Origin of the sequence: Actinoplanes sp. NPDC051851 (assembly GCF_040681165.1) — a bacterium.
GTDB lineage: Bacteria > Actinomycetota > Actinomycetes > Mycobacteriales > Micromonosporaceae > Actinoplanes.
In genome coordinates this window covers 1-113,385 of sequence record NZ_JBFAYF010000017.1, presented here as the reverse complement: position 1 = coordinate 113,385, position 113,385 = coordinate 1, and the positions used below count along the sequence as shown (strand labels likewise).

The following is a 113,385-nucleotide window of genomic DNA, read 5'->3' as shown; positions in this document are numbered from 1 at the left end:
GACGCCGCCGACCTCGACGCCGTCCTCGACTGGCTCGACACCGCCACCGGCGGCCGCCCCTACGGCGTCGACGTGGTGATGCCGAGCCGTTCCCCGGCCGAGGGCGCCCCCGCCGACCTCGGCACCCTGATCCCGGACGGCCACCGCGAGTTCGTCGAGCGCACCCTGCTGCGCCTCGGCGTCCCCCCGCTCGACGTCGCCGGCCCCCGCCGCGACGGCGTCCTCGGCTGGCTCCACTCGGTGGCCCGCTCGCACGTCGAGGTCGCCCTCACCCACCCGGTACGCCTGATCGCCAACGCGCTGGGCCCGCCCCCACCCGACGTCATCGACCGGGCCCACTCCCGGGGGGTGGCGGTCGCGGCCCTCGCCGGGCGCGCCGACCACGCCCGCAGCCACCTGGCCGGCGGCGTCGACATCGTGGTCGCCCAGGGCTACGAGGCCGGCGGCCACACCGGCGAGATCGCCGGCATGGTCCTGATCCCGGAGATCGTCGACGCGGTCGGTGCGGAGATCCCGGTCCTCGCGGCCGGCGGCATCGGCAGCGGCCGACAGATCGCCGCGGCCCTGGCCCTGGGCGCCCAGGGCGTCTGGACGGGTTCCATCTGGCTCGGCACCACGGAGTACGACAGCTCCCCGGCCCTGCGCGAGGCCCTGCTCCGGGCGCGCTCCTGCGACACGGTCCGCAGCCGCATCTACTCCGGCAAGCCGGCCCGCCTGCTCCGCAACCGCTGGACCGACGCCTGGTCGGCCGACGGCGCACCCGTCCCGCTCCCGATGCCACTGCAGAACCTGCTGGTCGCCGAGGCCCACGACCGCCTGATGTCCTCCAGCGACCCCACGGTCGTCCCGATGCCGGTCGGTCAGATAGTCGGCCGCATGAACGAGGTCCGCCCGGTCGCCGAGCTCCTCGCCGCCCTGGTCACCGAGACCGACACGACCCTGACCCGCTTGACCAAGCTCACCTGACCACCCCGCACCCCACCCCGCGCACCCGAACTGACCACCGATCGGCCACACTGACCAGCCGCGCTGACCGGCCACACTGACCAGCCGCGCTGACCGCTGGCTGGCGCCGAGGGGTGTCTCAGGCGCTCCGAGAGACCCCTGAACGCCCAGCCGCGCCGGAAAAGCTGGCGCACAGAGGTCACTCGAGCCCGCCGACACACCCCTGAACACCAGCCGGGAACGGGCCCGGCGGAGAGGTCAGCAGGTCGCGCTGTAGGAGTCGCCGGCGGCGGAGAGCCAGACGTGGCCGTTCTGGAAGCTCTGGGTACGGCCACCGTCGGCCGCCGGGCCCTCGTCGGCGAGCGGGTACCCGATGCAGCGCCGGTCGGCGTACCAGTGGTCGTGGATGGCGCCCTTGACGATGACGGCGCCGGTGTCCGGGGACCAGTATATGGAGCCGCCCGCGAAGTCCTCGTACCTGCCGCCGTTCCAGGCCGCGCGTTCGCTGGCCAGGGGACAGCCGAGCGGGCCCGACTCCGCCCCGGAGGCGAGGTACCTGTCCTCGATCGTGCCGTGCACCCGGACCCGGCAGTGGTAGCTCCCGCCCAGGTCGGCGCGGGCCGGGGTGGCGGCCGTGACGACGGTGAGGGCGGCCACGGCCAGGGTGCACAGAGAGCGGTCCAGAGTCATAGATATAGGTCCTACCACCTCATAAGTGGAGGAAACGCATTATCGGCGCGATGTCCACCGGCCCCGCACGAAGGACTCAGCGGTACCGGACCGGCAGGTGCTTGATGCCGTTGAGCCAGCCGGAGCGGAGGCGTTCCGGGGAGCCGTTCAGGGCGATGTCCGGCATGTGGTCGGCGATGGCGTTGAAGATCAGGTCGATCTCCAGGCGGGCCAGGTTGGCGCCGAGGCAGAAGTGGGCGCCGCTGCCGCCGAAGCCGAGGTGCGGGTTGGGGCTGCGCAGAATGTCGAAGGTGAGCGGTTCGGTGAAGACCTCGTCGTCGTAGTTGGCCGAACCGTAGAACATGGCGACGCGCTGACCGGCGGCGATCGGCTGCCCGCCGAGCGTGGTGTCGTGCAGGGCCGTGCGCTGGAAGGCGTTGACGGGCGTACCCCACCGGACGATCTCGTCGACGGCCGTACGCGGACGGGAGCTCTTGAAGTGCGCCCAGGCCTCGGGGTGTTCGAGGAAGGCGAGCATGCCGTGTGAGATCGCGTTGCGGGTGGTCTCGTTGCCGGCGACCGCGAGCATGAGCACGAAGAAGCCGAACTCGTCCGTGGAGAGGCTCTCGCCGTCGATCCGCGCGTGGACCAGGGTGGAGACGATGTCGTCGCGGGGGCAGGACTGGCGCTCCTCGGCCATCTTCATCGCGTAGCCGAGCAGCTCCATCGCGGGGGTGAGCGGATCGTCGACGCCGCGGTACTCCGGGTCCTCGTACCCGATCATCGCGTTGGACCAGTCGAAGACGTCGCGACGGTCGGCCTGCGGCACGCCGAGCAGCTCGGCGATCGCCTGGAGCGGCAGCTCACAGGCGACCTCGGTGACGAAGTCCCCGGTCTCCCGGGCCTCGGTGACGATCCGCTCGGCCCGGGTGGTCAGCGCGGTGCGCAGGCTGTTGATCGCGCGCGGGGTGAAGCCGCGGGAGACGATGGCGCGCTGCTTGGTGTGCTGCGGCGGGTCCATGTTGAGCAGGACGTACCGCTGCATCTCGATCCGTTCGCGGGGCATGTCCGGCTGGAAGCGGACGATCGCGGTCTTCTCCCAGCTGGAGTAGGTGTCGCTGTCGCGGGACACCGCCATCACGTCGGCGTGCCGGGTGACCGCCCAGTAGCCGTCATCGTCGAATCCGGCGCTGCCCCGCGCCTGCGGGATCCAGCTCACCGGTTCGGTGGCGCGCAGGCGGGCGAACGCGGCCTGCGGGATGCCCTGCACATAGATCTGCGGGTCGGTCGGGTCGAAGGCGCCGGCCGGATCGAAGGCGTGGGTCGGGTCGAAGGGCACTTCATCCACCCCCTGCGGGAACAAGTTCTACCGATTGAAACATGTCGCGCTTCACTGGTGTGATGCTTGTGCAGAACACGTTCTAATTCCTGGGAGGTCGCGGTGGGTGATCCGGTCATCGTGGAGGCGGTCCGCACCCCGGTCGGGCGGCGCGGCGGATGGCTGGCCGGGGTGCACCCGGCGGAGCTGCTCGGCACCGCGCAGCGGGCCCTGGTCGACCGGGCCGGCGTCGATCCGGGCCTGGTGGAGCAGGCGATCGGCGGGTGCGTCACCCAGGACGGCGAGCAGGCCGGGAACGTCACGCGTACGGCCTGGCTGCACGCGGGTCTGCCGTACACGACGGGCTGCGTGACGATCGACGCCCAGTGCGGGTCGGCGCAGCACGCGGCGCACCTGATCGCGGGCCTGATCGCGGCGGACGCGATCGAGGCGGGGGTGGCCTGCGGGGTGGAGTCGATGAGCCGGGTTCCGCTGCGGACCCGCCCGGCCCGCCCGGACACCTGGGCGGTCGACATGCCGAACCAGTTCCTGGCCGCGGAGCGGATCGCCCGGCGCCGCGGTCTCACCCGGGAGGATCTGGACACGTGGGGAGTGCGCTCGCAGACCTCGGCGATCAGGGCGCACACATCGGGACATCTCCGGCGCGAGATCGTCCCGGTCGGCGAGGTGGGCACCGATCAAGGGCTCCGGACGACCACGATGCACGGGCTCGCCGCGCTGAAGCCGGTGCTCCCGGACGGCCTGCACACGGCGGGCACCAGCTCGCAGATCTCGGACGGCGCGGCGGCGGTCCTCCTGATGGACGCCGGGCGGGCACGGGAGCTGGGACTGCGCCCGCGGGCCCGGATCATGGCGCAGTGCCTGACCGGGGCGGAGCCGTACTACCACCTGGACGGCCCGATCGCGGCCACCTCGCACGTACTGGGCCGGACCGGGATGAAGATCGAGGACCTCGACGTGATCGAGGTGAACGAGGCGTTCGCCAGTGTGGTGCTCTCCTGGCTCGCGGTGCACCGCGCCGACCCGGACCGGGTCAACCCGAACGGCGGCGCGATCGCTCTCGGACATCCGGTGGGCAGCACCGGCGCCCGGCTGATCACCGCGGCGCTGCACGAGCTGGAGCGCACGGACGGGGAGACGGCCCTGGTGACGATGTGCGCGGGTGGCGCCATGTCGACCGCGAGCATCATCGAGCGGCTGTGATCCGGGTGGCCGCCGGGAGAGCGGTGAGCAGGGCACTCAGCACCGCGGCGGCGACGGCGAGGACCAGGATCCCGCCGATGGTCGAGGGCCGCAGCACGATCGCGGCTGTCGCCAGGAGGACGGCGGCCGTCCACACTCCGGCCGACGGGAACCGGGAGCCGACCGCGATACGCGCATTGACCAGGAAGAACGTCATGGCGTACGCCGCTCCGGCCAGGGCGAAGCCGTACGCCAGGCGCGCAGTGCCGGGGTATCCGGGCCCGCCGATCAACCGGACCAGCGGGCCACCCGCCACGGCCACCAGGGTGACCAGCAGCAGACCCGACCCGGCGAGCAGTGCCAGCCCGGCGATCAGCGCGGAGGTGGCCCGGTCCGGCGCGCCCGCGGCATCGGGGTGGGCCGCGGGCGTTCCCGGGGCGGGACGGGCCGGGCCGCGCGCCAGGCGGGGCAGGGCTACCACGGTGACCGCCTGCGGGGCCCAGATCGCGATGCGGGTGAGGACGGCGCCGACCGCGTACGCCCCCGACTCGCGCGGCGGCAGCAGGAGCCGTGCCAGCAGGACGTCGGCGTAGGAGGCCACCAGGATGGCCAGCGACGCACCCGCCGAGGAGAGCACGAGCCGTCCCCGCAGCACGCCCGCGGACACGGACGGCACGCCCACGGGCGTGGAGGGCGCGGGCGTGGAGGGCGCGGGCGTGGAGGGCGCGGGCGGGCGGGCGAGCCACCAGAGCGCGGGCAGGATCAGCCAGCAGGTCAGCGCCGTCGCGGCGGTCGCGGGTGCCGGGCCGGAGCCGGCGGCGACCGCGGCGAGCGCGCCCGCGTACCGCCCGGCGGCCAGCAGCACGGTACCGGCGGCGAGCCGGCCGAACCGTTCCGTGCCCTGCAGCACGCCGAGCGGCCGGCCGGCCAGCACCGCGGCCACCACCAGCGCGGCGAGCAGCGGCGGGACCGCCGGGGGCAGCCGCAGCGCGGACCACAGCACCGGAGTGAGCACCAGAGGTAGCGCGCCGCAGGCCACCGCGATCCCCCGGGACCAGCCCACGGCGCGCTCGGGCGGCACGCCGGAGCGCGCGGTCACCACGGCGATCGCGGTCTGCAACCCGACGCCGGGCACGGTCAGGATCGCGGCCAGCGCCAGCACGGTGGCGAGCGCGCCCACGTCGTCCGGGCCGAGGCGGTGGGCGGCGAGGACCGGGACGAGGTACGCTGGCAGGTTGGCGAGCACGGTGGACGCGGTGATCAGCAGACCGGACCGCGCCGGTGACGATGCCACGGCGCCTCCCCGAGCCGGCCGAGCACCCCTCATCGTATCGGCGACCGTCGCTGCCGTGGTGCTCGCGCCGCTGGTCCGTCCCGGTTATGTACTCCGGTACGACATGGTCTTCACCCCGCGCCAGCCACTCCGGGCGGACCTGTTCGCGCCGGCCGACGGCGCGCCCCGGGCCGTACCGCTGGACGCCCTGGTGTCGTTGGCCACCGTGGTGATGCCGGGCTGGCTGCTCCAGCGTGTGGTCCTCGCCGCGATCCTGGCCGGGGCGGCCCTCGGCGCGGCCCGCCTGGTCCCGGCCACCCGAACCGGAACCCGGGTGGTGGCCGCCCTCTGCTACGCGTGGACACCCTTCGTCGCGGAACGCCTGCTGCTCGGCCAGTGGGGCCTGCTCTGCGCCTACGCCGCCCTGCCCTGGCTGGTCCGCGCCCTCCGAGAAGAGCAACTCCGTACAGAGCGACTCCAAAGAGAGCGATTCCGAAGAGAGCGACTCCGAAGAAAGCGACTCCGAAGAGAGCGACTCCGGCGAGGGCGCCCGGCGCTGGTGGTCGCCGCCGCCGCGGCCTGTGTGACGCCGACCGGCGGGCTGGTCGCGCTCGCCGTCACGGCGGTTCTGGCCCGCGGTCGCGGGTGGGCCGTCGCCGCGGTGGCCGGCCTGAACGCGCCCTGGCTGGTGGCGGCCGCGACGGCGCCGGCCGGTTCGGATCCCGCCGGGGTGGGCGCGTTCGCCGCCCGCGCGGAGAACTGGGGCGGCACGCTGGTGGCGCTGGCCGGCACCGGTGGCGTCTGGAACGCGCGGGCCGTCCCGGCGAGCCGCGGCTCGGTGCTGCTGCCGGTCTTCACCGCCGGTCTGCTGGTGGTGGCGGGCTACGGCCTCGGCGTCCTGCGGCGGCGCCGGCCCGGGGGCACCGGCACCCGGCTGGCCCTGCTCGGCGCCGGTTCGCTACTGCTGGCCGCGGCGGGCGCGCTGCCCGGAACGGCCGGCCTGCTCCGCCTGGCGATCGTGCACGTGCCCGGAGCCGGTCTGCTGCGCGACGGTCAGAAACTCCTTCTCCCGTACGCCCTCTGCCTGGCACTGTGCGTGGCCCTCGGCGCCGAACGCCTCGCCGGGACGCTCGCCGGGCGAACCAGGCGAACCGCGGGCGGGCGAACCGGGGAACCCCCGGACGGGCGAACCGAGCGGACCCCGGGCGGGCGAACCGGGCGGCTGGTGCTCGCCGGGTTCGCGCTGCTCCCGGTGGCGCTCCTGCCCGATCTGGCCTGGGGCGCCGGCGGACGGCTGCGCCCGGTCGCCTACCCCGCGGAGTGGACGCTGGTGGCCCGCACGGTGGCCGCCGACCCGGGACCGGTGGTGTCGCTGCCGCTCTCGGCCTACCGGGACTACCCGTGGAACCCCGGCGCCGTGGTGCTCGACCCGGCGGGCCGGTACCTGGCGGCACCGGTGATCGCGGACGACCGGCTGCGGGTCGGCGCGGTGACCGTGGCCGGGGAGAGCCGGGCCGCCGCCGAGGTGCGCGACCGGCTCGCCGCCGGGCGCAGCGCCGCCGGGCCGGACGTCCGCTGGGTGCTGGTGCAGCGCGGGGTGAGCGGCGCGGTGCCCGCGACGGCGACCGCCGGCCTGGTGCCCGTGCACGCCGGGACGCAGCTGGTGCTCTACCGCAATCCACGCTTCCGGGCGGCGCGGGACGGCACACCGCTGTTCGCGCTGGCCGGATACCCGGTGGCCGCGGCCGTACTGCTGACCGCGCTGACGATGCGAACGACGAGACCGAGAGGATGAGGAGGAACGAGATGGGAACGTTTCGAGTGCTGGTGATCGGTGCCGTGGTCGGGGCCCTGGTCGCGATCGGCGGGATCGCCGCGGCGATGCGGGCGCTCAGCCCGAGCGCCGCCGAGGTCGCCACCGAGATGGCGCGGACCACCGGCTCGGGTGGCGGGAACGATCCGCTGGAGCCGCCGGTGTTCTACGGCGACCGCTGAGCACCCCGGCGACCAGCGCGGCCCACGTCCGGCCCGCGCCGGTCCAGGTGAAGCCGGACGCATACGCCCGGGCACCGGCACCCATCCGGTCCCGGGCCGTCGCGTCGGTGAGCAGCAGGCGGGTCTTGGCGACGAAGTCGGCGAGGTCGTCGGCGAGCAGCCCGGTCCGCCCGTCGAGGATCGCGTCGCGGACCCCGCCGGCGGACCGGAACGCCACCGCGGGGGTACCCCGTGCACCCGCCTCCAGGATGGTCAGGCCCCAGCCCTCCTTCAGCGACGGCACCAGGACCACCCATCCGGCGGCGAGCAGGCGGTGCTTCTCCGCCTCGCTGACGTGCCCGGCGAACGCGGTCCGGCCGGTCACCCCGAGCTCGGCCGCCCGGCGCCGGAGCTGCGGCTCCCACCAGCCGCGACCGGCCACCACCAGCCGGGCCAGGGGCAGTTCGGCGAGGGCGTGCAGCGCGTACTCGACCCGCTTGTGCGGAACCAGGCGACCGAGAACGACCAGGCAGGGGTACGGCGACCGGGCCACCGGTTCGGGATCGGGATCGGTCAGACCGTTGTGGATCAGCAGCACCCGGGAGGGCGGGACACCCAGCGAGGCCAGCTCGTCGCGGGTGGCGGTGGAGACGGTGACGTACCGGCAGCGGCGGTAGACCCGGGGCGCCAGCCGGGACTCCAGCCACCAGCCGATCCGGCCGCGCCGACCGCCGAGGACCACCGGCCACTGCTCCCGGTGCACGTGGTGGACCACCACCACCGTCGGGCAGCGGGCGTAGAGCGGGGAGAGGAACGGCACCCCGTTGCAGACGTCCACGATCAGGTCGGGCCGGCCCCGGCGGGCCGGGGCGAGCGGACCGAGCCGGACCGCGCCGACCAGGTACGCCAGGGCGGCCCGCAGATAGACGGTGTGCCGCCCGCCCCGGCGCAGCACGTGCACCCCGCTCGGCAGCACCTGCGCGGCCGGGCCGGACGGGTGCGCCGCGCAGAGCAGGGTGACCCGGTGCCCGTGCGTCACCAGCTCCGCCGCGATCCGCTCGGTGTAGACCTCGGAGCCCCCGCCCTCCGGGTTGCGGGTGTCCCGCCAGTTGAGGAAGAGGATGTGGGGCACGGCGGGTGCCGGACGTTCAGCCCCGGAGCACGGCCGTCGGTTCCGGTTCCGGTTCCGGTGCGGCCGGGCGCGGCGGGGGTACGGCGGCCCGCCGGGCGAGCAGCACCCCGAGCAGCAGGAGCACGAGTCCCGCCACCGCCAGGCCCAGCGGCAGGTAGCGCCCGAGCAGCAGGAGCTGGTCCCGCCCGTTCCCGGTCTCCTTCAGCACGGTCGCCCGGGTGGCGGCGTCGTACTGGAAGTCGGCGTCGAAGAGGACGATCGTCAGACCGGTGTCCGGCACGATCTCGCGGTGCTGCTGCTCCCGGTACCCGACGATCGCCCCGGTGGCCGGTTCCACCCAGAGGGTCCGGGTGGCCTGGTAGTACGCCGTACCGCCGGTGGCACCCGGGGCGAGCTCGCCGAGCAGCCCGCCGATCGCCGCGTCGTCCATCGCCAGCCGCTGCCGGGGGATCTCCTGCCGGAACCGGTACGTGTCCAGCCCGCCGATCTCCTCCTCGCCGGTGTACGCGATCGGCAGCGCCTCGCCGAGCGTCCCGTCCCAGTACCGGTAGTCGCGGCGCTCGGTGCCGAACGGGAAGAGGTAGAGCTGGCCGGAGAAGGTGACGTTCCCGGCCACGCAGCCGTCGTTCGCGGCGCTGTCCTGCTTGACGTCGTTGTAGCACTGCCCGCTCCACGCCACCGCCGCGCCGGTGTCCCGGTCGAGGGCGATCCGGCTCTCCGCCCGGTTGATCGGGTCACCGGTGTCGGCCCGGTCAGTAGCCTGATACACGTTCCATATCAGCGTACGGTCGGCGAGCTTCCCGGTCAGCTTCGCGGCGGCCTCGAAGTCCGGCTTGACGCCCGTACGGGACCGGAGCGGACCCTTCTGCACGCCCACCTCGACCGAGCCGTCCGACTGCTCGACGGCCTGCACGAAGGTGGCGTTCGGCGCCTCGACCACGATGTCCGGCGGCTCCAGGTCGAGCGGATAGCGACTCAGGCCGGGAACGATCACCCAGGCCAGGGCCGCAGCAAGGATCAGGCAGAGCAGTCCGGCTCCGAAGAGCGCCGCGCCCGAGATCCGCCGTATCATGGCCGCCTCCAAGACTAGAACGCGTTACAATTTACTGCCCCGTAACCTCGGAGGAAAGACCCTCGACGATGTCTCGTCTCCCGGCTCTGGACGTACTGCGCGCCCTCGGCGCCGCCGCGGTCGTCGCCGTGCACGCCGGCTTCGCCACCGGGGCGAGCGCGAACCCCCGGTGGGGCGGCCTGACGGCCCGGATGGACGTGGGCGTCGCGGTCTTCTTCGTGCTCTCCGGATTCCTGCTCTTCCGGCCATGGGCGCTGGCCGCCGCGGCGAGGACGGGTGCGGTGGACGCGGCGGCTGCGGCCGGACCGGGTGCGGTGGAGGCACGGCCGCCGGCGATCGGGCGGTACCTGTGGCGGCGGGCGCTGCGGATCCTCCCGGCGTACTGGCTGACCATGACCGTCTGCCTGCTCCTGCTCTCCGGCGACCGGCACATCCCGCCCGGCGAGTGGCTGCGGATGGCCACCCTGACCCAGATCTATGCGCGCGGTCACCTGCACGACGGGCTCGGGCACACCTGGAGCCTCGCCACCGAGGTGGCCTTCTACCTGCTCCTGCCGCTGCTGGCCGGGCCGGTGCTGGGCGCTCGCTGGCGGCCCGGCCGGACGCTCGCGCTGCTCGCCGCCGGCGGGGTGGCCGTCACCGGCGGCTGGGTGGCGCTGATGGCGGCGGGCCGGCTCGACATGGGCCTGCACACCATGTGGCTGCCCGCGTTCGCCTCCTGGTTCGCCGCCGGGATGGGCCTGGCCACCGCACACGTCGCGGTCGAGTCGGGTGCGGGCGGACGGTGGCGGTTGCCGGTCGAGGCCGGTCGCGCACCGCTGACCTGCTGGGCGATCGCGGCCGGGCTCTTCGCGGTGGCCGGCACGCCGCTGACCGGGCCGTGGGATCTGAGCGAGCCGTCGCCGGGCGCGTTCGGGGCCCGGATGGCGCTGTTCCTGATGATCGCGGTCGCGCTGGTGCTGCCGGTGGCGTTCGCCCCGCCGGGGCGCTTCCGGGAGACGCTCGCCCACCCGGTCGCGCGGTGGCTGGGCACGGTGTCGTTCGGGCTGTTCCTCTGGCACCCGTTCGTGCTGGCGGTGCTCCGGGCCCGGACGACCGACGGCGGGTTCGCCGAGGTCTACGCCGCGACCCTGGCCGGCGGTCTGCTGCTCGGCACCGCGAGCTGGTACGCCCTGGAACGCCCGCTGCACCGCCTGGCCCGGGGATTCCGGCCGGTCAGGGTCGCCGCCACCGCCACCGGCGGAGAGCCCGCAGGCGTGCGCGGGGGAGGCTGAGCAGCCACAGGACGGTCAGGGCGGCGACGGCGGCCAGCTGCGGGGCGGCCGCGACGTGGGGTTCCGCGACGGCCCGGGAGAGCAGGGCGCCGAGGCCGAGGAGCACCGCCGGGGCCCAGGGGGCCAGGGCCACGACCGTGCGGCGCCGGCTGGCGGGGATCCGGGCGTACCCCGCGAGCAGGGCACCGAGAAGGAGGAGCACCACGCCCGCGCCGCCGATCAGGAGCAGGGCCACCCCGCCGGTCGCGGCGGTCAGCCCGGTGCGCGGCACCGGGACGGCCCGGACCGGACGGCGCACCGGAACCAGCAGAGCCACCAGGAGCAGCACGACGGCGAGCACGGCGCCGGCCACCAGGCCCACCCGGTACGGCAGATCCGGCGTGTAGCGGAGGACGACCGTGCCGCCGAGACCGGGCGGGATGATCCAGCCCTGCTGCCAACCGTCGATCACCATCGGTCGCAGCGTCCGGCCGGCGAGGGTCGCCCGCCACCCCTCGCCGGCGTTCTCCCGCAGCACCAGGACCCGCTCGGCGCTGCGGTGGCCGAGGGTGAGACGGCGTTCGGTGGCGGTCCAGCGGGTGATCGACAGGACGCTGTCGACGGGTGCGGCGGCCGGGGTGGGCGACCCGGACGGCAGCAGGGTGAGGCGGGCCGGCTCGGCGAGGCGGGAGGCGGTCACCATCACCCGGGTGGGCGCCTCGGCGGCGAGCGTCACGGTACCGGAACCGCAGATCCGCACCGGCAACTCGCGGCGTTCGAGCAGGTCACCGACGGTGGCGGTGACGGCGGTCGGCAGCTTGCGTCCGCCGATCTCGATCGTCGGGCCGCTGCCGCAGGGCATCCGGACCCCGGCGGTCCGGTCGGCCGGGGAGACCGCGCCGTCCGGCAGCACGGTCAGCTCGGCCACGCCGATCGGCAGCCGTTCGAAGCGGTTCGCGTACGGCACGAAGGAGACCGCGCCGGTGCTGTCGGTGAAGAGGACGGTGAGGTCGTCGGTCCGCACCTCATCGCCGAACATCAGCACGCCGTCCTCGTCCAGGGTGCCGGTACGCGTGCCGGAATCGGTCAGCACGGTGACCGACCACGGGCGGGACGCGGCCGCCGTCCCGGTGCTGACCCGGATCCCGGTGAGCACCCGCGGGGTCAGCCAGGAGAGCCGCAGCCACGGCGCCCGGTCCTCGTCGGCGGCGTACCAGACGGTCCCCGGATCGCCGTCGGCCACCGCTCCGGGGCGCGCGGCGGGCTCGGCCACCCCGGTCGTGGAGGCGGTCACCCGGGGGCGGACCAGGTCGCCGAGGGCATCGTCGATCGCGGTGGCGAGGTCCTGCCCGACCCGGGGGCGCGCGGTCAGCCGTACCGCGTACTCCCCGCCCAGGGCCGGAACCGTCCGGTCCAGCACCACCCCGTCCTCACCGGAGCGCCCGGCGTCCGGCGAGCAGAGCGGCCGCCCGGCGAGGAAGAGGCAGGACGGCGCGGAGGGCGACTGGCTGAGCACCGCGCCCGGCGCCGACGTCCCGGTCGCGGCGCCGGGCGCGGGCACGGCCAGGGTCCGCTCCGGGTGAAGACCGGGAACGGTCACCTCGGTCAGCCCGACCCCGCCGTAGCCGAGGCGCACGCCCCAGACCGCGCCGACGGTGACCCGGACCGCGCCGACCGCGAGCCAGCCCTCCAGCGGCACGGTCACCGACGTGCCGGTGACCGGGACGGTGCGCTCCTCGTTCCCGGCCCGCACGGTGATCCGGGTGGGTATCGCGTCGGCGCCCCGGTCCACCTCGACGGTCACCTCGGGCACCCGCCGGGGCCGGTCGAACTCCACCTCCAGCCACTGCCCCGCGGCGGTGGTGCCGGGCGCGGACCGCCACGAGGTCGACCGGTCGCCGTCCAGGGCCGCGTACGGCTGGAACTCCGGCCGGTTCCCGGTGAGCGGCAGCGCCTGGGCGTACGAGCTGGAGGCGCGCACCGCCCGCAGCCCCGGGTACCGGGCCACGGTCTGACGGGCCGCGCTCTGATCGGCCGCCGCCCACGCCGGGAGGTAGTCGTGGGCGGGCTGGTCCAGGCGCCACGGCTCGGCGGCGGTCAGGGTGGCCGACGCGTTGTCCCGGGCCCGTCCGAAGGTGACCTCGCGCCGCCGCAGCCCGTCGGTGAGCACGGTGCCGCCGGTGGTGAGCCCGGCGGGCAGGTCACCGGCGAGCACGGTCGGCGCCGCGCCGAGCAGGCCCGCGCCGGCCAGGTCGAGCAGTGACTCGGGGCCGCCGACCACGGTCCGCACGTCCGCGGTGGCGTACGCCCCGACCGGGTCGGCCGCCCCGGCGACCTGGAACACCTGGAGGGCGGGCATCGCCACGTCGAGCCCCCGGTCGAGGTACGCGCCGTCCGCGCCCTGGCCGCCGACGTACGGCCCGAACGCGGCGACCGGGACGATCCCGGGGGTGGCGGCGAGGGTGGCCCGGACCGCGGCCGGCCGGGTCGAGCCGGAGCGCCCGGTGTCCAGGTCGGCGCGGAGCAGCAGGTAGCGCACCCCGGAGCGGGCGAGCACCGCGGCCAGTCCCGGTGCGGCCCGGCCCGCGGCGAGGGCGGACTCGACGGCGTCCAGGAGGCGTACGGTGGCCGGCGGCACCAGCGGGATCGAGTTGCGGACCGCCCACCCGGCGTCCAGCAGCGGCTGAACCATCTCGTCGCCGGGCGCACCCCAGAGGTAGTCCGGGAAACGGGCGCCCGGCACCACCAGGACCCGCCCGCCGCCGAGGTGCTGGTCGAGCCAGGCCGCCGCGGCACGCCAGTAGCCGGGCACCGCCGCGAAGCTCCCCCCGCCGGGGAGCCCACCGGCGAGCGCCGGGGTGGCCGTCACCGCGACGGCGGCCAGCCCGGCGACGGCGACCAGGACGGCACGGCGTACCGGAAGCAGGTTTCCGGCCGGCGGAAGCGGGCGTGCCGGAAGCGGGCGTGCCGGAAGCGGGCGGAACGCCGGGCCGAGCAGATGGATCAGGCCCAGTACCAGCGGCAGGCGCAGCACCGGGTCGAACTTGTGCAGGTTGCGCAGCGGCGCGCCGGACGCGTCCAGCCAGGCGTGCGCCGGACCGGCCACCAGCCCCGGCAGGTCGCCGAGGTGGCCGAGGCCGACGATCGCCACGCCGGCCAGTACCCCGGTGGTCAGGAACCGCCGGTGCGGCATCCCCGGGCGGGCCAGCCCGGCGAGACCCAGGGCGGCCACCACCGTGGTGGCCAGCACCAGCGGGACCGCCGTGGCCAGCGCCCAGCCGGCCGGCCAGCCGGGGCCGTACGCGCCGGCGAGGTAGGCGAGCCAGTGCGACGCGCCGCGCAGGGTACCGACCGCGTCGGTGGGCCGGGTGGTGGTGTCCGCGGTCTCGATGTAGTCCAGGAACGGCGGGCTGTACCGGCCCAGCACCAGCAGCGGCACCACCCACCACGCGGTCGCGCCGGCCACCGCCGCACCCCAGGCGAGCAGGCGGCGCGGCGGGTGGTGGCAGAGCAGCCAGAGCGCGGGCAGCACCAGCACCGCGAGCACCGCCGTGGCGTTCACCCCGCCCGCGGCGGCCACCGCCAGCGCCGAGAGCAGCAGCGGGCGCCGCCGGGCCGGGGCGACCAGCGGCACCAGCACCCAGGGCGCGATCGCCATCGGCCACGCCTCCACCGAGACCGCGCCGAGTTCGGTGAGGATCCGCGGGGTGAGCGCGTACGCCAGACCACCGGCCAGCCGCGCGCCCGGCGTACCCAGAGCGAGCCGCCCGGCGAGCACCACCACACCGGTGCAGGCCAGGCAGAGCAGCAGCGCCCACCAGAGCCGCTGCACCACCCACGCGGGCACCCCGAGCAGCTGCCCCGCGGCGAAGAACGGGCCCATCGGGAAGAGATAGCCGTACGCCTGATTCTGCATCTGACCGAAGTTGCCCGCCGGATCCCAGGCGTGCAGCGCGCGGGCCAGCCAGGCGGCCGGCGACACCGCGAGGTCCACCTTGGTGTCGGCGACCACCAGGCCCGGCTGCTGGCGGAAGGCGAGGCCGGTGAGGAGCGCGCAGCAGGCGGCGATCCGCAGCCGCCGGACCGTGGCGCTCACGGGTGCTGGCTGCTCACGGAGATCACCTCGCCGGTCAGGTACGACGCGTAGTCGCTGGCCAGGAACGCGACCACGGTGGCCACCTCCCACGGCTGGGCGGCCCGGCCGAACGCCTCCCGCCCGGCCAGCACGGCCAGCTCCTCCTCGCTGATCACCCGGGAGAGGAACGGGTGCGCCGCCAGGCTGGGCGCCACCGCGTTGACCCGGATGCCGTGCCCGGCCACCTCCAGGGCCGTACACCGGGTCAGGGCCATCACGCCCGCCTTGGCCGCGGCGTAGTGGGCCTGTCCCGCCTGCGCCCGCCAGCCCAGCACCGAGGCGTTGTTCACCACCGCTCCCCCGCCACCCTGGGCGATCATCCGGCGCAGCGCGGCGCGGGTGCAGCGGAACGTCCCGGTCAGCGTGACGTCCAGAACCAGCGCCCACTCGTCGTCGCTCATCTCGGCGACCGGCCGGTCACCGCCCAGGCCCGCGTTGTTGACCAGCACGTCGACCCGTCCGCAGCGTTCGGCCGCCCCGTCGATCAGCGCCTGCACGGCCGCCTCGTCGGTCACGTCACAGATCAACGGCCAGACCCTTCCCGGGTACGCCGCCGCGAGCAGATCACCGGTCTCCGCGAGGCGGCGCTGGTGGCTGTCGCTGACCACGACGCGCGCGCCCTCGGCGAGGCAGCGACGGGCCACCGCCGACCCGATCCCGGCGCCGGCCGCCGCGGTCACCACGACCGCCTTGCCGTCGAGCAGGCCGCGCCCGTCCGGCGGCGCGATCATCCCCGGTCCTGACGCGGCAGGCCCAGCACCCGCTCGGCGACGATGCCCCGCTGGATCTCGCTGGACCCGCCGTAGATGGTGTCCGCCCGGCTGAACAGGAAGTACCGTCGCCAGCGTTCGGACGCGGCGGCCGCGGGCACCTCCATCGCCAGCTCGCCGACGCCCTGCCGCCAGCGGCTCCAGAGCAGCTTGACGATCGAGGACGAGTACGGCCGGTCGAGCGAGCGCAGCGTGTAGGAGCGCAGCGCGCAGAGGTCGATCCAGGCCCGGGTGAGCCGTTCCCGTAGCCGCGGGTCGGCGGTCGCACCGGTGCTCCGGGCCAGCGCGATCAGGTCCTCCAGGTCCCGCTGGAAGCCGACCTGCTGGCCGACGGTGGCCGCGCCGCGCTCGAAGGCCAGGGTCGCCATCGCCACCCGCCAGCCGCCGCCCGGCTCGCCGACGACCATGTCCCGGCCGGTCCGGGCCTCGTCGAAGAAGACCTCGTTGAACTCGCTGTCCCCGGTCAGCTGCCGGATCGGCCGCACGGTCACCCCCGGCTGCCGCATCGGCACGAGCAGGTAGGAGAGCCCGTCATGCCGGCTCCTCCGGGGCTCTCCGGTACGCACCAGCGCGAAGCACCAGTCGGCCACGTGGGCCAGCGACGTCCAGACCTTCTGTCCGGTGATCACCCACCGGTCGCCGTCGAGACGGGCGCGCGTGGTGACACCGGCCAGGTCGGAGCCGGCGCCGGGCTCGGAGTAGCCCTGACACCAGAGCTCACCGGCGTCCGCGATCCGCGGGAGGAACCGGTCGAGCTGGGCCCGCGTGCCGAAGGACATCAGCGTCGGGCCGACCATGGTCACCCCGATGTGGTCGACGCGGCTGGGCGCGCCGGAGGTCGCGTACTCCTCATGGAAGATCACCTGCCGGGCCGGCGAGGCGCCGCGACCGCCGTGCTCCTCGGGCCAGGCGAGCGTGGTCCAGCCCGCCGCGGCCAGCCGCCGGGTGAACGCCAGCCGCTGCGGGAACGCCTCGTTCTCCCGGCCGGGCCCACCGGCGCCGCGCAGGTCATCGGTGAGATGGGCGGCCAGCCAGGCCCGGATCTCCCGCCGGAACGCCTCGTCATCATCCACTGGCGTGACCTCCCGGCGTCCGGCTAGCATCACCCTACCAAGCACTTGCTTGGTTGACCATCCACACGGTCGTGTTCCGAAGGAGACCCGGGTGGGCCAGACGATTCCGGCCGCACTGCGGACCGCTTCCCTCACGTACGGCGGCAATCCCGCCCTCGTCGATCCCGGCGGCACCCGCTGGACCTTCGCCGAGCTGCACACCGCGGTCCGCGACGTGGCGCGTGCCCTGATCGCGTCGGGTGTCGAGCCCGGCGACCGGATCGCGCTCTGGGCGCCGAACACGGCCCGCTGGGTCGTCGCCGCGCTCGGGGCGCACTACGCGGGCGGAATCCTGGTGCCGGTCAACACCCGCTTCACCGGCGCCGAAGCCCTCGACGTGATCACCCGCAGCGGGGCCCGCGCGCTCTTCGTGACCGGCCCGTTCCTGGGTGTGGACCGGCTCGCCGCGCTGCGGGAGGCCGCCGGCTCCGGGCCGCTGCCGCCGCTGGTCGTGCCGCTCACCGATCCGTCCTGGACCGGCTTCCTCGATCGCGCCGGCGACGTCCCGATCGGGGCGGCCGAGCGGCGGGCGGCCGGGGTGCGGCCCGACGACGTCGGCGACATCCTGTTCACCAGCGGGACCACCGGGCGCAGCAAGGGGGCGATGAGCGCGCACCGGCAGTCCCTCGCGGTCGCCACCGCGTGGGCGGAGATCGGCGGGCTGACCGGAAGCGATCGCTACCTGGTGGTCAACCCGTTCTTCAACAGCTTCGGGCTCAAGGCGGGGATCCTCGCCTGCCTGGTCAGCGGGGCGGCGATCGTGCCGCAGGCGGTCTTCGACGTGCCGCAGGCGCTGGACCGGATCACCGCCGAGCGGATCACCGTGCTGCCCGGGCCGCCGACGCTCTACCTCGGGCTGCTCGACCACCCGGAGCGCGACCGGCACGACCTGTCCAGCCTGCGCCTCGCGGTGACCGGGGCGGCGACGGTGCCGCCGGCGCTGGTCGAGCGGATCCGGGCCGAGCTCGGGTTCGACCACGTGCTGACGGCGTACGGGCTGACCGAGGCGGTGGTGGCGACGATGTGCCGGCCCGGGGACGACACCCGGACGATCGCGTACACCAGCGGCCGGGCCGCGGCCGGTTTCGAGGTGCGGATCGGCGAGAAGACCCTGCCCGATTCACACCGGGGTCTCGATTCACACCGGGGTCTCGATTCACACCAGGGTGAGGTGCTGCTGCGCGGCCCGAACCTGATGCTCGGCTACCTCGACGACCCGGAGGCCACCGCCGAGGCGATCGACGCCGACGGCTGGCTGCACACCGGCGACGTCGGGCGGCTCGACGAGCACGGCAACCTGACCATCACCGACCGGCTCACGGACATGTACGTGACCGGCGGCTTCAACGTCTACCCGGCCGAGGTGGAGCGCGCGCTGGCCGCGATGCCCGGGATCGCCGAGTGCGCGGTGATCGGGGTACCGGACGCGCGGCTCGGCGAGGTCGGGCGGGCGTTCGTGGTGCCCCGCCCGGGCCACGAGCTCCGCGAGACCGACGTGCTCGGCTTCTGCCGGTCCCACCTGGCCGGGTACAAGGTGCCGCACAGCGTGGAGCTCCGCGACGTCCTGCCGCACAACGCCTCCGGCAAGGTCCTCAAGTTCCGGCTGCGGAGCGGCTCATGAGCGACGACGTGGTGCGCTACGAGACCCGGGACCGGATCGCCCTGGTCACCATGGACCGCCCCCGGTACCGGAACGCGCAGAACTCGGCGATGACGTACGCCCTGGACACCGCGTTCACCCGGGCGGTCGACGACCCCGGGGTGGCGGTGATCGTGCTGGCCGGTGCGGGCGACCACTTCTCCGCCGGGCACGACATCGGCACCCCGGAGCGGGACGCCGACACCTCGTTCCCACGCCGGGCGGTGCCGTGGTGGGACCACACCGGCCGGGACGGCGCGGACCGGCGGTTCGCCCGGGAGATGGAGGTCTACCTGGGGATGTGCCGCCGCTGGCGGGAGCTGCCGAAACCGGTCGTGGCGATGGTGCAGGGCGCGTGCGTGGCGGGCGGGCTGATGCTGGCCTGGGTGTGCGACCTGATCGTGGCGGCCGAGGACGCGTTCTTCGCCGACCCGGTGCTGCGGATGGGCATCCCCGGGGTGGAGTACTTCGCCCATCCCTGGGTGCTCGGGCCGCGGTTCGCCCGGGAGGTCCTCTTCACCGGGGAGCGGTTCGGGGCGCGGCGGGCGTACGAGATCGGCATGGTGAACCGCGTCGTGCCGCGCGACGCGCTGGAGAGCGCGACCCTCGACCTGGCCGCGCGGGTCGCCGGGATGCCGCCGTTCGGCCTGGCGCTGGCGAAACGCGCGGTGAACCTCTGCGAGGACCAGATGGGCCTGCGCGCCGGCATGGACTCGGTCTTCAACCTGCACCACCTCGCCCACGCCCACAACGCCGAGGTGAGCGCCGATCCGCTGGCGGGATTCGACGCCCGTGCCATGAAACGGGCCGCGGAATGAAGCGGGCCGCGGAATGAACCTCGACCTGGACGAGGCGGCGCTCGCCTTCCGGGCGGAGGTGCGGGACTGGCTCGCCGAGCATGTTCCGGAACGGTCGCTGGAGGGCCACGCGGAACACCGGGAATGGGAGCGTCTGCTGGCCGGGGCCCGGCTCGCCGCGGTCGGCTGGCCCGCCGAGTACGGCGGACGGGACGCGCCGCCGCTGCACCAGCTGCTCTTCGAGGAGGAGTACCACGCGGCCGGGGCGCCGATGCGGATCGGGCAGAACGGCCTGTTCCTGCTCGCGCCGACCCTGCTGGCCCACGGAACCGGCGAGCAGAAGGCGCGGATCCTGCCGCCGATGGGCCGCGCCGAGACCGTCTGGGCGCAGGCCTGGTCGGAGCCGGAGGCGGGCAGCGACCTGGCCGCGATCCACTCCCGGGCACGGCGGGTGGACGGCGGCTGGCGGATCTCCGGCCAGAAGACCTGGAGTTCCCGGGCGGTGGTCGCGGACCGGGCGTTCGGCCTGTTCCGCAGCGGCGAGTCGCGCCATCGGGGCCTGACCTACCTGATGTTCGACCTGCGCGCGCCCGGCGTGAGCGTACGCCCGATCCGCCAGATCGACGGCCGGCACGGCTTCGCGGAGATCTTCCTCGACGAGGTCTTCGTGCCGGACGCGGACGTGCTCGGCGAACCCGGCGACGGCTGGCGGGTGGCGATGGGCACCGCCGGGCACGAGCGCGGGGTGACCCTGCGCAGCCCCGGCCGTTTCCTGGCCGCGGCCGACCGGCTCGTCGCCGCCTGGAACGACGCGCCGGACCCGGCCCTGCACGACCGGGTGGCCGACGCGTGGATCGGCGCGCGGGCCTATCGGATGCACTCCTACGGCCCGCCCGCGTCGCCGAGCGCCACCAAGCTGTTCTGGTCGGCACTCGACGTCGCGCTGCACGAGACGGCTCTGGACCTGCGGGGCCCGTACGCGGAGATCGATCCGGAGTGGACGGCGGGCTACCTCTTCGCGCTGGCCGGCCCGATCTACGCCGGCACCGATCAGATCCAGCGGGACATCCTGGCGCAGCGCGTCCTCGGGCTGCCCCGGAGCACGCGATGAACCTGACCCCGTCACCCGAGCAGGCGCAGTTCGCGGCCGCGCTGCACGATCTCCTCACCGAGTCCCCGGTCGGGGTGGGCCCGAACCGGGTGGGCTCGGAACGGGCCGGGGTGTGGGCCCGGCTGGCCGGGGTGGGGGTGACCGGGCTGCTGGTGCCGGAGCGCTGGGGCGGGTCCGGCGGCGACCCGTCCGACCTGGTGGTGGCCGCGGAGGAGCTGGGCCACCACGCGGTACCCGGCCCGCTCGCCGAGTCGGTGGCGGCGGTCCCGGCCCTGCTCCGGGCGATCGGGGGCGGCGCCGCCGACGAGTGGCTCCCCGAACTCGCCGCCGGCCGTCTGATCGCCACCCTCGCCGCGCCGCCGTGGCTGCCGCTCGCCGCCGACGCCGACCTCGCCGGCCTGGTCCTGCACGTCACCCCGGCCTCGGTCCGCCTGGCCCGCCCCGGATCCTGCCACCCGTCGATGGACGCGTCCCGGCAGCTCTTCGAGGTCTCCCCCGGTGAGCTCGTCGCCACCGGGGTACCGGCCGCGCACGCCCTGGACCTGGGCGTGCTGACCTGCTCGGCCCAGCTGCTCGGCGCGGCCCGGGCCCTGCTGGAGGCCTCGATCCGGCACGCCGTGAACCGCGTCCAGTTCGGCCACCCGATCGGCACGTTCCAGGCCGTCCAGCACCTGCTCGCCGACGTCGCGGTCGCCATCGAGTTCGCCCGCCCCCTCCTGCACGCCGCCGCCGTCTCCCTCACCCCACCCGCCACCACCGCCGCGGGTGACGGTCCGGCATCCGGCGCGGCGGCGGGGCGGGCGGGCGTCGACGTCTGCCCGCCGCGGGACGTCTCCGCCGCGAAGGTGGCCTGCGGCGACGCCGCCGTACTCGCCGCGCGCACCGCCCTGCAGATCCACGGGGCGATCGGCTACACCGAGGAGCACGGGCTGGGCCGCTGGCTCACCAAGGTCCGCGTCCTGGCCCTGGCCTGGGGCACCCCGTCCCAGCACCGCGCCCGCATCATGACCGAGTTGGCGAGGCACCGATGACCGAGGAACGCGAACTCCTGCGCGAGGCGGTGCGCGGCCTCGTCGCCACCCACCCCACCCCGGCCACGCTCTGGTCCCGGCTCTGCAAGGAGATCGGCGTCGCGGGCCTCACCCTCCCCCCGGCGTACGACGGTTCCGGCGCCACCCTGCTCGAGTCCTTCGCCGTCCTGGAGGAACTGGGCCGCACGCTCACCCCCACCCCGATGCTCCCCTGCCTGCTCGCCGCCGAGGCCCTCCTGCTCGCCGGCGACGCCGGTTCACACCTGCTCCCCGCGCTCTGTTCCGGCGATCTCGTCGCCACCGTCGCCTTCCTCCCGGACGCCACCGTTCTTCCGGACGCCATCGTTCTGCCGGACGCCACCGCCACCGCTGAGGGCGACCGGCTCACCGGGACGGCCACCTCCGTGCCGAACCTGGAGGAGGCCGGCACCCTGCTGGTCCTGACCGGTGAGGCCCTCTTCGAGGTGCCCCCCGAGGGCGTGCCCGAGGAGTCCCTTGACCTGTCCCGCCCGCTGAGCACCGTCCACCTGGCGAACACCCCGGCCCGCCGGCTGGGCACGGTCTCCGCCGCCACCGTGCGGGACATCGCCGCCGTGGCCCTCGGCGCCGAGCAGATCGGCGCCGCCGCTCGCGCCCTGGAACTCACCGTCGACTACGCGAAGACCCGGCACCAGTTCGCCCGCCCGATCGGTTCCTTCCAGGCCGTGCAACACCGGCTCGCCGATTCCCACGTACGACTCCAGGCCGCCCGCGCCACTCATGAGGCCGCCGCCGAGGCCCTGGTCGCCCACGCCCCCGACGCTCCGGTCCTGGCCGCCGTCGCCAAGGTCACCTGCTCCGAGGCCTTCCAGTCGATCGCCGCCGACATGACCCAGGTCCACGGCGGCATCGCCATCACCTGGGAGCACGAGGCCCACCGCTACCTGCGCCGCGCGTGGTCCTCAGCCCACCTCTTCGGCTCCCCGGCGGACCACATCACCCGCTTGTCCGACGTTCTGCTCGGGCAGGGAACCGATCATCCGGGGGCGCCTACTACATCCGTTCGACCTCAGTGAGGTCGATGACAATCTTGAACGGAACGTCGAGTTCCACCCGATCGTGGAAGATCCCGGTCGGCAGATACTGCCTTGTAGCCGACTCAAGCTCGAAGACGTATAGGACGATCTTTCCAGAGACCTTCTCCACCCGCCAATAATGCGGAATTCCGGCATCGGCGTATAGCTGCGGCTTGCGCTTCCGATCGCGCTCCTCGGAATCCGGTGAGACGACTTCGACTGCCAATACCACCGCATCCGCCGGGTACCACGTGACGTCATCATCGACCTCAGCGTCCGCGTGCACGACCAGAACGTCGGGCTCCAGGCGCTGACGCGGCCCCAGTACCACGGACATCTCCCGGCTCACCCGAAAGAAATCCCATGGCACCAGCGTCACGAGGGCACTCTCCAGCAACCTCAGCGCTTTCATGTGAAAACGTTTCTGCGGGCTCATCAGGACGAGGGACCCATCGATGAGTTCCGTGTGAGCCGGGAGTCCGGGAATCCGATCGAGATCATCGGCGAAATAACCCTCCGCCGGAGGCCGGTGCCATTCGTCTATCGGTTCAGCGCTCATGGACCCTACCCCCCTCCGGAGACGGTCTATCCCTCCGCAGACTACCCGGCAAGGCACGGAAAGCGGACTCACCAGCCCGACAGCCGGGGCGCTCTCGCGCCGTGTGGGCCGCGGCTGCCGGCACAGGCCTTCCGGCGGGCTTCGACCGCGCCGCGACCCCCTCCCCACCAGCGAGATCCGGACAGCCGACACACAAGGTACGCATAGAGATCCGCCACATTCCGGGCACCGCTTCAATGGACCGATGGCAATCTCATGGGATTTGCCGGACATTTCGGCAGGTATACGGGTGGTCTTCGGCACGGATGAGGCGAAGTGAGGTAGGCGGGAGAGGAGGTACGCCACTAACATGATCCGGTGCTTGTCCCCGGAGTCGTGCTCAACGGCCGCTATCAGCTGACCCAGCGGATCGCGGCTGGCGGCATGGGTGAGGTGTGGCGCGGGACTGACCTGCTGCTGCACCGGGAGATCGCCGTCAAGGTGCTGCTCGAGGCGCTGATGTCGGATGCCGAGTTCATGAAGCGGTTCCGGGCCGAGGCCCGGATGATGGCGGCGCTGAAGCATCCGGGGATCGTGCAGGTCTACGACTACGGCGAGAACGCGGCGGTGGACGGGCAGCAGCTCGACTACCTGGTGATGGAGTTCATCGACGGTACGCCGCTCTCCAAGAGGCTGCAGCAGGCCGGGCGGATGAGCGCGGCCGAGACGATGCAGATGATGGCCCAGGTCGCCGACGCGCTGCAGGTCGCGCACGAGGCCGGGATCGTGCACCGGGACGTCAAGCCGAGCAATCTTCTGGTACGGGCGAACGGCTCCCTGGTACTCGTCGACTTCGGGGTGGCCCGGTCGGCCGGAGTCACCGGCATCACCAGCACGAACGTGGTGATGGGATCGGCGCACTACATGGCGCCCGAGCAGGCCGAGGGTCTGCCGGTCACCGGTGCCACCGACCAGTACGCCCTCGGCGCGGTCGCGTTCACCTGTCTCGCCGGGCGCCCACCGTACGTCGGCGACAGCCCGCTCGCGGTCCTCGGCCAGCTGGTACACGGCAAACCCCCCGTGCTGCCGGAGGGCGTGCCGGGGGTGGCCGGCTCGGTTGTCCTGCGGGCTCTGGCGCGGGATCCTAGAGACCGGTTCCCGAGCGCGGCGGCGCTCGCCGAGGCGTCCCGTCAGGCCGCCCGGATCGACGCGGGTGTGCCACCGGCGCCGTCCAGCCCTGCCGGTCCGTCCTCGCGCGGCTACGGCGCGACGGGCCCGGGCGGCGGCGGTTCGGGTGGCTACCGGACGGCGGGCGCGGGCAACGGCGGCACGGACGGCTACAGCTCCGGCGGCTACAGCTCCGGCGGCTACAGCTCCGCCGGCCACAGCTCCGCCGGCCACAGCTCCGTCGGCCACAGCTCCGGTGGCCACAGCTCCGGTGGCCACAGCTCCGGCGGTTACGGTTCGGGCGGCTACGACACGGTCGGCGGCTCCCACTCGGGCGGCTACGGCACGACCGGTGCGGGCGGCGCGGGCGGCTACAGCACGGCTGGCGCGGGCGGTGCCGGTGCCAACGGCGGCTACGGCACGACCGGGATGGGCGCGGGCGGCTACAGCGCGACCAGCGGCGCCGGGGGCTACGGCCCGACCGGCGGCGCGGGCACGGGCGGCTACGGCACGACCGGGATGGGCGCGGGCGGAGCGGCCGGGACCGCGGCGGCGAAACGGCGGCGGAACATCACCATCGGGCTGGTGGCGGCGGGTGTCGTGCTCGTCGCGTCGGCGGCCTGGACCGTTGCGCGGATCACGGCCGGGCCCGGCGATCAGGGGCAGCCGCCGGCCGGGGCCGGGCCGAACGGCGGCGGGCCGCAGGGCGGGAACGACCCGGCGCCGGACAAGACCGGGAAGCGGGATCAGCCGGGGACGCCGACGGCCACCTCGACGCAGACCGGGAGCGGCGGCGGGAACGGGGAGGCGACCGGGTCCACGCTTCCGGAGACGGTCGAGCCGGGTGTGACGGTGACCGACGCGCCCGCCGCGACCGCGACCCCGACCGCCACCGACGACGAGAGCACGACCACCAGCCCGTACGATCCGCGGACGATCTGCGGGGACGGGTACCGGGTGCTCGACCAGGCGGCGCTGAAGAACGCGGCGGGCACCCTGAAGGGGCGGGTCTACCTGCTCTACCAGTCGGCGAGCGGCGACAACTGCGTGGTCACCGTCAAACTGGCCGGGCTGAACAAGAAGTCGGCGGTCTCGGCCTCGTTGCAGGCCGAGGGGCAGGACGGGACCACGGACAGCGGGGCGTACCAGTACTACGCCGGTCCGGTGATCGCCGCGGCGGGCGGGACCTGCGTGCAGTGGGGCGGCTCGATCGGCACGCTGAGCTACCAGAGCGACTTCGAGCACTGCGACTGACGACCGGGACGCGGTCCAACCCACGGCGGTCCAACTGACAGCGGGCCAACTGACAGCGGTCCAACCGACGGCGGGCTAACCGACGGCGGACATCGGGCGCAGGTAGGAGCGGTCCGTGAGGATCGTGTCGACCCGGGTGGCGACCGCGGCCTCGGTGGCCTCCGGGGACTTCTGGCGGGCCAGGACGGCGTCGATGTTGGTGCTGTTCACGGCCAGGCCGGGGATGTAGTACCAGCCCTTCGGGAGCGCCTTGCCGGACTTGGCGTGCCCGGCCTGGAGGCGGCCGGCCACCTCGCCCTTGACGAAGTGCTCCGGGGAGACCAGCAGCAGCTCGCCGGCCTTGACCGCGGCGAGCGAGCGGTCGTCCAGGTCGAACGCGCCGGCCAGCCACGTCCCGCCGGTCTCGGCACGGAGCGCGGCCAGGTTCCAGCCGTCCGCGTCGCCGGTGCCGAGGAAGGCGAGCGCGTCCGGGTTGGCCCTGATCAGGGTCTTCCAGGCGGCCTTGTTGGCGTCGGTGTCCTGCTTCGAGTCGAACGGGCCGAGGACCGTGACGCCGGGCAGCTCGGCCCTGATCCCGTCGCGTATCCCGGCGGCCCGGCGGTCCAGCACGCCCACCCCGGGCGACGAGGTGCCCAGGATGACGGTGCCGGTGGCGCCGGACGGCAGCGCCGCCACCACCTCGGCGGCGAGGAGCCGGCCCAGTTCGTGGTTGTCGTTGCCGACGTAGAGGCCGACGTCCGCCTCGTCCAGCGGCGGGTTGTCCACCGCGATGATCGGGAGCCCCCGGTCGACGGCGTCGGCGAGCGGCTGGGCGAAGATCTCCGGGGAGAGCGTGAAGACCGAGACTCCGTCGTCCGCGGTCTTCGCCAGCTCCTCGAACATCTCCAGCTCGCGCGGGCCGTCGACGATGTCCGGGCCGGTGACCTCGGCGTTCACCCCGCCCACGTGGGCGACGCCGGCCCGGAAGCCGTCGGCCATCTCGATCGAGAAGTTGAGCTGGGCGTTCGCCACGACCAGGGCCACGTCGAGCGAGCCGTCCACGGTGGCGGAGGAACCGCACGCCGTGACGCCGAGCAGCAGGGTGGCGAGCAGCGCGCCGTACCGGGATCCCATCGCCGTGCCAGTATGAATCCTTCACCCCGCCGCCGTCCGGCCGATCAGGCACCCATGAGCGCCCGCAGGTTCCGTGGACGGGCCGCGGCGCGCGCCGCGGTGGCCGCCCTCTCCCTCGGTGTCGTCGCGCTGGCCGGGCTCTCGGTCTTCAGCATGGCCGCCAACGCCGCGACCACCGCGCACATCCGGGTGCTGGGTAAGCAGAGCGACCAGTGGGGCCGGCTCACCCTCAACGTGAACATCGAGTACGAGGCGCTCACCGACTACGTCCGGGACAGCAGCGTCACCGGGCGGGAGCCGTTGCTGACCGCGATCGGCTCGGCCGACGAGAACCTGACCTGGCTGGCCGAGCAAGGCGACCCGACCGACGTGGCGCGGGCGGCCGACGTCGGCAACAGCTACGCGGCGTACACCTCGACGCTCTGGGAGCTGATCGCGGCGGACGGGCGCGACGACACCGAGGCGGCCGACGTCCTGTACGGCCAGGCCACCCTCGCCGCCTCGACGCTGCGGAAGTCGGCGATGGCCCAGGTCGCGCGGAAGCGGCTGGAGACCGACCGGTACCTGAGCGCCGCCGACGACCGGAACCGGAACCTGATGCTCGCCGCGACCGGGATCTTCGTCGTCGACCTGATCCTGCTCGCGCTCTGCGCCCGGGTGCTGCTCAGCTACCAGCGCCGGGTGGAGGGCGAGGCGATCGAGCACCAGCACCGGGCGCTGCACGACGGGCTGACCGGGCTGGCCAACCGGATCATGCTGACCGCGCAGGTCGAGGACGCGCTGCGGCAGGCGGACCTGGCGCGTACGCCGGTGGCCCTGCTCCTGCTCGACCTGAACAAGTTCAAGGAGGTCAACGACACGCTCGGGCACCACACCGGCGATCTGCTGCTGCAGGAGGTCGCCGCCCGGCTCTCCGCGGCGGTCCGGGACGGCGACACGGTGGCCCGGCTCGGCGGCGACGAGTTCGCGGTGCTGGTCCCGCAGGTCGCCTCGGCGGGTGCCGCCCTGGAGACCGCGAAGCGGCTGCTCGACGCGGTGCAGGGCCCGGCCGAGCTGGACGGGCACCCGGTGATGATCAGTGGGAGCATCGGCGCGGCGGTCTACCCGGTGCACGCGGCGAGCCCGGGGATGCTGTTCCAGCGGGCCGACGTGGCGATGTACACCGCGAAGCGCACCGGGTCGGGCGCCGCGCTCTACCAGGTCGGCATGGAGGGCGACCTGGCGAGCCGGCCGGCCGCCCCGGATCCAGTCGCCTCAGATCCAGTCGTCGGGAGCCGGCCAGTCGAACCGGTGGGGGAGGCCGCCGGCTGAGTCGGCCGTGGTCCGGTAGCGGCCGCGGTGGAAGAGCAGCGGCCGTGCCGGGAGGCCGTCGCCGAGCGTGGTCACCCGGCCGATCACCACGTCGTGGTCGCCGCCCGGGTGGACCGCCTCGATCCGGCAGTCGGCCCAGGCCAGGACGCCGTCCAGGATCGGCGCGCCGGACGGCGCGGGTGTCCAGCCGACGCCGGTGAACCGATCGGCGCCGTGGGTGCCGAAGAGCCGGGACAGGGGCCGCTGCGCCTCGGCCAGGACGTTGACCGCGAACGCGCCGGCCTGCCGGATGCGCTCGCCGGTGGCTGATTCCGATCGTACGCAGAAAAGCACCAGAGGCGGATCGAGGGAGAGCGGTGCGAAGGCCTGGCACGCGAATCCGGCCGGGCCCTCGCGGTCGGCGGTGGTGATCACCGTGACGCCGGTGCAGAAGTGACCGAACACCCGGCGGAAACCGGCGGTGTCCACGGGCGCGGGCGCGACGCTCAACGCCCGCCACCGCCGGAGAACCGGTGACCCCAGACGCTGTGCGCGGTGGTCTGCCGGGCCACCCAGGTGGCGTCGTCCACGGTGAGGCCGCCGGTGCCGTACTCGATGTCGAAGCCACTCGGCGTCCGCACGTAGAAGCTGACCATGTGGTCGTTGGCATGCCGGCCGAGCGTGGAGATCATCGGGGCCTTGAACTTGGCGCAGCGGTCGATGGCCCGGCCGACGTCGTCGATGCTCCCGGTCTCGATCATCAGGTGGATCATGCCGCTCGGCGCCGGGATCGGGGCGAGCGCGACGCTGTGGTGGCGCGGGCCGCAGCCGAGGAAGCGCATCCAGAGCGGCTGGTCCGAAGCGGGCAGGCCGAGCATCTCGGGATGCAGCCGCATCGAGTCGCGCAGCCGGAAGCCGAGGACGTCGGTGTAGAAGCGCAGCGCGGCGGCGTCGTCGGTGGCCGGGAGCACGACGTGGCCCATCCCCTGCACGCCGGTGACGAAACCGGTTCCCGAGTACGGACGGCTGTCCAGCGCCGCCCCGCAGAAGAATTCCAGCCGGTTCCCGAACGGATCGTCCACGCTGATCATCTGGGCGACGCGGCGGTCGGCGAGCTCGTCCGGGCTGGCGTGTTTCACGGCGACCCCGGCCTCGTCCAGCGATGCCGACAGATCAGAGAAGTCAGAGAAGTCGGATATCTCCCAGCCGGCGGCCGTCAGCCGGTCCTGGGAGCCCGGCGTCACCACGATGCGGGCGGGCAACTCGTCCATCCGCAGGTAGGCGGCGTCCGGCGACGGCCCCCGGCCGAGGGACATGCCGAGGACACGGGTACCGAACTCCTGCCACGCGGGCACGTCGGTGGACTCCACCCGCAGGTAGCCCAGGGATCGGATCAGGCTCATGTCAGCGTCCCCCTTCGAGGAAGTCGATGGCGAGGCGGTGGAACTCGTCGAACTTCTCCACGTGCGCCCAGTGACCGCAGCGGCCGAAGACGTGCAGCCGGGCGTTGCGCAGCAGCTTCAGCGCGACCAGCGCGCCGTCGAGCGGGTTGACCCGGTCCTCGCGGCCCCAGACCAGCAGGATCTCGTGCCGCAGCCGGTGCGCGTCCCGCCAGAGCAGGCCCTCCTCGGCGTACCGCGGGTCGGTGAAGGAGGCGCCCATCTCGCGCATCGCCCGCAGCGCCGCCGGGTCGCTCGCCGCGGCGAACCGCTCGTCGATCAGCTCGTCGGTGATCAGCGACGGGTCGAAGACCAGGGTGCGCAGGAAGGCGGCGAGCTTCTCCCGGCTCGGCCCGGGCGGTGCGCCGAACGCGCCGAGCCGCTTGACGCCCTCGGTCGGGTCGGCGGAGAGGACGTTCAGGCTCAGCCCGCCGGGGCCCATCAGCAGCAGGCGGCGGGCGCGGTCCGGGAAGAGCAGCGCGAACCGGGTCGCCACACCGCCGCCGAGCGAGTTGCCGACCAGGTCGGCCCGTTCGAGGCCGAGGTCGTCCAGCAGGTCGCGCAGGGCGGTCGCCGCGGAGGTGAAGTACTGACCGGTCACGGACACGTCCACCGAGCCGCCGTATCCCGGCAGGTCCGGGGCGAGCACGTCGAAGCGGCCGGCGAGTGCGGGGATCGTACGGGAGAAGTTGCTGAGGGCCGACGCACCGGGGCCGCCGCCGTGCAGGAGGACCACCGCGGAGCCCGCCCCGGACCGGTGGAGGTGCAGAAGCTTGGTCATCTCACACCATCCCGTCTCAGACCATCGCGTCGTTGATGGGCAGGCCGAACTCGCCGCGGCCGAACATGGAGAGCGCGCGCTCGGGGTCGTTGATCGCGTGGACGCGAGCGGCGTGCGCGTCGCGCCAGAAGCGCTGCATCGGATGGCTCGTGTAGATCGCCCGGCCGCCCGAGCTCTCGAAGAGCCGGTCGACCGCGCGGATCGCCAGCGCGGTGCCACGGACCTGGTCGCGGCGCACGCGCAGCCGCAGCGCCATCGGGAGCTTCGCTCCCTCCTCGGCGAGTCTCAGCACGTCACCCAGGCCTGATCGCAGCGCCAGCCAGGCCGCGTCGAGATCGCTCGCCGCCTCCGCGACCCTCACCTGCGCGTACGGATCCTCGGCCGCCTTCACTCCCGCGTACGCCGCGCGCACCCGTTCCCGGGTGTGGTCCACGTGCGCCCGGTACGCCCCGGTCGCCATCCCGATGATCGGCGTGGTGATGGCGTACGAGAAGAGCGACGCGTACGGGATCCGGTAGAGCGCCGCCGTGTTCTGCTCCTGACCGGGACAGATCAGCCGCGCCGTGTCGTTGAAGCTGAGCGACCGGTAGGCGGGCACGAACGCGCCCTCGACCACCACGTCGTTGCTCCCGCTGCCACGCAGCCCGATGGTGTGCCAGACGTCCTCGATCCGGTAGTCCGCCGCGGGCAGCAGGAACGTCCGGAAGTCGGCCGGCTCCCCGTCCCCGGCGGGCGGCACGATGCCGCCGAGCAGCACCCAGGTCGCGTGATCGGAACCGGACGAGAAGCTCCAGCGCCCACTCACCTGGTAGCCGCCCTCGACCACCCGGATCCGCCCGGTCGGCGCGTAGGACGACGACATCCGGGTCGCCGGGTCCCCCGACCAGACGTCCTGCTGGGCCCGGTCGGGGAAGAGCGCGAGCTGCCAGTTGTGCACGCCGATGATCGAGGCGACCCACCCGGTGGAGCCGCACGCGGCGGCGAGCTCCCGCACCCCGGTGAGGAAGGTGAGCGGGTGCGCCTCCAGACCGCCGAAGCGGGCCGGCTGCAGCAGCCGGAAGAAGCCGGTCTCGGCGAGCGACTTGATCGTCTCGGGTGAGATCTGCCGCCGGTCCTCCGCCTCGCGCGCCCGCTCGCGCAGAACAGGTAACAGTTCCCGTACCGCGGTGAGCACCTCGGTGTGCGCCGTCTCCTCCACCGTCATGGCCTCTCCTAGCGAGATGGAATAACCGCCCCTATGCTAGAACACGTTCTAGTTCAGGAGAAGCTCATGACGGAGCAACCTCGCACCATCGACACCGGCACACCCCCGGCACGGTTCGCCCGGGGCTGGCACTGCCTGGGACTCGCCGACGCGTTCCGGGACGGGCGGCCGCACGCGATCGAGGCGTTCGGCACGAAACTGGTGGTCTTCGCGGACTCCGCGGGGGCGCTGCACGTGCTCGACGGGTACTGCCGGCACATGGGCGGCGACCTGACCATGGGCACGATCAAGGGCGACACGGTGGCCTGCCCGTTCCACGACTGGCGCTGGCGCGGCGACGGGCGCTGCGCCTCGGTGCCGTACGCCCATCGCGTCCCGCTGCGCGCCCGCACCCGCTCCTGGCTGACCTGCGAGGAGAACCGCCAGCTCTTCGTCTGGCACGACCCGCAGGGCCGGACCCCGCCGCCCGAGGTGGCGATCCCCCGCATCGACGGAGCGTTCTCCGACGAGTGGAGCGCGTGGACCTGGGACTCGGTCCGGATCGACGGGGCGAACTGCCGCGAGGTCATCGACAACGTGGTCGACATGGCGCACTTCTTCTACATCCACTTCGCCTTCCCGACGTTCTTCAAGAACGTCCTCGAGGGCCACGTGGCGTCGCAGTTCCTGCACACCCGCCCGCGGCCGGACGTGCCGATCACGGCGAGCCAGTCCGGGGACGCGCTGCTGCGCTCCGAGGCGGCGTACTACGGACCGTCCTACATGATCGACTACCTGCACCACGACTGGCACGGCATCACCGTCGAGTCGGTGCTGATCAACTGCCACTATCCGGTCACCCCGGACTCGTTCGTGCTGCAGTGGGGCGTGATCGTCAAGCGGCTGCCGGGGCTCACCAGCGAGCAGGCGGCGAAGGCTGCCGGGAAGTTCGCCAAGAGCATCGGGGTCGGCTTCCTGCAGGACGTGGAGATCTGGAAGCACAAGAGCCGCATCGACAACCCGCTGCTCTGCGCCGAGGACGGCCCGGTCTACCAGCTCCGCCGGTGGTACGAGCAGTTCTACGTGGACACCGAGGAGGTGACCGGCGAGATGACCGCCCGGTACGAGTTCGAGGTCGACACCACCCGGGCGGTGGCGACGTGGGAGGCCGAGGTCGCCGCCAACCAGGCACGGGCGGCTTCATGACCGACCTCTCCGAACCCCTCTCCCCGGTACGCTGCCGCGGCTGCGACCGGGAGGTCCGGGCCGGCAAGCGCAGCCCGATGCAGACCAGCGTGCAGTGGCCGGCCCGGGGCTGCGAACGACTGACCGCGGAGGCCGGGGAACGCCCGGCGGCGCTGGTGCCGACCTGCCCCGAGCTCCGGGACTCCATCGAGCGCGCGGTCCGCGAGGGCCGCCTGGAGGTGAGTTGATGCCGGCGTTCCGTCCGGTCCCGATCCTCGACGTGATCACGGAGACGGCGGACGCGCGCTCGTTCGTGCTCGGTGAGCCGTTCGCCTACCGGCCCGGGCAGTACCTGACGGTACGGACGCCGGCCGGGGTGCGGTGCTACTCGCTCTCCAGCGCGCCCGGCATCGACCCGGCCCCGGTGATCACGGTGAAGCGGGTGCGCGGCGGCGCGGTCTCGAACTGGCTCTGCGACCACGTCCGCGCGGGTGATGCCCTGGAGATGGCCGGCCCGGCGGGCACCTTCACCCCGTCACCGTCCGACGGTGATCTGCTGATGCTCGCCGGGGGCAGCGGCATCACCCCGATCATGGGCATCATCAAGGCCGAGCAGAACCGGAGGATCCTTCTCGTGTACGCCAATCGCGACGCGGACTCGGTGATCTTCGGCCGGACGTTGAGCGAGATGGCGGGTCACGGCCGGCTCGCGGTGGAGCATTGGCTGGACAGCGAGCGGGGAGTCCCCGGCGCGGACGCTCTGGCGGCGCGGCTCACGGCGTACACCCGTCGTGAGGCTCTCGTCTGTGGCCCGGAAGCCTTCGTCGCGGTCGCGGAGAAGGCGTTGCAGCTGGCCGGCGTCGTCCGCGTCCGGGTGGAGCACTACGACATCTCCGAGATGCCGGATGGTGCGGGCGGGATGGACAGCGTCGCCGAGGTGGAGATCGACGGGCGGACGCACACCCTGCCCTGGGCGAGCGGCCGACGGCTCCTGGACGTGATCGTCGACGCGGGGCTGAATCCGCCCTATTCCTGCCGGCAGGGGCAGTGCGGTGCGTGCGCGTGCCGGCTGATCAGCGGCGAGGTCGACCTGGTGAACAACGAGGTGCTGGAGGACGAGGACTTCGCCGAGGGCTACATCCTCGCCTGCCAGGCCGTCGCCCGCACGCCGCAGGTCAAGGTCACCTATTACTGAGCTCGCGGGCGATGGTGATCAGCTGGTCCTCCTGGCCGCCGACCAGCCGCCGCTCGCCCGCGCGGACCAGGATCTCCGCGCCGGAGACGCCGTAGCGCTCGGCGAGGCGCCACGCGTGGGTGAGGAAGCTGGAGTACACCCCGGCATACCCCATGATCAGCGCCATCCGGTCCAGCCGGCACTCGTCGGGCATGACCGGGCGGACCACCTCCTCGGCCGCGTCGACGATCGCGAAGAAGTCCACGCCGGTGCGGATGCCGAGCTTGTCGCAGACGCCGACGAACGCCTCGACCGGCGTGTTCCCCGCGCCCGCGCCGAACCGCCGGGTGCTGCCGTCGATCTGCCGGGCGCCCGCGCGGTAGGCGAGGACCGAGTTCGCCACGCCGAGGCCGAGGTTCTCGTGCCCGTGGAAGCCGACCTGCGCGTCCTGTCCGAGTTCGGCCACCAGCGCCTGCGTTTTCGACGTGACGTCGTCGAGGATCATCGCCCCCGCCGAGTCGACGACGTAGACGCACTGGCACCCGGCGTCGGCCATGATCCTGGCCTGGCGCGCCAGGACGGCGGCGGGCTGCGAGTGGGCCATCATCAGGAAGCCGACCGTCTCCAGCCCCAGGTCACGGGCGATGCCGAAGTGCTGGACGGCGATGTCGGCCTCGGTGCAATGGGTGGCGATCCGGCACACCGCCGCCCCGTTGCCGGCGGCCGCCCGGATGTCGTCGACGACGCCGACGCCGGGCAGCATGAGGAACGCGATCTTGGCGCGGGTCGCGGTGGCGACGGCGGTTCTGATCAGTTCCTGTTCGGGCGTACGGGAGAGGCCGTAGGTGAACGAGGACCCACCGAGGCCGTCGCCGTGGGTGACCTCGATGACCGGTATGCCGGCGGCGTCCAGCGCCGCGACGATCTCGGCCACCTCGGCGACGGTGAACCGGTGCCGCTTGGCGTGCGAGCCGTCCCGCAGCGAGGAGTCGGTGATCCGCAGGTCGATCATTGCTCTTCCCCCACTCGCACGGCGGCGGCCGTCATGATGTCCAGGTTTCCGGCGTAGGGCGGCAGGAAGTCCCCACCGCCCTCGACCTCCAGGAAGATCGCCACCCGCCCGGGGTCGAACTGCGGCTCGTCGATGAGGCGATATCCCGGGACGTAGCGGGCGACGGACGCGACCATCTCGACGATCGACGCGGTCACCCCGCTCTCGTCGACGTCGGGACCGACCGCGCAGAACACCGTGTCCCGCATGATCAGCGGTGGGTCGGCCGGATTCAGGATCACGATCGCCTTGCCCCGGGCCGCGGCGCCGATCGACTCCAGGCCACGCGCCGTCGTACGCGTGAACTCGTCGATGTTCGCCCTGGTACCGGGCCCGGCCGAGACCGAGGCCACGGTCGCCACGATCTCCGCGTAGCTCACCGGCGTCACCCGGGAGACCGCGTGCACCATCGGGATGGTGGCCTGTCCCCCGCAGGTGATCAGGTTCAGGTTCGGCGCGTCCCGGTGCGCGCCGAGGTTGACCGAGGGGACGACCGCGGGCCCGACGGCCGCCGGGGTCAGGTCGATCACCCGGATCCCGGCCTCCGCGTAACGCGGCGCGTTCGCCCGGTGCACGGCCGCCGAGGTCGCCTCGAAGACCAGATCGGGCAGCGGATCCTGGGCCAGCAGCCAGTCGGCACCCTTCGCGCTGGTCGCGAGCCCTCGTTCGGCGGCCCGCCGCAACCCGGGGCTGTCCTGATCGATCCCGGCCATCCAGCGCGGCTCGATCACCGGAGAGCGGAGCAGTTTGTACATCAGATCGGTGCCGATGTTCCCGGAGCCGACGATCGCCGCGGTCCTCATGCCGATTCCCCCTTCGTGAACGCGAGCCGCACCTCGCCCAGGCCGGTGAAGACCGCGCGGAACTCGTCGCCGGGGTGCACGTCGACGGCCCGCGCGCACGCTCCCGGCATGATCAGGTGGCCCGCCCTGAGCCGTACCCCGAACCCGGCGACGGTCCTGGCCAGCCACGCGACCGCCGTCACCGGGTTGCCGAGCACCGCGTCCGACCGCCCCCGCGCCACCACCTCCGTGCCGCGATACAGCGACGCCTCGACCCCTTTGAGATCGACTTCTTCCGGGTGTACGCGCGAAGCCCCGACCACGAAGCCCGCGGAGGAGGCGTTGTCGGCGATGGTGTCGGCGAGGCTGATCCGCCAGTCCTCGATGCGGCTGTCGATCAGCTCGATCGACGGGGCGAGCGCCGCGGTGGCGTACCGGACGTCACTCTCGGTGCAGTGCTCGCCGGGCAGATCGGCCCCGAGCAGGAACGCGACCTCGATCTCGACCCGCGGATAGCAGTACCGCCCGGCGTCGACGGGTGCGTCCTCGCCGAGCCGCATGTCCTCCAGGAGGTGCCCGTAGTCCGGCTCGTCGACCCCCATCATCTGCTGCATGGCCGCGGAGGAGAGCCCGACCTTGTGCCCGACCACCGGGGCCGTCCGCCGCCGGATGTTGTACAGCTGGATCCTGTAGGCGTCGGCGGCGGTGAGCCCGGGGTGCTCCCGGGTGAGCGGCGGGACCGGCGCCCGGTCGCGTTCGGCTGTTCGCAGACGGTCAGCGAGGGCGGCGAGGTCAGTCTCGGTGAGCACTCGGTTCTCCCTTGTCAGCCAGGACCGCCCGACCCGCGCGACGGCCGGAGAAGACGCAATCGGCCAGCGAGAGGCCGCTCACGTAGGACCGGGAACAGATGCCGGCGGCCGTCCGGCCGGCGGCGTAGAGGCCGGGGATCCCGCTCCCGTCGGCGCGCAGGACCTGGCCGGTGGACTCGTCGGCGCGCAGGCCGCCGAGGGTCAGCATCGGAGCGCCCCGGGTGGAGACCGGGATCAGCGACCAGGGCGGACGGGACAGTCCTTTGCGCTCGGTGGGCGGCGTGATGCCCGCCTTACCGGCCACCTCCTCGACGGTCGGCGCGCTGATCCGGCCGGGGCCGAGCCACCACCAGGCCTGCGGGCGCTGGAACCAGAGGGTCTGCTCCCGGAGCCGCCGGCGGGCCTCGGCGCGGACGTCGGCGTCGATCAGCAGCCAGGCCCGCCCGCCGGGCCGCCGGTGCAGGGCCTCGCCGATCGCGGCGCCGTACCGGGACTCGTCGCAGAACCGCCGGCCGTCCCGGTCCACCAGGACACCCTCGGCCAGCGCGGACGGCGGGGTGAGGAAGCGCCACAGGCTGACCCGGTCCATCAGCCGGGTGGCACCGCCCGCCGCGACGCCGAGCCGGATGCCGGAGCCGTCGTCGCCGGGCGTGCCGAGCCGCAGCACGCCGCGGTGGCCGGGGGCGTGCTCGCGCATCATGGCGCGGTCGAAGACGAACCCGCCGGTCGCGAGGATCACCGCCCCGGCCTCGACCCGGAACGGCCGCCCGTATCGCGCCTCCAGCAAGGCGACCGGCCGGTGCAGCGCGCGACCGAGCCGGGGCAGGTAGAGCCCGGGCTTGACCGAGAACCGGTGCAGCAGCCGGTGCACGACCGCGGGCCACCCCCGCAGCCACCGCCCCTCGACCCCCGCGACCACGCCGTCGGCGCCGACGATCAGCCGATGGACCCGGGCCCGGGTCAGCACCCGGGCACCGGCGGCCCGGGCGGCCGACTCCAGGCGGGCGAAGAGGAGCCGGCCGGAGGTGCCGGGCGCATGGGTCCGGTGGCCGCGCGGGGCCGGATCGGGGTAGGCGCGTTCGTTGCCGGAGACGTACAGGTAGTGCCGGTTCGTGGGGTAGGACGTCTTGTCCGGGCAGAGGCTCGCGTGGAACGGGACGCCCCGCGCGGCCAGCCAGTCGATCATCGCGGGGCTCTCCGCGCAGAACCGGCGCAGTGTCGCCGGGGTGACCGCGTCCCCGGTCTCGTGGCGCAGGTACGCCGCCATCGCCTCGGGCGTGTCGGTGGCCCCGGCCGCGAGCTGCACCGACGTGCCACCGCCCGCGTAGACGACGCCGCCGGAGATCGCGGTCGCGCCCCCGCCACCGAACCGGTCGAGCACCAGCACCCGGGCACCCGCCTCGGCGGCCTCGATCGCCGCACAGGCCCCGGCCGCGCCGAAGCCCACCACGACGACATCGACCCGCTCCTCCACGGCCGTACTATAACCTGTTCTAGTGGAAGAGTTCGATGTCGTCATCGTCGGAAGCGGCGCCGCCGGGATGACCGCGGCGCTCACCGCGGCCCATCACGGCCTCACCTCCCTGGTCGTGGAGAAGGCCGACGTGTACGGCGGCTCGACCGCGCGCTCCGGCGGCGGCGTGTGGGCGCCGGGGCCGGAGGCGGCCGAATACCTGGAACACGTATCAGGCGCGGAGGTCGCCCCGGAACGCCGCCACGCCCTACTGGAACACGGGCCCGCGATGCTCGCCTTCGTCGAGGACCACACCCCGCTGGAGTTCGCCCGCGTGCCCGGGTATCCCGACTATCACCCGGAGGCCGCCGGCGGGCGGGCCGACGGCCGTACCCGGGAACCCCGCCCCCTGGACGCCCGGAAGGCCGGACCGGACCTCGCGGCCCTCGCCGCGCCCTACCGTGCCGCGCCGAGCGGCATGGCCGTGACCGCGGCCGACTACCGCTGGCTCTCCCTCGGCCTGCGCCATCCACGCTCGGTGCTGACCATCGCCCGGCTCGCCGCCGACCGCCTCCGCCGGCGCCGTCTCACCATGGGCCAGGCGCTCGCCGCGGGGCTGCGCGCCGGACTCCGCACGGCCGGCGTCGAGGTACGGCTCGGCACCCCGATGACCGGGCTGCTGACCGAGAACGATCGGGTGACCGGGATCCGCTGCGGCGACCTGGTGATACCCGCGCGGCGCGGGGTGCTGCTGGCCGGCGGCGGGTTCGAACGGAACGAGCGGATGCGCCGCGAGCATCAGGAGGTCGGCAGCGCGTGGACGGTCGGCGCGACCGGCAACACCGGGGACGGCATCCGCGCCGGCGCGGAGCTCGGCGCGGCGCTGGACCTGATGGACGAGGCCTGGTGGGGGCCGTCGATCCCGCTCACCGGCGGCGCGTACTTCTGCCTCGCCGAGCGGAACCTGCCCGGCAGCCTGATCGTGGACGGCACCGGGCGGCGGTTCGCCAACGAGGCCGCGCCCTACGTCGACGCGGTGCACGTGATGCTCGGCCGGGTGGACGGGGTGAAGCACCTGCCCGCCTGGCTGGTGACCGATCAGGCCTACCGTGACAGGTACCTCTTCGCCGGCCGGGGACCGCGCACCCCGCTGCCCCGCCGCTGGTTCGACGCCGGGGTGGCCCACCGCGCGGGCACCCTCGCCGGGCTGGCCGAGCGCATCGGGGTGCCGCCCGAGGCACTGACGGCGACGGTCGAGCGCTTCAACGGCTTCACCGACCGTGACGAGGACTTCGGGCGCGGTGACTCCGCGTACGACCGCTACTACGGCGACCCCCGGCAGCGCCCGAACCCGTGCCTGGGCCCGCTGCACAAGCCGCCGTTCTACGCGTTCGCCCTGGTCCCGGGCGATCTGGGCACCAAGGGCGGGCTGCGCACCGACGAGCGCGCCCGGGTCCTGCGCCCCGGCGGCGCGGCGATCCCCGGGCTCTACGCGGCCGGGAACACCGGCGCCTCGGTGATGGGGCGCGGCTATGCCGGGGCGGGCGCGACCCTCGGCCCCGCGATGACGTTCGGCTACCTCGCGGCGCTGGACCTCGCCGGGCTACTGCCGTAGTGGTATCCGCGCTCCGACGTCCCCATTCCCCTCATTTCAGCGCCGTTTCCGGCAGTTCACTACTACTGGAGTAGTAGTCGCAATGGCTGCTGACGTCGGACGACAGAGGGCACCCGGAATGGGCACGCTGGAGAAGCCCAAGAACCGCATCGTCGGCCCGGTGACCACAGGAAACACATAATCACCGCACAGTTTCGGCGCGAGAGAAAGAATTCAATCATGGAACTGCGCAGGCGAACGTTCCTCCAGGGTGCGGCGGCCACCTCCGCAATCAGCGTTCTGGGACTCGCGGCGTGCACCGACTCGGACGGCGACTCGTCGACGAGCACCTCCACCGCGGCGTCCGGCTCGTACACGCTGAGCTTCACCGGCGACACGTGGAGCTACGACGCGGACAACGACGTGTACTACCAGATCGGCAAGTACTACGTGACCAAGCCGGAGGCGCCGGACTACGAGTCGCTCGCGGTCTTCGTGCCGGGCAAGTACCTGAAGGCGACGAAGAACAGCGACGGGACGTACACGGCCACGGTCGACGCCTCGGGCACCGTCGGTGACTACACCGCGGCCACCGCGCCGATCGTGCTGCCGCTGAACACGCCCGGCTACGCGGCGCAGGCCCCGCTGACCGAGTACAGCTACGACACCGTCTCGGAGTACCTCAAGGCGGGCTTCGTCTACGTGCACGCCGGGATGCGCGGCAAGGACAGCAACACCGACGCCTACGTCGGCAACGCGCCCTGGGGTGTCACCGACCTGAAGGCCGCCGTGCGGTACATCCGGTACAACGCCGACCTGATCCCGGGCAGCAAGGACCGGATGGTCACCTTCGGTCACAGTGGCGGCGGGGCACAGAGCGCGATCATGGGCGCCTCGGGCGACAGCGAGCTGTACACGCCGTACCTGACGGCGCTCGGCGCGGCGCTGACCGACGCGAGCGGCAAGGACATCAGCGACGCGATCGCCGGTGCCATGTGCTGGTGCCCGATCACCAACCTCGACTACGCGAACGCGGCGTACGAGTGGAACATGGGGCAGTTCGCCACCACCGACACCCGCGCGGACGGGACCTGGACCAAGAGCTACTCCACCGAGCTGGCCAAGGCGTTCGCGGCGTACCAGAACAAGCTCGGCCTGAAGGACTCGTCCGGCGCGACGCTGTCGCTCGACAAGACCGGCAGCGGCGTCTACCTGGGCGGCAAGTACTACGACCACATCGTCTCGGTGGTCCAGAAGTCGCTGAACGACTTCCTCAAGGACACCACGTTCCCGTACACGCCGACGAACTCGTTCATGGCGGGCAACGGGGGCGGCGGCGCTCCCGGCGGGGCAGGCATGCCGTCGGGCGCCGCACCCGGTGGCGCGGGGATGCCCTCGGGCGCCGCACCCGGCGGTGCGGGCATGCCCTCCGGTGCGGCTGCCGGTGGTGGCGGCATCCCCGGCAGCGGGGCGCAGCAGGACACCACGACCTACAAGACGGTCAAGGAGTACATCGCCCACCTCAACGAGGACACCACCTGGGTGAAGTACGACGCCTCCTCGAACAGCGCGACGATCACCGGGCTGGCCGGCTTCGTGAAGAGCCAGAAGAACGCGTCCAAGGCGGTCGGCGCGTTCGACGGGCCGGACCGGAGCATGACCGAGAACGTGGTCTTCGGCGACGGCACCGCCGGACTGCACTTCTCCCCGGTCGCCGAGCAGGTGATCGAGGCGAACGAGGCCGCCTTCGCGACGATCTCCGGCTGGCAGACCACGTACGCGTCGTCCGAGTACACGACGGACTTCGCCAAGACCGACACGGTCGGCAAGGACATGACGTACCGGGTGAACATGTACAACCCGATGTACTACCTGACCGATTTCTACGAGGGCTACCAGAGCGGCACGGTCGCGCCGCACTGGCGGATCCGCACCGGCATCATGCAGGGCGACACCGCCAACACGACCGAGGTCAACCTGTCACTCGCCCTCGGCGTCTACGACGGCGTCGAGGACGTCGACTTCGAGACCGTCTGGGGCCAGGGCCACACCATGGCCGAGCGCACCGGCGAGGCCACCACCAACTTCATCGCCTGGGTCAAGGACGTGGTCGCCAAGTGACGCTCAGGGAGGCGGTCACGGCCGCCTCCCTTCCGCCTCCTTTTCGCGTACGCGGTAACCTCCGCAACGTGCAGCCCACCTCCAAGCTGGAACGACGGGTGGTGACCGCGGCCGAGAACGCCCTGGCCCAGCGGCGCTACGTGAGCCCGATCGACGTGCTCGTCGGCATCGGCTGGCTCCCGCCCGGCCCGGTGACCGCGTGGGAGCGGGGTCTGACTCCGCACCTGGAGCCCGCCGCGGTGGTCGACCCCGACCGCCTCGCCGGCGCGCTCGACATCCTCCGGCGCTGGGCGCTCGGCAACGGCATGCGGTCCACCGAGGTGTCGTACGCCGCGGCCACCCGCGACCGTCACCCGCTGCGCTTCACCGTCGACGGACGCCCCGAGCGGGAGCTGGCGTACCGGACACACTGGATGCCCGCCGACCTGACCGACGCCCAGCGGGACCGCCTCACCGCCAAGCAGAACACCCCGCCGGACATGATCGTGCTGCTCGCCGCCCGCTCCTTCACCTGCGCCGGTTGCGGCGAGACCGAGGCCGACATGCTGATGATGGAGGAGGGCGAGCCGCTCTGCCTCGCCTGCACCGACCTCGACCACCTGGTCTTCCTCCCGGCCGGCGACGCCGCGCTGACCCGCCGCGCCAAGAAGGCCAGCCGCCTCTCCGCCGTGGTGGTCCGTTTCAACCGCTCCCGCAAGCGCAACGAACGCCAGGGCCTGCTGGTCGAGGAGTCCGCCCTCGCCGAGGCCGAACAGCAGTGCCTCTCCGACGAGGAGGCCCGCGCCCGCCGCCGCGACCGCGACCGCGAGCGCCGCGAGGCCGCCGACGTGGTCTTCCAGGAGAACCTCGCCACCCTGATCGCCGATCTCTTCCCCGCCATCCCGGCATCCCGCGCCATGGAGATCAGCCTGCACACGGCCCTGCGCGGCAGCGGCCGCGTCGGCCGGAGCGCGGCGGGCCGCGCCCTGGACCCGGACGCCGCGACGCGCGCGGTGATCGCTTCTATCCGCCACGAGGACACCGACTACGACACCCTGCTGATGTCCGGCGTCCCCCGCCCCGAGGCCCGCGACCGCATCCGCCCCACCATCGACCGGATCCTCACCGCTTGGCGCCGCCCGGCCTGAGTCCGCCCCGGCCACCCGCTACGAGGCGAGCGGGAACTCCGCACGCGTGTTCGTACCCGTGATCCTGATGTCCAGCTCACCCTCCAGCGCACCGGCCAAGCGCTGGAGCAGCGGAAGCGTCGGCGTGACCGCGCCACCCTCCAGCCGGGAGATCACGGTCTGCGTCGTGCCGGCCCGCGTGGCGAGCTCGGCCTGGCTGATCCCCAACGCTGTCCGACGGTCGTAGACAGCCTGCCCGAGAGCGATCCGGGTCCCGGCCTCGACGTACTCGGCACTCTCCCGGTGCTCGTCCGGAACAGCCCACCCGGTGTGATAGCCCGTCATCGTTCGCCTCCTTCACGATCAGAAGCCAACCATGACCGAGCGCGCGAGAAGAGTCGCGCGCCTAGACACCGAGGAGGGTGGTCAGGGCGGGACGGCCGACCGGGCGGGGTGGGGCGCTGAACATGCCGTCGGGGTCCAGGTGGGCGAGCTGTGCGGGCGTGCCGGGCGCGAAACGGCGGCTCTCCGTGAGGGCACCGGCGTCGTAGGTGTCGAAGCCGAGTGAGTCGATCAGGGCGGCGACCGCCCTCTTGGCGGTGGCGTCGTCGCCGGCGATGGGCAGCGTGCTGCGGTCCGGGGCGAAGGCCGGGCGGGCGAGCAGCGGCAGGTGCGCGAAGAAGACGGTGCTGAACGCCTTGACCACGTGCGCCCCGGCGAGGTGCGTCTGGAGCAGGAGGTACGGCGGGACGCCGGCCGCCTCGATCTCCGGGACGCTGCCCTGGCGGGCCGGGTCGTAGTTGAGCGTGTCGATGACGACCTTGCCGCGCAACGGCTCGGCCGGGACGCTCGCGTGGAACCGGACCGGGATGCTGACCACCACGATGTCGCCGGCGGCCGCGGCCTCGCCCACCGTCGCCGCGCGAGCCCGGGGGCCCAACCCGGCAGCCGTCTCCCGCAGCGTCTCCGGGCCGCGGCTGTTGCTCAGTACGACGTCGTGGCCGGCGCCGACCGCCAGCCGCGCGAGCGCGCCGCCGATCCGTCCGCTGCCGATGAAACCGATCGTTGTCATGATCCGAACCTAGAGCGCCATCCCCGTACGATCTATGATTCGGAATCCGCCTTTCTTTCGCTATCGTCCGGAGAACCATGGATCCGCTGAGCGAGGTGCTGTCGCTGCTGAAGCCGCGCAGCTACATCACGGCCGGTTTCGACGCGGGCCGGCCGTGGGCGCTGGAGCTGGACGACCTGGCCGGGCGGATCAAGTGCTACGCGGTGGTCCGGGGATCGTGCCGGCTGACCCTGGAGGGGGACGCGACGCCGGTGGTGGTGCCGGAGGGCGCCTGTTTCGTGCTGCCGACCGGGCGTACCGCCGTCATCGGCAGCGATCCGGGCGTCCCTGCCGTGCGCGCCTCCGAGGTGCTCGACCCGAACCGGAGCGGCGAGGCCGTCACCTATCGCGGCGGCGGCGACGTGTACCTGGTCGGGAGCCGGTTCGAGATGGGCAGCCCGCACGCCGCGGCGCTGCTGCGGACCCTGCCCCCGCTGATCCTGGTGGAGACCGACGACGACCGGGACCGCCTCCGCCGGTCGATCGAGATGATGATGGCCGAACTCCGCGACGGCCGTCCCGGCGCGGACCTGATGGCGCAGCACCTCGCCCACATGATGCTGGTCCAGGCTCTGCGGCTGTATCTCGCGGCGCGGTCCCCCAGAGAAACCGGCGACACGGGATGGTTCGCGGCGCTGGCGGATCCGGAGTTGAGTGGGGCGATCGGCGCGATGCACGCCGATCCCGGCCACGCCTGGACCCTGCGGGAGCTGGCCGCACGCAGCGGCATGTCACGCACCGTCTTCGCGGAGCGCTTCCGGGAGCGCTCCGGCGAGACGCCGATCGCCTATCTGACCCGGTGGCGGATGACGCTCGCGGCGGAGCGGCTCCGCGAGGGCACCGAGACGCTCGCCCGGATCGCGCATTCCCTCGGGTACGCGTCCGAGCCGGCGTTCACCACGGCCTTCCGGCGCGTCATGGGCGCACCACCGGGACGCTATGCCCGCTCGCTCGCACCGCCCGGCTCGCGGTCGCGACGACGGCCAGCAGGGTGAGCCAGCCGGCCAGGACGAAGGTCAGGGCCGGGGCGCCGAGCCAGGTGATCAGTGCGCCACCGGCCATCGTGCCCAGGGCGGCCGCACCCGTCGTGAGATCGCGCCGCCGCCAGAGGGTGTCCATCGTGGGCATCGTGCCCGACGCGGCGCTCCCGGGCGACCCGTTTTACCAGGTGCCGGCGGTGACGGTGACGAACGGGCGCGGGGGGACGCCGACGCGGACGGCCTCCAGGAAAGTGATGATCTCGGCGGCGACCGAGCGGTGGGTGGCGTCGTTCAGGACGTCGTGGTGGGTGTCGCGGACCAGGGACAGACGCGCCGTCGGGAGGGTCTTCGCGAGGCCGGCCAGCGCGTCGTGGTCGGTCAGGGGGTCCGCGACGCCGGCGAGGAGCAGGTGCGGGATCGCCGAGGTCGACCCGTACGCGACATCAAGCAAGGGGAGCGGAAGCGCCTCGGTGAGCGTGCCCCGGCTGAAGGCCGCGTCGCCGGTGAGGACCGCGCGATGCGCGGGACAGTGGGTGCGAAGATCAAGTTCAGATTCCCAGGAGCCTTTTCCGGTACGGTCGTGAGTGGGCAGCCCGGCGAGCACCACCGCGTCCGGAGACCGGACGGCCGACGGGTCCGCAGACGCGAGCAGCGCCGCGATCAGGGCGGCCCCGGAGTCGGCACCGATCAGGATCAGTGGGTGGGGCAACTCGCCCAGGTCCGCGACCGCGCCGGTCAGGGCGGCGTCGAGATCCTCGGGCGAGACCGGCGACGACGGCAGGACCCGGACGCGGTAGGCGTCGACGGCGAGGCGGCGGCCCAGGCGGGCGTAGGTCAGCGCGGTCTCGCCGCGTCCGGGAACGATCAGGACGGTGCCGCGGGTGGCCACGCCGGTGGGCGGAAAGTGATCAGACATGTCAGGCCGCCTTGAGGGTGGAGGGCTTCCCGCCGAGCGCGGGCGCGATCTCGGTGGCGACGACGAAGAGCTCCTGCGCCTGCCGGTACGCGGTGGCCAGGTCGTCGCGCCCCTGGACGTGGGTGAGGAAGCCGAGTCTCATGCCGTGACCGCCTTCCGCAGCGTCGGGACCGAGTCGATCAGGAGCTTCGTGTAAGCGTGCCGGGGCTCGGTGATCACCTGGCGGGTGGGGCCGTCCTCGACCAGCTCGCCCTGGTAGAGCACGGCGATCCGGTCGGCGATCCCGGCCACCGAGCCGAGGTCGTGCGAGATGAAGAGGAGCGCGGTGCCCGCGTCCCGCAGCTCCTTGAGCAGTTCCAGGACCTTGACCCGGTTGGCGGCGTCGAGGGCGCTGACCGGCTCGTCGAGGAGGATGAGCTTCGGCTCGCTGACCAGGGCGCGGGCGACGGCGACCCGCTGCCGCTGGCCTCCGGAGAGTTCAGCGGGCAGTCGATCGAGCAGATCTTCGGAAAGACGCACTCTATCCAAATATTTCCGGACATTTTCTCCAGTACGCCCCTGAATGCGCAACGGCTCGGCCAGCGACTCCCTGATGGTCAGATCGGGGTCGAGACTCCGCAGCGGATCCTGGAAGACGTACTGGAGGATCCCGCGCCGCCGGAAAGCCTGCCACTGACGCTTGCCGTAGGAGCTGACCTGCTCGCCGTCGATCACGATGCGGCCGGAGCTCGGGGGCACGAGACCGAGGACCGCGCGGGCCAGGGTCGACTTCCCCGAGCCGGTCTCGCCGATCACGCCGATCGTCTCGCCCGGATCCAGGCGGAGCGAGACGTTCCGGAGCGCGTGCAACCGGCCCCGGCGGCGCCGGTAGTGGACGTCCAGGTCGCTGACCTCAAGAAGAGACAAGGTACTTCTCCCATCCGTACGCCTCGTGCTCCTCGATCAGCAGCCGGGTGTACTCGTGCCGGGGCCGGTGGAGCACCTGCTCGACCGTCCCCTGCTCGACCACCTCGCCGGCCCGCATGACCAGCACCTCCTCGCAGAGCTGGGCGACCACGGCGAGGTCGTGCGAGACCACCACCAGGGCCAGCCCGGTCTCCCGCCGCAGGTCGCGGAGCAGGTCGAGGATCTCCGCCTGGACGGTCACGTCGAGCGCGGTGGTCGCCTCGTCGGCGATCAGCACCTTCGGCCCGGCCGCGATCGCCGCCGCGATCAGCGAGCGCTGCAGCATGCCGCCGGAGAGCTCGTGCGGGTACTGCCGGTAGACCTCCGCCGGGTCGCGGAGCCTGACCGCGCCGAGCAGCTCGATCGCCCGTTCCCTGGCGGCGCGGCGCTTCAGGCCGAGCTTGACCCGGACCACCTCGGCGATCTGCGACCCGATCGTCAGCGACGGGTTGAGGTAGGAGGCCGGGTCCTGGAAGACCGCGCTGATGGTCGTCCCGCGCAGCGCGGTCCACTCCTTCGCGCCGATCCCGTCCAGGTCGCGGCCGTCGAGCTCGATGCTCCCGCCGGTGACGGTGATCCCCTCGGGGAGGATGCCGAGCGCGGCCCGGCAGGTCAGCGTCTTGCCGCTGCCGGATTCCCCGACGATCCCGACGACGCCGCCCGGCTCCAGCGCGAAGGAGACTCCGTGGACGAGCTCCTCACCATGCAGACTTATACGGACATTTGATAATTCAAGCAGCGACACGACGCCTCTCCTTCTCCAGCAGCAGGGTCCGGCCCGCGGCGCCGGACACGTCCCGGATCGCGTCGGCGAGCAGGTTGCAGGCCCAGGCCGTCGCCATGATCAGGAAGGTCGGCACCAGCGGCGCCCACGGCCGGAAGGTGAGATAGCCCAGGTCGGCGGCGAGCACCCCGCCCCAGGTCGGCGCCGGCGGCTGCACCCCGATGCCGAGGAAGGTGAGGCTGGAGACCACCACGAACCCGACCCCGGCCGTGTTGGCGAGGGCCACCGCGATCGGCGGGAGCACCTTGACCCAGACGTGCCGGCGGACCACCCAGCCGACCGAGGCGCCGGCGATGATCGCCGCCTCGACGTACGGGGAGCGGGCGACCGCGAGGGTGGCGGCCCGGGAGACCCGGTAGAAGAGCGGCGAGATCATGATGCCGACGGTGAACATCGCCTGCGGGATCCCGTTGCCGAGCAGCGCGGTCACCGCGACCGCGAAGACCAGGAACGGCAGCGCGATCAGCGTGTCGGCGAGCCGCAGGGTGACCCACTCGAAGACCGCGCCGAGGTAGACGCTGAGGATGCCCGGGACCACCCCGGCCACCAGCGCGACCAGGGCGACCTGCACCGAGCCGAGCACGCTGACCCGGGAGCCGTCGAGCAGCCGGCTGAGCACGTCCCGGCCCAGGTAGTCGGTGCCGAGCCAGTGCGCTCCGGACGGCCCGGCGAGCAGGTCGCTCCCACCCTCGAGGGGGTCGTACGGCGCGAGCAGCGGGCCGAGGATCGCCAGCAGCGCGACCGCGATCAGGACGCCGACGGCGATCCGCCCGCTGAGCAGCCCGAGGACACGGCGCGGCACGTCACACCCCTCTCGCCGAGGCCGGGGTGACCCGGGCCAGGATCACGTTGACCAGCAGGTTGAAGACGACGACCAGGACCACCGAGACGACCAGCACGCCCTGGACGGCGGGCACGTCGCCGCGCTGCGCCGAGTCGGCCGCGAACTTGCCGAACCCGGCCATCCCGAAGATCGACTCGGTGACGACCGCGCCGCCGAGCAGGTTGGGGAACTTCATGCCGAGCACGGTCAGCGCGGGGCCCATCCCGTTGCGCAGCACGTGCCGGAGGAAGATCCGGCGCGGGCTGAGGCCGCGGACCACCGCACCGGTCACGTAGTTCTCCCGGTACGCGGCGACCAGCCCGGAGCGCAGCTGACGGGCCACGTCCGAGACGGTGTCGAAGCTGAGCGCGATCGCCGGCAGCGTGATGTGCGCGAGCCAGACGCCGAACCCCCGCTCCGCCGGCACGTACCCGGCGGAGGGGAACCAGCCCAGCCCGACCGCGAAGACCACCACCAGGGCGATGCCGACCACGAAGGACGGCATCACCGAGATGAAGGTCATGAACCCGGTGATCGCCCGGTCCACCCAGGTGGTCCGGCGCACCGCGGCCAGCACGCCGAAACCGAACCCGAAGACCACCCCGATCAGCAGGGCCAGCCCGGCGACCGAGAGGCTGACGATCGCCCCGTCGGTCAGCAGCCGGGCGATGTCCGCACCGTTGTACCAGCTGGTCCCGAGGTCCCCGGAGAGCAGCCTGCCGAACCAGTCGGCGTACTGGGTGAGGAACGGCCGGTCGAGACCCCACTGGTGCTCGATCTTCGCGATCGCCTCGGGCGTCGCCGACTCGCCGAGCTGGAGGTGAGCCGGGCTGAGCCCGCTCAGCGCCCGCAGCGCGAAGGTGACGAAGGTGGCCAGGACGAAGACCGGGACGAGGATGGCGACCGACCGGGCCAGGCCGGCCAGGATGGCCCGGGTCATGACGCCGCGACCGTGAGCCCGGTCCAGTGCAGCTGGCCGGGGACCGCCGCGAAGTCGGAGACCCGGGTGCTCTTCACGAAGAGGTTCGGCGACGAGTACGTGAAGACCAGCGCCCGGCTCTCCAGCCCGGCACGCGTCGCGGCCTGCAGGTTCGCCTGGTAGCCGGGCGAGTCGAGCGGAGTCTGCCGGGCCTTCGCGACGGCGGCCTCGAAGCCCTCCGGCTCGTACGGGGTGCTCAGGTTGAGCGGGCCGTTCGGTCCGAAGTGCGCGGTGAGCGTCTGCACCGGCGATTCCCGGCCGGTGGTGCCGTAGAGCGAGAGCGCCAGGTCCTTGGCAAAGAACGGGGTGGCCCAGTTCGGGTCGACCTTGACGTTCACCGTGATGCCGGCCGCCGCGAGCTGCGACTGGACGATCTCGGCGGCGGTGGAGAAGAGCGAGGTGATCACCAGGTCGACGGTGATCTCGCCCGGCCGGTAGCCCGCCTCGGCGATCAGGGCCTTCGCCTTCGCCAGGTCGTAGGGGTACCGGTTCGCCGACTGCTGGTCGTAGGCGATGTAGTTCGACGGGAACGGCTGATCGGTCGCGGACCCGTTCCCGAACGTGATCTTGTCGACGAACTCCTGGCGGTTGGTCGCGTACCGGACCGCGTCGACGATCTTCGGGTTGTCGAACGGCTTCTTGTTGATGTTGATGCTGATGTTGGAGGCGTTGTAGCCGGGCTGGTTGACCACGTCCAGCCTCGCCGCCTCGGCCGCCTTGACCTGGCTCGCACCGAGCGTGGCCAGGTCGTAGACGCCGGTCTGCACGCCCGCCACGATCGTCGCGGCCTCCGGCTCGGCGAGCAGCTCCACCCGGTCGATGTGGATGTTCCCGGCGTCCCAGTAGTCCGGGTTCTTCGCGAAGTAGACGTGCGAGCCCGGAACGTTCTCGGTCACCACGAACGGGCCGGCGCCGACCGGGTCCTTGTCCAGCGCGGTCGGGTCGGCCGTGGGGCTGGTGATCTGGGCGACGCGCTCGCCGAGCAGCAGCGGGATCTGGTAGTCGACCTGGGTCAGGTCGATCACCACGTCGGTCGCGCTCGTCGCGGTGACCGTCTTGAGCGAGGTGAGGTCGCCGAAGAGCGCCGAGTCCTTCTGCGTCTTGGCCCGCTCCAGGTAGGCCTTGACCGCCGCGGCGTCCAGGGCAGTACCGTCGCTGAACGTCAGGTTCGGCCGCAGGTGGAAGGTGACCTGGTCGCCCTTGTCGTTGTAGTCCCAGCTCTCGGCGAGGCTCGGGACCGCCTCACCCTTCTCGTTGATCTCGGTCAACGACGCGTAGGCCAGCGACAGGATGCGGAACTGGGCGCCGCTGCCGCTCACCACCGGGTCCCAGTGCGCGGGCAGGGTGACCGCCCAGCGCAGCGTGCTCTCCTCGTCGGCGGCGCCCGCGGCGCCTCCCGCGCAACCGGTCAGGGTCAGGCTGAGTGCCAGGGCTGCGGCGGCCCATTGTCGGGTACGGCTCATCGTGGTGCCTTTCACTGGACCGGGACGCCGGTGTAGCGGTTCGGTGGGACGGGGAGCCCGAGGTTGCCCCGGAGCGTGGTGGCGTCGTACGCGGTGCGCGCGATACCCCGCTCGCGCAGGAGCGGCAGCACCTCGTCGACGAAGCGGGCGAAGTCACTCGGCACGGTGACCGTGAGGTTGATGCCGTCGAAGGCACCCGCCTCGAACCACTTCTGGATCTCGTCCGCCACGGTCCGCGCCGAGCCGACGAAGGGCGAGCGCCGCGCGTCGATGCTGTGCTGGACGACCTGGCGCAGCGTGAACCCGTTCTCGGCGGCCAGCTTCTTGATCTTCTCGGCCTGGGTCTTGAAGCTCCGGTCGCCCAGGTCACCGAGGTCGGGGAAGGGCGCGTCCAGGTCGTACCGCGTGAAGTCGTGCCAGCCGAACGGACGGCCGAGCTCCTTGAGGGCCCGATCGAAGTCCTTGCCGCCGACCAGCTCGGCCTCGATCGCGCGGGCTTCCTCATCGGTGTCCGCGATGATCGGGCTGATCCCCGGGACGATCAGGACGTGCTCCGGGTTCCGGCCCTTGGCGGCGGCGCGGGCCCGGATGTCCTCGGCGAACGCCCGGCCCTCCTCGATCGTCTGCGCGTGCGTGAAGATCGCCTCGGCGACGCTCGCGCCCAGGTCCCGGCCCTCCTCGGAGTCGCCGGCCTGGAAGATCACCGGCTGGCCCTGCGGCGAGCGCTGGATGTTCAGCGGGCCGGCCACCTGGAAGTGCTCGCCGATGTGGTGCAGCGCGTGCTGCTTGGCCTTGTCGAAGAAGACGCCGTTCTCCTTGTCACGCGGGAAGGCGTCGTCCTCGTACGAGTCCCAGAGCCCCTGCGCCACCCGGACGTGCTCCAGGGCGCGGCCGTACCGGGCGGCGTAGTCGTAGTGCTCCTTGCGGCCGTAGTTCCCGGCCGTCCCGCCGTCCCCGGTCGCGACCACGTTCCATCCGGCCCGGCCGCCGCTGATCAGGTCGAGCGAGGCCAGCCGCCGTGCCAGGTTGTACGGGTCGTTGTACGAGGTGGTCAGCGTGCCGACCAGCCCGATGTGGCTGGTGTGCACGGCCACCGCGGAGAGCAGGGTGAGCGGTTCGAGCCGGTTCAGGTAGTGGTTCGGCGAGTCCGGGGTGATGAACTGGCTGTCCACGATGAACACGTGGTCGAAGAGCGCGGCCTCGGCCTGCTGGGCGCGGGCGATGTACCAGCGGATGTCCACGCTCGCGTCGCCGGGGATCTCCGGGTTCAGCCAGGTGTGGTGCTGGCCCGGCCCACCGACGCCGAGGAGCACCGCTCCCAGCTTGAGGGTTCTACGGGTCATTATATGATGCCTTTCCGGGTATTTCGGGCAGCAAGAATGCGGGGGTTCGTACGGAAGGAAGGGCGCCTCGGGCGGCGGCGCCGCCGGGTCAGGACGCCCGGCTCATGGAGACGAGTATCGGTACACGGTGCGTGACGCGTCCAACGAAAGATCGTGATGACGAGCCATCACGCAGCCTGATCAATTCCTAGTAAGATGATAGGCATGAGCGGGATTCTTGACATCGGGCCCCTGCGCAGCCTGGTCGCCGTCGCCGACACCGGCGGCTTTCAGCGCGCCGCGACATCGCTGCACCTCAGCCAGGGTGCGGTGAGCCAGCACGTCCGCCGCCTGGAGGCCGCGCTCGGCCGCACGCTGGTCGAGCGCGAGGGACGCGGATCCCGGTTCACCACCGACGGCGAGGCGCTGTTGCTGCACGCCCGCCGGATCCTCGCCGCGCACGACGAGACGCTGCACGCGTTCGGCGTGGAGCTGGAGCGCACCCTGCTGATCGGCTCCACCGAGCACGCCGCGGCGCAACTGCTCCCGGACCTGACCGCCTCGCTGGCCGCGCGCTTCCCGGACCGGCGGATCCGCTTCCGGATCGACCGGGGCAGCCAGCTGCGGACCGCCCTGCTCGACGGCCGGGTCGACCTCGCGCTGCTGCTCGGGCCGGCCGAGGAGCCCGAGGCCCGTACGGTCGGCGAACTGAACCTGACCTGGTACTCCGCGCCCGGCTGGCAGCTGCCGCCGACCGGCGAGCCGATCCCGCTGGTCGCCTTCGACGCCCCGTGCGCGCTGCGCAGCCGGGCCCTGGAGACGCTCGCCGCGAACCGGCGCTCCGCCGAGGTCGGCTGCGAGGCGGCGCACCTGGCCGGGGTGCAGGCCGCGGTCCGGGCCGGGCTGGGCGTGGGCCTGATGGCCACCTTCGGCCAGCGCCTCGACGGCCTGGTGGCCCGGGACGACCTGCCGCCGCCGCAGCCCCTGGAGCTCTCCGTCTGGCCCCGGCGCGGACTCGGTGCCGACCTGGTCGAGGGCGCCGCGGCCACCCTGCTCGACCTGCTCTCGACGGGCGCTACTCGACGGCATGATTGACGGCGGCGTACCGCCCCGCGTGGTAGAGCAGCGGCGTCTCCGACTCGTCGTCGCGGTGCTCGCCGGCCTGCGGGGTGGCCAGCACGATGGTGTGGTCGCCGGCGGTGACGCGCTCGACGACGCGACAGACGAAACGGGCCAGCACGCCGTCCAGAAGCGGCACGCCGTCCGGCCCGGGAGACCAGGCGCCGTGCGTGGCCAGCCGGTCGATGCCGCGGGCCGAGAACGTCCGGGCGACCTGCTCCTGGCCCTGGCCGAGGACGTGCACGGCCACGGTGCCCGCGGCCTCGACCGCGGGCCAGGCCGACGCGGTGTGCGCCAGGCAGAACGAGACCAGCGGCGGATCCAGGGATACCGAGGTGAACGAGGTCGCGGTGAAGCCGGTGGCCGGCTCACCGGGCGCGGTGATCACCACGACGGCCGCGGCGTGACGGCGCAGCAGGCGGCGGAAGAGGTCCGCGTCCACGGTCTCGGCGGTGTCGGGCGTGATGGCGTGCAGGGTCATGGCGGATGCCTCCATGAGGTGGCGCGCGGCCCGCGTCGACGGGGACCACGCTGGAAGTGGGCCATCGAGCCGGGCCCGGTGCGGATGCCCGAAACCCGCACGACCGGCTCGCTCTCGACGGTGCTATCCGGAGGGCCACCGCGTCAACACGCTTCTCATATCCTAGTGAACCGATAGGCTCACGTTGACTTTCCGGATCTGTTTATGCACAGTGCAGGGCATGAGCGACGACGACCCCTTCCACCGGCGACTGCACCACGTGGCCTCGAGCGCGCTGTCCGGCGACACCGCGCAGACCACCGGGATGCGCCGGGTCGAGGCGATCAGCGGCAGCACGGTCGGCAGCCGCAACCTCTGGATGGGACAGACCCACGTGGCCGCGAGCACCAACTCCGGCAACCACCACCACGGCGAGTCGGAGACCGCGATCTACGTGGTCAGCGGCAACCCGTCCTTCGTCTTCCTGGACGAGGAGAAGGGCGAGATCCGGGTCGACACCAAGCCCGGCGACTACATCTACGTCCCGCCGTGGGTCCCGCACCGCGAGGAGAACCCCGACCCCGACAACGAGGCCGTCGTGGTCATCTCCCGCACCACCCAGGACGCCGTCGTCGTCAACGTCCCCGACCTGACGTGGATCGGCCCGGTCGCGGTCGGCACCTCAGAGGTCCCGCTCCAGGACTAGGCCGCTGGTCGGGACGCCGGTGCCGGCGGTGACCAGGACCGGGCCGTCGCCGGCCACCTGGTTGACCGACGTGCCGCGGATCTGGCGGACCGCCTCGGCGATGCCGTTCATGCCGTGGAGGTACGCCTCGCCGAGCTGGCCGCCGTGCGGGTTCACCGGCAGGCGCCCGCCGAGCTCGATGCCGCCCTCCGCCACCAGGTGCCGGGCCTCCCCCGGGCCGCAGAACCCCAGCTCCTCCAACTGCATCAGGACGTACGGGGTGAAGTGGTCGTAGAGCACGGCGGTGCGGATGTCGTCCGGGGTGAGGCCGGACTGCTCCCAGAGCTGCGCGGCGACCACCCCCATCTCGGGCAGCGCGGCGATCCGGTCCCGGTAGTAGCTGGTCATCACGTACTGGCCGGGCCCGCTGCCCTGGGCGGCGGCGGCCACCACCGCGGGCGGCCGGGGCAGGTCGCGGGCCCGCTCCACCGAGGTGACCACCAGGGCGACCGCGCCGTCGCTCTCCTGGCAGCAGTCCAGCAGCCGCAGCGGCTCGGCGATCCAGCGGGACGCGCGGTGCTGTTCCAGGGTGATCGGGCGGCCGTGGAACCAGGCGGCCGGGTTGGTCGCCGCGTGCCGCCGGGCCGCGACCGTCACCCGGCCGAAGTCGTCGGTGGTGGCGCCGTAGTCGTGCAGGTAGCGCCGGGCGACCATGGCCACCATCGCGGCCGGGGTGGCCAGCCCCATCGGCACGTGCCAGCTCGCGTCCACGTCGGCGAAGCCACCCGTCGAGGCCTGGCCGAAGCGGCGGCCGGAGCGCTCGTTGAGGGCGCGGTAGCAGACCACCACGTCGGCGAGCCCGGCGGCGACGGCGAGCACGGCCTGCTGGACGATCGCGCAGGCCGCTCCCCCGCCGTACGATATGCGGCTCAGGAACCGCAGGCTCGGGGCACCCACCTCGCGCCCGACGGCGATCTCGGCGCTGGTGTCCATCGAGAACGTCACCAGGCCGGAGACGTCGGCGGGGCGCAGGCCGGCGTCGTCGAGCGCGGCGCGCACCGCCTCCACCGCGAGACGCAGTTCGCTGCGCCCGGAGTCCTTGGAGAACTCCGTGGCGCCGATACCGGCGATGGCCGCGGTTCGCGAGATCATCGTGTCAGCCTTACGCTTCCGGACACGTGAACCCCTTCTCCGGTACGGCCGTGCAGCGCGATCGTCCCGCCCCCGACGTCGTGCCCGCCGAAGGTGAGCGTGTCGTACGGGTGGCACGGCGCCCCGAGCCGGATGTCGATCCCGTGGATGACGGCGGACGGCCCGGCCCAGTCGGTGACGTAGCGCTGCACCAGCCCCGTGGTGGTCAGGATGTTGAGGAAGATGTCCCGGTTGCCCCGGGCGATCGCGGCGTCCCGGTCGTGGTGCACGTCCTGGTAGTCCCGGGTGGCCAGCGCCGTGCTGATCACCGTGGTCGGGGTGACCGGAAGCGACCAGGACGGGAGCGCGACGTGGTGCGCCGGGCGCCAGACCGGGAGCCCGCCGTCGATCTCGGCGCGGACCCGCTCGCCGATGCTCACCGGGCCGGTGCAGGGTGCGACCATCCGCACCCCCTCGTCGAGGTCGACCAGCGCGACGATGAACGGGCCGGCGCGGCCGGGCAGCTTCGGATGGTGGTGGACGACGAAGCTGTGGACCGTTCCCGTTCCGGCCGTCACGGCGTACTCGACAGGGGTGAGGGAGCCGCAGGAGGCGCAGGCCGGGCCGGGAGGGTGACGCAGCGACCCGCATTTTCCGCAGCGCTGCAGGCGCAGTTCGCCGTCGGCCAGGCCGTCCCAGAAGAAGGCGGTGTCCGGTGTGCGCGTGGGCGAGATAGGCGGCATCTTCGGTTTTTCGCTTTTCTGGGCGCGGTACCTCAGCACCCGGAACCGCATCTCCCCGACCTTCTCCGCGCCGGAGAACCAGCTGCTGACCGTGGTGATGAACCGCCCCTCGCCGAGTGCGGTCCGCTTGGGAGGCGACACGTCGACGACCTCGCCCTCGACGGTCAGCTCCTCACCGACGCGCAGGTAGCGGTGGTAGGTCTGTGCACTATCGGTCGCGACGATCGAGGTGTAGCCCTCGTCCTCGAACCCGCCGTAGAGGTTGTCGACCGCTTTTGATAATCCGCGCATCGTCCAGACCTGAAGCATCGCCGGGGGTGCGACCCCCTCCCGCTCGTAGCGCGGATTCTCGTCGCCGATCGCTTCCAGCCAGGTTCGGATGGCCGGCAGGTTGACCGGGTCGCGCGCCCTCATCGCGGCACCCGCGGCAGCCCGAGCCCGGCGGTGCAGATCAGCTCCCGCTGGATCTCGTTGACGCCGCCACCGAACGTGAGCACCAGGTTCCGCCGGGCCTGCACGTCCAGCCAGGCGAGCAGCTCGGCGGTCGCCGGATCGGCCGGATCGCCGTGCCGGGCGACCAGCTCCTCCAGCTCCTGACCGAGGCGCAGCAGCCGCTCCGAGGAGAAGACCTTGGTCGCCGACGCGTCCGCCGCCGACGGCTCCGCCCCGGTGACCTGCCAGTTCAGCAGCTCGTTGACCCGCATCGTGGCGTACGAGCGGGCCAGCGCGCGCCGCACCTCGGGCAGCGCGGCGGCGCCGGAGGCGTGCGCCCAGGCGAGCACCCGGTCGTGCAGCGCGCCGATCCGGCCGGCCGGGCCGAGCATCACCCTCTCGTGGTTGAGCTGGGTGGTGAGCAGCCGCCAGCCCTCGTTCTCCGCGCCGACCAGGCGGCTCACCGGCACCCGGACACCGGCGAGGTAGACCGCGTTGACGTGGTGCGCGCCGTCGCAGGTGATGATCGGCGTCCAGGAGTAGCCGGGGTCGCTCGTGTCCACGATCAGCACCGAGATGCCGCGGTGCCGGTCCGGGCCGGTCCGGCAGGCGAGCCAGAGATGGTCGGCGTCGTGCGCGCCGGTGGTGAAGGTCTTCTGCCCGTCGACGATGTACTCGTCGCCCCGCCGGACGGCCCGGGTGCGCAGCGCGGCGAGGTCCGTCCCGGCCTCCGGCTCGGTGTAGCCGATCGCGAAGTGGATCTCCCCGGCCAGAATCTTCGGCAGGAAGGCGGCCTTCTGCTCCTCGGTGCCGTTCTTCAACAGCGTCGGCGCGACGGTCTGCAGGGTGACCGCCGGGAGTGGCACGTCCGCGCGGGCCGCCTCGTTGACGAAGATCTGCTGTTCGACGGGACCCTGACCACCGCCGCCGTACTCGATCGGGAAGCCGAGGCCGAGCCAGCCGTCCTTGCCGAGCTGAGCGATCATCGCGCGATAGCGCGGGCCGTGGCGCTCCTGCGTCCCTTCCAACCGTTCGAAATACTGCTTTATCGTCGTTTGTAGACGCCGCTGGGACTCAGTCAGGTCGATGTACAACGTGCCCCCCAAGGATGCCCAGCCGGTGCTCGGCGCCGCCCAGGTACCGGACCAGGTCGCGGACCAGCGCCGTGTACCGGTGCAGCGGGTAGTCGGCGGCCAGCCCGAGCCCGCCGTGCAGGTGGTGACAGGTGCGCAACGCGGGCGGCGCCTCGGTGGTGAGCCACTGCGCCGCGACGGCGAGCTCGGTCTCGTCCTCCCGCCAGAGCGCGGCCAGCGTCGCCAGGTGCAGCGTCCGCGCGACGACGTAGACGTCCGCGATCTGCTGCGCGGCGGCCTGGAACGTGGCGATCGGCCGCCCGAACTGCTCCCGGGTCCGCACGTGGGCCGTGGTCAGCTCCAGCGCCCCGGCCACCGCGCCGTCGCCGATCGCGCACGCCGCGAGCACCGACTCCGGCGGCGGCACGGTGACCCGGTCCGCCCGCCGCCCCGCCTCGATCAGCACGAGAGCCACGTCCCGCTCCGGCAGATCGAGCAGGCCGGCGGTCCGCAGCGCCGCCCACGCCTTGTCCGGATCGCCCGCGAGTATCTCGGCGGCGAGTCCGCTGATCGCGGCCTCCCGCTCGTCCGGCCGGAAGTCGGGCCCCATGCCAGAATTAGAACACGTTTCACTAAGCCTCCGCCACGACCGGGGGACACAGTGCCGCAACACCCCGTTGGTAGGCTTGATTCACCACAGAAGGGGGCGACCATGGCGGCGAGAACGAATACCAGCAGCCGGGCCGCGCTCGCGGGCAGCGACACCGAGCAGGGTTCCGCCGCGCAGCGCGATCGACGGCGGCGGATCCTGGAGGCGACGCTCTCGCTGGCCTCCAAGGGCGGCTACGACGCGGTCCAGATGCGCACCGTGGCGGAGCGCGCCGAGGTGGCCCTGGGCACGCTCTACCGCTACTTCCCGTCCAAGATCCACCTGTTGGTCTCGGCGCTGGAGCTGGAGCTGGAGGCGATCGCGGGCAAGCTCGACCGCAAGCCGGTGCCGGGCGAGACGGCGTACGACCGCACCCTGCACGTGCTCAGCGGGATGACCCGGGTCATGCAGCGCGAGCCGCTGCTCACCGAGGCGATGACCCGGGCCTTCATGTTCGCCGACCCGTCCGCGAGCGCCGAGGTCAACGCGGTCGCCCGGCTGATGGAGGACATGTTCGTCCGGGCCATGCACGACGACGAGCCGACCGCCGACGACCGGGCCATCGCCCGGGTCATCGGCGACGTCTGGCTCTCCAACCTGGTGGCCTGGGTGACCCGCCGCGCCTCGGCGAACGACGTGGTCAACCACCTGGAGCTGGCGACCCGGCTGCTACTGCGTTAACTCGACCAGCTTCGCGAGCGACGTCTTCGCCGAGGCACCGGCCTGCTTCTCGAGCATGCCGGCCATCGGCCCGTTCAACGCGGGCCCGAGGAACTCCATCTCGTAGGTGATCCGCGTCCCGGCCGCCAGCGGCTCCAGCCGGAAGCGGTTCTTCGCCTTCACCCCCATCGGACCGTCCCCGGCCTGCTCCAGGTGCTTCGGGGCCTCCGCCGCGACCACCGTCCAGGCCATCTCGGCCGGCATGCCCATCAGCTTCACCTTCTGCTTGTACCGCGCGCCCTCGCTCACCGCGGCGGGCAGCTCGGTGGTGAAGCCCTCGTGCATGCTGTTCCACTCGGGCGTCCGGGACAGGTCGGTGAGGACCTGCCACACCTTGTCGGGGTCGGCCGGCGTCTCCGCCGACACGGTCACCTTGGGCATCCGCACTCCTCAGGTTGATGCGGCCATCTCCAGGCCGGCGGTGTAGCCGAACGTCATCGCGGGGCCGATCGTCGAACCGGCGCCCGCGTAGCTGTGTCCCATCACCGCGGCGCTCGCGTTGCCGGCCGCGTACAGCCCGGGTATCACCGTGCCGTCCGGGCGCAGCACCCGGGCCCGCGCGTCGGTGACCAGCCCGCCCTTGGTCCCCAGGTCGCCCGGGACGATTTTGAACGCGTAGTACGGCGGCAGCGAGAGCGCGGACAGGCAGGGGCTCGGCGTGTTGGTCGGGTCCGCGAAGTACGCGTCGTACGCGCTGTCGCCCCGCTTGAAGTCGGTGTCCTTCCCCGCCTTGGCCAGGGTGTTGAACCGGTCCACGGTCGCGCGCAGCGCCGCCGGCGGCACCCCGATCTTGGCGGCCAGCCCCTCGATCGTCCAGTCGCTGACCAGGGCGCCGTTCGCGTACCAGGAGGCGGGGTAGGGCAGCGCGGGCGCGATCTCCTGGAAGAGGTACCGGTTCCGGTACTGCTGGTCGTGGATCATCCAGCAGGGGAAGTGCGCGCCGGCGTACATCACGTGCACCACGTCGCTGTACGGCGCGGCCTCGTTGACGAAGCGCTTCCCGGTCCCGTCGACGAAGACGTTGCCGGGCAGCGTGCGCTCGGAGAGGCAGAAGTACGGCCCGTCCGGCAGCGGGATCATCGGCCCCCACCACGAGTCGTCCATCAGGCCGAGGGCCGCTCCGGCCTCCTGACCGGCCCGGATGCCGTCACCGGTGTTGGACGCGGCGCCGACCGTCCAGTCCACCCCGATCGGCGCGGCCTGGTACTGCTGCCGCATCGCGAGGTTGTGCTCGAACCCGCCGCTGCCGATCAGCACCCCGCGCCGCGCCCGGATCTCCAGCTGCTGACCGTCCCTCGTGGCCAGCACGCCGGCCACCCGCCCGTTCTCGACGATCAGCTCGGTCAGCGGGGTGTTCAGCCAGACCGGGACGTCCGCGGCGATCAGCCCGGCGCGCAGGCCACCGGCGAGCGCCTGCCCCATGGTGATCGGGTTCTGCCCCTGCGCGGCGAGCTGCAGGTAGCGCCAGACGATGTCGGTCGCGGTGGCCAGGCCCTTCGGGTGCCGGGCGATCAGCGCCAGCCACTTGTAGTCGACGTCGTAGATGACCGTGCCGGCCGGCGTCGGGATGTAGGCCGGGTTCAGGTTCGCGTACTCGTCGCCGAGGATGTTGGCGTCGAAGGCCGCGGGCTCGATCGAGCGCCCGTTCGGCATCCCGCCGGAGAGCTCCGGGTAGTAGTCCGGATAGCCGCCCATCCACTGGAAGCGCAGCGGCGTCCACGTCAGCACGAACGAGATCGCCGCCGGGCCGTTGGCGAGGAAGGCCTGGCGGCGTACGGCGGGCACCTCGGCACCGACCACCGCGGCCAGGTAGGTGTCCGCCTGCGCGGGGGTGTCCGGCACACCCGCGGCGAGCACCACCTCGTTGTTCGGCACCCAGATCCCGGCGCCGGAGCGGGCCGCCGACCCGCCGAAGACCGCCGCCTTCTCGATCACGACGGTGCTCAGGCCATTGCGGGCGGCGGCGAGCGCGCCGGTCATCCCGGCCGCGCCGGCTCCGGCGACGACGACGTCGTACTCCACGGTGACCGCCATGGAATCTCCCCATCCACTGCGTCGACTCACCCGGTCGTGACAACTAGAACAGGTTATAGCAGTGTGACCTGATTCACTAGCCTCGCGGCCTTCACGCGAACCAGCGTTGGTAGAACCTGATGCTGTTCCCACTCACCCGAAGGGGCAGACCTTGATCGACGACCGCCGCGCCGCCATCGAGGACCTCGGCGACGCCCTCCGCACGCTGGTCGAGACGGCCACCACCACCGAGGCGCCCGCCGCCGCACTGATCGAGGCCGCCGACCGGATCCGCGAGCTCACCGCGCCGCTCGCCGCGCGCACCCGCGACCGCGACACCCTCGCCAGCGCCGACGACCTGCTCGGCAACGTCCGGATGTACAACCCGGTGATCGGCCCGGGCAACCCGCTGGCCCCGCCACTGCGGATCGTCCACGACGACGGGGTCGCCGTCGGCACGTGCACGCTCGGCCTCGCCTTCGAGGGCCCGCCGCGCTTCGCTCACGGCGGCGTCAGCGCCATGCTCCTCGACCAGATCCTCGGCCACGCGGTGACCCTCTCCGGTCATCCCGGCATGACCATCCGCCTGGACACCGCCTATCGCCGCCCGGTCCCGCTGCTCACCCCGCTACGCCTGACCGCCGAGGTCACCGCCGTCGACGGCCGCCTGGTCACCGCCGCCGGCAGCATCGCCGCGGCCTCCGATCCGGACACCGCCCTGGTCACCGCGACCGGCACCTTCAAGACCCTCAGCCCCCACCAGACCTCGACCCTCTTCGGCCCGCTCCTGCGCGCCTCACCCACCCTCTGATCACTTCCGGCGTACGCGGGCGGCTCCTCACGACCCAGTGACCGATTCCGACCGGCTCGCGGGCTCCGTCGCAGCACCCCTTCCGGAACGGGCAGACGCCCCTCCGGAGGCTCGTCCACAGGCCTCGCCGTCGTCGACGCCCTGGCCAGAGCCCTGCCGGCGGCCACCCACCGCAAACTATGACCCAATCGATATGATTCGATGTAGATCAACCACAGGTCATTCATAGCCTTCGATGTTCTGCTGCCTTGACCGATCCCAACACTCGGCACAGTGACTCCAGGAGGCGGCAGAAATGGCAACACCCCGGGATCCCGAGAACGAGGCGTACGTCCGCGCCGTTCATGACAAGGGACTCGCGTTCGACCTCGGCACCATGTCCCGCCGCCGGATGCTCGCCGTGCTCGGCGGCACCGGCGCGATCGCCCTCACCGGCGCCGGCGCCCTGATGGCCGGGGGCGCCGAGGCCGCCGCGGCCACCTGCGCCGAGGAGGTCGAGTCGGAGACGGCCGGCCCCTTCCCCGCCGACGGCTCCAACGGCCCCGACGTCCGCACGATCGACGGGGTTGTCCGGCACGACATCCGCCCGTCCTTCGGCGACTACACCGGCCTGGCAGAGGGCGTCGAGCTGAAGTTCACCATCGTCGTCCAGGACCTGGACTGCGCGGCGCTGGAGGGCGCCGCCGTCTACGTCTGGCACTGCGACCGGGAGGGGCGGTACTCGCTCTACTCCGACGGCGCGACCGAGGAGAACTACCTCCGCGGCATCGGGGTGACCGACTGCTTCGGCCGGGTCAGCTTCACCAGCGTCTTCCCGGCCTGCTACACCGGGCGCTGGCCGCACATCCACTTCGAGGTCTACACCTCGCTGGAGGAGGCCACCAGCGGTGCCGGGCCGATCCGCAAGACCTCCCAGATCGCCTTCCCCGAGGAGATCGCCGACGAGGTCTACGCGAACGCCGAGGGCTACGAGGCGAGCGTGACCAACATGGAGGGCATCTCGCTCGAGAGCGACATGGTCTTCGGCGACGACCTGGCCGCCCGTGAGATGGCCACCGTCACCGGCGACTGGACCACCGGTTACGTCGCCCGCCTGGTGATCACCGTCGACCCGACCGCGGTCGAGGAGCCCGGTGGCGGCGGCCCCGGCGGTCCCGGTGGCCCCAGCGGCCCGCCGCCGAGCGGCCCGCCGCCCTCCGAGTCGCCGAGCCCGACCGCCGAACCGACCGACACCGCCTCGCCGACCCCCAGCGAGAGCGACACCGCCACCGCCGAACCGACCGAGACCGCTACGCCGACCGACTCCGCGTCGGCCACCGCCGAGGCGTAGCCCGAGGACGCGGCGCCGCCGGGACACTCACGGATCCCGGTTGTGGGGACGGCGCCCGAACGGGCACCCGGCCGCTCCAGGGGTCCGCTGCCCGGCCCGCCGCCAGACCGCCCTCCCGGACTGGCGGCGGGCACCCACGTGAGAAGCGTCCCCCCGACGCGGAACGCCCGCTCGCCGGAACCCCTCGGCAAGCGGGCGTTTCTGATCGGTCGCTACCCGACTACCAGAGCGGGTAACCCGGATAGAACGGCCCCGGGTAGTACGGGCCCACGTCCACCCGGATCCCCCCGCGGTAGCCGAACGGCCCGTAGTACGGCGGCCAGGGCGGCGGGTAATGCGCGCCCACCGTCGTCGTGCCGGTGCTGCCGGCCGCCACCAGGGTCGTGCTCGTCGTGCTCCGTGCACCGGTCCCGGACCGGTCGGCCGTCGCGACGACGGCCGTGCTGGCGCTGGAATCCCCGCCGGCCGGCGCGGCCTGTGCCGCCCCCGCCCCCACGGCGACAACGGCCAGAACACCGATTCCGGCGACCATGAGGTCGCGGATCCTGCTCATGCCAGTCCCCTCTCCGTTGCTGCGGTTGATCCCCCTCAGCCCATCACCCCGGCTTCTCCGCCCGTGGCCGATGCCCCGCTTGTCCGCCCTTTCGTCCCCTCTTCCGCACCGAACGCACACCGTTCCCGCATTCCCCGGACACCCACCCGCTGCCGTGCGCGGACCACCCCGGTCCCTCCCTGCCCTGACACGACCCACCGTCTCGGCTCCGCACGGTTGTCTCCAGCGTGCCGGAGACACTCGTGACCCCGCTGGTCGATTCCGGCCGGATCATCGTCGTCGCCGGCGGGGGTCGCGGGATGGGCGTTCTCGGTCATGGTCTGGGTTGGGGGTTATCCACAGCCGGGGTTTATCCACAGGGTCCCGGGCCAAGATCACCGTTTTCTGCCACTGTTCCGTTAGGGATGGGGGTTTCCCCCGGTCGGGGTGGGCCCTGACCGGCCGGTCTTGATCAACATTTCATGATCAACTACGGGGGATGATCTTGGCGGCTGGCGTTCTGGGGTGTGTCGGCGGGCTGGAGTGACCCGTGAGCGCCAGCTTTCCCGGCGCGGCTGGCGTTCACGGGTCACTCGGAGCGCTTGAGACACCCCGGTCCACCAGCCGACCGGCCCGAGACACCCCGGATCGCCAGCCCACCAGCCCCGCGGGCGCCGCCCGGCCGGTCCACGACCGAACCCCGGGCCGACGGAACCGACGATCCGCGGGCAGCGCGTGTCCGCACGGGCTCGCCGAACATCGCCGGAAGGCAGCGGCGATCCTGGCGGCCGGATAGGAGCAGCCCGGGTACCGCACAAGGACCGCACACATCCCACGATCACGGTGCGGTGCTGCCACCACCACCAGGCGGGCCACGGACAGACGCGGGCCCGGGTCTCTCCCCGGAGCAGCGCGTCAGGGCCCTGGAGCCGTTCTGGCGTACCCCCGGCGCCCCCAAAGGCGGCACGGGACTGGGCCTGGCCCTGGTCTGCAAGCCGGCCACCGCGGGCGGCGGCCACACCCGCCTCGACCCGGCAACCCCCACCGGCCTCGACGCCGTCGTCACCCTCTGACCCACCCACCACCCCACCGCCACCCCTCCCGGCCCGGCCCGCGCCGATCGTGCACACCCGCCGCCGCCCGGCCCGCACCGATCTGCGCACGTGCCGGTGTGCGCCGGCCGGCCCGGCGGAACCGTGCTCGTCGCGAGCCGCGAACCGCCGACGATGGCGCGGCCGGATCAGCCACGAACCGCCGACGATGGCGCGGCCGGATCAGCCACGAACCGCCGACGATGGCGCGGCCGGATCAGCCACGAACCGCCGACGATGGCGCGGCCGGGTCAGCGGCGGGCGGCCAGCGCGGCGTGCCGGCCGTCGCGCCAGAGCAGGCCGGACTCCCGGAAGCCCGCCTGCCGGGCGGCGGTGGTGTGCCAGGAGGCCGGGGCGGTGAACCCGGCCGGCGGGCGGGTACGGAACAGGTCCGCCCGGGTGGCCAGCAGGGGATGCAGGTGCGGGGCCTCGTCGAGGGAGCTCCACCACTGGGCCCAGGCCAGCTCAGCGGCGGCCTCGGCGGGCGCCGGGTCGAGGGACGCCATCACGGTCGGCAGGGTGTCGTCGGGCATCAGGTCGGCGACGATCAGCAGGCCACCCGGCGCCAGGGCCTGCAGCGCCGCCGCGTACAGCGCGCGGATCGGTCCCGGGTCCAGGTAGTGGACGGTCATCACCGCGGTGATCAGGTCGTACCGGTCGCCGGTGGAGGACGGCCAGGCGGGCGTGGTCAGGTCGGCGGCGGTGACGGTGACCGTGGTGGGCAGCGCGGCCCGGGCCAGCTCCAGCAGCACCGGATCGATGTCGACCAGGGTGATCCGGGCGTCCGGCCAGCGGGCCGCCATCCGCCCGGCGAAGAGGCCCGGCCCGCCGCCGAGGTCGAGGACGCGGCGGGGCGCGCCGCCGAGGAGGGCCTCGATCGTGGTGGCGGTGGCGCGTTCCAGGGTGGCGAGACCGGGGACGAAGGCGGTCATCATCTCGTCCCAGGCGGTACGCCAGCCGGCCACGCGAGCCGGGTCGAGGGTGGTCGGCGTCATGGTCTGGCGCTCCCGGACAAGTCGTGAGAAAGCAGGCGACAACGCCCGCGATTCTACTGATCCAGAGCGGACAGGGCGTGCAGAAGCCGGTCAACCTCGTGAACGGTGTTGTAAACGTGCAGGCTGACACGTACCGAGGCGGTCGGCTCACCCCGTGGGCCCTGGCAGTGACCGTCGGCCCGGACCAGCAGGTCGTCGCCGGCCAGGATGAAGCCGAGGTCGTTGGAGCCGATCTCCCGGTGCCGGAACGTGACGATGCTCTGCCGCTGCTGCACCGCGGGATCGGCGAGGCTCGTCTGGCAGCCGAGGACCTCGTACGCGGGCATCTTCGCCAGCGCCTCGGTGATCCGGGTGGCGAGCGCGCGGTTCCACTCCTCGATCCGGTCCAGCCCGGCCCGGTCCAGCCAGGTCATCGCCGCGGCCAGGCTGACGATGCCCGCGGTGTTCGGGGTGCCGGCCCAGCCGCCGGGCGCGAACGCCGGGCCGCGGACGTCCCGCGACCAGACCGCGCCGGTGCCGGGCAGCGCCATCGCCTTGTGCCCGGAGAAGACCAGGAAGTCGACGTCGAGCGTACCGAGCGCGATCGGCAGGTGCCCGACGGACTGGGCGGCGTCCAGACAGATCGGCACCTCGGGACCGGCCGCCGCCCGGAGCCGGTGAATGTTCATGTCGTTGCCGTAGACGTGGTGCACGTGGGTGGCGGCGATCATCCGGGTCCGCGGGCCGACCAGCTCGGCGAGCCGGGTGTAGTCGTAGTCGTGGGCGGCGTCGTACGGCATCGGGACCAGGGTGACCCGCCCCGGTGCCAGCGCGGCCGCTTCCTGCCAGGGGAGGACGGTCGCGCTGTGGTCGGCGTACGGCACCACGATCTCGTCGCCGTCCCGGAGCAGTGGGGCGAGCCAGTCCCGGGCCACGGCGCGCAGCCCCTCGGTGGCGCCGCTGACGAAGTGCACGCCGGAGGGCTCCGGGGCGCCGAGGAACCGCCGCAGCTGGTCGCGGGTCTCCTCGATCCGGGCGGTGGTGCGGTTGGCCCACGGGTACGTTCCCCGGGCGGCGTTCGCGTTGCCGGTGGTCAGGTACCCGGTGACCGCGTCGAGCACGGCGCGCGGCTTCTGCGAGGTGGCCGCGCTGTCCAGGTACGCCGTACCCGGGAAGCTCTGGAAAATGGGGAAATCGGCGCGCAGATCCTGCTGCCAGGAGTCGAGGTCCATGCTCAGTCCCGGACCAGCTCGCCGCCGGCGTCCCGCCACGCGATGATCCCGCCGTCGAGGGAGTAGACCCCGGGGTGGCCCATCCGGGTGAGCAGCGCGGCGTACTTCGCGGACTGCTCACCGACCGGGCAGACCAGCAGCACCCGCTGGCGGCGGCCGAACGGCAGGCCCGCGGTGAGCATGCCGGCGAACGCGTCCTCCGTGATGTTGACCGAGCCGGCCAGGTGGAGCGCCTGGTACGCGTACGGGCTGCGCAGATCGATCACCAGGCCGTCGAAGGAGCGGGCCTGCTGGACGCCGAGCCGGGGAGCGCCGGCCACCTCGGTGGCGGTGAGGGTGCGCACCGAGTTGCGCCGCGGTGGCCGCCCGAACAGGTCGGGGCGGCGTTCCCGCAGGTAGGTGAGGTAGCTCTCGACACGGTCGCAGACGATGAAGACCGCCGTCTTCCGCTCGGTCAGGCCGCTGTCGATCGTACGCAGGAATCGCAGTGCGCCGTGGAACGCTCCGCCGCCGGTGGGACCGCTGAGGATGCCGCACCGGCGCACCAGGGTGAGCAGCCCCTCGATCGCCTCGTCCGCGGTGATCGACGCCATGGTGTCGTAGACGCCCGGGTCGAAGAGCCCGACCTGGTGCACCTCGTCGATGGTCCGGATGCCGGGGATGTAGTCACTCTTCGCCGCCACCAGGCCGACCACCCGGGTGTCCGGATGGTGCCGGCGCAGCACCCGGGCCACCCCGGTGGACGAGCCGGCGGTGCCGACGCAGGCGATGAAGTAGTCCGGCGCGTCCCCGTCCAGGTCCTTGATGATCTCCGGACCGGTGCCGTTGACGTGCGCCTCGATGTTGAGCTCGTTGAAGTACTGGTCGGTGTGCAGATAGCCGGTGCCGTCCTCGGCGAGCCGCCGGTGCATCTGGGTCAGCGGATCGTCGACGTCGGCCGGGTCGAGGCACTCGGACTGACCGGGCAGTTCGTCGATCTCGGCGCCGAGCAGCAGCAGGAGGTCCTTGACCTCGGGCACCCGCATCCGGTTGGTGACGCTCTTGAACGGCAGCCCGTGCATCCCGGCGATCAGCGCGAGCGCCTTGGCGGTGTTCCCGCTGGAGAGCTCGACGACGGTCCGTTCCGATGCCTTCTCCAACAGCGGCCGGATCATGCTCCACGCGGCGCGGTCCTTCACCGAGCCGAACGGGTTCATCATCTCCAGCTTGGCGTAGAGGTCGACGTTGACCAGCCCGTGCACGGCGGGATCGATGCGGACCAGCGGCGTGTCGCCGATCGCCCCGGTGATGTCGTCGATTCTCACGGCGCCTCCAAACTCGGGTGCACGGGCCAGTACTGCTCGTCCAGGCACCAGCGCCAGCGCCCGCCGTCCCGGAACGCCGCGACCTTGCGCGCGAAGGGCTGGTGCAGCGCCTCGGTCGCGCTGAAGTCCATGAAGTAGCCCGCGGTGTTGACGAAGACCAGCAGGTCGCCGGGGCGGGGCCGGTGCGGCAGGAACACCTTGCGCCGGGTGATCAGGTCGGCCTCGAGACAGAGGTTCCCGAGCAGATAGACGCCCTCGTTCCAGGGATCCCTTCTCCCGTACGACACCAGCACGGGATCCATCTGCACCCCGTGCTCCTCCAGGCTCACGTCCCGGGCGTTGAGGTCGAGCCGGACCAGCTCGTCGCGGACCTCGAGGACCCGGCAGACGATCAGCCCGCACTGGTCGAGCAGCGCGCGACCGGGCTCGATGTCCAGGTCGTACATGTGGTCCAGGATCAGCGACCCGAGCGGACGGTGATGCTCGGGCGAGACGGTCGCGAGCAGCCGGTCGAGGTAGGCGGGCCCGGCGACCGGACGGTGGCCGGGATAGAGCGCCAGGTTGCCGCGCAGCGTGCCGCCCTCGGCGCGCAGGCCGTACCCGTGGCCGTGCCAGGTCAGCGGCGGCCGGTGCCCGAGCACGGACTGGGCCAGCGCGGACGTCCAGGCCTCCCACTCGGCCGGGTCGGCGAGGTAGCTCGCCCCGAACCCGCCGCCGATGTCGAGCGACCACGGCCGCAGCCCGCGGGCCCGGCACTCGTCCAGCGCGGCGAGGCAGCCCTCCAGCGCGATCGCCTTCTCCGGCAGCCCGGTGGTGTCCAGGTGGTACGCCACCCCGGCCGGTTCCAGCCGGTCGGCGTGCTTCTCCAGCAGGTCGAGCACCTCGGGCAGCTCGCCGGCCGGGATACCGAACCGGGATCGGCGGCTGAGCACCCGTACGCCGGTCGAGGTGAACCCGGAGAGCCGGATCATCACGCGTACCCGGGGCAGGCGGTACGCCCCGACGATCCCGGCCAGCTCGTGCAGCTCGGCGGCCGAGTCGGCGTTGACCAGCACCCCGGTCCGGGCCGCCAGCCAGAGGAGTTCGCGCGGCTTCGGCCCGGTCGCGATGATCCGGTCCGGGGTGAAGCCGGCGCCGAGCGCGTGCTGCAGCTCGCCGAGCGAGGCCACGTCCACCCCGGCCTCGGTCGCGGCCAGCTCGCGGAGCAGCGCCGACGAGCGGTTCGCCTTGTGCGCGTAGTAGATCCGGCCGCTCAGGTGATGCGCCGCGTACGTCGCCCGGAATGCCGCGACATTGGCGGCGACCGACTGCGGCAGAACCACGGCGACCGGCGATCCCAGGCCGGTGAGAAGGTCGTTGAGAAGGTCGCGCTCGCCCAGGATGGATTGCATTGCCGAGTCTATTCTCGGTGTCATGTACAACATCGGCCGTCCCCATTGTGCCGGTGCCATTCAACCTAACCGAGATCACATTCGATCGCCAGGCCGGAACGGTTCACTCAACCATTCACCGTCCGCAGATCCAGCGTGTGCCAGGTCGACGCGGACTGCCACCAGAGCATCCCGTCGTGGGTGAAGACCGAGCCGGCGGCCGGGTCCACGGTGCCGGTCCGGCCGGTCCGCAGATCGAAGAGCACCAGGGCCGCCGTACCGGTGACGTCGGAGTGCGGGCCGGGCTCGGCGAGGATCTCGAACCGGTCCAGCACCGCCACGTCGTCGACCCCGGCCCGCGCGGTGGGCCCGGCGATCCGGCGGCGCCCGGAGCCGTCCGGGTGCATCAGGTCGATCCGGGCCAGGTCCTGTGCCGCCGACATCACCATCACCCGGCACCAGGTCGGCGAGCAGGTGCTCCACTCGGCGCCGCTGGTCGGCACGTCGATCGTCTCGGTGGTGTCGAGGTTGCGCAGCCGGCCCGCCCCGGCGCCGCCCGCGTCGTCGGTGATCCAGGGCCAGGCGGTCAGCGACCACTGGCCGGGCTCCACGTCGGTCTCGACCGGGCCGCCGGTCAGCGCCACCGAGCGGATCTGGGTGACGTCGTCGCCGTCGTTCGGCGCGGCGGCCCAGTGCACCCGGCCGTCCGCCACGACCAGGTCGTACTGGTTGCCGGAGAAGATCGCGTTGCCGGTGTCCGCGGTGAGCTGCCGGGGTGCGGCACCGGTGGCCAGGTTCGCCGCCCAGACGGTGAGCGCCTCGCCCCGGCTCTCGGTCCAGAGCAGTTCGTCACCGGCACGGGTGAGGTTGTCGAACTGCCCGCCCCGGCGCAGTTCCCTCTCGCTCCCCGCGCTCTCGATCACCAGCCGGGTGCCGTCGAGGACACCCACCGCCGTTGATCTATCCATGAAGAGCAGAGGATCAACCTTTAAGTCCGGCAGATCTGAGATGTCGTACATGGGTTGCGCGGGTACGGCAGGCGCCGCCGGGATCTCGGAGGCGAGCAGCACCCCGCCCGCCAGCAGCGCCACCACCAGACTCAGCCGGTTACCGCTCAGCCGGTTACTGTTCATACGGCCGCTCCGGCTCCGCGATCGGCTCCCAGCTCTGCACCTCGACGTACGCGATCTCCGCGCCGCTCACCGGGTCCTTGCCGCGCCGCGGGCTGTAGACCCCGGTGACCCGGACCCAGGACGTACCGGAGGGCGGCGCCCCGGTCAGCCCCACTTTGATCGGGCGCCCGTCCGCCGCGCAGCAGGTCATCACGATCCGGGCGAGCATCACGCCGCCGTCCTCCCCCGGCGTGAGGAACCCGGCCAGCCGCAGCTGCCGCCCGGTCAGGCTCCGCCCGTCGTCGTAGATCGCCCGTGACGAGTAGTCGAGCAGCCCGACCGCCACCGGGTCACCGGCCGGCAGCGTCGGGTAGTCCGAGTCCGGCACCACCGCGATCGCCCCCGACCGGTCCGCCGTGTACGCCCCGAGCGCGGGCGGCGCCACCAGCAGCAACCCGATCACCGGCAGCAGCAGGAGCCAGCCGACCCAGGGTTCGTGGTGGTGGCCGCTCTCCTTCGCGACCAGCGTCAGCACGCCGACCGCGATCAGGATCACGCCCGCGACCAGCAGGAACGGCCCGAGTCCCGGCTTCACGTAGCGCAGGAACAGATCCGACCACCACGCCTTGACCACCGCACCGCCGAGGAGCAGCAGCACGACCCCCTGCGCCTGGCGGTTCACCGGAGCACCGCCCCGAACCCGACTCCCACCACGACCGCGGCCACGAACGTGACCGGCGCGAACCGGACCATGAACCGCCGCCCGAAGACCCCGGCCTGCATCGCGATCAGCTTGAGGTCGACCGTCGGGCCCACCACCAGGAAGACCAGCCGGGCGGTGAGCGAGAACGGCGAGAGCGAGGCGGCCACGAACGCGTCCGCCTCGCTGCAGATCGAGAGCAGCACCGCGAGCACCGCCAGGGCCAGCACGCCGAGCACCGGGTGGCCGGCCAGCCGCTGCAGCCACGCGTCCGGGACCAGCACGTTGATGGTCGCCGCGGCGGCCGCGCCGACGACCAGGAAGCCACCGGCGTGCACTATGTCGTGGCGGCAGGACGACCAGAACGCCCGCCACCGCGGCTCGCCGTCGTCGTGCGTACGCGGCAGCCTGATCCACTCGGGCCGCCCGATCCGCAGCCAGAGCCAGCCCATCAGCACCGCCACCACCAGGCCCGCCGCCGCCCGGGCCGCCACCATCTCCGGCTGCCCGGGGAAGGCGACCGCGGTCGCGGCCAGCACGATCGGGTTGATCGCCGGCGCGGCCAGCAGGAACGCCAGCGCGGCGGCGGGTGTCACCCCGCGCCGGATCAGTGACCCGGCGATCGGCACGCTGCCGCACTCGCAGCCCGGCAGGATCACCCCGGCGAGGCCGGCGGCGGGCACCGCGAGTGCCGGATGCGACGGCAGCACGCGGGCCCAGAACGTCCGCGGCACGAAGACCGCGATCACCGCCGAGAGCACCACCCCGAAGACCAGGAACGGGACGGCCTGCACCAGCACCGAGACGAAGACCGTGGTCCAGGTCTGCAGGCGGGCACCGGAGACGAGCCCGGCGAGCGGGTCGCGGACCGCCACGAGAATGATCAGAATGGCCGCGAGAATCTCGACGCCGAAGCCGGATCGGCGTGCCTGGTCGACCGAAACCAATGATCACTCCCCTCTCGTCGACTTCGCAATTTAGCGGCCGCGCCGTGAATTCCAGAAATGCTCATATGAGCATCTGCTCATCAATGGGTCAGCCCTTGATTCCGCCGATCTTCGGAACGGTGACGGTCCGCCGTGCCGGGGTGCCGCCCAGCACGATCCGGCGGAGCGAGGTGTTGTTCGCGGTGCTCAGCTCGGCGAGCTTCCCGGCCGGGTTGGCGCGGACCCGGATGTAGTACGTCCCGTTCGGCAGCCCGGTCACGTCGAACGACTGCCCCGGCCGCTCCTGCGTGTAGGTGTCGCCGTTGCCGATGTCCAGCACCTCACGGACCGCCACCGCGGTGTTGCCGCCGCAGGCCGTGGAGAGGTCGGTGTTCTCCGGGCGCCACTTCGCACCGGCCATCGTGTAGTCCACCGCGTCGGTGTTGGCCAGGCAGAACGCCTCCTTGCCGCTGCGCACCGCGAGCTTCTTGTCGGCCCTCAGCAGCTCGTACCGGGCGAAGTCGGTGAAGTGCCAGTGCTTGTGACCCAACCGATCGTCCCATTCCATCGTCCCGGCACCGGCCGAGCCCACCTGCCGGCCACGCGCGTCGTAGAAGTACTGGTAGGCGTCCATCAGCTCGCTACGGGTCCGCCGGAAGCCGTCCACCAGCAGCGGCGAGGTGCCCGCGTTCCACACCGTGGCCCCGAAGTTCACATAGCTCTTGCGCCCCTTCCGGGAGAGCGAGATCCCCCAGGCGGGCAGCGAGCGCAGGTCGGGACGGGGTCCGGTCGCCGGTGCGACGGTGGCGGCCTCCGGGCGGCGGGCCGGGGGACGGAACTCGGGCAGCCACCCGGAGATCTGCCGCTCCTCGTCGCCCTCACCGTGATCGTGGCCGCCGCCGGCGTCCGCCGCCAGGGCACTCTCCTCCGGCGGCCCCGACGCCACGTTCACGACGGTCACCCTCACCGAGGCCGTCGCGCTCTTCGCGGGGATCTTCAGGAGTCTCGTGTACGCCGGGTTGACGGCGACCGTGGCCACGTACTTCCCCGGGGCCAGGTCGAAGCCGGAGCCGGCGTCGATCCCGGCGTTCCACCCGGCCTGGATCCCCCAGACCGCGCCGAGCAGGAACGGGTTCCCCTCGGAGCACCCCCGCGGGTAGGGCGACTGGGCCGGGGCGTCGCGGCGGGTCCGCACCGACTCGTAGGAGTTCGGGCAGAACGTGGTCCGGTAGCGCCGGGCCACCTTCCCGGTGCGGGCGTTCGTCAGGGTCACCGTGGTGAACGCGCGCAGCCCGGCGAAGTCGGTGACGGTACCGGCGGGCAGACGCGTCCGCCGGCCGCCGATCACCTGCTCGGCGACGATCGGGCTCTCGTAGGACGTCCGCCGCGCCCGGATCTCCAGCGGGCGGTTCCCGGCGATCAGGCTGATCCCCAGGTCCAGGTAGACGCTGTGGGCGCCCTCGTCGAGGTAGCGCTCGGCGGTCACTGCGCCGGCGGCCGCGACCAGCCGTAGCGGTGGCGGCACCGGCTCGGCCCGCGCCGCTCCCGCCCCCGCGGCCAGCATCGCCAGCACGCCCGTCGCGGCCATCGCACCCATTCGCTTCGTGTTCCGGATCATGAGGCCTCCCCATGGTTTTGTCCGGTTCATACGGACATCTCACCGGGGAAACCGGCGTGGTCGCCATCGAGCAACCACGGCTCAAATACGGTCAGAAGCTAACAAATAGGATGCGTAACTCGCTCGTTCGTAGCGATTTGTCGCATAGGCGACGCGCCGGAACCACCCGTCAGGTGACTTTGTACGCCGTGTACCTCACCCGGTTCGCCTCCCGGACCGCCGACGCCACGAAGATCGACTGCTCCAGACCGGCCAGCCGGGGCGCCGCGGTCTCCAGCCGTACGCCCAGCCGGAAGTAGTACTCGGCCGGGGTCACCGCGTCCCCGCGCAGCAGCGCCTCGAGGACCTCCGGCCGGCCACTGCGGACGCCGAACGTGGTGATGTAGACGTGCTCGCCCCGCTCGGTACAGGCCGAGTACCGGGTGTCGATCTCGATCGCCCCGTCCGGCCGGACCACCTGCCAGTCCGCGCCGCCCGGCAGCACCGCCGCCTCGAAGAGCCCACTGACCCGCCCGCCCACGATCGGCACCACGCGCCGGTGCCCCGCGCGCGTCACCCCGTGATCCTCCAGCGGGCCGAGCTCCACCTCCACCTCGAAGGCGGCTTCCAGTCCCGGTACGGCCGGCGCCGTCATCCCACTCATGCGTCCTCCTTCTGCAGGGCTTCTCGCAGTCGCTCCAGCGCCGGGACCGCCGCGGCCAGGGCGGCGCGGTCCTCGATGTCGAGCGCGGCGACGGCCCGGGCGACGAGGACGCCGCTGGCCAGGTCGAACCGGTCGAAGAGGTCGAGCGCCGTCGCGGTGGCGAGCACCTCCACGTGGCGGCGGTCGCCGGGTGCCGGGCGGCGCTCGATCAGGCCGCTCGTCTCCATCACGGTGAGCAGGTTGCTGACCGTGGAGCGGCCCAGGCCGAGACGCCGGGCCAGCTCGCCGGGGGCGCTCACCACGCCGCGGGGCAGCGCCCGGAGGATCTCGATCTGCGCGTCCGGGATCTCGGGCAGGTGCTCGGCCGCGCGGGCGGCACCGAGCAGAGTCCGCCTCAACGGCGAGATGACCGCCGCGAGCCGCGCCGGGTCGAGCTCGTCCATCGGGGCACGCTCGCTCATCGGGGCACGCTCGCTCCTTGGGGCACGCTCAGTGAAGGCCGGTTGTTCAGCGCGTCGGGGTGGAAACCGGCCGCCTTCTTGTAGCCGGTGGCGATCGCGGTCAGCTCCTCCGGGGTCATCACGTCGTGGATGTCCGTGAAGCCGCCCGGGGCCCGCTCGTGACAGAGCACCATCACCTGCTCGGGGCCCTGCCTCCGGTTGCTCGACACCAGAGCCGTGGTGGCCGGGCGCCGCTCCGACTCGTACGCCGCAAGCGCGGAGGCGAAGGACGGCGCGGAGCCGAGGTGGAAGGCGAGCGTGCGAGCGTCGATGATCGCCTGCGAGGCGCCGTTGGACCCGTTCGGGTACATCGGGTGCGCGGCGTCGCCGATCAGGGTCGAGCGACCGTGCGTCCAGGTGTCGATCGGATCCCGGTCGACCATCGGGTACTCCAGGATCTCGTCGGCGGCGGCCAGCAGCCCCGGCACGTCCAGCCAGCCGAAGTCCCAGTCCCGGAAGAGGTCCACGATCGGCTGCTTCGGCACCGCCCGGTTCCAGTCCGCGTTCGCGTCCGCTCCCGTGCGGCGCTCCGCGATGAAGTTGATAAGACCGTTCCCGATCGGGTACGCCACGAACTTCTGCTCCGCGTCGCCCGCCATGATCATGGTGGCGCCGTCCAGGAAGCCGGGCACCCGCGCCGTCCCGCGCCAGAGCGTCAGACCGTTCCAGATCGGCGCGCCCTGATCCGGCTGGTGCTGCTTGCGCAGCACGGAGTGAATCCCGTCCGCACCGACGACCAGCTCCGCCACGACGTCGACCACGCCGCCCACACTGCCCGTCCCGCCCGCGCCGCCCGTCCCGCCCGCGCCGCCCTCGGTCGCGAAGCGCGCGATGTCGGCGGCCGCGCCGTGCTCCACCTCGATCAGCCGGTGACCGGTGATGACACTGTCCGTGCCGAGCCGGTCCCGCACCGCGGCGAGCAACTCCATCTGGAGCCGCCCACGGTGCACGGAGAGCTGAGGCCACCGGTACCCAGCGGCGAGCCCGCGCGGCTCACTCCAGATCTGCTGCCCGTGCCGGTTGTAGTAGGCGAGCGTCCCGGGCGCCGCACCGAGCTCACCGAGCCGATCGCCGAGTCCAAGTTCGGTCAGCTCCCGTACGGCGTGCGGCAGCAGGTTGATCCCGACGCCGAGCGGCCGGATCTCATCCACCCGCTCATAGACCCTGACCTCCCGGAACCCCGCATCGTGCAGGCTCAGCGCTGCGGTCAGGCCCCCGATGCCCGCCCCCACGATCACGATCGCCATCTCGGCCCTCCCACCCTGGAACGGCCCATAGTTTTGTTACAAACACATTCCTTGTCAACGCCTTCCCAGCCCTCACCCCCTCCTTCCCAGCCCCCACCCCCTCGCGCCCGGCACCGAGCGGTCCCGCCCTCTGCGCCCCGGCACCCCGCCCCGCCGCTCCGTTTCGGGTGTGAACCTCGGTGCCGCTGCGTACCCGAACTCCCCGCACCGTCGTGATTCACGGCCGGCGTGTGGAGTTCGGGCGTGCCGTTCGAGCGGGAGCGCGGTCAGCGGGACGAGCAGCCGAGGTCGGGCGCCCAGCCGTCGGAGCCGCGGAGGAAGTCGGCGACCGTGGCGGTGGCGGCCTCCTCGTCGGTGAGCCGAGGGCGGCCGTCGCCGGTCAGCGCACCCGGCCCGAAGTTGCGGTATTCGGCAAGCCGGGCGTCCTCCCACGGCCACGTCCCGAAGTCGCTCCACCCCTCGGCGCCGATGTGCGTCCCGATCCACGACTCCCGGATGATCGCCTGGCCGATCGCGTTCGGGTCCTGACTCGGGTGCCACGGACGTCCCAGGTAGACCGTGCCCGCCGGCGCGTCGGAGGTGAACCGGCACCTGCTGAACAGCAGCCCGTGCGGGTTCGCGATGTCGGTGCTCGGCGCGGTCACGTACCCGTTCGGGCTGCTCCCCCGGTTGAGCGAGTGGATCCGGCACCGGTCGAACGCCGCCGTCCCGCGCCCGAAGATGAAGTCGACGTCCCCCTCGACGTAGCAGTCCTTGAAGTACGCCCGCGCGATCACACTCGCCGAGGTGCTGTTCACGTAGAGCGTGTCCTGGTTCGCCAGGAACCGCACCCGGTCGAAGACCAGCTGGTCCGCCCGGGTGAGGATGGCGACCGCCTGCTGGTTGGTGATCTCCGGATGCGCGGCCTCGTCGAACAGGTTGGCCAGCGTCAGGTTGCTCGCCGTGAACCCGGCCCCGCTGACCGTGACCGAGGCGCTGCCCGAGGTCCCCCAGGTGGTGCCGTCCGGCTTGACCGTCCCGTTGGCCCGGTCGTCGGCGACCACCACGTCGTCGGGTTGCCGGCCGAGCCCACGCAGCTCGATCCACGTCTTGTCGGCGGGGACGACGACCTGGCCGAGGTACGTCCCCGGCCTGATCCCGATCACGTACGGCTCGGTCCTCCCGGAGGGCGCGGCGTCGATGGCGGCCTGGACGGTGGCGACGTCCCCGCTCCCGTCGGCCGCGACGACGAGATCCGGACGGGGTTCGTGCTCCCCGCCGGGCCCGGGCCCGTGAGACCCACCGAGCCCGGCATCGGCGCTTCCGCCAGTAGCGGTCCCGGCGCCGGCACCTCCGGCGGTAACGGTTCCGGCGGCCGCGGCGGGGCCGGACCAGGCGACCGCGGCGCCGGTACCGAGAGCGGCGGAGAGTTCGAGGAAGGTGCGACGGCGCATCATGGCCTCCCGGCCCTAGCTGGGGGAAAGGGCTTTCCTCACGGCACCGTAGGTCACCTGATCCAACTCCGTCAATGAGCATCCGCGTAACACGGCGGCAATCCCGGTGTTGCAGCCCCGAGACGGAGCCCCTACGGTGAGGGTCATCTCCACATCGAATAGCGCCGATGCCGATCCCCCTTAGTCGAAGCGCTTCGACACGGCTCGCCGGCGAGCCCAGCCCGGCACGGCGCCCGTTCCCCCTTCGAAGGAGGCGCACACGATGCGCAGACTCAGGATCGCGCTGTCCACCCTGTTCGCCGCGGCGCTGCTGTTCGTCGCCCCGCAGGCCGCCCACGCGGCCACCTGGTCCTCGTCCGACCAGTGGGCCACCTGGACCAACGGCGGGTACACGCTCTACAACAACATCTGGGGCTCCGGCGCCGGGGCGCAGACCATCTGGGCGAACTCGTACAGCAACTGGGGCGTCTGGGCCAACCACCCGAACACCAGCGGCGTGAAGTCCTACCCGAACGCCAGCAAGAGCGTGAACGTCGCCCTCAGCTCCCTGAAGACCGCGACCAGCAGTTTCAACGTGACGGTCCCGTCGAGTGGCGCCTACACCACGGCGTACGACATCTGGGCCAACGGCACCACGTACGAGATCATGCTCTGGATGAACAAGACCGGCGCGGTCGGCCCGCTCGGCACCCTGCAGACCACCGCCACGGTCGGCGGCCACACCTGGAGCGTCTACAGCGGCTCCAACGGCTCGAACGCGGTCTACTCGTTCGTCCGCACCAGCAACACCAGCTCCGGCACGGTCGACATCCTGGCGATCATGAAGTGGATCCAGAGCAAGGGCTGGTACAGCAACGTCACCCTCAGCACCATCCAGTTCGGCTACGAGATCACATCCTCCAGCGGCGGCCTGGACTTCGTCACCAACAGCTACTCAGCCACGACCAGCTGATCCCTCTCCACCCACACCGCTCCACCCACACCGCTCCACCCGCTCCGCTCCGCACCCGCCCTCGCCATCCCTTCTCCGCACCCCTCCTCCCCGCCCCGCCTACACCCCGGCGCCGCGCTCGCGGCTCGCCACGCACCCTCGACCCGGCCCGCCCACGACCCGGAGCGCCCACGGCTTGCCACGGACGCGACCCGGCGCCGACATGGCCGCCCATCGCGAGCGCGGGCCGGGCGGAGCGCCTGCCGCTGGGGCAGCGGCAGGCCGGACCCATCGCGAGCGCGGGCGGGACGGCGGGCGGACCGAGGGCAAGCCCGGGCCGGGCGACGGGAGCCGAACGCGAGACAGGCACGGAACCGAACGCGAGCCGAGCGCAGGGCTGAGCGCAGGGCTGAGCGCGAGCGCGGTGACCGGAGCGGCACTCGTCCGTTTTAGGCGTCTTCTGGCAGAGTGTCCGGGTGACTATTGAAGAGGTATTCGGAACCCGCGACTACTTCCAGGACCCCGGTGGCTGGTTGGCGCCCCTGCGGGAGTCGGCACCGGTCCATCAGGTGACCATCCCCGGCATGCCTCCCGCCTTCCTGGTCACCAGGTACGACGAGGCACGCCGGATCTTCACCGACTCGCGCCTGTGCAAGGACCGCACCCGGCTGACCCCCGACGAACGCGGCCTCGGCCCGGAGGACGTCTGGGTCAGCGGTCGCCAGCTCCTCAGCACCGACCAGGAGGACCACTCCCGGATGCGCCGTCTACTCGCCGGCTGGTGGTCCCGTGCCGCCGCCGAGCAGTGGCCCGCCCTGATCGAACACCACACCCGCGACCTGCTCGACGCCATGGCCGCCGGCCCGGCCGACACCGACCTGGTCACCTCCTTCGCCCGCCCTCTCCCGATGCGCGTGCTCGCCGACGTCGTCGGCATACCGCAATCCCAGGTTCCCGTCCTCCTTCCTCTGCTGCACACCCTCACCACCACCGCCGCCCCGAACAGCCCCGAACTCGTCGAGGCGCACGCCGGGCTCTCCGGCATCTGGTTCCGCCTGGCCCGGGAGCACGCCGGCGACGACACCCTGCTCGGCGTCCTCTCCCGGGCCCGCCGCCAGCGCGACATCTCCATGGTGGAGCTGAACTCCCTACTCACGATGCTGCTGATCGCCGGCGCCCACTCGATGTCCATGTTCCTGCCCCGCACGGTCATGTTGCTGGCCGACGAGCCGGCCCTGACCGCGACCCTGGCCGGCTCCGACGCCCCCGCCCAGGAGGCGGTGGTCGAGGAGCTGATCCGCCTCTGCGCCCCGTTCCCGATGGCCAGCCACCGCTATGCCACCCGGGAGATGGAGCTCTGGGGCATGCCGGTCCCCGCGGGTTCCCTGGTGGTCCCCGCCGTGGCCGCCGCCAACCGTGACCCTCGCGTATACGACGACCCCGAGTCCGCCTGCCCCGGCCGCCGCTCCACCGAGCCCCGCCCTCTGACCTTCGGCCACGGCGTCCATTACTGCCTCGGCGCCACCCTCGCCCGCCAGGAGGCCCTGATCGCCCTGACCCACCTCTACCAGCGCTTTCCCAGCCTCACCCCGACCTCTCCCGCGACCTGGCGCAACCACTTCATCCCCGAGCCCACGGCTCTCCCCGTTCGCCTGCACTGACCCCCTCGGCCTTCTCTCCCACCACGCCCACCGCCGGGTGGACAGGGGCACGCCGGCCGTGGCCTGAGCCCGCTCCGGGATCAGGCCACGGCGGAACACCGCCCGCGTGTGTCATGCGCAGGGCGGAACGCCATCGGCGGCCGACGGCGGTGTCGGTAGTGCTGGGTTCACCTTCGACACTCACCCTGGCGTTACCGCGCAGGCCGCCGCCGGGCGGTTGGCTCACCACATGACGAAGCAGGAAGCGGCGACGAAGCAGGAAGCGGCACAGAGCGAACGGGTGGAGCGCCGGCCGGGGCATCCGGGAACGCGGTGCGAGCGGGTGACGACGCGGCCGAGGCAGCGGCGCCGACCGCACGGAAGCGCCGGACGGACGGGCCGGACGCCGGCGAGCGGTTACGGGGGACGCCGGCGCGGTGGGCGAGATGGATCGGATGGGCGAGAGGGGCGCGGTGGGCAGGGGCTGGGTGCTCAGGAGCGTTTCGAGCGGGGCGGGACGCCCCCGAGCACCCAGCCGGGGAGAGCGAGAGGTCAGGCGGGTGTGAAGAGCAGCGCCGCGTTCTGACCGCCGAACCCGAAGGACGTGCTGACGGCCGGGGCGGGGCGGAGGTGGCGTGGACGGGTGCTGACCACGTCGAGGTCGACGGCGGGGTCGAGCTTGTCCAGGTTCGCCGTGGGTGGGAGGAGGGCGCGCTGGAGGGAGAGCACCACGCTCGCGGCCTCGATCGCGCCGGCCGCGCCCATCGCGTGGCCGATCGTGCCCTTGATCGCCGTGACCGGCGGGACCGACGGGCCGAAGACCTCCCGCAGGGCGCGGGCCTCGACGACGTCATTCATCGGGGTGCTGGTCGCGTGGGCGTTGACGTGGCCGATCTCGGACGGTGCGAGGCCGGCGTCCGTCAACGCGGTGCGGATCGCCTGGACCGCGCCCCGGCCCTCCGGGTGCGGGGCCGTCACGTGGTGGGCGTCGGCCGAGGCGCCGTAACCGGCGAGGTAGGCACGTACCGGCGCCCGGCGAGCACGGGCGTCGGCGGTCCGTTCCAGGACGAGCACCCCGGCGCCCTCGCCGAGGACGAAGCCGTCCCGGTCCAGGTCGAACGGGCGGGAGGCGAGCTCCGGCTGGTCGCCGCGGCCGGAGAGCGCACCGATCTTCCAGAAGCAGGCGGCGCTGATCCTGGTACGCCCGGACTCCGCACCACCGGCGATCACCACGTCGCAGGCGCCCGAGAGCAGCAGGTCCCGCGCGACACCCAGGGCGTGCGCCCCGGACGCGCACGCGCTGCTCACCGTGAAGCAGGGGCCCTGGGCACCGAGCGCGAGCGCCGCCTCCGCCGCGGCCATGTTCGGCACGCTGCGGGGCAGGGTGTACGGCGACAGTGCCTCCACCCGGCCCGCGCGGAGGTGCTCGAATCCCGCCTCGAAACCCTCCATGCTGGCCGACCCGACCCCGAGGATCACGGCCACCCTGGCCGGCTCCCAGGTTCCCGGGTCGAGGCCGGCGTCCGCGACCGCCTGTTTGGTGGCGGCCACCGCGAACCGGCTGAACGGGGCGATCCGGCGGCTGAGCCGGGCACCGAGCAGGGCGTCCCCGTCGAAACCCGGTACCCGGCAGCTGAACGTGACCGGCGTGCCGGCGAGTTCCGGGTCCGGCGCCGCGGTGGAGACACCCCGGCACAGCCCCGCCCAGCTCTCCTCCACGCCCACACCGGCCGGGGTGACCAGGCCGAGCCCGGTCACCGCGACCGCGTCGCGCCCGCTCACCGCACCCCGGCCGTGGCCGGAGACGGCGCCACTGAGGAGACCTCGACCGGCGAGGACCCGGCCGAGGCGAGACTGACCGAGGAGGAGCCGGCAGACGAGGTGCCGGCCGGGGAGGGACCGGCAGACGAGGGCACGAACGGAGACGAACCGGGGGTGGCCGAGCCGGGCGCGGCGGAATCAGCCGGGGAAGCGGAATCGGCCGAGGGGGATGCGGCAGCGGCGGCCCGCTCCTTCTCCAGGGCGGCGGCGACCTGCCCGACCGTGGTCTGGAAGTTGACCACGCCGTCGTCGAGCCGCTTCAGCCCGGTCTCGTCCTGAAGGATCAGGGCCAGCTCGAGGATCGAGAGCGAATCGAGCTCCAGGTCCTCCAGCGTCGTCTCGGGGGTGACCGTCGCGGGGTCGATGCCGAGGTGCTCCTGCATGTGGTTCACGACAATCTCGTACGCGGAGTCCATGCTTCCGCCTTCCTATGCAAAATTACAACGGATAGTGATATTTGAAGAATTACGCTGCGTGACCGAGACGGGTGAGCACCATCTCGCCGACCAGGCAGGCCCGCCGCAGCTCGCGCCGCTGCTGGGCGGGGAGTTCCGCCGCGGTGCCGGTGCGCCCCGGGCGGATCGTCGCGGCCGCCTCGGAGAGCCAGGCGGGGTCCGGATCGAAGCCCGCGAACGCGGCGAGCGCCGTGAGCCGGCCCACCGGATCGCCGACCAGGTCCCGGTAGCCCATCGCGAGGAGGCGGTCCGGGGGCAGCGCGGCGAACTGTGGTTCCGCCTCGAGCAGCAGCATGCTCCAGAGGCGGCCGTACCGGGCGAGCGGCACCGTGCGCTCGAGCACGTCGGGGGTGAACCGGCTGGGCAGGAACTCGAGCAGGTCGTCGGGGAGCCCGGCGACGTCCTCGGGGCCCGGCTCGGTCTCCCACGGGTCGGCCCCGCGCAGCAGGCGCCGCAGCTCGGCGTTCTGGGCCATGATCGCGAAGGCCGGGTGCCGGCTCATCGAGAGCGCGGTGTCCGGGCCGTCCCGGTGCAGATGGACCACCCGGGCGCCCGGGAAGATCCGCAGCAGACGGTCGAGCATCCGCACCGAGCCGCCGCTGCGCTCGACGATCACCCGGCGGCCGAAGAGGCGGGCGAGGTGGTCGAAGAGACGCCGGTAGTGCAGCTCGACCGGAGCCTCCGCCCATCGCGGCACCTCGGCGGCGAGCTCGTCGTAGAGGGCGTCCGGGTCGTCGGTGAGGTGCGGCAGGGTCAGCAGACAGAGCGCGGGCACCCCGGTCTCCGGCTGGAAGCGTCCCCGGCCGAACGGGTAGTGCCGCTCACGGACCGGCACCCGGCGCCGGACCAGCGCGTCCATTCGGGGGTCCATGCCGCACAGCAGTTCCCAGAAGCGGGCGCCGCTCACCGGCCCGGGCACCAGCGGGACGTGCAGCGTGGTGAAGAGCTCGCTGACGCTGAGCACCTCGGGGTGCCGGGCGAGCACTTCGGAGACCATCGTGGAACCACAGCGGCCGGTGCCGGTGACGATGACCGGCGGGGTCGTGGTGGAGCTGGTTCGGGACATCGGTGGACCGGTCCTTTCGGAACCATGAGTAACGAGGCGTCAAAGCCCGGCTACCATAAGCCACCGCCACGCCGCCGTTCGTTCGACGACACGCCGAAACCCGAAAGGGACGAAATGGCACAAAACTCCGGAACGGCCGGGAGCGGAAGGCCGCACGCCACGGGCCGTACGAGAAAAAGGGAACGGACCCGGCGGAGAACCGCCGGGCCCGGACCGGAGACGTGGTGCCAGAGATGCGACGCCAGAGATGTGGCGCCAGGAATGTGACGCCGGAGACGCAGGGTCAGTTGACCACGAAGAGGAGCTTGTTCGGGGAGCTGGTGCCCGGGCTGGTCACGACGCCGCTGGTGGCGTTGGTGGTCAGGTACGAGGCCACCTGCGCCGGTGTGTACGAGGGGTTCGCCTGCAGGACGAGTGCCGCGGCACCCACCACGTGCGGGGTCGCCATCGACGTGCCGCTGATCGTGTTCGTCGCCGAGGTGCTGGAGTACCAGTCCGAGGTGATCGAGGTACCCGGCGCGAAGATGTCCAGGCAGCTGCCGTAGTTCGAGTACGACGCCCGCGCGTCGGCGCTGGTCGTGGCACCCACCGTGATGGCGGTGGTGACCCGGGCCGGCGAGTAGTTGCACGCGTTGGCGCTGCTGTTGCCGGCCGCGATGCCGTAGGTGATGCCCGCCGCGATCGAGTTGCTGACTGCGGTGTCCAGCGTGGTGCTGGCCGAGCCGCCGAGGCTCATGTTCGCCACGGCCGGCTTGATCGCGTTGCTGGTCACCCAGTTGATGCCGTTGACGACACCGGCGGTCGTGCCACTGCCGGAGCAGTTGAGCACCCGGACCGCGACGAGCTGGACGGCCTTGGCGACACCGTAGGTCGTGCCGCCCACGGTGCCGGCGACGTGCGTGCCGTGCCCATTGCAGTCGGTGGCGTTGCTGTCGCCGTCGACGAAGTCGTAACCGCTGACCGCACGCCCGCCGAAGTCGGTGTGCGTGGTCAGGATGCCGGTGTCGATGATGTACGCGTGCACGCCCGACGCGGTGCTCGGGTACGTGTAGGTGCCACTGAGCGGGAGGGCGGCCTGGTCGATCCGGTCGATGCCCCAGGTGGCGCCGCTCTGCGTGGCGCCGATCGAGATGACCTGGTTCTGCTCGACGTACGCGACGGCCGGGTCGGCGGCGAGACGCTTCGCGGCGGTGGCGGACATGCTCGCGGCGAAGCCCTTCACCGCGGAGGTGTACACCGAGTCGACGGCACCGCTGTACTTGGCGGCGAGCCGGTTCGCCCGGGTTCCGACGGTGCTCACCGTGCCGTCCTTGAGGATGACGATGTAGCTGCCCGGAACCGCGGTCGCGGAGTCGGCGAGGCGGACCTCGCCGAGGGCGGGTGCGGCGAAGGCCTGGGTACCCACTCCGATGATCATGGTCATGGCCAGTGCGGCGGTGGCGGTGCCCGCGAATGCGCGCGCCCCGAATCGCTGGAATCTCACGTCCCTGGTCCCTCTCGATCAGATGCGGAACGGAGCCGTCCCCCCGAACGGCACAAAGTCAATGACGGTTGTCACTGTCTTAAACGGGGACGTTAACAGCTGTTAGATCGATCCGGGTAGATACCTTTCGCAGTATCACGCAACGCTATGCTGATCTTGATCCTTCGAAGCCGGCACGTCCTGCGTCCACGAGAAGGCGAGCGCCCCGCCGACCAGGCCGATCAGCAGACCGAACAGGAAGCCGCCGAGGTTGGAGGTCATCCAGGAGACCAGCACGAAGAGGATGGCGACCAGCGAGTAGAAGATCCGCTGCGCCGGATGGAAGAGGAGGAGCAGGCCACAGAGCATGATCACGACGGGTACCACGTACCCGGACATGTTCTGCATGCCGACGTGCAGCACGACCGGGAGCGGCGCCCACACGGTGAGCATGATCTCCAGGCCGGAGAGCAGCACCAGCAGGCCACCCCAGAAGGGGCGGCTGCGCCGCCAGTCCCGCCAGACTCTGCGCTTCTCAGGCTCGCGGTGGAACCCGCCCCCGGTCGTGTCCGTCATCGTCAGCAGCCCGTCGAGCTGAACGACATCTTGAGGTTGGGCAGGTGGAACACCGCGGCGGTGGTGGCGTAGTTGTTCTGCCGCAGGTTGGTGATGGTCACCGTGTCCGCCTGCTGGCCGAAGACGCCGATGTTGCCCTTGGCGCCCGGCACCTTGTCGAGCGTGCTGGCGTCGTTGCCGATCTCGATGTTGGTGAAGTCGGCGTTACCGGTGATCAGGTCGGAGTCGACGATCAGCTTCTCGGCCTTGACCGGGTCGCTGGCGCTGCCCGCGGTGATCTTCAGGTACATGCCGCCGAGCTCGATGCTCTGGCACAGACCCGCGAGTTCACCCTTGTTGATCGCCGAGACGATGACGATCACCTGGCCGCCGGTGTCACCCTCGTTCGGGCTGTTCGGGGCCATGCTGTCGAGCTCGGCGTACTGCTCGAAGCCGGTACCGGTCAGCTTGGGCGAGGTGATGATGAACGGCATGCCGGAGATGGAGAACGAAGCGGCCAGAACGCCCTTGCCGGTGAGCAGGATCAGGCCGGTGGTAACGGCGAGACCGGTCAGCATCGTGACGCCGAAGCGGCGCCAGCGGGTGTGGCCGTGTCTTGCCGGTGTGTGGCTATCGAGGGACATACAGGCTCCCTGGTCACGACGGGCTAGACCCCCGGCTACCGCACTGCGGATGCGGGCCGGCGGTTTTCGCTATTGGTTTCACTCGATGGATTTCGGCGAAGTTACGCCTCAGTAACGAGGATCGTCAAGACCATCCGCCGGCATTCCAGTCAGTGAAAAACCTCGTCGGTATCTGACCGGGGAGAATGCTCGGTCAACTCCGTCGCGGCACCTTCGCGCCCGAGGAACGGAGCCATGGTGAAGTAGCTGAGCATCGGCAGCAACCCGGGCAGCCGGTCGACGTGACCGTCCGAAACATACCGGTAGATGGTCGAGTACACACCCCCCACAACGGTATCGATCAATCCTTCCGGGAGCGGGCCGGAGGCGGGATGCGGCGCGGCCTCGAAGAACCGGGCGAACCGGCCGAGCAGTTCGGCACGCTCCCGGCGCGCCTCGGGCCCGGCCGCGTCGATCTCCACGATCGCCATCGTCGCGAACGCGGGCACGCTGGCCAGCAGGGACAACAGCACCCGCAGGGCGGCGCGGGCGCCCGTACGCCAGTCGGTCTCGCTCTCGAAGGCATCGTCCATCAGCCGCAGCAGCACCCCGGTGCCGAATCGGTAGGTGTCCAGGAACGCGTCCTCCTTGCCGGCGAAGAGCGCGTAGAAGGCCGGCCGGGTGACACCCGCCGCGGCGCAGATGTCACTCACCCGGGCGTTCGTGTAGCCCTTCTCGGCGACCGTGTGCACCAGGGCGTCGTAGAGGCGTTCCCGCTGCGTGGCGGCGACCACCTCGGGCGGCAGCGTGCGGGGCCCGCGCTTGATCGCCCGGGCCGGGTCACGGCCGGTCCGGGCTCCCGGAAGCGGGTCGATCGTGTTCGTCATCGTCACCCCTCGATGGCTTGACACCGCAGACCGCCAGGTTTATAACTCTGACAGGTTTTTCATGGCATTCGCCATGATCTCGATGGTGTACGAGGCGGGCTCCCAGTATCACCCTCCGCTGAACTCCCCGGACCGCTGCGGAAACGGCCGGGTCGACGCTCCCACCATCATCATTAAGGAGTGTGGCGCCATGGTTGCGTCACCGTTCAAGCGTGCCCTGATCACGCTGATGGCCACCACGACCGCACTGGTCGTCGCCGCGGCACCGGCCCAGGCGGCCGAGCCCGGTGGCGCGTACACCGGACTGGGCGACTGCCCCCTGACCTCGACCGTGATGAAGGATGCGACGAACCTTCAGGTCGGCTGCGTGTACTCGGTCACCAACGGAGGAAGCGTCACGATCGGCGACAACGTCGTCCCGTTCGAGGACCCGATCACGGTGCAGTTCGGCGTCTACTGGCCGGCCAGCGCGCCGGTGCGGACCTTCCCCGACGGCACCGAGGCGAACGTGTACTCCACCGTCCCGGCGGCGAACGGCAAGACGCTGATCGCCGAGCCGCTGGAGGTCGAGATCCCCGGCATCGAGAACATCATCCCCGGCGTGACCAGTGTCTTCGCCAAGGTCGAGCTGGCCGGTGACATCACCGACTTCGTCCCGCTCGCCACCGGTGAGAACACCCCGGTCTTCGTACTGCCGGTCAAGCTCCACCTTTACAACGCCTTCTTCGGCGGATCGTGCTACATCGGGTCGAACAGCAACCCGATCAAGTTCAGCCCGACCACCGGGACCACCAGCCCGCCCGCCCCGAACACGCCGGTCACCGGCGACTCCGGCGAGCTCTCCATCGTCGCGGACCCGAACGGGTACCAGACGCTGGGCGTCGGCTTCAGCGGGGCGACGCTGGTGGACAACGCGTACGCGGTGCCCAAGGCGAACGGCTGCGGCCTGATCCCCGGCACCCTCGACGCGCTGATCAACCTCGCCTTCGGGCTCCCCTCGGCGGCCGGCAAGAACGCCGTCGAGTTCGGCGACAACGACACCACGTTCGCCATCTCTCCCAGTCTGGACGACCTCCAGCAGGCCCTGGCCGCCTCGGCCAACTGAAGTTCAACCCTAGAAAGGTGTCCCCCATGCGTTCTCGCATCACCGCCGCCGCGATCGCCGGCACCGCTCTCGCCGCGATCCTCGGCGCCGCTCCCGCCTACGCCGACGACGTCGCGGTGCTGACCGCCGACGGTGCGGCCGTCGCGGTCGGCGACACCATCGCGGCGCCGCTCGCCACCGGCACCAACGCGGCCTTCGCCACCACGGCGGGCGGCACCAGCGGGATGTTCTGCGCCGCGTCGAGCATCAGCTCGCTCGTCAACGACAACCCGGTCTCCCCGGGCAGCGCGTCGCTCTCCTCCACGCTGACCCTGGGCACCTGCACGGTCACCGGGATCACCGGCGTGACGGGCGTCAACAGCGTCACGGTCAACAACCTGCCGTACGCCACCACCACCGCCAGCGACGGCACCGTGACGGTCGCCGGCACCGACGCCGCGCCGATCTCCGCCACCCTGGTGCTGAAGACCCTGCTCGGCTCGGTGACCTGCGTATTCGTGGCCAACAACAACGCGATCAGCGCGGTCGCCGACAACACCGACAACTCGATCACCTTCACCGACCAGCAGTTCAACAAGAGCACCGGCCCGGCGGCCTGCGTCGCCAACGGCTTCTTCACCGCCAAGTACACCCCGGTCACGACCTCCGCCGGCTCCGCCGTCTCGGTCAACTGACCTCCTTCGGCTCGTCGAGCTGATCCCTGACGGGGCCTCCCCGTGCGGCTGCTCTGCCAACCGGCCGCACGGTGAGGCCCCTATCGATTGATGCACCTAGATTGCCGGGACGTGGCGGCGACGTTACGGTGGGAGCGCTCCCAGAACCTTCTCCCCCCGGAAGGAACGTCGATGTCCCCCAGGAACAAGGGCTGGCTGGCGGCCGCGGTCGCCGCAGTGGCGGCAGCCGGTGGCACGGTGCTCGGTGCCGTACCCGCCGAGGCCGGAAGCATCAGTGGCACGCTCTACCGCGAGGCGGACACCGCCGTCGCCCGGTGGGTGGCGGCCAACCCGAACGACTCGCGGACCGCGGTGATCCAGAGCCGGATCGCCAGCCAGCCCGCGTCGCACTGGCTCGCCACCGTCAACCTGAGCACGATCGGCAGCGAGGTCGCCACCTACGTGAACGGGGCGAACGCCGCCGGGCAGATCCCGGTGCTGACCGTCTACGGAATCACCAACCGGGACTGCGGCGGCGCCAGCTCGGGCGGCGCTCCCGACCTCGGCCAGTACCAGACCTGGATCAACGGGATCGCGGGCGGCCTCGGCACGCGGACCGCCGTGGTGATCCTCGAACCGGACTCGATCGCCCTGCAGACCTGCCTGAGCTCCGGCGAGATCACCGCCCGCGACCAGGCCCTGAGCACCGCGACCCGGACCCTGAAGGCGGCGAACCCGAACGCCCGGGTCTACCTCGACGCCGGGCACTCGACCTGGAACAGCGCGGCCGATCAGGCGTCCCGGCTGGTGGCGGCCGGAGTCGCGGACGCGGACGGCTTCTACACCAACGTCTCGAACTTCAACGCCACGTCGAGCGAGGTGAGCTACGGACGGTCGATCATCAGCGCGCTCACCGCGGCGGGCGTCTCCGGCCGGCACCAGGTGATCGACACCAGCCGGAACGGCGGCGCGGCCGGCGACTGGTGCGGCGACGACAACACCGACCGGCGGATCGGGCAGTACCCGACCACCGCGACCGGTGACGCCGACGTGGACGCGTACCTCTGGGTGAAGCCGCCCGGCGAGGCCGACGGGTGCGCGTACACGGCCGGCTCCTTCCAGCCGAGCCTCGCCTACAGTCTGGCCACCGGAGTGGCCGATCCGACGACGAGCACCACGTCCCCCACCACGACGTCGCCCACCACGACGTCCCCCACCACGACGTCGCCGACCCCGACCGCGACCACCTCGTCACCGGCCGGCACGGGCTGCAGTGCCGTGCTCACGGTCACCAGTTCCTGGAGCGGCGGATTCCAGGCGGACGTCGCGGTCACCGGCAGCGGTTCCACCACGGGATGGGCGGTCAGCTGGACCCTCGGCAGCGGCCAGTCGATCAGCCAGGTCTGGAACGGCACGCTGACCACGAGCGGTTCCACCGCGACCGTACGGAACGCGAGCTGGAACGGCGCACTGCCCGCGACGTTCGGCCTGATCGCCGCCGGCACCGCCGGCACTCCGGTGCTGACCTGCACCGCGAGCTAGCAGCCACGGTCCCGGGCCGGGATCTACCGCTCGGCCCGGGACGACAGCAGGCGGTGCACCTCGCTCAACAGCGTCTGCGTCTCGAACGGCTTGCGGATCAGCGGCGCGTCCGGCGGCAGCTCCTGCCCGCCCGGCGCCGGCCCGCTGGTGTACCCCGACATGAACAGCACCGGCAGTCCCGGCCGGTCGTCGCGCAGCGCCGCCGCCAGCTGCGTACCCGACATCCCCGGCATGATCACGTCGCTGAGCAGCGCGTCGAACTCCAGCCCGCCGGCACGGCACATCCGCAGCGCCTCCTGCGGGTCCGGCGCTGAGAACACCCGGTACCCCGCCTTCTCCAGCAGCCGGCAGACGATGTCCCGGACCGCGTCCTCGTCCTCCACCACCAGGATCCGGCGTCCCGCCCCGCCCCGCGCGGGCCGCTCCTCGGCGATCACCGGCGGCGCCTCCCCGGGCGCACCGGCCGGCAGCCGCACCCGCAGCCGCGTCCCAGCGCCCACCGCGGACTCCAGCCCGATGGTCCCGCCCGCCCCGGTCACCACCCCGTACGCCGTGGCCAGTCCCAGCCCGGTCCCCCGCCCCCGGCCCCGGGTCGTGTAGAACGGCTCGAACGCCCGGGCAAGCACCTCCGGCGGCATCCCGCACCCGGTGTCGGTCACGTCGAGCGTGACGAAGTCCCCGTCGGCCCCGGTCGCGATGGTGAGCCGGCCGCCGGCGGGCATCGCGGCGCGCGCGTTCATCACCGCGTTCATCAGGACCTGCTCCAGCTTGCCGCGGTCCATCACGATCGGCGGCAGGTCCGGGGCGAGCGCGGTGGAGAGGTCGATGTCCTCGCCGAGCGTACGGGCGAGCATCCGCTCCATGTCCACGGCGACCGCGTTGAGGTCGAGCGTCTCCGCCCGGGACGGCTCGGCACGGCTGAAGATGAGGAGCTGCCTGGTCAGCGCGCTGCCCCGGGCGGCCGCCTGCTTGATCCCCTCGGCGTCGCCCACGCCGGGGTGCTCGGGGCCCAGCTCCTCGGCGAGGATGTCGGAGTACCCGGCGATCACCGCGAGGATGTTGTTGAAGTCGTGTGCGATCCCGCCCGCGAGCCGGCCCAGCGAGTCGAGCCGGTCGGCCTGGTGGAGCTGGTGCTCCAGCTCGGCGCGCTCCTTCTCGGCGGCGACCCGTTCGGTGACGTCGCGCAGGATGCCCTCGACCGCGACCCGCCGGCCGTCGTCGTCGGTGATCGCGCTGGCCCGCTGCTCGATCCAGACCGGCCCGTCCGCGGAGACCAGCCGTACGGTCAGCGTCCCGGGCCGGGCGGCGTGCCAGGACTCCCGGAGCCGGGGCCGGTCCTCCGGGACCACGCAGTCGAAGATCAGCGCCGGTTCCGCGTAGAACTCCTCCGCCCGCCGCCCGGTCAGCGTCTCCACCGCGCGGCTCAGGTACTCCATTCCCGGGTCGGGATCCAGGCGGTACCGGAAGATGATGTCCTGGGCGTGCTCGGCGAGCAGCCGGAACCGCTCCTCGCTCTCCCGGAGCGCGGCCTCGGCCCGGCTGCGCTGGGTGATGTCGGTGGAGATGCCGGCGACCGCGTACGCGTGCCCGCGCTCGTCGATGAGCGGGAACTTCGCGGTGATGTAGGTACGCGGCCCGTCGTCGCCCGGCGCCTGCTCCTCCATCTGCACCGGTATGCCCCCGGCGAGCGCCTGCAGGTCGTTGGCGCGGAACGCGTCGGCCATCTCCCGCGGGAACAGGTCGTGGTCGGTGAGCCCGACGATGTCCTCCCGGTCGAGGTCGAAGAGCCGCTCGTACTCCCGGTTGACCAGCAGGTAACGCCCGTCCGCGTCGCGCATGTAGATCACCGCGGAGGTGTGGTCGATCAGCGCCATCAGCTGGTCCCGGCCGATCGCCGCCAGCGGCTTCACCGAACCCCCATAAAGTATGATAAATCACCCAAGAAGTTCGACGGCGACCTCTACCGGAGCCGACTCTCGATCGAAACGTACCCCGCCCTCCACCGCCTCCGCGCGCAAAACCGGGCCCAGCGGCGCCAGCGGGTGCTCCTTCCGCGCCCGGGTGAGCCGATCCAGGTAACGCTCGGTCATCCCGGTCGTCCCGCTCCGGTTCGAGACGAGCCGCCCGTCGCCGAGCCCGGCCGCGTCCCGGAGCCGCTGCGGGTTGAAGAGCATCCGCTTGCTCAGCATCAGGTGCGCCCCGGACGCCCGCGCGTGCGCGGTGAGCAGCCGGTACCAGTCCACCAGCGCGGGGTGGTGGGCGACCAGCCGCCGCAGGTCCCCGTGATCCGCGTCGTGCAGTCCGCCGGCGGCCAGCCCGAAGTCGCCGAGCAGCCGCTCGGGCAGCGGGAGCATCGTCATCAGGTCGGAGATCTCCTCCCGCTCGTGGGTGAGCAGCCCCGGGAAGAGCCGCCGGGCCCGCTCCTCGTACTCCGGGTACGCGATCCCGAGCAGGAAGTCCCGCTTCAGCGCCTCCGGGTCCAGCGCGCCGCTGGGCGGGATGTCGCCGAGCGTCCAGTGCACGGCGAACTGCCGGAACACGTCGAGGAAGTGATCGGGCGCCATACCCTCCTCCGGGGGCAGACCGGCGAAGTCGACCATCAGTCCGCGCAGAGTCGTCAGGAGCACCGTCGCCGCGCGTACGTTGTGAATCGCCTCCTCGGAAGCGAGAGAGGCATGCTCGGGGGTGAGTGGGCAGAGGAGCTCGTTGACCGCCAGTTCGACCGTCTCACCCATCTTGACCAGGACGAAGAAGCGTTCCTCACTGCCCGCTCCGGTGTACGTCCGGACGTGCCCGTCCTCGAAGGCTCCGGGCAGCTCGGCCACCGTCTCGTGGCCCATCCGGACCCGGACCCTGCCGACGTTCCAGCGCACCAGCGAGGCGTAGCCGTCCCGGTAGCAGTGCCCGCTGCCGGTGTGATCGGCGAGCGCCGCGAAGTAGGCGCGGAAGGGGATCTGATCCGTTCCGGACAGCAGCCCGGCGAACGCGTGCTCGGGGTGGTCCCGGCCGTCCGGCTCGTGCTCCTGGTAGTGCCGGGCCACCGAGGCGCCGACGAGCCCGAGCAGCACGGTGAGCTGGCACGCCTGACGCTGGTCCAGCCGGGTGACCACCGGAAGCTCGGGCAGCAGCTCGGCGCGGAGCCGCTCGGTCAGCAGCTCCGGCGGCGCCTGCGCGCCGAGGATCGCCCGGTTGAGGCGGGGCAGTTCGACGTGCACCCACGTCCCGACCACCTCGGGAAGCATCCGGCCACCACCTTCGCGAACGAACCTTTCCGGTCTGTTCGGCGGAAGTCGGGCACCGTTGAGGTCGGCGGCCGTGTCACCGGCGGCCACGTTCCGGCAGCCGTGTTACGGCTCAGGCCTCGCGGCGGCGGCGCTCGATGCGACGGCGTTCCAGGCGGCGCCAGCGCTCGTAGACCTCGGTGGCGGCCTCCTCCGGCTCGGCCGCGCGGCCCGCCTGCCACTGGCGCGGAAGGAAGGCCTCGGCGCCCGCCCAGAGCAGCTCGCTCATCGGCACCGTGCCGCCGTGCAGGCGCATCAGCTCGGCGGCCACCCGGGAGGCGTGCTCACTGCGGCGCCACTGCTCCACCATCGAGGAGCCTCGTTGCAGTTCCTCGTAGTCCTTCGCGTCCAGTTCCATCTCGGGGCCCTTCACCGTGTGCCGCCCGCGGGGAGCGTCCGGGCCGGCTGAGATCAACAAGGCTGGTCCGGGAAGGCTCCGATGTCAAGGCGCCCGGAGCGAGAGAACCGCCACGTTTTCCCAGCTAAAACCGCTTTTCCGGTACGCCCGGAGCCCGGCGCCGCGGCGACCGGACGATCACTGTCCGGCACCGGGACGCCCGGCGATCGCCGTACCCGGGTCATGGTCCATCATGGACAGGCTCCGCCGGTCCGGCAATGACCTTGCCGACGCCCGGCGACGCTGATACCAGTAAGGACAGTCACACCGAAGACTGTGGAGATATGCCTCGCTGGTGCGGATCACGGTCCCCCGCTAGGGTTTGCACGCACATTTGACGGGGGTCGAACCGCGTGCGAGTCGTTGCTTCATGCTGTCCAGATTGGATGAATGTTGGCGCCAACATCGGCCGACCTGACTAGCCCCCCGCCCGGCGCTCCGGCGAGTCCCGCCCCGGCGTCCGAGGTCGCGGAGCGCAGCGGTAAACGGCAGCAGTCGATCCGGCGGCGGGTGGTCCGCCTGGTGCTCGTGCCCAGTGTCGTGGCCCTGGCCGTCTGGCTGGCCGCCTCCGCGTACCTGATCTATCAGGGTTTCTACAACCGTACCGTGGCGGTATCGGTCCGTGAGGTCTCGATCCCCGCCGTCTCGGCCCTCTCCTCGATCCAGCAGGAACGCCGTCTCAGTGTGGCGTACCTGGCCCGCCCCTCGCGGGACCTGACCACGCTGCTCGACCAACGGCGGCAGACCGACGAGCAGCTGACCGAGCTGCGCGCGGTCGCCGACAGCGCCCTGGCCCAGGCGCCGGCCTCGATCACCACCCGGTGGGACACCCTGACCGGGTACCTCGACCAGCTGGCCACCACCCGGAGCGCGATCGACGCCCGGTCGACCTCGGCGGCCCAGGCGTACGCCTTCTACAACGAGCTGCTGGACACCGCGACCGAGCTCTTCGACACCCAGGCCCGCGGCGTGCCGGACGCCACCGCGACCCAGGGCGGTCTCACCTCGACCGAGGTCTTCCGGGCCTCCGACATGATGACCCGGGCCGCCTCGACCATGGACGGCGCGTTCGCCGCCGGATCGCTGACCCGGACCCAGTACCTGGAGTTCGTCCAGCTGGTCGACTCGTACCACTACCAGCTGGACCAGGCCTCCACCCATCTGGAGCCCGGACCGGCGGAGCAGCTCGAGGCGATCGAGGCGAGCAGCGCCTGGAAGGACCTGGTCGCCGCGGAGAACTCGATCATCGCGGCCGGCCCGTGGAAGAAGGGCGTGCCCAGCGCGCTCACGGTGAGCTCGGTCAACCGGGACCGCTGGACCTCGCTGACCGGCACGGTCTCCTCGAACCTCGTGGACCTGACCGTGCTCGAGGCCGACAAGGTCTCCGCACGCACCCTGCGTACCGGTAACAACCAGCTGCTCACCGCGCTCGTCGGCTCGTTGGTCGCCCTGCTCGTCGCGATCATCGCGATCCTCTGGGCGCTGCGCCAGTCCAGCGTCCTGGTCGACCGCGCGCTCTCGATCCGCCTGTCCCGCCTGGGCCAGGAGGCGGACGACCTGGTCGACCAGCGCCTCCCCGCGATCATGGAGCGGCTGCGCAAGCGGGAACAGGTCGACCTGGCCACCGAGTTCGCCAGCAAGGACTACGGCTCCGACGAGATCGGCCAGGTCTCCCGGGTCATCAACCGGTCGCTGCGCGCGGCCGCCGAGGCTGCGGTCGACGAGGCCAAGGCCCGGGCCGCCGGCACCGCGATGCTGATGGGTGTCGCCCGCCGCCCGCAGCGCCCGCTGCAGCGCGGTCTCAAGACCGTCGAGGACCTGCAGGCCCAGATGGGCGACGAGAAGGTGATGGAGCGTCTCTTCGACATCCACCACCAGCTCAACCAGACCCGCCGATTCCTGGAGAACCTGGTCATCCTCGCCGGTGGGCAGATCGGCCGCCGGTTCCAGAAGCCGGTGCCGCTGCGCCGGGTGCTGCTCGCCTCGTTCTCCGAGACGCACAACTACCAGCGGATCAACCTGCGCGGCGGTGCCGACGTCTCGCTGGTCGGCCACGCGGTCGCCGAGGTCGTCCACCTGATGGCCGAGCTGCTGGACAACGCGCTCGCCTTCTCACCGCCCGGCACCACGGTCTGGGTGACCCCGAGCCGGGTCAACCACGGCGTGGCGATCGAGATCGAGGACGCCGGCGTGGGCATGGGCCAGGAGGCGGTGGAGCGGGCGAACACCCTGCTCGCGACCGCTCCGACGCCCGAGGTCACCGAGCTCAAGGACGGGTCCCAGGTCGGCCTCTACGTGGTCGCCGAGCTCGCCAAGCGGGAGGGTCTGCAGGTCAGCCTGCGCCGGTCCGCGTACGGCGGCCTGCTCGCCATCGTGCTGCTGCCGGACCGGGTGCTGGTGGCCGGCGGCGGCGAGCCGGAACCAGCCGACGCGGAGCCGACTCCCCCGGCGGGCCTGGCCGCGGTGCCGCCGCCGGAGGAGCCCCGCCGCGATCGGAACTGGCAGACCGCCACCGGGATCGCGCCGGTGGTGAACCGCTCCTCGGTGGGCGTACTGGAGCCGGAGGCCACCAACGGCCGGGTGCCCGCCCAGCGGCAGCCGCAGCAGCCCCCGTCGCAACCTGGCCCCCTGCAGCAGGCCCCCTCACAGCCGGTCCAGCCGGTCCAGCCGCAGCAGGCGGTCCAGCCGCCGATCGCGCCGCGCGGCCGGCAGACGCTGGGCGGGCTCACCGGGCACACCGCCCCGATACCCGTGACCCCGCCGGTGATCCCACCCGCGGCGCCGCCGGCGGGTGGCCCGCCGGCCGCATCGCCCGCGGCGGCCTCGAACGGCGGGGGCAAACGGCCGCTACCGCAGCGGCGCCCGCAGCAGCACCTCGCGCCGGGATTGCGCGAGGAGGCCGTCGTGGAAGACGACACGGCACAGGTGACGGCATCGCGGTCTCCCGAGGAGGCCCGGAACCGCTTCGCGCGCTACCAACGGGGTTGGGCCGATGGCCGGGCGGCCGACTCCGACGACAACGAACCCACCGCTGAGCAAGGCAGGAACGCGTGACCCACTCGACAGCCCCGAATGATCTGCCCTGGATGTTGGACGACCTCGTCGAGGTGCCACACGTCGTGTCGGTCGTCGTCCTCTCCACCGACGGGCTGATCATTCAGAAGTCCACCTCGATGCCGCAGGACCTGGCCGAGATCCTCGCCGCCGGCTCGTCGTCGATGTACAGCGTCGCGGCCGGCACCGGCCGCCGGTTCGGCAGCGGCCCGGTCCAGCAGGTGGTGATCGAGTACGTGGAGCACACGCTCTTCCTCGCCGCGGCCGGGCAGAACGCGCGCCTCGCGGTGCTCTGTGATCAGAACGTCGACATGGGAATGGTGGCCTACGAAGTGAGCCGCCTGGTCAGCCGGATCGGCGACTACCTGGGCACCGAGGCCCGGTCGGCGCTGGCATCGGAGATCCATGACTGATAGCTGGGACGGCGAGGACGAGGACGAAGCCGGCCGGTTCGTACCGTTGTACATACTGGTCAACGGGCGCACCAGCCCCCGGGACACCGCCCTCGACCTCGCCACCCAGGTCGTCGCGCTCCGGGTCGACACCACCCGGCTGGAGCCCGAGTATCTCCAGATCCTGAGCCGGTGCGGTGGCTGGATCTCCATCGCGGAGATCGGCGCCTACCTGCACATCCCGCTCACCATCATCAAGGTGATGGTGGACGTGCTGCTGGAACAGGGCTACCTGAAGATCGGATCCCCGGCCCAGCAGAAGGTCGTGGACCTCCGGCTGCTGGACGCGGTCCTCGCCGGGCTCGAGCGGCTCTAGCCCCGCCCGCCGCCGAGCGCGGCCTCGTCGTCACAGAATGTTCGTCAAGGAACGAGGAAAAATGGACCGGACATCGGTCAAGATCGTCATTGCCGGTGGCTTCGGTACCGGCAAGACGACGCTGGTGGGTTCGGTGAGTGAGATCGCCCCGCTGACCACGGAGGAGATCCTCACCGAGGCGAGCCTGGGGGTGGACGACACCACCGGCGTGGAGAGCAAGACCCACACGACCGTGGCGCTCGACTTCGGGCGCATCACGATCAGCCCGGACGTGGTGCTGTACCTGTTCGGCACCCCCGGACAGGACCGCTTCTGGTTCATGTGGGACGAGCTCGCCCAGGGCGCGGTGGGCGCGATCGTGCTCGTCGACACCCGGCGCCTGGACAGCAGCTTCCCGGCGGTCGACTACTTCGAACGCCGCCGCCTCCCGTTCATCGCGGCGGTGAACCGGTTCTACGGCGAGTGCGAGTACACCGAGGCCGAGATCCGCAGCGCCCTGGAACTGGGCCCGGAGGTCCCGCTGGTCTGGCTGGACGCCCGCGACCGCGAGTCCAGCAAGATGGCCCTGATCTCCCTGGTCCGCCACGCGATGGCTCGCCTGGCCCTCCGCTCCGCCTGACCCACCGAGCCCGAACCCGATCAGGGTTGATGCATCCCGGGTGATGCATCAACCCTGATGCATCACTCCTGATGCATCAACCCTGATGCATCACTCCTGATGCATCACCCGGGATGCATCACCCGGGATGCATCACCCGGGATGCATCACTCTAGATACATCACTCCTGATGCATCAGGGAGCAATGCCGTCCAGTTGAGGAACTGTCGCTGACGGCAGCATCCATACGTGACCCTGCTGGTCACATCTGGACCACCTGGGCGGGATGCCGGATCCCGTGACAGGGTGCCCGCCCGAACACTCGCCACCCGCGGATCGCCGGCTCCGCGTGCCAGGGTTCGATCATGGACCGGCCGGGCGGCACCCCACGGGCGGTGAGCCGGCGGCCCAGGGGCGCCCCGGCCGATCGGCTGGCGATCCGGGGTGCCTCAGGCCGGTCGGCTGGCGATCCGGGGTGTCTCAGGCGCCCGAGAGACCCCTGAACGCCAGCCACGCCGGGAAAGCTGGCACCCAGAGGTCACTCAAGCCCGCCGACACACCCCAGAACGCCAGCCACCAAGATCATCACCCGCAGTTGATCATGAAAGTCGATCAAGCCCGGCCGAGACACCCCTGACGGTCAGCCAACGGAACCCGGCGTGCCTTCTCGGGGCTGGGGGACCGCTGAGTGCCAGCCGGCAGGAAGAGCGCCGGCCGGCCGGGAAGCGGCGGCGGGTACGGAAAGCGGTGGCGGGCGCGGGTGGAGGGGTCAGGCCTGGATCGGCTCCAGGCGGACCTTGAAGTGGCGGAGCAGGGGCGGGGCCGAGGCGATCCGGTAGCCCCGGATGCGCTCCGGGTCCTTGGCGATGTCGCCGAGCACTCCGGCCACGTACGCGAAATGCTCCTCGGTGTAGACCCGGCGCGGGATCGCCAGGCGGACCAGTTCGAACGGGGCCGGGCCGGTCAGGCGGTTCTCCTCGTCCAGGGTGCCCAGGTAGAGCGACCCTAGCTCGGCGCAGCGGATGCCGCCGTCCAGGAAGAGCTGGCAGCCGAGCGAGTGACCGGGGAACTCGGCCGGGGTCAGGTGTGGCAGCAGGCGCCCGGCGTTCAGGTAGAGGGCGTGGATGCCGGCCGGCTGGATGATGTCCACACCGGCGTCGTTGATCATGCGGGCGAACCGGGCCGTCTGGGTGGCGCGGCCCTCCAGGTACGACGGCTCGGTGACCTCGCGCAGCCCGACGGCGAGCCGCTCGAGGTCGTGGCCGGCGAGACCGCCGTACGTGGAGAAGCCCTCGGTGGCGATCAGGAGCGCCTCGCACTGCTGCCAGAGGTTCTCGTCGCGCAGGCCGATCAGGCCGCCGATCGCGGTGAGGCCGTCCTTCTTGAGGCTGATCAGGCAGCCGTCGGCGAGCTCGAAGGCGCGGGTGGCGATCTTCCGGGGCGTCCAGTGCGAGTAGCCGGGCTCGCGCTGCTTGACCAGCCAGGCGTTCTCCGCGAAACGGGCGGCGTCCAGGAAGAACGGTACGCCGTGGCGCTGGGTGATCTCGCGGACCGCCTCCAGGTTCGCCATCGAGACGGGCTGGCCGCCGAAGCCGTTGTTGGTGATCGTCATCAGCACCAGGCCGACCCGCGAACCCTCCGGCCCGGCGAGCGTGCTCTCCAGCGCGTCCAGGTCGATGTTGCCCTTGAACGGCTCGTCGCTGTCCAGGTCGCGGGCCTCGGCGCAGGGCAGGTCGCGGGCCTCGGCGCCGGCCAGCGTCACGTTGGCGCCGGTGGTGTCGAAGTGGGTGTTGCTCAGGCAGAGCTGGCCCGGCTTGAGCAGGCTGGTGAAGAGCACCCGCTCGGCGGCCCGGCCCTGGTGTGTGGGGAGCAGGTGCGGGTAGCCGGTGAGCAGGGCGGCCGCGTCGCGGAAGCGGAACCACGAGCGGGCGCCGGCGTACGACTCGTCACCCCGGGCGGCGGCGGCCTCCTGGTCGGTGGAGGTGGCGCCGGTGCCGGAGTCCGAGAGGAAGTCGATGGTGACCTGGTCGGCGCGCAGGTTGAACGGGTTGTACCCGGCCTCGGCGAGCGCGGCGCGGCGCTGCTCGGGCGAGAGGAACGGGATCGGCTCGACGACCTTGATCCGGTACGGCGGGGGCTTCCTGATCGGATCGGATAACACGGGGGGCTCCTTGTGATGTGGGGGGCTTGCTGCAGAAAGGGCGAACGCTCTTACGCGGCGGGCAGGCTGACCGAGCGGGGGGCGCGGGTCTCGTACGCCTCGGAGCTCAGGTAGACCGTCATGCCGGGACGTGGGGGGCCCAGGCGGAGGGAGGAGTGCGCGATGAGGCCGACGCCGTCGGTGAGGGGACGGTCGCTGATCGCGGCGAGGGCCCGGTCGAGGACGGCGGGGTCGAACCGGTAGCGCGAGAGCAGCGGCAGGATCCGCTCGCGGGCCTCGCTGTCGTCGGTGACGTAGCTGCGGATCGGGACGTAGATGCTGTACCCGTTCGGGCGGTCGGCGCCGCCGGTGACGGTGAAACTGCCGACCAGGGGGCGGCCGGAGTACCGGTGCGAGCGCCCGCTGCGGCTGATGAAGTCGATGAGCTCGTCGGGGTCGACGCCGTCGACGACGGTCGCGGCCCGGGCGACGTCCTGGGCGGTGGCGTCGTGGTGCGCGAGGTAGAGCTTGACCCGCGCCTGTGGCGTGTCGTGCAGGTCGAGGGCGAAGAAGGCGAGCCGGTCGAGGCGGCCCTGTTCGCCCGAGCGTATCGAGTGTTTCAGCATGGTCCGGTAGCCCGGGCCCAGGCCCAGCCGGTCGAACGCCTCGCCGATCAGGTCGAAGGCGCGCTCCCGCCCCTCCACCTCCGGGTTGAAGTAGACCTTGAACTCGGGGCGGCGGCCGCTGCGGAACACCAGCGAGAGCCAGAGCACGAAGTCGCCCTGCGGGTTCGCGGTGGTGAACAGGTCGCGTACCGCGTCGAGGCGGGTGGTGGAGAGGCCGTACCGCTCGCTCTGCGCCCGCAGGAAGTCGAGGTTGGCGGCGTGGTTCTCGCGGACGCCCGGCCGGGCGCCGAAGCCCTCGGCGAGGATGCGCAGCGCGGGTGGCTCGCTCTCGTTGTACGCGATGGAGAACTCGACCGGCGAGTGGTCGTCGGCGACGTCCGAGAGGAACGCGGGCGGGGCCGAGAGTGGCCGGTTCCGGTGCGGGCCGAGCAGTTCACCGAGCAGTTCGACCGGTGCCGACGGGTCGAGCCCGAGGACACCACAGAGGCGGCTCATCTGGCCACCGAGGTGATCCGAGACAGACAAGTCCTGCATGCGACTCCTGTTCTTCCCGGCAGCCGCCACCGCCGACCTACCCGTGTTCGGGCGGCCCGCGAGATCGCGCGCCCCAGCTATCGTCATTTGATCATTAGGGCACCGTCGAGTGAGACGTCGGTCACAATGGACGGTCCGCAACCCATAAATGTCACCGTCCGCAATGGTCAATCATCGACATGAATGGGAAATGCGCAGGTCAGGAACGTGACTGTGAACCCGCTTTCCAGCACGGAAAGTGAGTAACGATATGGTTACGTCACGTAGCCACGCACGTCATCGCGCCGATGTGATCTTGAAAGGGCGACGCACCGTCGCGCTGGCGGATCGCGGAGACGATCGGTTAGGGTGCGCCGTAGCGGTACGAACCAATACGGTCACGCTGCGACACCGGCGCCTTCCTTAATCGAGCTTGCAGGCAGGGAACACTGTGGAACACGTCATTCTGCTCGACGAAGCAGGCGAGGCCATCGGCCTGCGGGACAAACAGACCGTCCACACCGACGCCACCCCCTTGCACCTGGCTTTCTCGTGCTACGTCTTCGACGCCGAGGGCCGCTATCTGGCCAGCCGGCGGGCGCTGAGCAAGAAGACCTGGCCGGGGATCTGGACCAACAGCGTCTGCGGCCACCCCGCGGAGGGCGAGACCCTCGCCGACGCCGTCCGCCGCCGCGCCTCCTACGAGCTGGGCCTCCCCCTCGACGAGGTCCGGCTGGTCCTCCCCGCGTTCCGGTACCGCGCCGAACTGCACGGCGTGGTCGAGAACGAGATGTGCCCGGTCTTCTACGCCACGGCGAGCGCCCTCCCCCGGCCGAACCCGGCGGAGGTCGAGGAGACCCGCTGGCTCTCCTGGGCGGAGTTCCAGGCCGCCGTCTCGGCCGAGGGCTCGGAGTTCTCCCCCTGGTCGCAGCTGCAGATCCAGCAGCTGGCGGCGCTCGGCGACGACCCGGCCGCCTGGCCGGAGGGCGACCCCGCGCTGCTCCCCCCGGCCGCCCGGATCACCGCGACGGCGACGCGCGACGACGAACCGGCCGCCCGGATCAGCGTCGCGGGCTGACGCCGGCCTCGTCACCGATCATCACGGCCTCTCGTTGCGATCAGTGAATGGGCTGACGCGACCGGAAGGGGACCGCCGGTGTCCGAGGGGAAAGTATTCGTCCAGGTCGGCGCGGGCCGGGACGGTCTGGATCCGTACCTCGGCGCGGCACGCCGCCGGGGGATGACCGCGATCCTGGCCGAGACGCCCGACCATCTCCGGTGGCGGAGCGTGCTCGGGCGGAGCGCGTTCGACGCGGTGGTCGCGGTGGATCACCCCGCCGACCCGGGCGAGCTGAGCGCGGCGATCCGGGCGCTCGGTGTGGCCCCGGCCGTGGTGCTCGCCGGGTTCGAGCGGTACGTCGACTCCGCGTACCGGGCCGCACGGGCCCTGGGCGCGGCGCCGAGCGGGCAGTCGCCGGACTTCTGCAGCCCGTACAAGCGCGCCCAGCGGACCGTCATGACGAACGCGGCGATCCCGGTACGGCAGCCCCGGCACGGCTTCGCGGACACGCTGGACGACCTGGAGACCGCGGCCGAGGGGCTCAGCTTCCCCGTGGTGATCAAGCCGGACAACGGCGGCGGCGGGCTGGGCGTGGTGATGCTGGCCGACCGCCGGGACCTGCCGCTCGCCCGCCGGGAGCTGGGCCGGCTGCGCAACTACGACGGCGGCGGGTTCACCGGCTAGATCGTCGAGGAGTTCGTCGACGGTACGGAGCTCTCGGTGCAGGCGGTCGCGCGGGACGGCGCGGCGGAGATCCTGACCCTCTGCGAGAAGCTGACCACGACCGAGCACGACGGCCCGCTCTACAGCTTCCGCGAGGCGGGGCACGTCGCGTATCCGGGCGCCGAGGTGGACGCGCGGGTCCGCGGGTTCGTCGACGCCTGCGTGGCGGCGGTCGGGTACGCGAACGGCCCGTTCCACGTGGACCTGATCCGCGGCGCGGACGGCGCCCTCGACCTGCTGGAGATGGGCTTCCGGCTCTCCGGCATGGGGATCACCGAGCTGATCGAGCGGACCACCGGCCGGGACTGGGGCGACGACGCGCTCGGCGCGCACCTCGGCGAGCGCCGGGCGCCCGTGACGGCGGCACCGCGCCCGTACACCGGCCAGGCGACGCTGCGGCACGCCGACGAGCTGGCCGCCGCCGAGTCCCTCCCCTCCACCGGCGGCCTCCGGGTGGAGATCCAGTACCTCCGGCCGCCCACGCTCCCCGCCGACTGGTCGGCGGGCGTACCGGAGTCGCTGCGCGCCGACGTGACCCGCCACGCGGCCGCCCTGGCCCGCGTGGTCATCGCCGCCCCCGACCCCACCCGCGTCACCCGCGCCCTGGAGACCTGCCTGACCACGTCCGCGCCGGTCCCCGTCTGAAGGTTCCGGCCGGCGCCGAGGGCTGCGCCGGAGGCCTCGACACAGCCCGCAGACCCGGCCTAGAAGCGGGCAGCGGACTGATACGAGCGCCAGCCGCCGAAGGACGTGATGTCCGGGGCGCCGGCGATCGCGTACGGCTCGACCAGGAAGCCCGGTACCTCGGTGCCGTCGGCGAGCTGGACCCTGCCGATGGTCATCGGGGCGGGCAGACCGGCGACGAACTCACCGAACCCGGCGGGCGGCATCGACCACACCTCCAGGTCGATCGCCGCGCCGCCGTCGGTCACCCGGAGCATGCCGGGCTTGGGCGGGCTGGCGGTGAGCGCGTACAGGCGGTAGTGCGGGGCGGTGCTGCCGGCGAACTCCAGCGCGGCGCCCCGGTCGAGCAGCTGATGGTTGAGGGGCATGCCGGTCAGGTGCGCCCCGACCACCGCGATCCGCAGCCGTTCGCTCATAGATCGAAACCCTTCTCGCGTACGGCGGCGATGGAGGCGAGGCGCCGGTCGCTGAACGCCGGGCCGATCAGCTGTACCCCGAACGGCAGGCCACCCGCCGTCCCCGCGGGCACCGCCAGCGCGGCCAGGTCGAGCATGTTGGCGAAGTTGGTGAACCGGCCCATCCGGGTGTTGACCGCGACCGGCTCGGCGGCGACCGCGGCGAGCGTGGGGTGCCCGGTGGTGGTCGGCAGCAGCAGCGCGTCCACCTCGGCGAAGATCGACGCGGCGACGCGCCGGTAGCCGTCGATCCGCTCCAGGTCCTGGAAGAGCCGCCAGGCGGGCAGGTCCCGGGCGCCGCCGATGATCGCGCGGACGGTCGGGTCGACCTCGTCCGGGTGCTCGTCGATGAACGGGCCGACCGCCGTGTACCGCTCGGCGACCAGGGCGCCCTCGTAGAGCAGCCGGGCCGCGGCGAGCAGCGGCTCGATGTCGACGATGACCGTCTCCGGGCAGCTGGCCACCACGGCGGCGAAGCGCTCGGCCCAGCCCGGGTCGAGCTCGCCGAGCGCGCCCGGCGCCGGGACACCGATCCGCACAGGGCCGGCGGCGGGCACGCCGGGCGCGGGCACGCCGGGCGCGGAACGCTGCTCGGGGAACGGCCGGGAGAGCGGGTCGCGCTCGTCAAAACCGGTCATCACCTCGGTGACCCGGCGGGCCAGGGCGAGGTCCGCGGCGAAGACGGTGACCACGTCGAGCGAGCGGCAGGCCGGGACCACCCCGGCGGCGCTGACCGTGCCCTTGGTCGGCTTCACGCCGTAGAGGCCGTGCAGGGCTGCGGGCACCCGGCCGGAGCCCGCCGTGTCGGTGCCGAGCGCGAAGTCGGCGGCGCCGAGCGCGACGGCCACCGCCGAGCCGCTGCTGGACCCCCCGGAGATCCGGGCCGGATCGGTCGCGTGCCGGACCGCGCCGTACGGGCTCCGGGTGCCGACCAGCCCGGTGGCGAACTGGTCCAGGTTGGTGGCGCCGAGCACCACGGCGCCGGCGGCGCGCAGCCGGGCCACCGCGGTCGCGTCCCGGGCCGGGTCGTAGGCGTACGCCGGGCAGCCCGCGGTGGTCGGGATGCCCGCCACGTCGATGTTGTTCTTGACCGCGAAGACCAGCCCGGCCAGCGGCAGCCCGGCGGCGACGGCCTCGTCGACCTCCCGCTGGACCTCGGTCTGGGGGCGCAGCGTGATCCAGGCCTCCGGTCGCTCGGCGGCCCGCGCATAGCGATCGTCCAGGTTCACGAGATCACCGCCAGGATCGTGCCCGGCGCGACCTGGGCGCCGAGCTCCACCGGCAGGCTGTGGATCCGCCCGGACCGGGGTGCCACCACTACCGACTCCATCTTCATCGCCTCCACCGCGAGTAGGGGCTGGCCCGCCTCGACGTGGTCACCGGGTGCCACGTCGATCCGGAACACACTGGACACGAACTGGGCCTCCACGGGATCGGCACCTTCCGGGACGTCGACCGCCTTTTCCGCCGGGGCGGGGGGCGTCAATTCCGTACGATCGAATTCGCCGGAGGCGTCCCAGGCCTCGCGCTCGACCGCGAAGGCCGCGCCCTGACGTCGCCGGAAGGCGGCTATTGACTGATCGTTTTCCGTCAGGAAAGCGCGGTAGGCGGCGAGGCTGAACTCGCCCTCCTCGACCCGCAGCGGCAGGCGGCCGGCGGCCATGTCGGCGCGCATCGCGAGCAGTTCGTCCGGTTCGACGGGGTACCAGCGGATCCGGTCGAAGAACCGCAGCAGCCAGGGGACGCCGTCGGCGAACGGGCCGCGCTGGGCGTGCGTGGCCCAGACCTGGACGGTACGGCCGACGAACTGGTAGCCGCCGGGGCCCTCCATGCCGTAGACGCAGAGGTACGAGCCGCCGATGCCGACCGCGTTCTGCGGCGTCCAGGTGCGCGCCGGGTTGTACTTCGTGGTGACCAGCCGGTGCCGCGGGTCGACGGGGGTCGCGACCGGCGCGCCGAGGTAGACGTCGCCGAGGCCGAGGACCAGGTACTCCGCGTCGAAGACGGTGCGGTAGACGTCGTCGACGCTCTCCAGGCCGTTGATCCGGCGGATGAACTCGATGTTCCACGGGCACCACGGCGCATCGTCCCGGACACCGGCCATGTAGCGGCGGATCGCCTCGCGGGTGCTCGGGTCGTCCCAGGCCAGCGGCAGGTGGACGGTCCGGCTCGGCACGGTGAGATCGTCGTCGGGCGGGAGCGACGCGTCCGCCTTCCCGACGGCCTCGATCAGCCTCTCCTGGGTGATCACCGCGGGGTCGAAGTGGATCTGGAGGGAGCGGATGCCCGGCGTGAGCTCGACCGGCTGGTGTTCCATCGCGGTCATCAGCGCGTGGACCCGCATCCGGACGGCGATGTCCAGGACCATCTCGCCGTACTCGACCAGGAGGTTGCGGTCACCGCTGCGCCGGATGGTCAGCGCGCCGCTCCGGTGCAGGATGCCCTGGTCGTGCACGGCGGGGCGGTCGTCCCCGCGGTCGTCGACCGGGCGGAACCGGACGGTGTCGCCGGGGCGGAGCTGGCCGAGCTTCCACAGGTCGGCGGTGGCGACGGTGGCCGGGCAGGTGAATCCACCGAGGCTGGGGCCGTCCGGGCCGAGCAGGATCGGCAGGTCACCGGTGTAGTCGACGGCGCCTATGGCGTACGGCGTGTCGTGGACGTTGGAGGGGTGCAGGCCGGCCTCGCCGCCGTCGGGGCGGGCCCACTCGGGCTTGGGGCCGACCAGCCGGACGCCGGTACGGGCCGAGTTGTAGTGCACCTCCCAGTCGGTGTCGTAGAACGTCGCCATGCTCGCCGCGGTGAAGAACTCCGGGGCGGCGTGCGGCCCTTCGAGGGCGTCGAGCTCCCAGGCCCGGCCGATATCCGGCCTTTCGTCCACCTTTATCGCGACTTCTGATGACGTTTCGGCAAGCGCGAGGATGTCGCCCACCCGCAGCGGCTTGCCGGTGAAGCCGCCCATCTCCCCCAGGTCGAACGTACTCGCCGAGCCGAGGACCTCGGGCACGTCCAGCGAACCCTGGATCAGCAGGTAGGAGCGCATCCCCCGGGTCGCCGTGCCGATCGCGACGAGCCCGCCCGCGGGCACCTCGACCGGCTCCCACTGCGGCCGCTCGGCGCCGTCCACCGTGAGCGGCGCCGGCGCCCCGGTCAGCATGATCGTCGCGGCGGCGTGGAACCGCAGCGTCGGGCCGGACATGGTGATCTCCAGGCCGGGCGCGCCCTCCGGGTTACCCAGGGCCCGGTTGCCCAGCCGGAACGAGAGGTCGTCCATCGGGCCGGACGGCGGGATGCCGACCTGCCAGTAGCCGCGCCGGCCCGGCCAGTCCTGCACGGTGGCGAGCAGCCCGGTGCGGACCACCTCGATCCGGCGGGCGGTGTTGACCACGCCGGCCAGCGTGCCGGTGTGGTGCTCCCCCGCGAGCACGGCGGGCTCCGCCGCGGCCGAGGCGAGCAGGCCGAGGTTGGTGGCGACGCCGTCGATGCGGGTGCCGGCCAGGGCCCCGCGCATCGCCGCCCAGGCGCTCTCCCGATCGTCTCCGGTCACGATGAGCTTGGCGAGCATCGGGTCGTAGTAGGCGGTGACCTCGGCGCCGGGCTCGATCCAGCCGTCGAACCGGATGCCGGGCGGCACCTCGCAACGGGTGATCGTGCCGGCGCTCGGGACATTGCCCAGGTCGGTGTTCTCGGCGTAGACACGCGCTTCGACAGCCGCGCCCCTTGCCGCTATTGTTCGCGACATAAAGGATTTATCGCCCAGGGCCAGTCGCAACATCCACTCGACCAGGTCGATCCCGTAGACCGCCTCGGTGACCGGGTGCTCGACCTGCAGCCGCGTGTTGACCTCGAGGAACGCGAACTCCTCGCGCCCCGCGTCGTAGATGTACTCGACCGTCCCCGCCGACCGGTAGCCGACCGCCGCGCAGAGCCGGACCGAGGCCTCGGCCATCGCCTCCCGGATCGCCACGGGCAGGCCGGGCGCCGGGCACTCCTCGAGGACCTTCTGGTTCCGGCGCTGGAGCGAGCAGTCCCGGTCACCGATGGCCCGGACGTGCCCCTCGCCGTCGCCGAAGACCTGCACCTCGACGTGCCGGGCCTCGGTGACCAGCCGCTCCAGGAAGACCTCGGCCGATCCGAAGCTCGCGGCCGCCAGCCGCCGCACGTCGGCCCAGGCGGCACCGAGCGCGTCCGGGCCGGCGCAGGCGCGCATGCCGATCCCGCCGCCGCCCGCGGTCGCCTTGAGCATCACCGGGTAGCCGATCCGGTCGGCGGCGGCGAGCGCCTCGTCCAGGTCGGCGAGCACTCCGGTGCCGGCCAGGAGCGGCACCCCGGCGGCCTCGGCGGCGGCGCGGGCGGTGTGCTTCTCGGCGAACAGGGCCAGGTTCGCCACGGTCGGCCCGACGAACGTGATGCCCTCGGCGGCGCAGCGCTCGGCGAAGACCGTGTTCTCGGAGAGGAAGCCGTAGCCGGGGTGGATCAGCGTCGCGCCGGTGCTCTTCGCCGCGGCGATCACCGCGTCGACGTCCAGGTAGCTCTCCGCCGCCGGTGCCGGGCCGAGGCGCACGGCCTCGTCGGCGAGCCGGACGTGCGCGGCGCCCCGGTCCGCGTCGGAGAAGACCGCGACGGTGCGGATCCCCATCTCCCGGGCGGTCCTGATGATCCGGACCGCGATCTCGCCCCGGTTGGCGATCAGGAGGACGGCGTCACGCGCGGTCATGAATGATCATCCGGGCGCGGGACGGGTCGAAGCCGTTGCAGGGGTTGTTGATCTGCGGGCAGTTGGAGACCACGACCAGGGTGCGGGTCTCGGCGCGCATGCTCACCGACAGGCCGGGTGCGGAGATGCCGTCCACGATGCCGAGCGCGCCGTCCGGGTCGACCGGCACGTTCATGAACCAGTTGACGTTGGAGACCTGGTCGCGCTTGCCCATGCCGTACTTCGCGAACTCCATCAGGAAGTTCTCCGCGCAGGCGTGCTGACCGAAGGTGTGGTGGCCGTACCGGAGGGTGTTCGACTCCTTGGAGCAGGCGCCGCCGAGCGTGTCGTGCCGCGCCACGTCGGTCGCCGTGATGGTCAGCAGCGGCGCGGACTCACTGGTCCGCAGCACCGAGCCGGTGGTCAGGTAGACCGAGTCCTGCTCCTGCAGCGTGGTCTGCGCGCTGTAGGCGTCCCCGCTCGGGTAGCCGTAGGCGAGGAAGTCCACCGCCTGGTTCCCGTCCAGGTCCACGATGGTCAGCCCCTGCCCCTTCTCCAGGATGGCCGACCAGGGCGCGCGTGGCGCCACGATCTCGTCCCGCACGATCATCGAAGCCCCCTGGCCCGCAGGTAGTCGGTGGTGTTCCGGTAGGCCCGGCGGCGTTCCGGGTCCGCGTCCTTTTCAAGATCGACTTCTGTTCCCGTACGCCAGGAAACGATCTGAAGGCGGCCGCAGGCGAAGTTCTCACGTGGATCGCGGGGGTGTGCCGTGTTGGCGATCAGCACGATCAGCGGCATCTCGGCCCGGAACCGGATCGACGTCCCGGCGCCCGCGCTGCCCCGCCACTGCGGGGTACCCTCGGGCGTGATCCGCACCCCCTGGAAGAAGGTGAGCGCGGGCGGCAGGTCACGAGGACCGAGACCGTGCTTGGCGGCGGCGAGTTTGAGCAGCTCACGACCGGCGGGCGAGGGGCCCTGCGGGCTGCCGTCGCCGTACCGCCGCTCGTTGCGGTCCCGGGTGCTGACCCCGTAGAACGAGTCGTGCCGCCCGGAGGAGTCCGCGACCACGGTGGCGAGCGCCCGCCCCTGGTCGGAGAGGAGCACCTGCCCCTCGCTCGTGTAGACCTGCCACTGGACCTTGACGGTGTCCGCGACGTTGAGGCGCTCGTGGGTCTCCAGCGCGTTGTAGACGAGCACGGCCGCGCAGGCGTCCCCGTCCAGATCGGTGAGCTCGACCAGGGTCCCCGGCGCCAGGACCGCGTGCGCGTACCCGCCGCCCGCCACGGTCTCCGCCCAGGTCACATTGTCAAGCTCGACCCCCTCGGGCAGCGGGGGCTGCTCGGCGGCCCTCTCCTGAGCGCGGGCGTGCGCCCGGGCACCCGCCGTGGTCGCGGTTCCCTCGGTCACCTCACCACCTACTTTCTATCGCTTGATAGAAAGTAGAGACCGCCCCGGTGACGCCGGGAGATCCGCGCTGTTTCGGGCCCGTTTCGGCTTCCCCGAACAGTTAAGGTGATGGATATGTCGCCCGACCGCGCCCTCGTCCGCGGCCGGGTGGCCGTCTCCCTCACCTTCCTGCTCTTCGGTACGGCCCTCGGCGCGTGGACCTCCCGTATCCCGGCGATCAAGGAACGGCTGGCGCTCTCCGACGGCTCGCTCAGCGTCGCCCTGCTCGCCTTCGCCGCCGGCTGCATCCTCGGCATGTCCGTACTCGGCCGCCTCACCGACCGCTTCCCCCTGCTGATCCCGGCCGCGCTGCTGGAGGGTGCGCTGCTCGTCCTCCCCGGCCTCAGCCCCACGCTGGCGACCCTGTCGGCCGCGCTCTTCGCGTTCGGCGCCGTCCACGGCACCCTCAACATCGCGATGAACGCCGCCGCCGTCGAGCTGCAGCGCCGGTGGGGCACCCCGATCATGTCCTCGTTCCACGCCGTCTACAGCCTCGGCGGCTTCCTCGGCGCGATCATCGGCGGCGCTTTCGCCCACGCCGCCCTCCCGGCGTCCACCACCCTCCTCTGCGTGGGCGGCGCCGTCCTGCTGCTCGCGGCCTGGGCGGCGCGGTGGACGCTCCCGCAACTCCGCCGGCGGCCGGCATCGCGCCCCGCCCCCACGTCGCCTCCCTCTCCCCCTTCCTCCTCTCCGGCTTCCTCTTCTCCGGCTTCTTCCTCTTCTCCGGCTTCTTCTCCGGACGGCCGGCGCCGGTTCATCCTGGTCCTCTTCGGCGCGCTCGTCCTCTGCACCCTGGTCGGCGAGGGCGCCGCGGCCGACTGGAGCGCCGTCTACCTCCGCGACGACCTGCACACCAGCCCGGGTTCCGCCGCGTACGGCTACGCCGCCTTCGCCGTCCTGATGACCGTGGGCCGTCTCGCCGGCGACCGCCTGACCCGCTCGCTCGGCCCGGTCCGGGTGGTCCGCTACAGTGCCCTGCTCGCCGCGGCCGGCCTGGGCACCTGCCTGCTGCTCGACCGCCCGGCCGCTGGCGTCCTCGGTTTCGGCCTGCTCGGCCTGGGCCTGTCCTGCATAGCCCCGCAGGTCTTCTCCGCCGCGGGCGATCGCGACCCCGGCCACCCGGGCCGCGCCCTGTCGACGGTGGCCGGCATCGGCTACGTCGGCTTCCTCCTGGGCCCGATCCTGATCGGCGCCGCCGCCACGGTGATCGGCCTGACCGCCGCCCTCGGCATCCCCGTCCTGCTGGCCCTCTTCGTAGCCGCCACCGCCACCACGATGCGCACCCCGACCCACCGCGAGCCCGCACCCCACCCCGCCTGACCGCTCCCGATCACCCGACCCACCGACGCGTTCCGGCTGGCCGCCAGGGGCCCCTCACCCCCGCCCACACACCCCCAGACCCCAGGGGCGGCACACCCTGGCCGGCCGTCAGGGGTGCCTCGGCCGGCGCGACACACCCATCAGCGCCAGCCGCCCTCCGGCCGGAAGCGTTCGGGCGGGAGCATGCGGTCAGGCCGGGAGCGTTCGGGCGGGAGCATGCGGTCAGGCCGGGAGCGAATCGGTGGACGGCTGCCGGGTGCGGGTGGCGCGGATCGCCCACCAGGCCAGGAGCAGCACCGTCGTCACCTCGACGAGGCCGAGGAGGCGCTCGAAGGTGCCGAGCGGGATCGCCTGCCACCAGCGGACGCCGGTCCAGGACTGGGAGATCAGGGCGTACAGGATCGGAGTGAAGCAGAGCAGGGAGGCCGCGCCGCCCAGGGCGACCGACCGCGCGGCGCGCGGATCCCCGACGGCGGAAGCGGAAACCGGCGCGTGGACGGCAGGCGCGTGGACGGCAGGGGCCTGGGCTGCAGAGGCGTGAGTGGCGGGCGTGGGGTGGCGGAGCCATGGAGCCGCGGCGAGGAGGGCGCCGGCGGGGAGGCTCACGAAGGCGACCAGGCTGAAGAAACGGTGGATGTCGCCGCTGATGGACGGGCCGCCGCCGGACCAGCTGTGCTTCTGGAACCAGACGACGCCGATCAGGCCGACCACCCACGCGGCCAGGGCGATCACCGCGCCGCGGCGCAGCACGCCGGTCCGGTGCAGGGCGATCAGGATGCCGGCGGAACCCGCGGCGAGCAGCAGGGTGGCCGTGTCGAAGACCCAGCCGTTCGGGAGGAGGGCGTACTGGCTGATCGTGCGGCGGGTCCAGTCCAGCGAGGCCGAGGGTGGCAGGACGTGGAGCAGCGCGAAGAGCGTCAGGGACGTGGCCACGCAGACGACACCCAGTGCGGCGAGGGCCAGGACGGTACGGGGTCCGATTCTCATCACAGCAGCTCTCATCGCGGCAACGCTGCCACGGATTTCTGTGCGCCCACTATGGAGTGACTTCGGCTGGTCCTCAGGGGTGCATCGAGGGCCTCGACACACCCGTGACCCTGCTGGCTTATTCGGGGTTTAGGCGGCGAGGGTGAAGTCGAGGCGTTGTAGGTGGGTGGTGCGGGTGCGGTCGAGGGGGTGGCCGGTCC

At 72.3% G+C, this 113,385-nt stretch carries 103 protein-coding genes and 2 pseudogenes (1 of these 105 only partly in view); 37 read left to right on the top strand and 68 right to left on the bottom strand.

All coding sequences use genetic code 11. The features are described 5' to 3' along the window. Positions 1-966: the 3' portion of a nitronate monooxygenase family protein gene (locus tag AB0M08_RS18690; protein ID WP_364494371.1), read on the top strand. Its footprint begins 129 nt before the window's first position; the window shows 966 of its 1,095 coding nt (coding positions 130-1,095); its start codon lies beyond the left edge, outside the window; it ends in the stop codon at positions 964-966. Positions 967-1,203: 237 nt separating this feature from the next. Here AB0M08_RS18690 and AB0M08_RS18685 read toward each other — a convergent pair whose 3' ends face one another. Together AB0M08_RS18685 and AB0M08_RS18680 are read right to left on the bottom strand one after the other, a co-directional pair. Next, positions 1,204-1,635 (bottom strand): hypothetical protein, encoded by a 432-nt coding sequence (locus AB0M08_RS18685; RefSeq protein ID WP_364494368.1) that lies wholly within the window; start codon positions 1,633-1,635, stop codon positions 1,204-1,206. A 76-nt stretch (positions 1,636-1,711) separates the two neighbouring features. Further along, positions 1,712-2,953, bottom strand: coding sequence for a cytochrome P450 (locus AB0M08_RS18680; protein ID WP_364494365.1), 1,242 nt, complete (start codon positions 2,951-2,953; stop codon positions 1,712-1,714). Positions 2,954-3,055: 102 nt separating this feature from the next. Between AB0M08_RS18680 and AB0M08_RS18675 the strand changes: the two genes are divergently transcribed. Then, positions 3,056-4,156 carry a steroid 3-ketoacyl-CoA thiolase gene (locus AB0M08_RS18675; RefSeq protein ID WP_364494362.1) on the top strand — a complete coding sequence of 367 codons (1,101 nt, stop codon included), beginning with the start codon at positions 3,056-3,058 and terminating at the stop codon, positions 4,154-4,156. Here the strand turns inward: AB0M08_RS18675 and AB0M08_RS18670 are convergent. Then, positions 4,140-5,429 (bottom strand): polysaccharide biosynthesis protein, encoded by a 1,290-nt coding sequence (locus AB0M08_RS18670; RefSeq protein WP_364494359.1) that lies wholly within the window; start codon positions 5,427-5,429, stop codon positions 4,140-4,142. The two genes, AB0M08_RS18675 and AB0M08_RS18670, sit on opposite strands and share 17 nt — an antisense overlap. Positions 5,430-5,460: 31 nt before the next feature. Here AB0M08_RS18670 and AB0M08_RS18665 point away from each other — a divergent pair, with 31 nt between their 5' ends. Continuing rightward, entirely contained in the window at positions 5,461-7,203 is a 1,743-nt protein-coding gene (locus AB0M08_RS18665) for a hypothetical protein (protein WP_364494477.1), read from the top strand. A gap of 96 nt (positions 7,204-7,299) precedes the next feature. Here the strand turns inward: AB0M08_RS18665 and AB0M08_RS18660 are convergent, their stop codons facing one another. After that, positions 7,300-8,514 carry a glycosyltransferase family 4 protein gene (locus AB0M08_RS18660; RefSeq protein WP_364494357.1) on the bottom strand — a complete coding sequence of 405 codons (1,215 nt, stop codon included), beginning with the start codon at positions 8,512-8,514 and terminating at the stop codon, positions 7,300-7,302. 16 nt (positions 8,515-8,530) lie between these two features. Further along, entirely contained in the window at positions 8,531-9,583 is a 1,053-nt protein-coding gene (locus tag AB0M08_RS18655; RefSeq protein ID WP_364494475.1) for a DUF3068 domain-containing protein, read from the bottom strand. Between the two features lie 71 nt (positions 9,584-9,654). Between AB0M08_RS18655 and AB0M08_RS18650 the strand changes: the two genes are divergently transcribed. After that, a complete protein-coding gene (locus AB0M08_RS18650; RefSeq protein ID WP_364494354.1) occupies positions 9,655-10,860 on the top strand; it encodes an acyltransferase in 1,206 nt (401 codons plus the stop codon). On the opposite strand, the gene AB0M08_RS18645 is transcribed toward AB0M08_RS18650, so the two are convergent. Genes AB0M08_RS18645 through AB0M08_RS18635 form a run of 3 tightly spaced genes read right to left on the bottom strand, consistent with a single transcriptional unit; the run spans position 10,802 to position 16,817 of the window. Continuing rightward, a complete protein-coding gene (locus AB0M08_RS18645; protein WP_364494351.1) occupies positions 10,802-14,935 on the bottom strand; it encodes an alpha-(1->3)-arabinofuranosyltransferase family protein in 4,134 nt (1,377 codons plus the stop codon). The genes AB0M08_RS18650 and AB0M08_RS18645 overlap by 59 nt on opposite strands. Beyond that, entirely contained in the window at positions 14,932-15,705 is a 774-nt protein-coding gene (locus AB0M08_RS18640) for an SDR family oxidoreductase (RefSeq protein ID WP_364494348.1), read from the bottom strand. Before AB0M08_RS18640 ends, AB0M08_RS18645 begins: the two co-directional genes overlap by 4 nt. Beyond that, complete coding sequence (locus AB0M08_RS18635) at positions 15,702-16,817, bottom strand: acyl-CoA dehydrogenase family protein (RefSeq protein ID WP_364494345.1); 1,116 nt, start codon at positions 16,815-16,817, stop codon at positions 15,702-15,704. The genes AB0M08_RS18640 and AB0M08_RS18635 overlap by 4 nt, the downstream gene beginning before the upstream one ends. A gap of 91 nt (positions 16,818-16,908) precedes the next feature. Here AB0M08_RS18635 and AB0M08_RS18630 point away from each other — a divergent pair, with 91 nt between their 5' ends. From AB0M08_RS18630 to AB0M08_RS18610, 5 genes are read left to right on the top strand one after another with little or no spacing between them, the layout of a single operon-like run. Further along, positions 16,909-18,477 carry a FadD3 family acyl-CoA ligase gene (locus AB0M08_RS18630; RefSeq protein WP_364494343.1) on the top strand — a complete coding sequence of 523 codons (1,569 nt, stop codon included), beginning with the start codon at positions 16,909-16,911 and terminating at the stop codon, positions 18,475-18,477. Beyond that, positions 18,474-19,313, top strand: coding sequence for an enoyl-CoA hydratase (locus AB0M08_RS18625; RefSeq protein WP_364494340.1), 840 nt, complete (start codon positions 18,474-18,476; stop codon positions 19,311-19,313). Before AB0M08_RS18630 ends, AB0M08_RS18625 begins: the two co-directional genes overlap by 4 nt. A 13-nt stretch (positions 19,314-19,326) precedes the next feature. Beyond that, complete coding sequence (locus tag AB0M08_RS18620) at positions 19,327-20,403, top strand: acyl-CoA dehydrogenase family protein (RefSeq protein ID WP_364494338.1); 1,077 nt, start codon at positions 19,327-19,329, stop codon at positions 20,401-20,403. Next, positions 20,400-21,434, top strand: coding sequence for an acyl-CoA dehydrogenase family protein (locus AB0M08_RS18615; RefSeq protein ID WP_364494335.1), 1,035 nt, complete (start codon positions 20,400-20,402; stop codon positions 21,432-21,434). Before AB0M08_RS18620 ends, AB0M08_RS18615 begins: the two co-directional genes overlap by 4 nt. Next, the gene (locus AB0M08_RS18610) at positions 21,431-22,489 is read left to right on the top strand and encodes an acyl-CoA dehydrogenase family protein (protein WP_364494332.1); all 1,059 of its coding nucleotides are present in this window, start codon (positions 21,431-21,433) and stop codon (positions 22,487-22,489) included. Before AB0M08_RS18615 ends, AB0M08_RS18610 begins: the two co-directional genes overlap by 4 nt. Here the strand turns inward: AB0M08_RS18610 and AB0M08_RS18605 are convergent. Further along, complete coding sequence (locus AB0M08_RS18605) at positions 22,467-23,048, bottom strand: Uma2 family endonuclease (RefSeq protein ID WP_364494330.1); 582 nt, start codon at positions 23,046-23,048, stop codon at positions 22,467-22,469. The genes AB0M08_RS18610 and AB0M08_RS18605 overlap by 23 nt on opposite strands. Positions 23,049-23,405: 357 nt before the next feature. On the opposite strand from AB0M08_RS18605, the gene AB0M08_RS18600 reads away from it, so the two are divergent. Then, on the top strand, positions 23,406-25,448 hold the full coding sequence (locus AB0M08_RS18600) for a serine/threonine-protein kinase (protein ID WP_364494327.1): 2,043 nt from the start codon (positions 23,406-23,408) through the stop codon (positions 25,446-25,448). 75 nt (positions 25,449-25,523) lie between these two features. Here the strand turns inward: AB0M08_RS18600 and AB0M08_RS18595 are convergent, their stop codons facing one another. Next, on the bottom strand, positions 25,524-26,561 hold the full coding sequence (locus AB0M08_RS18595; protein ID WP_364494325.1) for a sugar ABC transporter substrate-binding protein: 1,038 nt from the start codon (positions 26,559-26,561) through the stop codon (positions 25,524-25,526). Positions 26,562-26,615: 54 nt separating this feature from the next. On the opposite strand from AB0M08_RS18595, the gene AB0M08_RS18590 reads away from it, so the two are divergent. Next, a complete protein-coding gene (locus AB0M08_RS18590) occupies positions 26,616-27,872 on the top strand; it encodes a GGDEF domain-containing protein (protein WP_364494323.1) in 1,257 nt (418 codons plus the stop codon). Here the strand turns inward: AB0M08_RS18590 and AB0M08_RS18585 are convergent. The 4 genes from AB0M08_RS18585 to hsaA are packed head-to-tail and all read right to left on the bottom strand — an operon-like array spanning position 27,816 to position 31,275. Next, positions 27,816-28,361: a flavin reductase family protein gene (locus tag AB0M08_RS18585; protein ID WP_364494320.1), complete on the bottom strand. Its 546-nt coding sequence runs from the start codon at positions 28,359-28,361 to the stop codon at positions 27,816-27,818. The two genes, AB0M08_RS18590 and AB0M08_RS18585, sit on opposite strands and share 57 nt — an antisense overlap. Next, positions 28,358-29,254 carry an iron-dependent extradiol dioxygenase HsaC gene (hsaC, locus tag AB0M08_RS18580; protein ID WP_364494317.1) on the bottom strand — a complete coding sequence of 299 codons (897 nt, stop codon included), beginning with the start codon at positions 29,252-29,254 and terminating at the stop codon, positions 28,358-28,360. Before hsaC ends, AB0M08_RS18585 begins: the two co-directional genes overlap by 4 nt. A gap of 1 nt (position 29,255) precedes the next feature. Continuing rightward, on the bottom strand, positions 29,256-30,071 hold the full coding sequence (gene hsaD / locus AB0M08_RS18575; RefSeq protein WP_364494314.1) for a 4,5:9,10-diseco-3-hydroxy-5,9,17-trioxoandrosta-1(10),2-diene-4-oate hydrolase: 816 nt from the start codon (positions 30,069-30,071) through the stop codon (positions 29,256-29,258). Between the two features lie 16 nt (positions 30,072-30,087). After that, entirely contained in the window at positions 30,088-31,275 is a 1,188-nt protein-coding gene (hsaA, locus tag AB0M08_RS18570; protein WP_364494312.1) for a 3-hydroxy-9,10-secoandrosta-1,3,5(10)-triene-9,17-dione monooxygenase oxygenase subunit, read from the bottom strand. Between the two features lie 66 nt (positions 31,276-31,341). Here hsaA and AB0M08_RS18565 point away from each other — a divergent pair, with 66 nt between their 5' ends. Genes AB0M08_RS18565 through AB0M08_RS18555 form a run of 3 tightly spaced genes read left to right on the top strand, consistent with a single transcriptional unit; the run spans position 31,342 to position 33,634 of the window. Beyond that, the gene (locus tag AB0M08_RS18565) at positions 31,342-32,460 is read left to right on the top strand and encodes a Rieske 2Fe-2S domain-containing protein (protein ID WP_364494309.1); all 1,119 of its coding nucleotides are present in this window, start codon (positions 31,342-31,344) and stop codon (positions 32,458-32,460) included. After that, positions 32,457-32,687, top strand: coding sequence for a hypothetical protein (locus AB0M08_RS18560; RefSeq protein WP_364494306.1), 231 nt, complete (start codon positions 32,457-32,459; stop codon positions 32,685-32,687). The genes AB0M08_RS18565 and AB0M08_RS18560 overlap by 4 nt, the downstream gene beginning before the upstream one ends. Continuing rightward, positions 32,687-33,634: a ferredoxin--NADP reductase gene (locus AB0M08_RS18555; protein WP_364494303.1), complete on the top strand. Its 948-nt coding sequence runs from the start codon at positions 32,687-32,689 to the stop codon at positions 33,632-33,634. The genes AB0M08_RS18560 and AB0M08_RS18555 overlap by 1 nt, the downstream gene beginning before the upstream one ends. On the opposite strand, the gene dmpG is transcribed toward AB0M08_RS18555, so the two are convergent. The 4 genes from dmpG to AB0M08_RS18535 are packed head-to-tail and all read right to left on the bottom strand — an operon-like array spanning position 33,621 to position 37,729. Further along, positions 33,621-34,625, bottom strand: a complete 1,005-nt coding sequence (gene dmpG, locus AB0M08_RS18550) for a 4-hydroxy-2-oxovalerate aldolase (protein ID WP_364494301.1) — start codon at positions 34,623-34,625, stop codon at positions 33,621-33,623. The genes AB0M08_RS18555 and dmpG overlap by 14 nt on opposite strands. Beyond that, complete coding sequence (locus tag AB0M08_RS18545; RefSeq protein WP_364494299.1) at positions 34,622-35,467, bottom strand: acetaldehyde dehydrogenase (acetylating); 846 nt, start codon at positions 35,465-35,467, stop codon at positions 34,622-34,624. Before AB0M08_RS18545 ends, dmpG begins: the two co-directional genes overlap by 4 nt. Continuing rightward, a complete protein-coding gene (locus AB0M08_RS18540) occupies positions 35,464-36,255 on the bottom strand; it encodes a 2-keto-4-pentenoate hydratase (protein ID WP_364494296.1) in 792 nt (263 codons plus the stop codon). Before AB0M08_RS18540 ends, AB0M08_RS18545 begins: the two co-directional genes overlap by 4 nt. Beyond that, positions 36,239-37,729, bottom strand: a complete 1,491-nt coding sequence (locus AB0M08_RS18535) for an FAD-binding protein (protein ID WP_364494293.1) — start codon at positions 37,727-37,729, stop codon at positions 36,239-36,241. The genes AB0M08_RS18540 and AB0M08_RS18535 overlap by 17 nt, the downstream gene beginning before the upstream one ends. A 22-nt stretch (positions 37,730-37,751) precedes the next feature. Between AB0M08_RS18535 and AB0M08_RS18530 the strand changes: the two genes are divergently transcribed. The 3 genes from AB0M08_RS18530 (at position 37,752) to AB0M08_RS18520 (ending at position 42,550) form a co-directional block, all read left to right on the top strand. Further along, positions 37,752-39,323, top strand: coding sequence for an FAD-dependent oxidoreductase (locus AB0M08_RS18530; RefSeq protein ID WP_364494290.1), 1,572 nt, complete (start codon positions 37,752-37,754; stop codon positions 39,321-39,323). A gap of 219 nt (positions 39,324-39,542) precedes the next feature. Further along, positions 39,543-41,423, top strand: coding sequence for a subtype A tannase (locus AB0M08_RS18525; protein ID WP_364494287.1), 1,881 nt, complete (start codon positions 39,543-39,545; stop codon positions 41,421-41,423). Positions 41,424-41,491: 68 nt separating this feature from the next. Then, positions 41,492-42,550, top strand: a complete 1,059-nt coding sequence (locus tag AB0M08_RS18520) for a DUF2293 domain-containing protein (RefSeq protein WP_364494284.1) — start codon at positions 41,492-41,494, stop codon at positions 42,548-42,550. Positions 42,551-42,568: 18 nt separating this feature from the next. Here AB0M08_RS18520 and AB0M08_RS18515 read toward each other — a convergent pair whose 3' ends face one another. Both AB0M08_RS18515 and AB0M08_RS18510 read right to left on the bottom strand, forming a co-directional pair. Continuing rightward, positions 42,569-42,874: a helix-turn-helix domain-containing protein gene (locus AB0M08_RS18515; protein WP_364494281.1), complete on the bottom strand. Its 306-nt coding sequence runs from the start codon at positions 42,872-42,874 to the stop codon at positions 42,569-42,571. Positions 42,875-42,935: 61 nt separating this feature from the next. Then, positions 42,936-43,601, bottom strand: coding sequence for an NADPH-dependent F420 reductase (locus tag AB0M08_RS18510; RefSeq protein WP_364494278.1), 666 nt, complete (start codon positions 43,599-43,601; stop codon positions 42,936-42,938). 77 nt (positions 43,602-43,678) lie between these two features. Here AB0M08_RS18510 and AB0M08_RS18505 point away from each other — a divergent pair, with 77 nt between their 5' ends. Next, positions 43,679-44,635 (top strand): AraC family transcriptional regulator, encoded by a 957-nt coding sequence (locus AB0M08_RS18505; RefSeq protein WP_364494275.1) that lies wholly within the window; start codon positions 43,679-43,681, stop codon positions 44,633-44,635. Here the strand turns inward: AB0M08_RS18505 and AB0M08_RS18500 are convergent. The 9 genes from AB0M08_RS18500 to AB0M08_RS18460 are packed head-to-tail and all read right to left on the bottom strand — an operon-like array spanning position 44,556 to position 51,873. Next, complete coding sequence (locus tag AB0M08_RS18500) at positions 44,556-44,759, bottom strand: hypothetical protein (protein ID WP_364494272.1); 204 nt, start codon at positions 44,757-44,759, stop codon at positions 44,556-44,558. The two genes, AB0M08_RS18505 and AB0M08_RS18500, sit on opposite strands and share 80 nt — an antisense overlap. A gap of 42 nt (positions 44,760-44,801) precedes the next feature. Then, positions 44,802-45,536 (bottom strand): alpha/beta hydrolase, encoded by a 735-nt coding sequence (locus tag AB0M08_RS18495; protein WP_364494269.1) that lies wholly within the window; start codon positions 45,534-45,536, stop codon positions 44,802-44,804. Position 45,537: 1 nt separating this feature from the next. After that, positions 45,538-45,678: a hypothetical protein gene (locus tag AB0M08_RS18490; RefSeq protein WP_364494266.1), complete on the bottom strand. Its 141-nt coding sequence runs from the start codon at positions 45,676-45,678 to the stop codon at positions 45,538-45,540. After that, positions 45,675-46,442, bottom strand: coding sequence for an ABC transporter ATP-binding protein (locus tag AB0M08_RS18485; RefSeq protein WP_364494263.1), 768 nt, complete (start codon positions 46,440-46,442; stop codon positions 45,675-45,677). Before AB0M08_RS18485 ends, AB0M08_RS18490 begins: the two co-directional genes overlap by 4 nt. After that, entirely contained in the window at positions 46,429-47,226 is a 798-nt protein-coding gene (locus AB0M08_RS18480; RefSeq protein ID WP_364494260.1) for an ABC transporter ATP-binding protein, read from the bottom strand. The genes AB0M08_RS18485 and AB0M08_RS18480 overlap by 14 nt, the downstream gene beginning before the upstream one ends. Beyond that, positions 47,213-48,067 (bottom strand): ABC transporter permease, encoded by an 855-nt coding sequence (locus AB0M08_RS18475; RefSeq protein ID WP_364494257.1) that lies wholly within the window; start codon positions 48,065-48,067, stop codon positions 47,213-47,215. Before AB0M08_RS18475 ends, AB0M08_RS18480 begins: the two co-directional genes overlap by 14 nt. 1 nt (position 48,068) lies before the next feature. After that, positions 48,069-49,028, bottom strand: coding sequence for an ABC transporter permease (locus AB0M08_RS18470; protein ID WP_364494254.1), 960 nt, complete (start codon positions 49,026-49,028; stop codon positions 48,069-48,071). Next, positions 49,025-50,530: an ABC transporter substrate-binding protein gene (locus AB0M08_RS18465; protein ID WP_364494251.1), complete on the bottom strand. Its 1,506-nt coding sequence runs from the start codon at positions 50,528-50,530 to the stop codon at positions 49,025-49,027. The genes AB0M08_RS18470 and AB0M08_RS18465 overlap by 4 nt, the downstream gene beginning before the upstream one ends. An 11-nt stretch (positions 50,531-50,541) precedes the next feature. After that, positions 50,542-51,873 (bottom strand): LLM class flavin-dependent oxidoreductase, encoded by a 1,332-nt coding sequence (locus tag AB0M08_RS18460; RefSeq protein ID WP_364494248.1) that lies wholly within the window; start codon positions 51,871-51,873, stop codon positions 50,542-50,544. 204 nt (positions 51,874-52,077) lie between these two features. Between AB0M08_RS18460 and AB0M08_RS18455 the strand changes: the two genes are divergently transcribed. Next, on the top strand, positions 52,078-52,947 hold the full coding sequence (locus tag AB0M08_RS18455) for a LysR substrate-binding domain-containing protein (RefSeq protein ID WP_364494245.1): 870 nt from the start codon (positions 52,078-52,080) through the stop codon (positions 52,945-52,947). Here AB0M08_RS18455 and AB0M08_RS18450 read toward each other — a convergent pair. Continuing rightward, positions 52,928-53,452 (bottom strand): flavin reductase family protein, encoded by a 525-nt coding sequence (locus AB0M08_RS18450; RefSeq protein WP_364494242.1) that lies wholly within the window; start codon positions 53,450-53,452, stop codon positions 52,928-52,930. The two genes, AB0M08_RS18455 and AB0M08_RS18450, sit on opposite strands and share 20 nt — an antisense overlap. Before the next feature lie 220 nt (positions 53,453-53,672). Here AB0M08_RS18450 and AB0M08_RS18445 point away from each other — a divergent pair, with 220 nt between their 5' ends. Beyond that, positions 53,673-54,137: a cupin domain-containing protein gene (locus tag AB0M08_RS18445; protein WP_364494239.1), complete on the top strand. Its 465-nt coding sequence runs from the start codon at positions 53,673-53,675 to the stop codon at positions 54,135-54,137. Here AB0M08_RS18445 and AB0M08_RS18440 read toward each other — a convergent pair. The 5 genes and pseudogenes from AB0M08_RS18440 to AB0M08_RS18420 form a co-directional block, all read right to left on the bottom strand. Beyond that, positions 54,114-55,268, bottom strand: coding sequence for a lipid-transfer protein (locus AB0M08_RS18440; protein WP_364494236.1), 1,155 nt, complete (start codon positions 55,266-55,268; stop codon positions 54,114-54,116). The two genes, AB0M08_RS18445 and AB0M08_RS18440, sit on opposite strands and share 24 nt — an antisense overlap. Continuing rightward, on the bottom strand, positions 55,265-55,576 hold the full coding sequence (locus tag AB0M08_RS18435) for an acyl dehydratase (RefSeq protein ID WP_364494473.1): 312 nt from the start codon (positions 55,574-55,576) through the stop codon (positions 55,265-55,267). Before AB0M08_RS18435 ends, AB0M08_RS18440 begins: the two co-directional genes overlap by 4 nt. A 54-nt stretch (positions 55,577-55,630) precedes the next feature. Continuing rightward, positions 55,631-56,404 (bottom strand): annotated as a pseudogene (locus AB0M08_RS18430) (OB-fold domain-containing protein); the annotation flags it as partial. Beyond that, positions 56,401-57,516, bottom strand: coding sequence for an acyl-CoA dehydrogenase family protein (locus AB0M08_RS18425; protein WP_364494234.1), 1,116 nt, complete (start codon positions 57,514-57,516; stop codon positions 56,401-56,403). The pseudogene AB0M08_RS18430 and the gene AB0M08_RS18425, both read right to left, overlap by 4 nt. Then, positions 57,497-57,907, bottom strand: a pseudogene (locus AB0M08_RS18420) (acyl-CoA dehydrogenase family protein); the annotation flags it as partial. The pseudogene AB0M08_RS18420 and the gene AB0M08_RS18425, both read right to left, overlap by 20 nt. A gap of 300 nt (positions 57,908-58,207) precedes the next feature. Between AB0M08_RS18420 and kstR the strand changes: the two are divergent. Beyond that, on the top strand, positions 58,208-58,825 hold the full coding sequence (gene kstR / locus AB0M08_RS18415; RefSeq protein WP_364494231.1) for a cholesterol catabolism transcriptional regulator KstR: 618 nt from the start codon (positions 58,208-58,210) through the stop codon (positions 58,823-58,825). On the opposite strand, the gene AB0M08_RS18410 is transcribed toward kstR, so the two are convergent. Together AB0M08_RS18410 and kstD are read right to left on the bottom strand one after the other, a co-directional pair. Beyond that, positions 58,814-59,245, bottom strand: a complete 432-nt coding sequence (locus AB0M08_RS18410; RefSeq protein ID WP_364494229.1) for an SRPBCC family protein — start codon at positions 59,243-59,245, stop codon at positions 58,814-58,816. The two genes, kstR and AB0M08_RS18410, sit on opposite strands and share 12 nt — an antisense overlap. 9 nt (positions 59,246-59,254) lie before the next feature. Then, positions 59,255-60,898 carry a 3-oxosteroid 1-dehydrogenase gene (gene kstD, locus AB0M08_RS18405; RefSeq protein ID WP_364494226.1) on the bottom strand — a complete coding sequence of 548 codons (1,644 nt, stop codon included), beginning with the start codon at positions 60,896-60,898 and terminating at the stop codon, positions 59,255-59,257. A 151-nt stretch (positions 60,899-61,049) separates the two neighbouring features. Between kstD and AB0M08_RS18400 the strand changes: the two genes are divergently transcribed. Next, positions 61,050-61,688: a PaaI family thioesterase gene (locus AB0M08_RS18400; protein ID WP_364494224.1), complete on the top strand. Its 639-nt coding sequence runs from the start codon at positions 61,050-61,052 to the stop codon at positions 61,686-61,688. A gap of 295 nt (positions 61,689-61,983) precedes the next feature. Continuing rightward, entirely contained in the window at positions 61,984-63,018 is a 1,035-nt protein-coding gene (locus tag AB0M08_RS18395; protein WP_364494221.1) for an intradiol ring-cleavage dioxygenase, read from the top strand. 220 nt (positions 63,019-63,238) lie between these two features. Here the strand turns inward: AB0M08_RS18395 and AB0M08_RS18390 are convergent, their stop codons facing one another. Beyond that, the gene (locus AB0M08_RS18390) at positions 63,239-63,571 is read right to left on the bottom strand and encodes a hypothetical protein (RefSeq protein WP_364494218.1); all 333 of its coding nucleotides are present in this window, start codon (positions 63,569-63,571) and stop codon (positions 63,239-63,241) included. 827 nt (positions 63,572-64,398) lie between these two features. Here AB0M08_RS18390 and AB0M08_RS18385 point away from each other — a divergent pair. Beyond that, positions 64,399-64,623, top strand: coding sequence for an ATP-binding protein (locus AB0M08_RS18385; protein ID WP_364494216.1), 225 nt, complete (start codon positions 64,399-64,401; stop codon positions 64,621-64,623). A 269-nt stretch (positions 64,624-64,892) separates the two neighbouring features. On the opposite strand, the gene AB0M08_RS18380 is transcribed toward AB0M08_RS18385, so the two are convergent. The 12 genes from AB0M08_RS18380 to AB0M08_RS18325 form a co-directional block, all read right to left on the bottom strand. Then, positions 64,893-65,636 (bottom strand): class I SAM-dependent methyltransferase, encoded by a 744-nt coding sequence (locus AB0M08_RS18380; protein WP_364494214.1) that lies wholly within the window; start codon positions 65,634-65,636, stop codon positions 64,893-64,895. 53 nt (positions 65,637-65,689) lie between these two features. Then, complete coding sequence (locus AB0M08_RS18375; RefSeq protein ID WP_364494211.1) at positions 65,690-66,847, bottom strand: aminotransferase class V-fold PLP-dependent enzyme; 1,158 nt, start codon at positions 66,845-66,847, stop codon at positions 65,690-65,692. Between the two features lie 2 nt (positions 66,848-66,849). After that, the gene (locus AB0M08_RS18370) at positions 66,850-68,151 is read right to left on the bottom strand and encodes a pyridoxal-phosphate dependent enzyme (protein WP_364494208.1); all 1,302 of its coding nucleotides are present in this window, start codon (positions 68,149-68,151) and stop codon (positions 66,850-66,852) included. Next, positions 68,148-69,542, bottom strand: a complete 1,395-nt coding sequence (locus AB0M08_RS18365) for a Y4yA family PLP-dependent enzyme (RefSeq protein WP_364494206.1) — start codon at positions 69,540-69,542, stop codon at positions 68,148-68,150. Before AB0M08_RS18365 ends, AB0M08_RS18370 begins: the two co-directional genes overlap by 4 nt. A 107-nt stretch (positions 69,543-69,649) precedes the next feature. Continuing rightward, positions 69,650-70,654 carry a hypothetical protein gene (locus tag AB0M08_RS18360; RefSeq protein ID WP_364494203.1) on the bottom strand — a complete coding sequence of 335 codons (1,005 nt, stop codon included), beginning with the start codon at positions 70,652-70,654 and terminating at the stop codon, positions 69,650-69,652. After that, a complete protein-coding gene (locus AB0M08_RS18355; protein ID WP_364494200.1) occupies positions 70,644-71,315 on the bottom strand; it encodes a TIGR03943 family protein in 672 nt (223 codons plus the stop codon). Before AB0M08_RS18355 ends, AB0M08_RS18360 begins: the two co-directional genes overlap by 11 nt. Next, positions 71,312-72,280, bottom strand: a complete 969-nt coding sequence (locus AB0M08_RS18350; RefSeq protein ID WP_364494197.1) for a permease — start codon at positions 72,278-72,280, stop codon at positions 71,312-71,314. The genes AB0M08_RS18355 and AB0M08_RS18350 overlap by 4 nt, the downstream gene beginning before the upstream one ends. An 88-nt stretch (positions 72,281-72,368) precedes the next feature. Beyond that, positions 72,369-73,877, bottom strand: a complete 1,509-nt coding sequence (locus tag AB0M08_RS18345; protein ID WP_364494194.1) for a lysyl oxidase family protein — start codon at positions 73,875-73,877, stop codon at positions 72,369-72,371. A gap of 169 nt (positions 73,878-74,046) precedes the next feature. Then, positions 74,047-74,520, bottom strand: coding sequence for a DUF3237 domain-containing protein (locus tag AB0M08_RS18340; protein WP_364494192.1), 474 nt, complete (start codon positions 74,518-74,520; stop codon positions 74,047-74,049). After that, a complete protein-coding gene (locus AB0M08_RS18335) occupies positions 74,517-74,981 on the bottom strand; it encodes a helix-turn-helix domain-containing protein (protein WP_364494189.1) in 465 nt (154 codons plus the stop codon). The genes AB0M08_RS18340 and AB0M08_RS18335 overlap by 4 nt, the downstream gene beginning before the upstream one ends. Further along, positions 74,978-76,267 carry a flavin-dependent oxidoreductase gene (locus AB0M08_RS18330; protein WP_364494186.1) on the bottom strand — a complete coding sequence of 430 codons (1,290 nt, stop codon included), beginning with the start codon at positions 76,265-76,267 and terminating at the stop codon, positions 74,978-74,980. Before AB0M08_RS18330 ends, AB0M08_RS18335 begins: the two co-directional genes overlap by 4 nt. Positions 76,268-76,533: 266 nt before the next feature. Beyond that, positions 76,534-77,700: a pectinesterase family protein gene (locus AB0M08_RS18325; protein ID WP_364494183.1), complete on the bottom strand. Its 1,167-nt coding sequence runs from the start codon at positions 77,698-77,700 to the stop codon at positions 76,534-76,536. 262 nt (positions 77,701-77,962) lie between these two features. Here AB0M08_RS18325 and AB0M08_RS18320 point away from each other — a divergent pair, with 262 nt between their 5' ends. Both AB0M08_RS18320 and AB0M08_RS18315 read left to right on the top strand, forming a co-directional pair. Further along, positions 77,963-78,652 (top strand): hypothetical protein, encoded by a 690-nt coding sequence (locus AB0M08_RS18320; RefSeq protein WP_364494180.1) that lies wholly within the window; start codon positions 77,963-77,965, stop codon positions 78,650-78,652. A gap of 455 nt (positions 78,653-79,107) precedes the next feature. Continuing rightward, positions 79,108-80,292 carry a cytochrome P450 gene (locus AB0M08_RS18315; protein WP_364494177.1) on the top strand — a complete coding sequence of 395 codons (1,185 nt, stop codon included), beginning with the start codon at positions 79,108-79,110 and terminating at the stop codon, positions 80,290-80,292. Between the two features lie 531 nt (positions 80,293-80,823). Here the strand turns inward: AB0M08_RS18315 and AB0M08_RS18310 are convergent. The 7 genes from AB0M08_RS18310 to AB0M08_RS18280 form a co-directional block, all read right to left on the bottom strand. Then, positions 80,824-82,053 carry a beta-ketoacyl-[acyl-carrier-protein] synthase family protein gene (locus tag AB0M08_RS18310; protein WP_364494174.1) on the bottom strand — a complete coding sequence of 410 codons (1,230 nt, stop codon included), beginning with the start codon at positions 82,051-82,053 and terminating at the stop codon, positions 80,824-80,826. Further along, a complete protein-coding gene (locus AB0M08_RS18305; RefSeq protein ID WP_364494171.1) occupies positions 82,050-82,508 on the bottom strand; it encodes an acyl carrier protein in 459 nt (152 codons plus the stop codon). The genes AB0M08_RS18310 and AB0M08_RS18305 overlap by 4 nt, the downstream gene beginning before the upstream one ends. Before the next feature lie 49 nt (positions 82,509-82,557). Continuing rightward, complete coding sequence (locus AB0M08_RS18300) at positions 82,558-83,613, bottom strand: sulfotransferase (protein ID WP_364494168.1); 1,056 nt, start codon at positions 83,611-83,613, stop codon at positions 82,558-82,560. Between the two features lie 283 nt (positions 83,614-83,896). Continuing rightward, positions 83,897-85,036 carry a S8 family peptidase gene (locus tag AB0M08_RS18295; protein WP_364494470.1) on the bottom strand — a complete coding sequence of 380 codons (1,140 nt, stop codon included), beginning with the start codon at positions 85,034-85,036 and terminating at the stop codon, positions 83,897-83,899. Positions 85,037-85,231: 195 nt separating this feature from the next. Further along, entirely contained in the window at positions 85,232-85,651 is a 420-nt protein-coding gene (locus AB0M08_RS18290; protein ID WP_364494165.1) for a DUF6114 domain-containing protein, read from the bottom strand. Positions 85,652-85,653: 2 nt separating this feature from the next. Next, a complete protein-coding gene (locus tag AB0M08_RS18285) occupies positions 85,654-86,274 on the bottom strand; it encodes a DUF6230 family protein (protein WP_364494162.1) in 621 nt (206 codons plus the stop codon). 149 nt (positions 86,275-86,423) lie between these two features. After that, complete coding sequence (locus AB0M08_RS18280; protein ID WP_364494159.1) at positions 86,424-87,140, bottom strand: TetR/AcrR family transcriptional regulator; 717 nt, start codon at positions 87,138-87,140, stop codon at positions 86,424-86,426. 190 nt (positions 87,141-87,330) lie between these two features. On the opposite strand from AB0M08_RS18280, the gene AB0M08_RS18275 reads away from it, so the two are divergent. The 3 genes from AB0M08_RS18275 (at position 87,331) to AB0M08_RS18265 (ending at position 90,440) form a co-directional block, all read left to right on the top strand. After that, complete coding sequence (locus AB0M08_RS18275) at positions 87,331-88,245, top strand: hypothetical protein (protein ID WP_364494156.1); 915 nt, start codon at positions 87,331-87,333, stop codon at positions 88,243-88,245. A 26-nt stretch (positions 88,246-88,271) separates the two neighbouring features. Further along, positions 88,272-88,919, top strand: coding sequence for a Tat pathway signal sequence domain protein (locus tag AB0M08_RS18270; protein WP_364494153.1), 648 nt, complete (start codon positions 88,272-88,274; stop codon positions 88,917-88,919). Positions 88,920-89,090: 171 nt separating this feature from the next. Next, a complete protein-coding gene (locus AB0M08_RS18265) occupies positions 89,091-90,440 on the top strand; it encodes a glycoside hydrolase family 6 protein (protein ID WP_364494150.1) in 1,350 nt (449 codons plus the stop codon). Between the two features lie 23 nt (positions 90,441-90,463). Here AB0M08_RS18265 and AB0M08_RS18260 read toward each other — a convergent pair whose 3' ends face one another. The 3 genes from AB0M08_RS18260 to AB0M08_RS18250 form a co-directional block, all read right to left on the bottom strand. Next, a complete protein-coding gene (locus tag AB0M08_RS18260; RefSeq protein ID WP_364494147.1) occupies positions 90,464-92,350 on the bottom strand; it encodes a PAS domain-containing protein in 1,887 nt (628 codons plus the stop codon). Positions 92,351-92,374: 24 nt separating this feature from the next. After that, the gene (locus tag AB0M08_RS18255) at positions 92,375-93,682 is read right to left on the bottom strand and encodes a hypothetical protein (RefSeq protein WP_364494144.1); all 1,308 of its coding nucleotides are present in this window, start codon (positions 93,680-93,682) and stop codon (positions 92,375-92,377) included. 112 nt (positions 93,683-93,794) lie between these two features. Next, entirely contained in the window at positions 93,795-94,079 is a 285-nt protein-coding gene (locus AB0M08_RS18250) for a hypothetical protein (RefSeq protein WP_364494141.1), read from the bottom strand. 429 nt (positions 94,080-94,508) lie between these two features. Here AB0M08_RS18250 and AB0M08_RS18245 point away from each other — a divergent pair, with 429 nt between their 5' ends. The 4 genes from AB0M08_RS18245 (at position 94,509) to AB0M08_RS18230 (ending at position 98,559) form a co-directional block, all read left to right on the top strand. After that, positions 94,509-97,172 (top strand): nitrate- and nitrite sensing domain-containing protein, encoded by a 2,664-nt coding sequence (locus tag AB0M08_RS18245; RefSeq protein WP_364494138.1) that lies wholly within the window; start codon positions 94,509-94,511, stop codon positions 97,170-97,172. Positions 97,173-97,204: 32 nt separating this feature from the next. Then, positions 97,205-97,585: a roadblock/LC7 domain-containing protein gene (locus AB0M08_RS18240; RefSeq protein ID WP_364494135.1), complete on the top strand. Its 381-nt coding sequence runs from the start codon at positions 97,205-97,207 to the stop codon at positions 97,583-97,585. Further along, the gene (locus AB0M08_RS18235; RefSeq protein ID WP_364494132.1) at positions 97,578-97,940 is read left to right on the top strand and encodes a DUF742 domain-containing protein; all 363 of its coding nucleotides are present in this window, start codon (positions 97,578-97,580) and stop codon (positions 97,938-97,940) included. Before AB0M08_RS18240 ends, AB0M08_RS18235 begins: the two co-directional genes overlap by 8 nt. A 61-nt stretch (positions 97,941-98,001) precedes the next feature. Next, positions 98,002-98,559, top strand: coding sequence for an ATP/GTP-binding protein (locus AB0M08_RS18230; RefSeq protein ID WP_364494129.1), 558 nt, complete (start codon positions 98,002-98,004; stop codon positions 98,557-98,559). A 748-nt stretch (positions 98,560-99,307) separates the two neighbouring features. Here the strand turns inward: AB0M08_RS18230 and AB0M08_RS18225 are convergent. Together AB0M08_RS18225 and AB0M08_RS18220 are read right to left on the bottom strand one after the other, a co-directional pair. Continuing rightward, positions 99,308-100,699 carry a tryptophanase gene (locus AB0M08_RS18225; RefSeq protein ID WP_364494126.1) on the bottom strand — a complete coding sequence of 464 codons (1,392 nt, stop codon included), beginning with the start codon at positions 100,697-100,699 and terminating at the stop codon, positions 99,308-99,310. A gap of 50 nt (positions 100,700-100,749) precedes the next feature. Beyond that, positions 100,750-101,838: a tryptophan dimethylallyltransferase family protein gene (locus tag AB0M08_RS18220; RefSeq protein WP_364494124.1), complete on the bottom strand. Its 1,089-nt coding sequence runs from the start codon at positions 101,836-101,838 to the stop codon at positions 100,750-100,752. Positions 101,839-102,268: 430 nt separating this feature from the next. Between AB0M08_RS18220 and idi the strand changes: the two genes are divergently transcribed. The 3 genes from idi (at position 102,269) to AB0M08_RS18205 (ending at position 104,245) form a co-directional block, all read left to right on the top strand. Beyond that, a complete protein-coding gene (gene idi / locus AB0M08_RS18215) occupies positions 102,269-102,895 on the top strand; it encodes an isopentenyl-diphosphate Delta-isomerase (protein WP_364494121.1) in 627 nt (208 codons plus the stop codon). A gap of 78 nt (positions 102,896-102,973) precedes the next feature. Then, the gene (locus tag AB0M08_RS18210; protein WP_364494118.1) at positions 102,974-103,561 is read left to right on the top strand and encodes a hypothetical protein; all 588 of its coding nucleotides are present in this window, start codon (positions 102,974-102,976) and stop codon (positions 103,559-103,561) included. Next, positions 103,562-104,245: an ATP-grasp domain-containing protein gene (locus AB0M08_RS18205; RefSeq protein ID WP_364494467.1), complete on the top strand. Its 684-nt coding sequence runs from the start codon at positions 103,562-103,564 to the stop codon at positions 104,243-104,245. It abuts the gene before it with no gap. Between the two features lie 59 nt (positions 104,246-104,304). On the opposite strand, the gene AB0M08_RS18200 is transcribed toward AB0M08_RS18205, so the two are convergent. From AB0M08_RS18200 to AB0M08_RS18180, 5 genes are read right to left on the bottom strand one after another with little or no spacing between them, the layout of a single operon-like run. After that, positions 104,305-104,700 carry a hypothetical protein gene (locus AB0M08_RS18200; protein WP_364494115.1) on the bottom strand — a complete coding sequence of 132 codons (396 nt, stop codon included), beginning with the start codon at positions 104,698-104,700 and terminating at the stop codon, positions 104,305-104,307. After that, a complete protein-coding gene (locus AB0M08_RS18195; protein WP_364494112.1) occupies positions 104,697-105,968 on the bottom strand; it encodes an allophanate hydrolase in 1,272 nt (423 codons plus the stop codon). The genes AB0M08_RS18200 and AB0M08_RS18195 overlap by 4 nt, the downstream gene beginning before the upstream one ends. Beyond that, positions 105,965-109,453 carry a 5-oxoprolinase/urea amidolyase family protein gene (locus AB0M08_RS18190; protein ID WP_364494109.1) on the bottom strand — a complete coding sequence of 1,163 codons (3,489 nt, stop codon included), beginning with the start codon at positions 109,451-109,453 and terminating at the stop codon, positions 105,965-105,967. Before AB0M08_RS18190 ends, AB0M08_RS18195 begins: the two co-directional genes overlap by 4 nt. Further along, positions 109,440-110,042: an urea amidolyase associated protein UAAP2 gene (locus tag AB0M08_RS18185; protein ID WP_364494106.1), complete on the bottom strand. Its 603-nt coding sequence runs from the start codon at positions 110,040-110,042 to the stop codon at positions 109,440-109,442. The genes AB0M08_RS18190 and AB0M08_RS18185 overlap by 14 nt, the downstream gene beginning before the upstream one ends. Then, positions 110,039-110,839 carry an urea amidolyase associated protein UAAP1 gene (locus AB0M08_RS18180; RefSeq protein ID WP_364494103.1) on the bottom strand — a complete coding sequence of 267 codons (801 nt, stop codon included), beginning with the start codon at positions 110,837-110,839 and terminating at the stop codon, positions 110,039-110,041. The genes AB0M08_RS18185 and AB0M08_RS18180 overlap by 4 nt, the downstream gene beginning before the upstream one ends. A gap of 114 nt (positions 110,840-110,953) precedes the next feature. On the opposite strand from AB0M08_RS18180, the gene AB0M08_RS18175 reads away from it, so the two are divergent. Beyond that, entirely contained in the window at positions 110,954-112,198 is a 1,245-nt protein-coding gene (locus AB0M08_RS18175) for an MFS transporter (RefSeq protein ID WP_364494100.1), read from the top strand. Between the two features lie 222 nt (positions 112,199-112,420). On the opposite strand, the gene AB0M08_RS18170 is transcribed toward AB0M08_RS18175, so the two are convergent. Further along, positions 112,421-113,185, bottom strand: coding sequence for a DUF998 domain-containing protein (locus tag AB0M08_RS18170; protein ID WP_364494097.1), 765 nt, complete (start codon positions 113,183-113,185; stop codon positions 112,421-112,423). Positions 113,186-113,385: the final 200 nt, after the last annotated feature.

Excerpts from the sequence above, each read along its gene's own strand:
- AB0M08_RS18685 (WP_364494368.1), bottom strand. The coding sequence starts at position 1,635 with ATGACTCTGGACCGCTCTCTGTGCACCCTGGCCGTGGCCGCCCTCACC.
- AB0M08_RS18650 (WP_364494354.1), top strand. The coding sequence starts at position 9,655 with ATGTCTCGTCTCCCGGCTCTGGACGTACTGCGCGCCCTCGGCGCCGCC.
- AB0M08_RS18640 (WP_364494348.1), bottom strand. The coding sequence starts at position 15,705 with ATGATCGCGCCGCCGGACGGGCGCGGCCTGCTCGACGGCAAGGCGGTC.
- AB0M08_RS18625 (WP_364494340.1), top strand. The coding sequence starts at position 18,474 with ATGAGCGACGACGTGGTGCGCTACGAGACCCGGGACCGGATCGCCCTG.
- AB0M08_RS18620 (WP_364494338.1), top strand. The coding sequence starts at position 19,327 with ATGAACCTCGACCTGGACGAGGCGGCGCTCGCCTTCCGGGCGGAGGTG.
- AB0M08_RS18615 (WP_364494335.1), top strand. The coding sequence starts at position 20,400 with ATGAACCTGACCCCGTCACCCGAGCAGGCGCAGTTCGCGGCCGCGCTG.
- AB0M08_RS18610 (WP_364494332.1), top strand. The coding sequence starts at position 21,431 with ATGACCGAGGAACGCGAACTCCTGCGCGAGGCGGTGCGCGGCCTCGTC.
- AB0M08_RS18605 (WP_364494330.1), bottom strand. The coding sequence starts at position 23,048 with ATGAGCGCTGAACCGATAGACGAATGGCACCGGCCTCCGGCGGAGGGT.
- AB0M08_RS18595 (WP_364494325.1), bottom strand. The coding sequence starts at position 26,561 with ATGGGATCCCGGTACGGCGCGCTGCTCGCCACCCTGCTGCTCGGCGTC.
- AB0M08_RS18590 (WP_364494323.1), top strand. The coding sequence starts at position 26,616 with ATGAGCGCCCGCAGGTTCCGTGGACGGGCCGCGGCGCGCGCCGCGGTG.
- hsaC (WP_364494317.1), bottom strand. The coding sequence starts at position 29,254 with ATGAGCCTGATCCGATCCCTGGGCTACCTGCGGGTGGAGTCCACCGAC.
- hsaD (WP_364494314.1), bottom strand. The coding sequence starts at position 30,071 with ATGACCAAGCTTCTGCACCTCCACCGGTCCGGGGCGGGCTCCGCGGTG.
- hsaA (WP_364494312.1), bottom strand. The coding sequence starts at position 31,275 with ATGACGGTGGAGGAGACGGCGCACACCGAGGTGCTCACCGCGGTACGG.
- AB0M08_RS18565 (WP_364494309.1), top strand. The coding sequence starts at position 31,342 with ATGACGGAGCAACCTCGCACCATCGACACCGGCACACCCCCGGCACGG.
- AB0M08_RS18560 (WP_364494306.1), top strand. The coding sequence starts at position 32,457 with ATGACCGACCTCTCCGAACCCCTCTCCCCGGTACGCTGCCGCGGCTGC.
- AB0M08_RS18555 (WP_364494303.1), top strand. The coding sequence starts at position 32,687 with ATGCCGGCGTTCCGTCCGGTCCCGATCCTCGACGTGATCACGGAGACG.
- dmpG (WP_364494301.1), bottom strand. The coding sequence starts at position 34,625 with ATGATCGACCTGCGGATCACCGACTCCTCGCTGCGGGACGGCTCGCAC.
- AB0M08_RS18545 (WP_364494299.1), bottom strand. The coding sequence starts at position 35,467 with ATGAGGACCGCGGCGATCGTCGGCTCCGGGAACATCGGCACCGATCTG.
- AB0M08_RS18525 (WP_364494287.1), top strand. The coding sequence starts at position 39,543 with ATGGAACTGCGCAGGCGAACGTTCCTCCAGGGTGCGGCGGCCACCTCC.
- AB0M08_RS18515 (WP_364494281.1), bottom strand. The coding sequence starts at position 42,874 with ATGACGGGCTATCACACCGGGTGGGCTGTTCCGGACGAGCACCGGGAG.
- AB0M08_RS18510 (WP_364494278.1), bottom strand. The coding sequence starts at position 43,601 with ATGACAACGATCGGTTTCATCGGCAGCGGACGGATCGGCGGCGCGCTC.
- AB0M08_RS18505 (WP_364494275.1), top strand. The coding sequence starts at position 43,679 with ATGGATCCGCTGAGCGAGGTGCTGTCGCTGCTGAAGCCGCGCAGCTAC.
- AB0M08_RS18500 (WP_364494272.1), bottom strand. The coding sequence starts at position 44,759 with ATGGACACCCTCTGGCGGCGGCGCGATCTCACGACGGGTGCGGCCGCC.
- AB0M08_RS18495 (WP_364494269.1), bottom strand. The coding sequence starts at position 45,536 with ATGTCTGATCACTTTCCGCCCACCGGCGTGGCCACCCGCGGCACCGTC.
- AB0M08_RS18490 (WP_364494266.1), bottom strand. The coding sequence starts at position 45,678 with ATGAGACTCGGCTTCCTCACCCACGTCCAGGGGCGCGACGACCTGGCC.
- AB0M08_RS18470 (WP_364494254.1), bottom strand. The coding sequence starts at position 49,028 with ATGACCCGGGCCATCCTGGCCGGCCTGGCCCGGTCGGTCGCCATCCTC.
- AB0M08_RS18465 (WP_364494251.1), bottom strand. The coding sequence starts at position 50,530 with ATGAGCCGTACCCGACAATGGGCCGCCGCAGCCCTGGCACTCAGCCTG.
- AB0M08_RS18460 (WP_364494248.1), bottom strand. The coding sequence starts at position 51,873 with ATGACCCGTAGAACCCTCAAGCTGGGAGCGGTGCTCCTCGGCGTCGGT.
- AB0M08_RS18455 (WP_364494245.1), top strand. The coding sequence starts at position 52,078 with ATGAGCGGGATTCTTGACATCGGGCCCCTGCGCAGCCTGGTCGCCGTC.
- AB0M08_RS18450 (WP_364494242.1), bottom strand. The coding sequence starts at position 53,452 with ATGACCCTGCACGCCATCACGCCCGACACCGCCGAGACCGTGGACGCG.
- AB0M08_RS18445 (WP_364494239.1), top strand. The coding sequence starts at position 53,673 with ATGAGCGACGACGACCCCTTCCACCGGCGACTGCACCACGTGGCCTCG.
- AB0M08_RS18440 (WP_364494236.1), bottom strand. The coding sequence starts at position 55,268 with ATGATCTCGCGAACCGCGGCCATCGCCGGTATCGGCGCCACGGAGTTC.
- kstR (WP_364494231.1), top strand. The coding sequence starts at position 58,208 with ATGGCGGCGAGAACGAATACCAGCAGCCGGGCCGCGCTCGCGGGCAGC.
- AB0M08_RS18410 (WP_364494229.1), bottom strand. The coding sequence starts at position 59,245 with ATGCCCAAGGTGACCGTGTCGGCGGAGACGCCGGCCGACCCCGACAAG.
- kstD (WP_364494226.1), bottom strand. The coding sequence starts at position 60,898 with ATGGCGGTCACCGTGGAGTACGACGTCGTCGTCGCCGGAGCCGGCGCG.
- AB0M08_RS18395 (WP_364494221.1), top strand. The coding sequence starts at position 61,984 with ATGGCAACACCCCGGGATCCCGAGAACGAGGCGTACGTCCGCGCCGTT.
- AB0M08_RS18390 (WP_364494218.1), bottom strand. The coding sequence starts at position 63,571 with ATGAGCAGGATCCGCGACCTCATGGTCGCCGGAATCGGTGTTCTGGCC.
- AB0M08_RS18380 (WP_364494214.1), bottom strand. The coding sequence starts at position 65,636 with ATGACGCCGACCACCCTCGACCCGGCTCGCGTGGCCGGCTGGCGTACC.
- AB0M08_RS18375 (WP_364494211.1), bottom strand. The coding sequence starts at position 66,847 with ATGGACCTCGACTCCTGGCAGCAGGATCTGCGCGCCGATTTCCCCATT.
- AB0M08_RS18365 (WP_364494206.1), bottom strand. The coding sequence starts at position 69,542 with ATGCAATCCATCCTGGGCGAGCGCGACCTTCTCAACGACCTTCTCACC.
- AB0M08_RS18360 (WP_364494203.1), bottom strand. The coding sequence starts at position 70,654 with ATGAACAGTAACCGGCTGAGCGGTAACCGGCTGAGTCTGGTGGTGGCG.
- AB0M08_RS18345 (WP_364494194.1), bottom strand. The coding sequence starts at position 73,877 with ATGATCCGGAACACGAAGCGAATGGGTGCGATGGCCGCGACGGGCGTG.
- AB0M08_RS18340 (WP_364494192.1), bottom strand. The coding sequence starts at position 74,520 with ATGAGTGGGATGACGGCGCCGGCCGTACCGGGACTGGAAGCCGCCTTC.
- AB0M08_RS18335 (WP_364494189.1), bottom strand. The coding sequence starts at position 74,981 with ATGAGCGAGCGTGCCCCGATGGACGAGCTCGACCCGGCGCGGCTCGCG.
- AB0M08_RS18330 (WP_364494186.1), bottom strand. The coding sequence starts at position 76,267 with ATGGCGATCGTGATCGTGGGGGCGGGCATCGGGGGCCTGACCGCAGCG.
- AB0M08_RS18325 (WP_364494183.1), bottom strand. The coding sequence starts at position 77,700 with ATGCGCCGTCGCACCTTCCTCGAACTCTCCGCCGCTCTCGGTACCGGC.
- AB0M08_RS18320 (WP_364494180.1), top strand. The coding sequence starts at position 77,963 with ATGCGCAGACTCAGGATCGCGCTGTCCACCCTGTTCGCCGCGGCGCTG.
- AB0M08_RS18305 (WP_364494171.1), bottom strand. The coding sequence starts at position 82,508 with ATGGACTCCGCGTACGAGATTGTCGTGAACCACATGCAGGAGCACCTC.
- AB0M08_RS18300 (WP_364494168.1), bottom strand. The coding sequence starts at position 83,613 with ATGTCCCGAACCAGCTCCACCACGACCCCGCCGGTCATCGTCACCGGC.
- AB0M08_RS18295 (WP_364494470.1), bottom strand. The coding sequence starts at position 85,036 with ATGACCATGATCATCGGAGTGGGTACCCAGGCCTTCGCCGCACCCGCC.
- AB0M08_RS18290 (WP_364494165.1), bottom strand. The coding sequence starts at position 85,651 with ATGACGGACACGACCGGGGGCGGGTTCCACCGCGAGCCTGAGAAGCGC.
- AB0M08_RS18285 (WP_364494162.1), bottom strand. The coding sequence starts at position 86,274 with ATGTCCCTCGATAGCCACACACCGGCAAGACACGGCCACACCCGCTGG.
- AB0M08_RS18280 (WP_364494159.1), bottom strand. The coding sequence starts at position 87,140 with ATGACGAACACGATCGACCCGCTTCCGGGAGCCCGGACCGGCCGTGAC.
- AB0M08_RS18275 (WP_364494156.1), top strand. The coding sequence starts at position 87,331 with ATGGTTGCGTCACCGTTCAAGCGTGCCCTGATCACGCTGATGGCCACC.
- AB0M08_RS18270 (WP_364494153.1), top strand. The coding sequence starts at position 88,272 with ATGCGTTCTCGCATCACCGCCGCCGCGATCGCCGGCACCGCTCTCGCC.
- AB0M08_RS18265 (WP_364494150.1), top strand. The coding sequence starts at position 89,091 with ATGTCCCCCAGGAACAAGGGCTGGCTGGCGGCCGCGGTCGCCGCAGTG.
- AB0M08_RS18255 (WP_364494144.1), bottom strand. The coding sequence starts at position 93,682 with ATGCTTCCCGAGGTGGTCGGGACGTGGGTGCACGTCGAACTGCCCCGC.
- AB0M08_RS18250 (WP_364494141.1), bottom strand. The coding sequence starts at position 94,079 with ATGGAACTGGACGCGAAGGACTACGAGGAACTGCAACGAGGCTCCTCG.
- AB0M08_RS18245 (WP_364494138.1), top strand. The coding sequence starts at position 94,509 with ATGTTGGCGCCAACATCGGCCGACCTGACTAGCCCCCCGCCCGGCGCT.
- AB0M08_RS18240 (WP_364494135.1), top strand. The coding sequence starts at position 97,205 with ATGTTGGACGACCTCGTCGAGGTGCCACACGTCGTGTCGGTCGTCGTC.
- AB0M08_RS18235 (WP_364494132.1), top strand. The coding sequence starts at position 97,578 with ATGACTGATAGCTGGGACGGCGAGGACGAGGACGAAGCCGGCCGGTTC.
- AB0M08_RS18230 (WP_364494129.1), top strand. The coding sequence starts at position 98,002 with ATGGACCGGACATCGGTCAAGATCGTCATTGCCGGTGGCTTCGGTACC.
- AB0M08_RS18220 (WP_364494124.1), bottom strand. The coding sequence starts at position 101,838 with ATGCAGGACTTGTCTGTCTCGGATCACCTCGGTGGCCAGATGAGCCGC.
- AB0M08_RS18200 (WP_364494115.1), bottom strand. The coding sequence starts at position 104,700 with ATGAGCGAACGGCTGCGGATCGCGGTGGTCGGGGCGCACCTGACCGGC.
- AB0M08_RS18190 (WP_364494109.1), bottom strand. The coding sequence starts at position 109,453 with ATGACCGCGCGTGACGCCGTCCTCCTGATCGCCAACCGGGGCGAGATC.
- AB0M08_RS18185 (WP_364494106.1), bottom strand. The coding sequence starts at position 110,042 with ATGATCGTGCGGGACGAGATCGTGGCGCCACGCGCGCCCTGGTCGGCC.
- AB0M08_RS18175 (WP_364494100.1), top strand. The coding sequence starts at position 110,954 with ATGTCGCCCGACCGCGCCCTCGTCCGCGGCCGGGTGGCCGTCTCCCTC.
- AB0M08_RS18170 (WP_364494097.1), bottom strand. The coding sequence starts at position 113,185 with ATGAGAATCGGACCCCGTACCGTCCTGGCCCTCGCCGCACTGGGTGTC.